This window comes from Mycobacterium lepromatosis (assembly GCF_000975265.2).
In the GTDB taxonomy this organism is placed as follows: Bacteria; Actinomycetota; Actinomycetes; order Mycobacteriales; family Mycobacteriaceae; genus Mycobacterium; species Mycobacterium lepromatosis.
Window position 1 is genome coordinate 2421875 of the sequence record NZ_CP083405.1, and the last position, 115343, is coordinate 2537217.

76 protein-coding genes, 3 tRNA genes and 40 pseudogenes (1 of these 119 cut by a window edge) are annotated in these 115343 nt (G+C 57.4%); 55 read left to right on the forward strand and 64 right to left on the reverse strand.

What is annotated here, in order from left to right; genetic code table 11:
• Positions 1-1682: 1682 nt before the first annotated feature.
• Positions 1683-1895 carry a hypothetical protein gene (locus MLPF_RS11665; RefSeq protein ID WP_045843686.1) on the reverse strand — a complete coding sequence of 71 codons (213 nt, stop codon included), beginning with the start codon at positions 1893-1895 and terminating at the stop codon, positions 1683-1685.
• Positions 1896-2265: 370 nt separating this feature from the next.
• Positions 2266-2455 (reverse strand): annotated as a pseudogene (locus tag MLPF_RS11670) (SDR family oxidoreductase); the annotation flags it as partial.
• A gap of 883 nt (positions 2456-3338) precedes the next feature.
• Between MLPF_RS11670 and MLPF_RS11675 the strand changes: the two are divergent.
• The 3 pseudogenes from MLPF_RS11675 to MLPF_RS11680 form a co-directional block, all read left to right on the forward strand.
• Positions 3339-4704, forward strand: a pseudogene (locus MLPF_RS11675) (cytochrome P450); the annotation flags it as partial.
• Positions 4705-4938: 234 nt separating this feature from the next.
• Positions 4939-5435 (forward strand): annotated as a pseudogene (locus tag MLPF_RS16480) (nuclear transport factor 2 family protein).
• Between the two features lie 132 nt (positions 5436-5567).
• Positions 5568-6531: pseudogene (locus MLPF_RS11680) on the forward strand (alcohol dehydrogenase catalytic domain-containing protein).
• Positions 6532-7288: 757 nt separating this feature from the next.
• On the opposite strand, the gene MLPF_RS11685 reads toward MLPF_RS11680, so the two are convergent.
• Entirely contained in the window at positions 7289-7429 is a 141-nt protein-coding gene (locus MLPF_RS11685; RefSeq protein WP_193386769.1) for a hypothetical protein, read from the reverse strand.
• A gap of 176 nt (positions 7430-7605) precedes the next feature.
• Here MLPF_RS11685 and MLPF_RS11690 point away from each other — a divergent pair, with 176 nt between their 5' ends.
• The 3 genes from MLPF_RS11690 (at position 7606) to MLPF_RS11700 (ending at position 8620) form a co-directional block, all read left to right on the forward strand.
• On the forward strand, positions 7606-7830 hold the full coding sequence (locus MLPF_RS11690; protein WP_193386770.1) for a hypothetical protein: 225 nt from the start codon (positions 7606-7608) through the stop codon (positions 7828-7830).
• Positions 7831-7882: 52 nt separating this feature from the next.
• Positions 7883-8104: a hypothetical protein gene (locus tag MLPF_RS11695; RefSeq protein ID WP_193386771.1), complete on the forward strand. Its 222-nt coding sequence runs from the start codon at positions 7883-7885 to the stop codon at positions 8102-8104.
• A gap of 144 nt (positions 8105-8248) precedes the next feature.
• Positions 8249-8620, forward strand: a complete 372-nt coding sequence (locus MLPF_RS11700; protein ID WP_193386772.1) for a hypothetical protein — start codon at positions 8249-8251, stop codon at positions 8618-8620.
• Positions 8621-9190: 570 nt separating this feature from the next.
• Here the strand turns inward: MLPF_RS11700 and MLPF_RS11705 are convergent.
• Positions 9191-9430 carry a hypothetical protein gene (locus MLPF_RS11705; RefSeq protein WP_162196909.1) on the reverse strand — a complete coding sequence of 80 codons (240 nt, stop codon included), beginning with the start codon at positions 9428-9430 and terminating at the stop codon, positions 9191-9193.
• Positions 9431-9518: 88 nt separating this feature from the next.
• Between MLPF_RS11705 and MLPF_RS15895 the strand changes: the two genes are divergently transcribed.
• Together MLPF_RS15895 and MLPF_RS15900 are read left to right on the forward strand one after the other, a co-directional pair.
• The gene (locus MLPF_RS15895) at positions 9519-9851 is read left to right on the forward strand and encodes a DUF222 domain-containing protein (RefSeq protein ID WP_272946104.1); all 333 of its coding nucleotides are present in this window, start codon (positions 9519-9521) and stop codon (positions 9849-9851) included.
• 1 nt (position 9852) lies between these two features.
• On the forward strand, positions 9853-10056 hold the full coding sequence (locus MLPF_RS15900) for a DUF222 domain-containing protein (protein WP_156147051.1): 204 nt from the start codon (positions 9853-9855) through the stop codon (positions 10054-10056).
• On the opposite strand, the gene MLPF_RS11715 is transcribed toward MLPF_RS15900, so the two are convergent.
• Entirely contained in the window at positions 10057-10260 is a 204-nt protein-coding gene (locus tag MLPF_RS11715) for a hypothetical protein (protein WP_156147050.1), read from the reverse strand.
• 178 nt (positions 10261-10438) lie between these two features.
• On the opposite strand from MLPF_RS11715, the gene MLPF_RS11720 reads away from it, so the two are divergent.
• Positions 10439-10843 (forward strand): HIT family protein, encoded by a 405-nt coding sequence (locus tag MLPF_RS11720; protein ID WP_045843688.1) that lies wholly within the window; start codon positions 10439-10441, stop codon positions 10841-10843.
• 20 nt (positions 10844-10863) lie between these two features.
• Here the strand turns inward: MLPF_RS11720 and MLPF_RS11725 are convergent.
• Together MLPF_RS11725 and MLPF_RS11730 are read right to left on the reverse strand one after the other, a co-directional pair.
• A pseudogene (locus MLPF_RS11725) lies at positions 10864-12241 on the reverse strand (sensor histidine kinase).
• Positions 12242-12313: 72 nt separating this feature from the next.
• Positions 12314-13006: pseudogene (locus MLPF_RS11730) on the reverse strand (DNA-binding response regulator).
• 388 nt (positions 13007-13394) lie between these two features.
• On the opposite strand from MLPF_RS11730, the pseudogene MLPF_RS11735 reads away from it, so the two are divergent.
• Together MLPF_RS11735 and MLPF_RS11740 are read left to right on the forward strand one after the other, a co-directional pair.
• A pseudogene (locus MLPF_RS11735) lies at positions 13395-13589 on the forward strand (exodeoxyribonuclease VII large subunit); the annotation flags it as partial.
• Between the two features lie 429 nt (positions 13590-14018).
• Positions 14019-14093, forward strand: a tRNA-Thr gene (locus MLPF_RS11740).
• A 241-nt stretch (positions 14094-14334) separates the two neighbouring features.
• Here MLPF_RS11740 and MLPF_RS11745 read toward each other — a convergent pair.
• Positions 14335-14604 carry a hypothetical protein gene (locus MLPF_RS11745; RefSeq protein WP_156147244.1) on the reverse strand — a complete coding sequence of 90 codons (270 nt, stop codon included), beginning with the start codon at positions 14602-14604 and terminating at the stop codon, positions 14335-14337.
• 615 nt (positions 14605-15219) lie between these two features.
• Between MLPF_RS11745 and MLPF_RS17830 the strand changes: the two genes are divergently transcribed.
• From MLPF_RS17830 to MLPF_RS11765, 3 genes are all read left to right on the forward strand, one after another.
• Positions 15220-15507, forward strand: coding sequence for a hypothetical protein (locus tag MLPF_RS17830; protein ID WP_236685179.1), 288 nt, complete (start codon positions 15220-15222; stop codon positions 15505-15507).
• Positions 15508-17457: 1950 nt separating this feature from the next.
• Positions 17458-17847 (forward strand): hypothetical protein, encoded by a 390-nt coding sequence (locus MLPF_RS11760; protein ID WP_050039310.1) that lies wholly within the window; start codon positions 17458-17460, stop codon positions 17845-17847.
• A gap of 106 nt (positions 17848-17953) precedes the next feature.
• Positions 17954-18298: a hypothetical protein gene (locus tag MLPF_RS11765; RefSeq protein ID WP_237817203.1), complete on the forward strand. Its 345-nt coding sequence runs from the start codon at positions 17954-17956 to the stop codon at positions 18296-18298.
• 1783 nt (positions 18299-20081) lie between these two features.
• Here MLPF_RS11765 and MLPF_RS11770 read toward each other — a convergent pair.
• Both MLPF_RS11770 and MLPF_RS11775 read right to left on the reverse strand, forming a co-directional pair.
• Positions 20082-20381 (reverse strand): hypothetical protein, encoded by a 300-nt coding sequence (locus MLPF_RS11770; protein ID WP_045843692.1) that lies wholly within the window; start codon positions 20379-20381, stop codon positions 20082-20084.
• Positions 20382-20505: 124 nt separating this feature from the next.
• Complete coding sequence (locus MLPF_RS11775; RefSeq protein ID WP_237817204.1) at positions 20506-20706, reverse strand: hypothetical protein; 201 nt, start codon at positions 20704-20706, stop codon at positions 20506-20508.
• Positions 20707-20980: 274 nt separating this feature from the next.
• Between MLPF_RS11775 and MLPF_RS11780 the strand changes: the two genes are divergently transcribed.
• A complete protein-coding gene (locus tag MLPF_RS11780) occupies positions 20981-21235 on the forward strand; it encodes a hypothetical protein (RefSeq protein ID WP_156147246.1) in 255 nt (84 codons plus the stop codon).
• A 540-nt stretch (positions 21236-21775) separates the two neighbouring features.
• On the opposite strand, the pseudogene MLPF_RS17835 reads toward MLPF_RS11780, so the two are convergent.
• A pseudogene (locus tag MLPF_RS17835) lies at positions 21776-21994 on the reverse strand (hypothetical protein); the annotation flags it as partial.
• 3312 nt (positions 21995-25306) lie between these two features.
• Between MLPF_RS17835 and MLPF_RS11785 the strand changes: the two are divergent.
• A complete protein-coding gene (locus MLPF_RS11785; protein ID WP_045843697.1) occupies positions 25307-26857 on the forward strand; it encodes an LCP family protein in 1551 nt (516 codons plus the stop codon).
• 53 nt (positions 26858-26910) lie between these two features.
• On the opposite strand, the pseudogene MLPF_RS17840 reads toward MLPF_RS11785, so the two are convergent.
• A pseudogene (locus tag MLPF_RS17840) lies at positions 26911-27646 on the reverse strand (SDR family NAD(P)-dependent oxidoreductase).
• A gap of 122 nt (positions 27647-27768) precedes the next feature.
• Between MLPF_RS17840 and MLPF_RS17845 the strand changes: the two are divergent.
• Positions 27769-27852, forward strand: a complete 84-nt coding sequence (locus tag MLPF_RS17845) for an NAD(P)-binding domain-containing protein (protein WP_420329645.1) — start codon at positions 27769-27771, stop codon at positions 27850-27852.
• A gap of 348 nt (positions 27853-28200) precedes the next feature.
• Complete coding sequence (locus tag MLPF_RS11790; RefSeq protein WP_156147248.1) at positions 28201-28389, forward strand: hypothetical protein; 189 nt, start codon at positions 28201-28203, stop codon at positions 28387-28389.
• Positions 28390-28617: 228 nt separating this feature from the next.
• Here the strand turns inward: MLPF_RS11790 and MLPF_RS17850 are convergent.
• The 3 genes and pseudogenes from MLPF_RS17850 to MLPF_RS15905 form a co-directional block, all read right to left on the reverse strand.
• A pseudogene (locus MLPF_RS17850) lies at positions 28618-29375 on the reverse strand (SDR family oxidoreductase).
• A 97-nt stretch (positions 29376-29472) separates the two neighbouring features.
• A pseudogene (locus MLPF_RS11805) lies at positions 29473-30355 on the reverse strand (enoyl-CoA hydratase).
• 999 nt (positions 30356-31354) lie between these two features.
• A complete protein-coding gene (locus MLPF_RS15905) occupies positions 31355-31477 on the reverse strand; it encodes a hypothetical protein (protein ID WP_272946132.1) in 123 nt (40 codons plus the stop codon).
• A 540-nt stretch (positions 31478-32017) separates the two neighbouring features.
• On the opposite strand from MLPF_RS15905, the gene MLPF_RS11810 reads away from it, so the two are divergent.
• From MLPF_RS11810 to MLPF_RS11820, 4 genes and pseudogenes are all read left to right on the forward strand, one after another.
• A complete protein-coding gene (locus MLPF_RS11810) occupies positions 32018-32182 on the forward strand; it encodes a hypothetical protein (protein ID WP_156147250.1) in 165 nt (54 codons plus the stop codon).
• Positions 32183-33679, forward strand: coding sequence for an alpha,alpha-trehalose-phosphate synthase (UDP-forming) (locus tag MLPF_RS11815; RefSeq protein ID WP_045843698.1), 1497 nt, complete (start codon positions 32183-32185; stop codon positions 33677-33679). It abuts the gene before it with no gap.
• 79 nt (positions 33680-33758) lie between these two features.
• Positions 33759-34359 (forward strand): annotated as a pseudogene (locus MLPF_RS17855) (hypothetical protein); the annotation flags it as partial.
• A 78-nt stretch (positions 34360-34437) separates the two neighbouring features.
• Entirely contained in the window at positions 34438-34668 is a 231-nt protein-coding gene (locus MLPF_RS11820) for a hypothetical protein (RefSeq protein ID WP_237817205.1), read from the forward strand.
• On the opposite strand, the gene MLPF_RS11825 is transcribed toward MLPF_RS11820, so the two are convergent.
• The 12 genes and pseudogenes from MLPF_RS11825 to MLPF_RS11880 form a co-directional block, all read right to left on the reverse strand.
• Entirely contained in the window at positions 34665-34835 is a 171-nt protein-coding gene (locus MLPF_RS11825) for a hypothetical protein (protein WP_237817104.1), read from the reverse strand. The two genes, MLPF_RS11820 and MLPF_RS11825, sit on opposite strands and share 4 nt — an antisense overlap.
• Before the next feature lie 1244 nt (positions 34836-36079).
• Entirely contained in the window at positions 36080-37162 is a 1083-nt protein-coding gene (gene menE / locus MLPF_RS11830; protein ID WP_237756030.1) for an o-succinylbenzoate--CoA ligase, read from the reverse strand.
• 68 nt (positions 37163-37230) lie between these two features.
• Positions 37231-37533 carry a DUF3349 domain-containing protein gene (locus MLPF_RS11835; RefSeq protein ID WP_045843700.1) on the reverse strand — a complete coding sequence of 101 codons (303 nt, stop codon included), beginning with the start codon at positions 37531-37533 and terminating at the stop codon, positions 37231-37233.
• 29 nt (positions 37534-37562) lie between these two features.
• Positions 37563-37850 (reverse strand): hypothetical protein, encoded by a 288-nt coding sequence (locus tag MLPF_RS11840; RefSeq protein WP_045843701.1) that lies wholly within the window; start codon positions 37848-37850, stop codon positions 37563-37565.
• Positions 37847-39088 (reverse strand): inorganic phosphate transporter, encoded by a 1242-nt coding sequence (locus MLPF_RS11845; RefSeq protein ID WP_045843702.1) that lies wholly within the window; start codon positions 39086-39088, stop codon positions 37847-37849. The genes MLPF_RS11840 and MLPF_RS11845 overlap by 4 nt, the downstream gene beginning before the upstream one ends.
• Before the next feature lie 118 nt (positions 39089-39206).
• Positions 39207-39602, reverse strand: coding sequence for a VOC family protein (locus MLPF_RS11850; protein WP_045843703.1), 396 nt, complete (start codon positions 39600-39602; stop codon positions 39207-39209).
• A gap of 428 nt (positions 39603-40030) precedes the next feature.
• Positions 40031-40258, reverse strand: a complete 228-nt coding sequence (locus tag MLPF_RS11855; RefSeq protein WP_162196975.1) for a hypothetical protein — start codon at positions 40256-40258, stop codon at positions 40031-40033.
• A 61-nt stretch (positions 40259-40319) separates the two neighbouring features.
• A pseudogene (locus MLPF_RS11860) lies at positions 40320-41134 on the reverse strand (SDR family NAD(P)-dependent oxidoreductase); the annotation flags it as partial.
• Positions 41135-41207: 73 nt separating this feature from the next.
• Positions 41208-42110 carry a 1,4-dihydroxy-2-naphthoyl-CoA synthase gene (locus MLPF_RS11865; RefSeq protein WP_045843704.1) on the reverse strand — a complete coding sequence of 301 codons (903 nt, stop codon included), beginning with the start codon at positions 42108-42110 and terminating at the stop codon, positions 41208-41210.
• A gap of 136 nt (positions 42111-42246) precedes the next feature.
• Positions 42247-42438: a hypothetical protein gene (locus MLPF_RS11870; RefSeq protein WP_237756026.1), complete on the reverse strand. Its 192-nt coding sequence runs from the start codon at positions 42436-42438 to the stop codon at positions 42247-42249.
• A 356-nt stretch (positions 42439-42794) separates the two neighbouring features.
• A pseudogene (locus MLPF_RS11875) lies at positions 42795-43167 on the reverse strand (deazaflavin-dependent nitroreductase).
• A gap of 71 nt (positions 43168-43238) precedes the next feature.
• A pseudogene (locus MLPF_RS11880) lies at positions 43239-44859 on the reverse strand (AMP-binding protein).
• A 121-nt stretch (positions 44860-44980) separates the two neighbouring features.
• On the opposite strand from MLPF_RS11880, the pseudogene MLPF_RS11885 reads away from it, so the two are divergent.
• The 7 genes and pseudogenes from MLPF_RS11885 (at position 44981) to MLPF_RS11915 (ending at position 52739) form a co-directional block, all read left to right on the forward strand.
• Positions 44981-46546, forward strand: a pseudogene (locus MLPF_RS11885) (amidohydrolase family protein).
• Positions 46543-47547, forward strand: coding sequence for an o-succinylbenzoate synthase (locus MLPF_RS11890; RefSeq protein ID WP_045843705.1), 1005 nt, complete (start codon positions 46543-46545; stop codon positions 47545-47547). Before MLPF_RS11885 ends, MLPF_RS11890 begins: the two are co-directional and overlap by 4 nt.
• The gene (locus MLPF_RS11895) at positions 47510-48307 is read left to right on the forward strand and encodes an alpha/beta fold hydrolase (RefSeq protein WP_045843717.1); all 798 of its coding nucleotides are present in this window, start codon (positions 47510-47512) and stop codon (positions 48305-48307) included. The genes MLPF_RS11890 and MLPF_RS11895 overlap by 38 nt, the downstream gene beginning before the upstream one ends.
• Before the next feature lie 252 nt (positions 48308-48559).
• Positions 48560-50230 carry a 2-succinyl-5-enolpyruvyl-6-hydroxy-3-cyclohexene-1-carboxylic-acid synthase gene (gene menD / locus MLPF_RS11900; RefSeq protein ID WP_045843706.1) on the forward strand — a complete coding sequence of 557 codons (1671 nt, stop codon included), beginning with the start codon at positions 48560-48562 and terminating at the stop codon, positions 50228-50230.
• A 24-nt stretch (positions 50231-50254) separates the two neighbouring features.
• Positions 50255-50782: a DUF3592 domain-containing protein gene (locus MLPF_RS11905; protein ID WP_045843707.1), complete on the forward strand. Its 528-nt coding sequence runs from the start codon at positions 50255-50257 to the stop codon at positions 50780-50782.
• A gap of 88 nt (positions 50783-50870) precedes the next feature.
• Positions 50871-52026: pseudogene (locus MLPF_RS11910) on the forward strand (glycosyltransferase).
• A gap of 20 nt (positions 52027-52046) precedes the next feature.
• Positions 52047-52739, forward strand: a complete 693-nt coding sequence (locus MLPF_RS11915) for a demethylmenaquinone methyltransferase (RefSeq protein ID WP_045843708.1) — start codon at positions 52047-52049, stop codon at positions 52737-52739.
• A gap of 17 nt (positions 52740-52756) precedes the next feature.
• Here MLPF_RS11915 and MLPF_RS11920 read toward each other — a convergent pair whose 3' ends face one another.
• Entirely contained in the window at positions 52757-53095 is a 339-nt protein-coding gene (locus MLPF_RS11920) for a DUF732 domain-containing protein (protein ID WP_045843709.1), read from the reverse strand.
• A 545-nt stretch (positions 53096-53640) separates the two neighbouring features.
• A complete protein-coding gene (menJ, locus tag MLPF_RS11925; RefSeq protein ID WP_045843710.1) occupies positions 53641-54867 on the reverse strand; it encodes a menaquinone reductase in 1227 nt (408 codons plus the stop codon).
• A 15-nt stretch (positions 54868-54882) separates the two neighbouring features.
• Between menJ and grcC1 the strand changes: the two genes are divergently transcribed.
• Both grcC1 and htpX read left to right on the forward strand, forming a co-directional pair.
• Positions 54883-55890 (forward strand): nonaprenyl/(2E,6E)-farnesyl/geranylgeranyl diphosphat synthase, encoded by a 1008-nt coding sequence (gene grcC1, locus MLPF_RS11930; protein ID WP_045843711.1) that lies wholly within the window; start codon positions 54883-54885, stop codon positions 55888-55890.
• Between the two features lie 106 nt (positions 55891-55996).
• On the forward strand, positions 55997-56860 hold the full coding sequence (gene htpX / locus MLPF_RS11935) for a zinc metalloprotease HtpX (protein ID WP_045843712.1): 864 nt from the start codon (positions 55997-55999) through the stop codon (positions 56858-56860).
• A 428-nt stretch (positions 56861-57288) separates the two neighbouring features.
• Here the strand turns inward: htpX and MLPF_RS11940 are convergent, their stop codons facing one another.
• From MLPF_RS11940 to MLPF_RS17860, 3 genes and pseudogenes are all read right to left on the reverse strand, one after another.
• Positions 57289-58776, reverse strand: coding sequence for a SulP family inorganic anion transporter (locus tag MLPF_RS11940; RefSeq protein ID WP_045843713.1), 1488 nt, complete (start codon positions 58774-58776; stop codon positions 57289-57291).
• Positions 58777-59122: 346 nt separating this feature from the next.
• Positions 59123-60096 (reverse strand): annotated as a pseudogene (locus MLPF_RS11945) (NAD(P)H-dependent glycerol-3-phosphate dehydrogenase).
• Between the two features lie 1270 nt (positions 60097-61366).
• The gene (locus MLPF_RS17860) at positions 61367-61969 is read right to left on the reverse strand and encodes a nucleotide-binding YajQ family protein (RefSeq protein WP_082082424.1); all 603 of its coding nucleotides are present in this window, start codon (positions 61967-61969) and stop codon (positions 61367-61369) included.
• On the opposite strand from MLPF_RS17860, the gene MLPF_RS11960 reads away from it, so the two are divergent.
• From MLPF_RS11960 to MLPF_RS17865, 4 genes are all read left to right on the forward strand, one after another.
• Positions 61947-62030 (forward strand) — tRNA-Tyr (locus MLPF_RS11960). The two genes, MLPF_RS17860 and MLPF_RS11960, sit on opposite strands and share 23 nt — an antisense overlap.
• Positions 62031-62378: 348 nt before the next feature.
• A complete protein-coding gene (locus MLPF_RS11965; RefSeq protein ID WP_237756029.1) occupies positions 62379-62630 on the forward strand; it encodes a hypothetical protein in 252 nt (83 codons plus the stop codon).
• A 453-nt stretch (positions 62631-63083) separates the two neighbouring features.
• Positions 63084-63488 (forward strand): hypothetical protein, encoded by a 405-nt coding sequence (locus MLPF_RS11970; protein WP_236685190.1) that lies wholly within the window; start codon positions 63084-63086, stop codon positions 63486-63488.
• A 34-nt stretch (positions 63489-63522) separates the two neighbouring features.
• Complete coding sequence (locus MLPF_RS17865; protein ID WP_420329646.1) at positions 63523-63669, forward strand: restriction endonuclease; 147 nt, start codon at positions 63523-63525, stop codon at positions 63667-63669.
• Positions 63670-66027: 2358 nt separating this feature from the next.
• Here the strand turns inward: MLPF_RS17865 and MLPF_RS17870 are convergent.
• From MLPF_RS17870 to MLPF_RS11985, 3 genes are all read right to left on the reverse strand, one after another.
• Complete coding sequence (locus MLPF_RS17870) at positions 66028-66186, reverse strand: hypothetical protein (protein ID WP_236685191.1); 159 nt, start codon at positions 66184-66186, stop codon at positions 66028-66030.
• A gap of 252 nt (positions 66187-66438) precedes the next feature.
• The gene (locus tag MLPF_RS11980) at positions 66439-66582 is read right to left on the reverse strand and encodes a hypothetical protein (RefSeq protein ID WP_156147255.1); all 144 of its coding nucleotides are present in this window, start codon (positions 66580-66582) and stop codon (positions 66439-66441) included.
• Between the two features lie 359 nt (positions 66583-66941).
• Positions 66942-67253 (reverse strand): hypothetical protein, encoded by a 312-nt coding sequence (locus MLPF_RS11985; protein WP_045843720.1) that lies wholly within the window; start codon positions 67251-67253, stop codon positions 66942-66944.
• A gap of 1254 nt (positions 67254-68507) precedes the next feature.
• Between MLPF_RS11985 and MLPF_RS11990 the strand changes: the two genes are divergently transcribed.
• The gene (locus tag MLPF_RS11990; RefSeq protein WP_237817104.1) at positions 68508-68678 is read left to right on the forward strand and encodes a hypothetical protein; all 171 of its coding nucleotides are present in this window, start codon (positions 68508-68510) and stop codon (positions 68676-68678) included.
• On the opposite strand, the gene MLPF_RS11995 is transcribed toward MLPF_RS11990, so the two are convergent.
• From MLPF_RS11995 to MLPF_RS15915, 5 genes and pseudogenes are all read right to left on the reverse strand, one after another.
• Positions 68675-68905 (reverse strand): hypothetical protein, encoded by a 231-nt coding sequence (locus MLPF_RS11995; RefSeq protein WP_237817206.1) that lies wholly within the window; start codon positions 68903-68905, stop codon positions 68675-68677. The two genes, MLPF_RS11990 and MLPF_RS11995, sit on opposite strands and share 4 nt — an antisense overlap.
• Positions 68906-69031, reverse strand: a complete 126-nt coding sequence (locus tag MLPF_RS15910; protein ID WP_272946133.1) for a hypothetical protein — start codon at positions 69029-69031, stop codon at positions 68906-68908.
• Between the two features lie 323 nt (positions 69032-69354).
• Positions 69355-69526, reverse strand: a pseudogene (locus MLPF_RS12000) (DUF4244 domain-containing protein).
• A 604-nt stretch (positions 69527-70130) separates the two neighbouring features.
• Positions 70131-70935: pseudogene (locus MLPF_RS17880) on the reverse strand (ATPase, T2SS/T4P/T4SS family); the annotation flags it as partial.
• Between the two features lie 369 nt (positions 70936-71304).
• The gene (locus MLPF_RS15915) at positions 71305-71433 is read right to left on the reverse strand and encodes a hypothetical protein (RefSeq protein ID WP_282435815.1); all 129 of its coding nucleotides are present in this window, start codon (positions 71431-71433) and stop codon (positions 71305-71307) included.
• Positions 71434-72181: 748 nt separating this feature from the next.
• On the opposite strand from MLPF_RS15915, the pseudogene MLPF_RS12025 reads away from it, so the two are divergent.
• Positions 72182-73062: pseudogene (locus MLPF_RS12025) on the forward strand (HAD-IB family hydrolase).
• 513 nt (positions 73063-73575) lie between these two features.
• Here MLPF_RS12025 and MLPF_RS12030 read toward each other — a convergent pair.
• The 5 genes and pseudogenes from MLPF_RS12030 to MLPF_RS17885 all read right to left on the reverse strand — a co-directional run.
• Positions 73576-74346 (reverse strand): hypothetical protein, encoded by a 771-nt coding sequence (locus tag MLPF_RS12030; RefSeq protein WP_045843721.1) that lies wholly within the window; start codon positions 74344-74346, stop codon positions 73576-73578.
• A 6-nt stretch (positions 74347-74352) separates the two neighbouring features.
• Positions 74353-75800: pseudogene (locus MLPF_RS12035) on the reverse strand (ABC transporter ATP-binding protein).
• A gap of 47 nt (positions 75801-75847) precedes the next feature.
• Positions 75848-76666 (reverse strand): annotated as a pseudogene (locus MLPF_RS16500) (ABC transporter permease).
• 12 nt (positions 76667-76678) lie between these two features.
• Positions 76679-77628, reverse strand: a pseudogene (locus MLPF_RS12040) (ABC transporter permease).
• Positions 77629-77978: 350 nt separating this feature from the next.
• A pseudogene (locus tag MLPF_RS17885) lies at positions 77979-78149 on the reverse strand (ABC transporter substrate-binding protein); the annotation flags it as partial.
• Positions 78150-78939: 790 nt separating this feature from the next.
• Between MLPF_RS17885 and MLPF_RS12045 the strand changes: the two are divergent.
• Positions 78940-80786, forward strand: a pseudogene (locus MLPF_RS12045) (AMP-binding protein).
• Between the two features lie 7 nt (positions 80787-80793).
• On the opposite strand, the gene MLPF_RS12050 reads toward MLPF_RS12045, so the two are convergent.
• Positions 80794-81492, reverse strand: a complete 699-nt coding sequence (locus tag MLPF_RS12050) for a chymotrypsin family serine protease (RefSeq protein WP_175266479.1) — start codon at positions 81490-81492, stop codon at positions 80794-80796.
• Positions 81493-81692: 200 nt separating this feature from the next.
• On the opposite strand from MLPF_RS12050, the gene MLPF_RS12055 reads away from it, so the two are divergent.
• The gene (locus tag MLPF_RS12055) at positions 81693-82238 is read left to right on the forward strand and encodes a phage holin family protein (RefSeq protein ID WP_045843724.1); all 546 of its coding nucleotides are present in this window, start codon (positions 81693-81695) and stop codon (positions 82236-82238) included.
• A complete protein-coding gene (locus MLPF_RS12060) occupies positions 82239-83210 on the forward strand; it encodes an alpha/beta fold hydrolase (RefSeq protein ID WP_045843725.1) in 972 nt (323 codons plus the stop codon). It abuts the gene before it with no gap.
• Here MLPF_RS12060 and marP read toward each other — a convergent pair.
• The 4 genes from marP to nth are packed head-to-tail and all read right to left on the reverse strand — an operon-like array spanning position 83203 to position 86697.
• A complete protein-coding gene (gene marP / locus MLPF_RS12065; RefSeq protein ID WP_162196976.1) occupies positions 83203-84396 on the reverse strand; it encodes an acid resistance serine protease MarP in 1194 nt (397 codons plus the stop codon). The genes MLPF_RS12060 and marP overlap by 8 nt on opposite strands.
• Before the next feature lie 5 nt (positions 84397-84401).
• Complete coding sequence (locus MLPF_RS12070) at positions 84402-85250, reverse strand: NUDIX hydrolase (protein ID WP_175266480.1); 849 nt, start codon at positions 85248-85250, stop codon at positions 84402-84404.
• Complete coding sequence (locus MLPF_RS12075) at positions 85247-85894, reverse strand: TlpA family protein disulfide reductase (RefSeq protein WP_045843727.1); 648 nt, start codon at positions 85892-85894, stop codon at positions 85247-85249. Before MLPF_RS12075 ends, MLPF_RS12070 begins: the two co-directional genes overlap by 4 nt.
• A 50-nt stretch (positions 85895-85944) precedes the next feature.
• Entirely contained in the window at positions 85945-86697 is a 753-nt protein-coding gene (nth, locus tag MLPF_RS12080; RefSeq protein WP_156147266.1) for an endonuclease III, read from the reverse strand.
• Between the two features lie 89 nt (positions 86698-86786).
• Here nth and MLPF_RS12085 point away from each other — a divergent pair.
• Positions 86787-86933 (forward strand): annotated as a pseudogene (locus tag MLPF_RS12085) (hypothetical protein); the annotation flags it as partial.
• 192 nt (positions 86934-87125) lie between these two features.
• On the forward strand, positions 87126-87800 hold the full coding sequence (gene crp / locus MLPF_RS12090; RefSeq protein ID WP_045843729.1) for a cAMP-activated global transcriptional regulator CRP: 675 nt from the start codon (positions 87126-87128) through the stop codon (positions 87798-87800).
• A gap of 80 nt (positions 87801-87880) precedes the next feature.
• Here the strand turns inward: crp and MLPF_RS12095 are convergent, their stop codons facing one another.
• Genes MLPF_RS12095 through sp36 form a run of 3 tightly spaced genes read right to left on the reverse strand, consistent with a single transcriptional unit; the run spans position 87881 to position 89279 of the window.
• The gene (locus tag MLPF_RS12095; protein ID WP_045843730.1) at positions 87881-88660 is read right to left on the reverse strand and encodes an MBL fold metallo-hydrolase; all 780 of its coding nucleotides are present in this window, start codon (positions 88658-88660) and stop codon (positions 87881-87883) included.
• Positions 88661-88665: 5 nt separating this feature from the next.
• On the reverse strand, positions 88666-89121 hold the full coding sequence (locus tag MLPF_RS12100) for a RidA family protein (RefSeq protein WP_045843731.1): 456 nt from the start codon (positions 89119-89121) through the stop codon (positions 88666-88668).
• A complete protein-coding gene (gene sp36 / locus MLPF_RS12105) occupies positions 89118-89279 on the reverse strand; it encodes a Sp36 family protein (protein ID WP_156147256.1) in 162 nt (53 codons plus the stop codon). The genes MLPF_RS12100 and sp36 overlap by 4 nt, the downstream gene beginning before the upstream one ends.
• A 119-nt stretch (positions 89280-89398) precedes the next feature.
• Between sp36 and bagA the strand changes: the two genes are divergently transcribed.
• Together bagA and bagB are read left to right on the forward strand one after the other, a co-directional pair.
• Complete coding sequence (bagA, locus tag MLPF_RS12110; protein ID WP_045843732.1) at positions 89399-90424, forward strand: ATPase BagA; 1026 nt, start codon at positions 89399-89401, stop codon at positions 90422-90424.
• Positions 90421-91566: an ArsA family ATPase gene (gene bagB, locus MLPF_RS12115; RefSeq protein WP_045843733.1), complete on the forward strand. Its 1146-nt coding sequence runs from the start codon at positions 90421-90423 to the stop codon at positions 91564-91566. The genes bagA and bagB overlap by 4 nt, the downstream gene beginning before the upstream one ends.
• Positions 91567-91686: 120 nt before the next feature.
• Here the strand turns inward: bagB and MLPF_RS12120 are convergent.
• Positions 91687-92043, reverse strand: a pseudogene (locus MLPF_RS12120) (WhiB family transcriptional regulator).
• A gap of 370 nt (positions 92044-92413) precedes the next feature.
• On the opposite strand from MLPF_RS12120, the gene ponA2 reads away from it, so the two are divergent.
• From ponA2 to MLPF_RS12140, 4 genes and pseudogenes are all read left to right on the forward strand, one after another.
• Positions 92414-94825, forward strand: coding sequence for a transglycosylase/D,D-transpeptidase PonA2 (ponA2, locus tag MLPF_RS12125; protein WP_045843734.1), 2412 nt, complete (start codon positions 92414-92416; stop codon positions 94823-94825).
• 187 nt (positions 94826-95012) lie between these two features.
• On the forward strand, positions 95013-95948 hold the full coding sequence (locus MLPF_RS12130) for a metallophosphoesterase (protein ID WP_420329648.1): 936 nt from the start codon (positions 95013-95015) through the stop codon (positions 95946-95948).
• A pseudogene (locus MLPF_RS12135) lies at positions 95945-97002 on the forward strand (pyridoxal-phosphate dependent enzyme). Before MLPF_RS12130 ends, MLPF_RS12135 begins: the two are co-directional and overlap by 4 nt.
• A gap of 70 nt (positions 97003-97072) precedes the next feature.
• Positions 97073-97146 (forward strand) — tRNA-Pro (locus MLPF_RS12140).
• A gap of 608 nt (positions 97147-97754) precedes the next feature.
• Here MLPF_RS12140 and MLPF_RS12145 read toward each other — a convergent pair.
• Together MLPF_RS12145 and MLPF_RS12150 are read right to left on the reverse strand one after the other, a co-directional pair.
• Positions 97755-97934: a hypothetical protein gene (locus tag MLPF_RS12145; protein WP_050039318.1), complete on the reverse strand. Its 180-nt coding sequence runs from the start codon at positions 97932-97934 to the stop codon at positions 97755-97757.
• A 2778-nt stretch (positions 97935-100712) separates the two neighbouring features.
• Positions 100713-101159: pseudogene (locus MLPF_RS12150) on the reverse strand (GatB/YqeY domain-containing protein).
• Positions 101160-101236: 77 nt separating this feature from the next.
• Between MLPF_RS12150 and MLPF_RS12155 the strand changes: the two are divergent.
• From MLPF_RS12155 to MLPF_RS17895, 4 pseudogenes are all read left to right on the forward strand, one after another.
• A pseudogene (locus MLPF_RS12155) lies at positions 101237-102467 on the forward strand (hypothetical protein).
• Positions 102468-102490: 23 nt separating this feature from the next.
• Positions 102491-103139 (forward strand): annotated as a pseudogene (locus MLPF_RS17890) (DUF4129 domain-containing protein).
• A 1151-nt stretch (positions 103140-104290) separates the two neighbouring features.
• Positions 104291-105222: pseudogene (locus MLPF_RS12160) on the forward strand (AAA family ATPase).
• A gap of 36 nt (positions 105223-105258) precedes the next feature.
• A pseudogene (locus tag MLPF_RS17895) lies at positions 105259-106566 on the forward strand (DUF58 domain-containing protein).
• A 23-nt stretch (positions 106567-106589) separates the two neighbouring features.
• Here MLPF_RS17895 and MLPF_RS17900 read toward each other — a convergent pair.
• A pseudogene (locus MLPF_RS17900) lies at positions 106590-107571 on the reverse strand (stage II sporulation protein M).
• Positions 107572-107684: 113 nt separating this feature from the next.
• On the opposite strand from MLPF_RS17900, the pseudogene MLPF_RS12175 reads away from it, so the two are divergent.
• Positions 107685-108614, forward strand: a pseudogene (locus tag MLPF_RS12175) (RDD family protein).
• On the opposite strand, the gene MLPF_RS12180 reads toward MLPF_RS12175, so the two are convergent.
• Positions 108519-108863 (reverse strand): hypothetical protein, encoded by a 345-nt coding sequence (locus MLPF_RS12180; RefSeq protein ID WP_082082428.1) that lies wholly within the window; start codon positions 108861-108863, stop codon positions 108519-108521. The pseudogene MLPF_RS12175 and the gene MLPF_RS12180 overlap by 96 nt on opposite strands.
• Before the next feature lie 138 nt (positions 108864-109001).
• Here MLPF_RS12180 and MLPF_RS12185 point away from each other — a divergent pair, with 138 nt between their 5' ends.
• The gene (locus tag MLPF_RS12185; protein WP_050039320.1) at positions 109002-109568 is read left to right on the forward strand and encodes a PadR family transcriptional regulator; all 567 of its coding nucleotides are present in this window, start codon (positions 109002-109004) and stop codon (positions 109566-109568) included.
• A gap of 260 nt (positions 109569-109828) precedes the next feature.
• Here the strand turns inward: MLPF_RS12185 and glpK are convergent, their stop codons facing one another.
• Complete coding sequence (gene glpK, locus MLPF_RS12190) at positions 109829-111355, reverse strand: glycerol kinase GlpK (RefSeq protein ID WP_045843767.1); 1527 nt, start codon at positions 111353-111355, stop codon at positions 109829-109831.
• Positions 111356-112372: 1017 nt separating this feature from the next.
• Between glpK and MLPF_RS16505 the strand changes: the two are divergent.
• Positions 112373-112819: pseudogene (locus tag MLPF_RS16505) on the forward strand (methyltransferase domain-containing protein); the annotation flags it as partial.
• A gap of 23 nt (positions 112820-112842) precedes the next feature.
• Here MLPF_RS16505 and MLPF_RS17905 read toward each other — a convergent pair.
• From MLPF_RS17905 to MLPF_RS12215, 5 genes and pseudogenes are all read right to left on the reverse strand, one after another.
• Complete coding sequence (locus MLPF_RS17905; RefSeq protein ID WP_082082429.1) at positions 112843-112944, reverse strand: PE domain-containing protein; 102 nt, start codon at positions 112942-112944, stop codon at positions 112843-112845.
• A complete protein-coding gene (locus tag MLPF_RS16510; protein WP_337588841.1) occupies positions 112928-113011 on the reverse strand; it encodes a hypothetical protein in 84 nt (27 codons plus the stop codon). Before MLPF_RS16510 ends, MLPF_RS17905 begins: the two co-directional genes overlap by 17 nt.
• A gap of 147 nt (positions 113012-113158) precedes the next feature.
• A pseudogene (locus tag MLPF_RS12205) lies at positions 113159-114238 on the reverse strand (ergothioneine biosynthesis PLP-dependent enzyme EgtE).
• Positions 114239-114256: 18 nt separating this feature from the next.
• Positions 114257-115132, reverse strand: a pseudogene (locus MLPF_RS12210) (L-histidine N(alpha)-methyltransferase); the annotation flags it as partial.
• A gap of 15 nt (positions 115133-115147) precedes the next feature.
• A pseudogene (locus tag MLPF_RS12215) lies at positions 115148-115343 on the reverse strand (class II glutamine amidotransferase domain-containing protein); it runs 524 nt beyond the window's last position.

The following is a 115343-nucleotide window of genomic DNA, read 5'->3' on the forward strand; positions in this document are numbered from 1 at the left end:
ACAGCGGTTATCACTGGTGCCGCCGACTGAGCATCGGCGGAAAGCACCTACCCACGAATTGCCGCACCTTCCCAACCGCTCGCTACAATATCTCGGGAACTCTTACCACAAAAATGGTGCATATCAACCCCATTCCACGATCACAGAACCCACACACACATTGCACCGGGCTGATCAACTATCGATTACTTGATACTTACGCTGTATACTTACGCTGTCAACCAACCACGTTAGCGAAGCGCAACAGCTTCACGGGCACAGTTACACGCCAAACCGAAAAGGTCCAATGAACATAAACTACTGCAAATCTTACCGATTCAAAGTATACACCATAGCACGATGAAGACTCTGCTTATCCTTCCCAAATTTGCAGTGGTGTTATGGTGTCAGAAGTTTCGGTATCAGTGGGACAACAGGACGGGCTAAACTTGGCTCACAAGGCCTGCAAATGATGAAACGATTAGGACTGTAACAGGTTAGCGAGGTTGAAATCGCGGTGCCCCTCGATGGTTACGGAAATTTTGAACCGCAGATTACCCACGAAGTAGCAAGAAGTGGTGAGCGGTGCCGTGTTGAAGCCAAACGATTTTGATGCACAATCCGTTATCTGTGAACGATGGGCTATGCTACCCGCATATAATCCATGATACTGCACCTAACCTTGCGCAAGTGGCCGGTAGTCTTGCTGTGATGGTGGACACGGCGGGTCTTGCTGAGTCCGATCGTGTTCTAATCCAGGGCATAATATCATGAATTGCCGACGGTATCGGCCGGCGATCAGCACGGCTTTATCGTTTTGTCGACGAAAAACCCTGCAGTATAGTGGCGGCCCCCGGACCCGTTACCCTGATAAGCCCAACAGACCCAATAGACGGGCCGCGTAACCCGGGGCTGCACTCGACGCCCTCCACGCGCGAAACAACATTCAAACCCACGACACATGAGTAGATCGCAGAGACCAGTTCCAAGGTCCGATCAGCACCGTCCTAGCTCGTCCCCGAGACGTTAGGTGCATGATATGCAGACTGTTATCCCACTCACTGACAGCGCGTTGCTGGCTCGCTAAACCCATTGCTCAGGTCCTCAGCAAGTCTCCCCTCTCGGTCCGCTAAAGAGCCCAGACTAGCTGGATTCGCCGGACTTCTTCGCAAGGACTTTGGTGACATGGTCATTGCATAAGCGGGCGAGCCGTTGTCGGTCACCTTCTTGCGCTTGGCCGCAACTCGCTGATTCGGGCTGTTGAGCCGCGATCCGAGTGGGAAGACAACGTAATTGAGTGATAAAGACAGCGAATTCGCGGAGCTCGTCGGGAGGCAACTCACCATACGACGTTGACCTGGACCGTCCAGCATGTCCGCCTGATCCTAAGCATTCAAAGCCACAATTACCACCATCCGGAGGTCACGCACAAACAATCTAAGGCAAGTCCAAATCCTGCCGAAAGGCGATCGACGGTTGAAGCAAAGTACTCGCTCGGAGTATCGAGCAGCATATCCCATGCGTAGACCTAGTTCATCTTGTCCAGGCTGGTGGACCAAAGCTCGTCCATCGAGTCCGCTTTCTCCTCTGGGAGCTACAGTTCGCTGGTTGGGTACGGTGTCCCAAGACCGGCCGCCAGCCGCTGAAGTGCCTAGCTGGGTCATCAGTAACTCGACCAATACCGCTTTCACCCAGCACCAGATTCAGATCCTTCTCCGCAGGACGCAGATGTACTCCAGCGTAGTGCACACCAGGTCACCAAGCTCTAGAAGTGCCGTGGAGTTGTGGAACATGATCGCTCTCGCGCCACTGGTCAGGGCATCGGTACTCCACACCACTTTCCCAAGCACCATGGCGGCCAATCCGCCCTCTGCGACCCCAACGCTTACCGGTTGTACATCGACTACGCGAATCACCTAACACTGTGCGTTCGCGAGCCAGGTAAACAGTAGGGAGGTCGCTAATCGTGGAGTGAATCGTGATGAGGATGCCCGGCTTGGCGTTTGACGCCAGTCCGCCCTTCCAGATGATGACCCCACGCACCTGCTCATCGTCGAGTATGATGACGCTACTGATGTCGGCTTCGACTATATCCGAGAGGATGGTTGGTCGCCGCGGTAACACCGTCCTTGACCAACGGGTTATAACCTTGGCGGGCACATCTAAGACCGTCACTCTGCCGGGGTTAGTCCAGCAGGCACATGGCCATCGACGCGGCCACTTTGCCAAGGTAAACATATCCCAGCCGTAGTACTGCGATGATCTCACGGCCCTTGCTGTTCTCTATCATGACCGGATGATCTGTCCGCCATCAGCACTGAATATATGAGACACGCCCAGTGATCCACGACGCGGAATCCCAGAGCAAGAACAAACACATCCCTACCAGATCCTCGAGCGTGCCCATTCTGAACAGCGGGATGGTTTACACCATGTTTTCGACTAACTCACCAGGAGTGACGGTCCGGGCGGCTTCGTTAAGACCCCACTTTGAGCCTCATCCAACCTACCGGCCAACAATCGCCGCAGGTATATTGTCGGGCATCGACTCGGCCACCACTACCACCGAACGTACCGGACGCAACTTCCTAGGCACGTTCGGTGTTCGCCGGGGGGACAAACGGTTGATGAGATCTGTGCCGATGGCGACGAGGCAGCAACTTTCCTCCTCGATATAATGGAACGCGAGTCGATAAAATCATTTGTAGCGCAAACGATCGACGCATTCAGGGAGGTTGAGGTGTTGGTGTCAACCGTCGGTGATAAGTTCCCGGGGTGACTTACCAAAGTCAGCACCGACGCCTTCCTGGGGCAGGTTCAGATACATCTGGTCGGCGCCAATCGGTTGGCTACCGCGGTGCTGTCGGACACGGTGTCACGCCGGTAGGGAAACGTCATCATTCATCGGCTCCGACATCGCGCTGGCCTGGCATCCCGCCCGTACATGGGCACCTATGATGCAGCCAAGGCAGATCTGACTTCCATGAGGAAAAGCCAGCCAATGGAACGAGAGTACACCCGGTGTTCGTGCATTCGATCCCAACGCTTACCAGATATGGGATGGCAACTATACGCCGAACCAGTCGGTCCCATGCTACAAGACTGGGCGAAATGGTGTCAGGCTCGGCACAACTATGTTCTTGTATTTCTTGCTTCCCAGCGACGTGGCGAGCGATCATCTTTATCCTCGAAACACCTTGCGGGGCCGTTGTCGGGAATACGGAAATTCAACCCTAGGTTTCACTGACAGATGCACCCACTAACCGTCCCGAGTTAGCTGTTCGGCGTGGCTACGATGCCGGGCGAAACGCCGGAAAAAGCAGGCAATTCGGCTTGGGCAAAGAGGGGATGCCCAACCAATAAGTACTGTTATCGTTCCACAAGTCTCGGTGACCAAGACGATCAAGGCCATATCAAAGCATTCCGTGCTAACCCGATCAGGCTCATGCAACGAATCCGCGACGAATACGGCTATTTCGACTACGTTCCCACCGGGTGGAAAGTACGTCGTATTGTTGTCGAGCGCGCAAGGCCAAATGAGTCCTTCTTTCGGTCCAGCTACGACAATCTGGGCCAGATCGAGGCACGTTGCCCGTTTATGACGCCGCTCTTCGGCAAGGGTGTGGTGTTCGACGCGAGCCCGAGGCAGTGCAAAGTAGATGCTGCACAACGCAGCGCTGCTCGGCAAGCAAATGAAGAGCCAACCGTCACCATCGAGGACCGATCTGGCGGATGATCGCGAACTGAGGGAGTGCGATGAGATCGATCGGCTCGATTTCTTCACCGAGCCGAGCAGACTATACCACACTGCCTCAACCTGCCTGATGAGCAAGAAGTTCCGCAATGAACTGGACGGCCGATTCGTCAAGCTCTATTGAATCTGGAGGGGGGCACCGATCCGCTAGCCTATGTTGACCCATATCTGCCAATCGGGAGTTTTCGCCGTCGTGATGAAGCACGGACCGGTTTGGTGACATTCGTCCAGCGCATCATGAACAACCGAATCGCCACCCCTCCGATCCGACTGATAAGACCAGCAGAGCCATGCTTGACGTACCAATCACCGCCAAGGACGAAGACGGTCATCCACCGTTTATCGGCGGATGATATCACTGACATGTTTATCTCGATGATGTTCGCCAAGAATAACACCAGCTCGAATACGGCATCCTGGAAGCCGACCGAGCTAATGCTCCATCGTGATTCCTACGACGCGGTGATCAAGGGGATCGACGTCAGCTATGAACCCAGGACAGGCGGCAAGTTTCCATGCGCTGAAAAAGATTCCGTGCCTGAAGAACTTTATCAAAGAGATGTTGCGGCTACATCTCACTGTTGATCACTCTAATGCATTTGATCAAAGCCGAATTCGAGGTTGAAGATCGTCAGATAAACGAAAATTTCTTATTAGCAACCTCATCAGCGATCTCTAAACGGATCTCAGAAGTTTTCCCCGATACCGACGCCTTCCATGCCGAAGCGCTACGAAAAGCAACACCAGAAGGATTTGACCAACTTCTGGATGTGGATTACGTTAGGCACCAATAGGAATAGTTGCATGGGTGCGGTATTTACCACTATGCAGATCAAGAAGATTTCTCAGTGCTGCTGCGCGAGTACGAACTTGAGATGGAACCGCCCTCAGCTAACTACCGCAACGACCATTCCAAAAAAGTGGTACAGCTGACCCAACCCGCCTGGATACATTACCGCCACAGGAAGACAGACAAGGACAGCAGGGCAATAACGGGTTATCGAGTGATGACAGACTTGGATCTGTGCCAGAGACATGCAATATACGAACTGAAGGCGCTAGACTACTTCCGGGTACCCCACGCGCGGCAAAGTCGATATTCTCGACGCCGAACCACTCGAGAAAGCGCGCGACGAAATCAAGCGGGCGGAGCCGGGCCTGTCCCATCCAAAAGCTGTCTATCCGAGAGACAGGATAGAGTAAGCGTGGCAGGAATCCCTCGTGTAGAACTCGAAGATTGTGGTGGAGCACTGGTTGGAGGTTAACCGGGAAGCGGAGCGACCGTGACGACTGGACTTTGCTTGCCGACTTTTACACTGATAAAGCCACCTATAGCAGGAACATCGAGACACAAGAAGACGTGACGTGCGTCGAAAAATCGAGGTAAGTAGCGATATCGCGCTGGGCCAGGAGATGGAAGGCCTGGCGGTGCCCGTGCCAGCGGATCCGAATCGATGACAAACAGGGCGAAATGTTCGGTTTCTGGAAACAGGTCGTCGGCCAACCCAACGGGGTGAGCCACCTCGAGTTCGAGGTGCACGGGATAGGCGATAGCTGGTTAAGCTATGCCTGCGCCGGAAAATGGAACTGGTAGCACTACTTCTTCGACGTCGGGCAGGTATCGGCACTCTATCCGAAGTTGATCCAAGCTAATACGCTCTCCGCAAGCATGCAGAGGCAGATCCAACGCGGCATGTCCTAAAAGAAGGTGCCCAGCTACTACCTGATGGGCAAGTCTCCAGTATCTCTACTGGTGGCATGTGACAGCTACCGACGGCGCCGTCCAAATGCTGACCTACACTCAGCCCATCGATCGTTGCAGCGGATACCAACGGTGAAAACAAAGGGCGCACTGAACTGGGGTTCCGCAAGCCATTGTCTGTCAAATAAATTGAGATCGGCGACCTGGTTAAGGATGAGGTCAAGGTTCAGATGAGAGCAGCGGGCATATGCCACTCCAACCAGCACATGGTCACCTACAGCATCCCGATGGCAGGCTTTCCGGTGCTAAGCGGGCACGCGGGAGTAGACATCTTCACCGAGGTTCGTCCCGGTGCGGAAGACATTGCCCCTGGTGACCACATGGTCTTGTCCTTCATCCCGTCCGGGGAAGGTGCTCCATCGTGTCAAACCGATCTGCGTAACCTGTGCGACTTGGGCGCCAGTTTACTAGGTGGCACACCGGTGAGTGACGGCAAGTTTCGGATCCAGTCCCGCGGTCAGAACGTCTATTCGATGCCGCTGCTGGGGAGGTTCCCTCCGTATATGGTGGTGCACCGCAGGATGCGGTCATCGCCGGAGCGCTACATCTTCGCGATCGACCCGGTGGAGTGGAAACGCGATCAGAACCTGAAACGCGATGCTCCCCACGTCTGCCTGGACATTAACGCAGCACTGATGGGCGTCGGCGAAGGGCACCTACGGGCTGATGGCCAAAAAGTGGTAATTAGCGTCGACAAACTCGAGGGCGCCGATATTGACAGCTATCTATCCCTCGCGGCCAAGGGCGACGCCTGCGTGTTGACTGCAATCGGTAGCCTGATAGACACCCAGGTAAACGCTAACCTCACAATGTTGACCCTATCTACAGAATAAACCTGACAAGCACCACCTTCAACGGCGGCAATCCGGAGTACGACATCCCACAGCTGCTCGGGATGTACAAGGTTGACAAGTTCAACCTAGACAATATAGTCACCCGCCAATACCGGCTCGAGCAGATCAACGATAGTTATCGGAACATAATGGAAGGCAAGCACATTCGCTGCATCATCTGTTACACAGAAGCCGACCGGTAGTCTCGGCAGCGCACAAAAGTTGGCTCAAAAATGACCGACTTTCCGCATTTGTCATAGCCGGGATGAATCGGGGCCATGACAGTACACAACCGGGTCGTTATGGCGCCGATGAAAACCATGTATGGCACACCAAACGTGCTACCCTGCGCAGCGCGGCCGTGACTACATTCTCCTCCCGAACAAAAAGGTGGAGTCGTTCTGATCACGTTATTCACCAATGGAATTGACCATAATCTTCCAACGAACTCGGTGGGTTGCATCTAGCCATCGCCATCGTTGATACGCATCGTGCACTGGTGGAAATGTTGCACGAACACGGTATCAACACCCCGCATCAGATCGAGCACGCCGGGCTTGACAACCTGGGATCGAAGATACTTTAATGTCAAGCCGTTTAGGCCGTCGGCGATCCCTTCTTATCTGACCTGGCGGCCATCACCTGAGATCAGCAAGCAATACCTCTATCATGTGTTTTCAAATTTTTCAAAGCCACTGCGCGACGGGGCAGCCGAGGCCGGATAATGACAGGATCGATCTACACGCGGCACACGGGTACATGTTGCTGACCTCTTTCCTTACCCCACAGGTAATCTACGTAACGCCGATTACCGGGGCAACCGGCACGATGTCGGGTGCACGTGGTGTTGAAGCAGGGGCCGCGATTCGGTCCTAGATCAGCGATGTCCTTCCGATCATACTGCGTATCTCCGGGTACGAACGGAGGCGCTGCTGGGCAACCGTTACATGAACCCATCATTCAGCAACCAAACTCGTCTCCGCGGGCGTAGACACGTTCCACGTCAGCTGGGGCGTGATCGACCGAGTCGTCACCGAAATGGTCAACACCGTCGGTGCCGTTGACCGCAGTCAAACAGGTAGTCGATAAACCAATGACCACCGTAAGAAGGATCCATGACACCGCTGGGGCCGAACACGCATCTTGGCCTATGAACGTGCTGATTTCAGCATAATGAAGCGTCAGCTGTGGCAGATCCAAACCTGCACAGCAAACCGCTGTCCGGGCAGGTAAACCGGATCAGTAAGTGAATTTCTTGTGAAAACTGTATCGAAATAATGGAACAACGCCTCACCGTCAATCTCCGCACAGAAAAAGACCGCGCACTAGGAGCACCCCGCTCCGCGCACGCCAAGCATGTAGTGCTGATCAGCGATGGCCCGGACGAGCTCGAGGCCGTTGATGTTGCCGACGGACGGGACCACCAGGTGACACTCTTCGAACTTAACGGCCAGTTGGGCAAGGACCTACGTTGGGCGTGCGTTCTGCACCCAGAAAGCTAACCTTTCCTACACTACCGGAGCAACGAGATCAAAATACCGCGTAAAAGCACAATTGGACCAAGCTGTTTCGGCTTATGACCTAACCGCAATCAGGCCAGACGCGATGGTGGCTACCGGCAGCCATGTCACCGTTCCGGCAATCCTGGACGTTGACCTATCCCACGTACACACTGGACCGAGGTTACGCCACCTGCCCGGAAAGGTCACGTCGGATCCGGACTCGCAACGACTGAGCGTTGTTTGCGACGGGTGTGTCCCGCTGCCGTTCGAGTAACCACCCACACATGGATTCCTATCAGTCAATTAGTCAGCGTCATCGGCGATGACCTTGTGGCCCTAAAATCTGCCGAATTTCTAGCTACCCCAAGCGCAAGATCTAGCACGTCGATCGACTCGACCGGCTAGGTCGTCGCCGTTCATGTTCGAACGAATCACGACCGGCCGTGTCTTGTACACACCTGCAGGTGAAGCCGCCCGGGCCCTGGCCGCTGACAACATCATGTTGGCCGGAACGCTCGATCCCGACACCATCCTGTTCGACTACGTAGTTACCACTATGACCGTAATCGATGTGTACACCACCAACGATTGCGGCGACCTTGTCCTTATTCGCCAAGCAACCGAGCACGGCGCACGCCGCCTGGGCTGTGTGATTAACAAAGCAGATGTAGCCATGACCCAAGCATCTAATACCCGCACTGACAGCGTCGCAGTAGTTGTGGCGTTGCGCACAAGCTCACAACCGTGCAGGCTGACTGGCCTTGATGGTAGACAACACCATTATCGATGAACCAATCGGCCAATCCGTTACCAACCCGGATAGCACCGGATCTACGGCAAAGAAACCATTGGCGCCTTCTACAAAACCAACATTGTGGCCAATCATTGGCGATAACGTTCGAAGAGAAGTTCCCCCTCCAGATCACTCATAGAGATATGCTGCAGTGTACTATATCACCAACAATTTGAATAGATTATCCACCAGCTCCGTTCGTGGAGTGGTCATCTGCTGCATAAACGACGTCGGGCTCATAACCAACATGTTCCTCTACTGGAATCCCGACGCCATGACGTTCGGTGAGGAAAAGTGAACCCCCAAGCCACTGCAGTCACCGAAACCACTTGTTTCAATTTCATGTCAGTAGTTTTCTGTGGGCATTTTCTGTCGGCGCGTTCTACTAGTTTTGCACCTGTGAGGTCGGTTGCAGTTGTTGATTGGAAGGCGATCACAGCTGCGTTTGATGCGTTGGCAGGGCGGCTACGCTGGACGTCGACGCATTAACTAGCCCGGAACGATTGGTGTTGTTGGAGCGTGGTTAGCGCATGCGCCGTCGGTTGCCCGCAATGAAGCATACACTGATCAATTCCATTGCCCACCAAGCCACTCCCGAAGAGCCTGAGGCAAGCTTTCGCGCGCGATCGACGAGGTAAACACTTGATCAACCGTGCCGAAGCGCCCCGACGTATCCGGGAGGACGCCGATTTCGGTGAACGGCACGTCAATCACCGGCGAAGCGCTAACACCCGCACTGGCCACCACAGCGCAGCGCGCCGGACACTCGGCAGCGTCCCAGTCGCGGTGATCCACCCGTTGTGCCACCAACTGCCTGGCTGAGTCGGCGCCTCGACTAGAAAACATAACGAAATCAATAAAACCCAGGCGAAGAAACCAATTTCGTCACGAACACCTGACCAGGCTAGCCGATCGACTCGCCGACTACCCCAACCCAGATAGCACCTATAGCAACAACGACCGCGCACGACGACGCGAACTAACGTTGGGCAATCAAGAAGCCAACGGCATGTCGGCGCTGCGCGGCGTGATCACCCTCGAGTTGCACGCCACTTTAGAAGCTGCGTTAGCCAAATTGGCCACCATCGGCATGTGCAACCCCGCCATGGACGGCCCACCTTCTAAACAGGACATCGACAAAGACACCGAGACCCCGCGTAGCGCAATTATGATGGGATCGATACCGCGTTGCACACCCTGCTGGATTCGGAAAAATATTCCAACATAACATGTTACCGGAATCCATTATCGTCACCACGACACTTAGTGAGCTGGAGGACGCCGCCGACAACGACAAGATACTCACCGGCTGCTGCACCATCGTACCCATGAGCAACGTGATCCGCCTGACACCGCAAACCCGCCATTATTCAATAAAGACAAAGCCGGATATCCACCACACCAAGCGACTCACCCTCCCACACAGCGAATAGCTATTGTACGCCAAAGACCGCAACTGCGCCGCACCGGGATGCACCGTACCCGACTACTACTACTGCGAAGTTCGCCATACCACTGCTTACACCACCTACCGCACCACCAACATCAACAACCTGACCTTTGGCTGCGGCCTCCAACACCGCCTCCTCAAACCCGACGTCTGGACCACCCGAAAACACGCCAACGGCAACACTCAATGGATCCCACCACCCCCTTAGACCACAGCCAGCCCAAAAACCAACACCTTCATGACACCCCGAAAAACTCCTGCAAGCCAGAAACAATAATAGCCCGAGTGCGGTGTAACGGCCGTGTGCACCTGGCGCTGTGGGGCGCGCTGCTTGGACAACGTTTCATCGTGCATATGCTAAAGCCATGGCGACGATCTTCACCAAAATCATTAACCGTGAACTACCCGGCCGTTTCGTCTACGAGGACGACGGTGTCGTCGCATTCCTCACTATTGAGCCGATGACACAAGGCCACACGCTAGTAGTGCCACGCGCCGAGATTGATCAGTGGCAGAACGTGGATCCTGCATTATTTGGTCGTGTCATAGCCGTAAGTCAGCTGATCGGCAAGGGCGTATGCCGTGCGTTTAACACCGAACGCGCCGGGGTGATTATCGCCGGATTTGAAGTACCCCATCTGCACGTCCATGTGTTCCCTACCCACAGCCTGAGCGACTTTAGCTTTGTCAATGTCGACCGCACTCCGTCATCGGAATCCCTCGACGCGGCGCAGGCCAAAATTAAGGCAGCCCTAGCTGAGCTGGCGTAAATTGGCAGTCGTTGCCGTGTTCAAACGTGCGTGGACACCTCGCTTACTCGCGGCAGTGTGACATAGCAGCAGCCCTGTCCCGGTGCGGTTGTCACAGTGACTACACCACCGTAGGCGCGATCGACAGCCTCAGTCCGATACAGCCACTGGCCCGTATTCGAGATGAGTCGGTGCAATAGAACCGCTCAAAGAGCCACAACGCCTCCTCTTGACTCATGCCTAGACCCTGGTCAGCCACTTCGAGCACCGCGTCGTTGCCATAGGTGCCGACTCGCACGGTGACGTCGACGCTTTCCGAGGTGTGCGATAAGTCATCGGCAACAAGGTTACTCAGTATTTAGTATATCCGGTGCTCATCACCGTGCACCTCGGGGTCCCGGTACCGTCGAGGACTTCCGTGGTGATCTTGTGATTGGGGTAGATTGCCTGCGCGTCGTGTACGGCATCGCTGAACAGCACCAGCAAATCGACTCGACGGCGTTCGAGCGGCCATTGCACATCCAGGCAGGCAAGCAGCAACAAATCGTCCACCGGCAGGCCCATCTGGCTTGCTTCACTTTCGATCCGCGACATCAACATGGCCACGTCACAGGCCACGCCCTGCCGATACAACTCAGCGAACCCGCATGGTGGTCAACGGAGTGCATAGTTCGTGGTTGAAGTCAGTGATGAACTGCCGAATCCTGTCCTCTGAAACCACGGGCCGTTTCGACAAAAGACTTCGAGGGTGCCAGTGTTTCCTGAATCTGGGTAAGCATTCCGTTGATCACCAACGAAAGTCGATCCATATCGGTTTTGGTATCACGTTCCGGCACAAGACGATCCAACTGGCCCGCGGTTATCACCGCAGCGTTTTGTTCGGCTTCAGTCAACGGCCGCAGACTACGGTGCACGACCGCATAATCGACAATCCCGACCACAATCAGCACCGCCACCCCGATGCCAAACCAACGACCGAACCGTGTACTGAACATCGGACAGATCGATCGCGACCGTGATCAGGTCGTGTTGCCTCCGCACCGACACCACACTCGCCAACTGAATGTCAGAACCGTTGACCGATGGCAAAGTCGTCGGATTAAGGCCCACATCATTGTTGGACGGAAGTGTCGGTTCAGCGTTGCGGTCGTTGATGGCCGTAGGTGGTGCTGTCGCAAGCCAATACCCCCGTGCATAGAACTTTGACGGTGGCAGCCTGGGCCTGAGCGCGCATGAAGTGAACCTGTCCCCGGCCGTTACGGGCCCTGTACCCAACTTCGGGATACGTCGAACAGCGTCGAGTCTAATCCGGTTGGTCAATCCCTAGCGCAAGATTGAGACGACCGCAACTCCCGAGTTCACTAAGCCGCAGATCACCAGCGCCAGGATGGCGGCGACCAAGCCGACACGCGATAACATTCCACGTCACAATGTTGTGCCATAGCAGTAATCGCCATATCGTGTGAGTCCACAGGCAGCAACTCAGCGCTGCTACCGCAACACATGACCTACCCCGCGCAAGGTGTGCAGCAACCCCTTCTCCCTGGTGTCAATCCTGCGGCGCAGATACAACACATATAAGACTTGACCATGTTGACGACGCCACCAAACTCTATAGCAATAGCACCACACGTGGACGAGGGATTTGGGGTTTGTTCAAGACTGCGCCAGCGTTGATAACAACGTGGCGCAGCAACGTGAATTCGATAAGGAAAACGATACCAATTAGCTGGCCTTCCAGGCCTCGTGAGTCTTCTCATCGAGTTCGAGAGCGGTGAAGGGTTAGGCGAGCACTTCAAGGTGCCGCCCTGCCTTTGTCGGCGCGGCGCCATATGACCCGCAGCCTAATGAAGATCTCCTCGAGACTGAATGGCTTTGTCACCATAGTCGTAGCTGCCCAGGGGTAGACCGGCGATGCTTGTTCTGCATCGAGTCGCGCGCGATCAGGAACAACGCCGGGGCGTTAATGCCGCTGGCACGTAGCCGGCGCAGCACCCCGAAACCGTCCATCCCCGGCATCATCACGTCCAAGATCACCGCGTCCGGCCCGAGTTCCGCGTTCCCGGTCCAGCGCCGCGGCCTCTAGGGACACGGCGTGGACCTCAAAGCCCTGGAATTTAATGGAACCGAGAGCAGTCCGACAATGTTGGCTTCGTCGTCAACAGCGAGGATACGCGCCTCCAGGGTGGTTTCGCTTAAGAGAGGACCCGCTTGCCATCGAGTTCACATCTCTCGCACTCAGTTGGACGCTAGTTCCCAGTGAATGTGTAGTTCCTGGGAATCAGTTACCAAATGGTCTGCCAAGAGTTGGCCAATAATCGCCTCAGCTGCCAAGACCCTGCTGAGGTTTCTTAGCGCGTTACACATAGACTCACTCCATGTATCTAATGTATCTAGGCAAAAGCATCGCAACTATGGCGACCACACCAACAAGATTCCGGCCTGCCGCGACGAAAGCGAGCCTTAACCCCACCGGAGCGGGCTGTAGCCTGCGCAGCAGGGCTCTGGGTGACAACGGCAGCACCGGCTTGAACGCAATGGCCAGCATGCTGAGAATCGATGACGACCTGGCGCACGCTGGCCTGCCGTGCGTTTCGCTATCCGCAACACCGCTGTCCAGGGACCCAACGCGGTCAGCCAGATTGTCGAGGCGTTGCGGGAACTGGATCGCAATGTTGACGTCGAGGTGATCGTGGTGGCCCGAGGCGGTGGTAGCGTTGAGCACCTGCTGACGTTTTCCGATGAAACGCTATACCGCGCGATCGCGGATCGCCTGTTGCGTCCGAACAGGTTAGTCAATCTGGTGACAACGCCCGGCAGTTTACTCGATCTCCTGATCGCGGAGGGCGGCGGGTTGCAACACGCTGCAACCGAGCGGGCTAGCCGACCGGCTGTTCGCCGAAGACGGCCGGATCGACAGGTTGACGACAAAGGACAGATCACTCGAACAGCTCACCAACTTTGGTTGACACCCTGGGTAAACTGATGCCCGGGATGGAAGCGCTAGAGCCACGCTATCGCCACCCTGCAAGACGCCGCTTCCGCGCTGTCCCTGATGGTCAACACACCCAGCAACATCACCTAACGCATCCTACCCCGCCGCGCCACTCACCTCAGCACCCACCGTCCCGGTCGGTGCGGTCGCAACGCGTCATCGACGCCGACGAATAAACAGTTAGGCTTGCACCGGCTCTACGCCTCCTTAGCTCAGTGGTAGAGCACTCGCCTTGTAAGCGAGCGGTCGTCAGTTCAATCCTGACAGGGGGCTCCAACTTTCACTGCATGCGTGATCTTGAGCGCACAGTTACGATAGCAAGTTAGTCAGATCGGTTGATAGGCCAGCCAAGCTGCCACCCACCCACGTCAATAACGTCATGAGTAACCGCTACGGGGAACTGAACGGTCGCCGCACCGACCTCGTCGACACTGGCTTGAACCGCATGCACAATCGTCGTTGGATCGCCAGTGCATAAGGTAAGCTCCAATGTTGTAGGCCGCAAATTACGGCACCATCATAATACATATTGCGCGTGTCGACGAACAGCTTGGTAAGCAAGGACGCCGACGAGATCCCATGTACCAGCTTTCAACCCTGTGGAGGATCGCCCCGCACCACGACGACGTCGGTGTTGAGCAAAGAGTGATTGATCATGAGCAAAAGATCGGGGGTTTTGACGTTCATCAACGTCCCCGACCGCGATCAAAAATTCTCTTAAATACGCGACGTCGATGATCTGGCTATTCGCGGCGCGGATCGGGTAGGCCATGGCGGTGGAATACATCGTTTGAAGTGCGCTGGTAAAGCCCTAGTGAAAACCACCCCCCTAAGATTGGTGGCACCTGACGCCAGCATCAGGACAAAGGGACATCTGAGCGTCCAAACGCCCGGGCCTACTAGATATAGTAGATATAGCAGGACTGTGGGATTGATCTGCGGTAAGGCATCGAAAATGCCAGCGTTGATTTTATTGAGCACGGCCAACACCTGCGGGGTTCATTCTCAGCATGTCAACCAACAGCTCAGCAGTCTGTTGCATCCTGATCAACTTCGACTCGAAGAGCCCAACGAGGGGCCCTGCGACGCGAGCACGTTAGCGATGTCCTACGCCTGTTGCTGGTCCAGCTGAGTTGAGCTCCGCGCACCACAGTGTCGATCGGGCTTGCCTCATTGCCCATCGACTGCCCGTACCAGACGAAGTCAAGGACGATCGACTGCTGAGGACTACCGCCGTCCCGGCGACATCGTGGCCGGATCAGATCGCGGCCACACAGCGACTCGGTGGTAGCATTGATCACTACACCCGGCATGTGGCTGAACGAGTTGCCAATCCGAGTGTCATCAAGCGTGGAAACGGCTTAACTAACTACGCCCGGCGGCCCCCTGCATCGATGTGGAGATGGCCGCTTCCGTATCCGTATGTGATACCGCCACTGCGCTCAGAGCGCGCACTAACTGCTCGTGCTACGCCGCCGCCTGGTACTCCGGAGTGTACACGCCGAACAACGCTGCCATGGCTGTCGACACCTCATCGCCGCCCGCCGCCACCTACTCAGTCGTCGGGATGAGTGCGGCCGGCTTTGCCGACCATCACCGAGACACCGATCCGCGCTACACCCGCTGTCGCCATCTCCATGCATATCCGACACTACAAGAACAACGACATCGCCGCCCCTCGGTGCTATAAGATACTAAACATTATGGCGCCCAACAGCAGAGTGCGGGTGAAAATCGATAGAAATGATTACAGAGCCGCTGCCCCGACCGACGGTGCACTGAGTCGCTGAATATTTCAGGGAAGGCTTTTGCAAGCCCCGTTTTTCGAGCAGTGGATGATGCATAAATACGAAGTACGTCGTGTGATCGTCACCTCCTGGTGGTGACATTAAGATCCCGACCGCACTCACAATGCTATCTACGTTCTTCACGAAGTCAGGACTACTACTGCCGCCCGACAGGCTGTACACGCTGGCTTCCACCACATCGCCATCTATAACTCTTGATGGCGCCGCAAGTCTCACCAGTAATGGCACCAACCTGGCAGAACAACATACCTACCTGAATCTGATTTTCGCTCAACATATTCCGGAGCAGCTGGCTGTCTACATCACCGCTTGGATCACCCAGGTTGGGGTCAAGGAGGATGATCGCGGCTTCTTACTGTCGCCTTCGTTTTCGCTTGCGGTTATCCCGTCCAGCGGGACATCTTGCCCGTAGGGCCACACCGAACCGTCATACGGGTCGCAATGTTCATATGGTCGTGCGATAGGAACTACCGTCGTTGTCTCGGGTTGCGCAAGCCGCGGTGCACATGCCACTTTCATCCCGGAGCTAGCTACCCGAAGTCCGGTAATATTCGACGGGCGACATACTCGTGAATACTGTCTGGGCTATGACCGCGGCGCCGGCCAATCCCAATCTTCGCAATCACCTTATGGCCGAGCACGTTTCCCCTATACAGCCGTAGATTGAGCGCATCAAAACACAAGATTCACTCAATCATGAACCTTTTTCAGGTTTAATGCCGCTTCCTTCGGTGAAAAGAATGACAATTATGGCTAAGGCGTTACCCAGTCGAGCAGCGTGAACGTGCGGTTTAGGGTAGTGCTCGATCCCCTCGGTTATTATCGACCGGTTCAACCCACACCGTTGTGGATATTTACCGCACCGATGCGCTGTTAACCACCGTCGACACCCCGCAGAGGGATGTATGAGCGCGGGCGCAAGACGGCCGCCTACCCCCCGTGCCGTAAAGGATCTTAGGAGGCTGGAGAACTGGATGACGCGCGATGACGGGCTCTCTGGAGATTACCCGGAGAAAAACACCGCACCACGATCCCCGATGGCAAAGATGCCCAGCATGCCGCCGAGGCTACTCGACCGTGACTGCACCGCCACAGCTCCCAACCACCGACTGTGGGGTGGCCAGCGTACCAGATTAAAGACACCGATATGCTCACCACAGCGCTCAAGATGTCACGGTGGCGTCGCAACCATCACGGCCGTAGCCTTGGAAAGGGTTGGATTCATCACTGCGAATGGCAGGCAGTCAGTGTGCGTCGATCGTGTTCACCGATGCAAGCAGACCGAGCAGTCCGTTTCGGACGGGCCAGCTGCGGGACCTCGACAACGTCGAGTACCCGACGATGACTGAATCGAGCGAGTCTACAACCGACGCAGACGTTTTCTGGGGTTAGTTGGACCTGATGCGTGAAGTTGTGTAGACCAGCGACACGTGCCGCCGGTAGTGCAACAGATCTGTCGGGCTGTGGTGGCTCGTGGCTGGTAGTCGTAAAGCTGCCTGCTACGAACAGGAGATCGGGATGAAGGCGTTTTCAGTGAGATTGCCCTCCCAGGAGTGGGGTATTGGACGGTGCTCAACGAAGACCTGACGATGAGGCCTAGGTTAACGCCTTCCTGCGCCACGGCCGATTTGGTCGTGACGGTTCGGAGCTGACCACGCGGTCGTATACCCGGGTGCGATCGCATTGTTCCTGCGCTGGTGTGCCCGTACCGGCCGAAACTGACATGGGGACACTGGGGTTGTTAATCACCTGGCTGCGGCAGGGTGGGACCGCAAGCCAGCGCCGAGATCGTGGTGGGTGGACACGTATTGGCTATTCCGGGCGTCTAGCTGGTGCGCAGGACACGGCGGATCAACGGTGTGCTGACCGCCAGGGCGGGGGTTCGTCTCGCCCACGCGGTGACATCCGGGCAAGCGTCTGGCGAGTTGATGCCACTGATCTACGAGCTGATTGACAAGTATGATCTGCCTGCACAAGCCCTCGGTGAGCAATATCGAGTGACCTGGCGGATGCAGGCATGGCATCGGTTGCACGAGCCAGAGGCGGCGGTGGACCGCGCCAGTGACGCAGAGATCGTGACACTTTTGCGGGCCTGCGAGTCAGCGCAGGATCAGCTAATCGTGTTGTTGATGGCCAGGTCCGTTCTGCGGCGAAGCGAGTTGTATAGCCTGCAGCGCTCCGGATGTCCATCTGCTGACCGACTCAAAGCTGCTGAGCTGTGAGATGCTACGAACATACCTGCACATGGCGGATCGTCAGAATCCGAACGGGGCGTGAGCCAAGTCTCGTCGCTACCGGTTGGTACTGCTAGATTTTCTACTGGTAAAGGTGTTCGGCGTCTATAATTTCGAGTGGTCTGCAATGCTATGGACGGGCAAGTCGGAATTCTTGTTGGTCAACCTGTTTCGCCAACCAATTGGGGCGATGATACGCCTGGATGCGATTAACAAATTGATCGCCGCCTGCGCGCGTCAGGCAGGGATCGAACGTGTGACGCCGCCTCGGCTTGCTGCACGAGTTCGACAGAGTACCGTCCTGAACGAGATCGCCGCCCTGCGAGGGGCACGCGTCGATGAGTTCGCGCAAGTCTATCTGCATCCCGACCCCAGCCGATTACGAAAAGTAGTCGAGCTGGTCCACAGTCCGCGCGAATCGTCCTGGATAGACTGGTAAACGCCGCACAAGCCAGCTAGATAGGCTGCGAGCGGAACCGACGCAACACATGTGTTAGCCAGCGAGCGCGTCGACCGGCACGCCACGATAATTGCACCTGCCTTTCTTGGCGAGGCCGAGCTGGACCCACGACGACGTGTGCTGTCGTTCGCACCCAGGCACCCGCTGCTGGGCCGGCCTATGTGTAGGATTGCGGACTGTGCGACGACCGCACGGGTGGCGTCGAGGATCTGCGTCTCGTGTAAGCGTCAACTCACCAAACACGAGTTGGGTAAGCACAAGATCGTTGCATTGCCATCCTGGAGTCGCCAAGGGTCGGTCCGCGGACCCGACCCCTGCATCGTTGAGGACTGCGCACAGGAATGGAGCTTGACGCGGTCGGTCCTGTGTTCGGCCCATGCCGAGCAGCGACCGTACTTTTCCGGGTGTAGCCGTCGGGCAGTTCTTCACCCATCGTCAGGCGAAACAGCTGAGCCGCTGGCTTTGTGCGCTGTCTCCGCGTGCACCAGCCAAAACCGCCATCACAGCGGTCTCTACTGCGAGGCGCACCAGCAACGGCTGCGCACCTACCGGACACACGATCAGGACTTGTACGAAAAATTTTGGCGAGCAACAGAACCAGAAATCTGTCTGGGTGTGAAATCAGCCTGCGCAACCTAGCGCCACTGGCAGTCACGGAATTGCTGGAGGCCCGCCACAACGGGCAGGATCAACGCGGTGAAAACCAATGATGCCGTGCTGCAGGTGCTATAACAACAATATCCACCACAGCCAGGTGAACTCGATGACCGACTACATCCCCAGTAAGAGACTGTAATCTGGAATGCATTGGGCTGGCTAACTGTATGATCTGTTACTCCTTCCGAACGCGAGAGATTCAGGAAATCGAAGTAAGCCAAGACAAATGGAACCTGACAATATGCGGGAACAACAGCACGGTGTCGTTTACGGTCATCAGTCAGCACTGGCCACAGGAGTCGATCAAACTGTGGACCGCCAACGATCTGCCGAAGCGACGGTTCTGGCCTGGAAGGCGCACCATCCACTGCCCTGGCGGTGTGCCACCACGTCAGTTGCCTGACAAGGCTATCGGAGTCGCTGCGGATGCGTAAAGACCGCGGAACACACCCGGCGGTGTTGGGGCAAGCCGATATGGAAGCGTTCTTACACCGGCTGGCCTACCTGGAATCGGCTGAGCCGATTTAACAGCGACACCTGGAAGTCCGCACCGTGCTCACCCGCATCCGCACCATGGGATTGAACCGTCGCGTCCGGGCGCGCCACCGGTACGGGTCAGAACTGCACAATCACCACCGCCGGCGAACCGAGACCGTCACCAGAAATCATGTATCAGCTCTGCAAACACCTAAATCAGCTCACCTTGCCGGAGATGCGTACCGCCATGGGACTGGCCATTGACACCGGATGATGCCTGAAGAGATCTGCTAACTGGACTACGACTGACTGAACCGAGCCGACGACGGACTTCTCGTACTGATCCACAACAGCCACAAGGCCCACCGGCCCACACGTCGCCTTCCCATCAATCAACAAGCAAAGCGCCGCCGCGATTCTCGCCCAGCAGAATCGGGTACGGACTGTCTACCCTAAAATCGTAATCGGCAAAATCAAACTACTGCCCGCCAAGCGGCGAAACCCCGGCGGGCACCGCACGATTACCTCCTTCAGCTTGACGTTCGCCCACCGAATAGATCGACCAAATACCATTGCTACACAACGTTGCCCGCATCAAATATGACCGAGTCAAAATATTACTCTCCGCCTACCGACACAGCGACACCCAACGCCACGCCGAAGCCGGCGTGTTCGTCGAAGTACTGGGCAAACCGATGTCGCATCGCAAACTTGACACCGTCAAGTCGCGGACCGTGTCACCGCAATGTAGTTCGACCGACACGGCAACCGCATATGGCGCCACGTCTAAGCCTGGTTGGATTCCTAGCACGCCCACCACGCCGTCGGCAAAGCAGCCTTCCCATGCAACGTCTGCACCGAATCGTCCAACGTTAAGGACGGAGGGGGTGCTTGCCCATTCCGGTTCCGCTGCGCCGGTTGCGACCACTTCCGCGCCGACGTCTCCTACCTGCCCGAGCTACACGCCTACTTCGATGATCTGCTGCGCAGCCACGCACTCCTGTTCGCCACCACCGACCTCGATGACTGGGCACATACCGATGCGGTGCCCATCAGACGAAGAGGTCCGCCGCGTCCGCCGTCTGATCGACCAGGTCCGAAAAGAGTTTAGCTAGCTCGAACGCGAACAACGACAACAACTTCAACAAACCATCACCGTCGTGCACCGCCAACACAGCATTATGCGTGGCAGACCCTTTACCCGCAGACCATTTCCAACCTGCATTAGGAAAGAACCACATGACCATCAACACCACCCCCTACCATCAACTCGATGATCGACGGACGTCGTACCTACTCCCCAGAAGCCGCCAACATGTCTTAGCCGTGCTTGACAACGCCGTCAAAGACGGCACAGAACCCGGTCGTCACCAGCATCGCTCGACGTGCCGGGGTCGACCGAACATTCCTCTACCGCCACGACGACCTGCTCTAACGAATTCACTTCGCAGAAAACCAGCCAACTACCAAACCCGACATCAGCCCCGGAGCTACCCGCTCCTAACTGCAAACCGACCTGCTCGCCACGTGGCAACGCTGCAAACGCATGGCCGCACGCATCCAACAACGCAAGACCCACGCCTATCTGAACTGCTCGGTGAACACGACTGGCGATCAACCGGACTGGGCGCATCCATCGATATCAACGAACTGCAGCAACACATCGTCACTCTCGAACAACAAATAGTCGAGCTACGGCGCAACTCAAAGAACGCGACCCAGACCTCGCCACCAACCGCGAACTCAATGGCCCAGCTCAACGTCTCCAAGGCGACCGACTGAAAACAGAATGCTTGCACCACACCTGTTGCGCATCATATCCATCAGCAGCCAGCCATGTGAACGGCGGAAACGCAGGGACACTACAGCAGTTTTATGCCGGACCCTCGAGAAATACCAGCACAGCATCCTCGACTATGTCCCACCTGAGGAATACGAAAACGCTCACTAAGCTCACGTGCAGTCACCCCAATAGGCGATGTCTCAAGCAGGAAGTCGGCAATGAACCGATAACAATTCGACTTAACTCAAAAACCGGGCTAGATCACTATAACGGGGTCACCTCAATAGTTCAGAGCAAACCAGGGACATTGCACTACTTGCCAATCGCAAAACCATCCTCGAACAAGATCAAACGATCAAATCGCTATCTCGCCCGCCACGATGGACGGATCCCACCCAACTCAGGATCCGCCTGCTGCCCCTGCCACGAAAGCATTGCCCACCAACGCGGCACACACGGTTATCTTATACGAACGCATCGCCTCGACGTCCTAGGAACAGAACCTCTCATATTCGCTATCGAATGCCGCGATCACCTCATCATTGTCGCTCTAACTTAGAATTCCGCTCCGCCATCAAAATCTCTCGCTGAGCACAGTTATCGGCAATCTCTCCTGGTGACTTCATTCCATACAATGGTGCTGGATAGCCCCGCGCGATGTCACAGATCTTAAGGGCGGTCTTCCCAGCCTCCAGCAAGAAGGCATCCAGCCACCATTGAAAATTCTCGGCTGTCTCGGCCATCCATGTCGCCGACTGACCTGACCACTGCTCTTACAGCGCTTGATCCATTCCTTCAACGACTCGGATGTGAAAGACATTCGATAAGATATCATAGCCCCCTAGAACCAGGGCGCCACATATTTTATTAGAATTAATCTACTTACGGTAGATTGGCATATAGCAAACTAATAACCAAGGACGTCAAACAGATGACCGGAGTTGATCTTCAATAATAACTTCTGGCAGGCATCTCTTCGTTCCCTTCGGCCGGGAACGACTTTCCGCACTAGTGTTGATGTTTGCGGTGCCGGTTATCATCTTCAGCTACATCAGTGGACGGTTTGGGTCTTGTGGGTCTCTCGCGTCCTCATACACCTCGACACTAAGGAGCAAATTAAGGCGCATACAAATCAAGAATCTTCGAGATCTGAGAGATTCTGTGAGTGGCACTGTACCACGTGCTCGTGAAGGCTGCTCGCCACCAACTTCGACGTACAGTGTCGTTAGTCGGGGGAACTACACCTACGGTTGCCGCATCCTTGATTTCACACATTTCTTCACTGAAGTTCTTCAAGTCAAAGGCTGATTGATACAACGCCGAGGTGTTTAAGACCACAAAAGTCATGCCGACTTCACTTCTCTCAAGGAAAACCCTGCAATACGCCTTTTTCTCTAAAACAGCCCCCTCGGGGTGCTGGACTAGCCGCCATTCGGGCAATTCAGTCATTGTGCCGTTAGGCTTTTCCTGCATGCCGTGAATCTAGATCGTTTTTCCTCATTAGATTCCTGCTAATAGATTACTAGAAGGTGGAAAAGTTTCCGCCCAACGGAGGACACGAGTGAGTCACCACCATCCTGTCCATTTATCGGCGGAAAGCTGTAAACGTGTTCACCCAAAGTGTTCTCGTAGATAAAGATGGGTGGTCTTCGACTCTGGAAGTGCCAACCTTCGGCACAACCAATACGTCACCTGACGTTCCACCATTAGTAAAGACACCGAACTGATCCAACACCCGCGGTCCCAGGACACTCAGGCAAATCACCATATGCTCAGTGACATAGGACCCCCGCCCAGTTATCACACTCACCCCCGCGGAGGTCTTCCTCTAATCGAGTACAGAAGCATCGAATTGCAATGTTCGATATGACTTTTCGGCTAAACTCGGAGGTAAGCGCGCGGTCGGCTCCAGCCACGCGAATCCGGCTTTGGCTGCGTAGAGTGCGATTCGGCGGGCTGGGGACTGAAGTTCGAGAATCAGGTGTTAAGCTCGGCGATGTCGAGCAACTCGTGTGGCAGATTCCATTGGTGGCTGGCGCGCATGCTGCCAGCCACAGTGTAGCAATCTGGTGTTCCCATGAAAATACCGCGGTAATTGGTAGATGCCACGCTGAGCGTCAGCGACTAATTTCTACCGCAGCTCAAATAATAACAGCGGAACATAACCGGAAACTTAGAAGAAATAGAACTAGCGGATGATCCGTAATTCGTCATAGCTGGAGCCCTTGTCGTGGGCGGGCTCGTATTACTCTAGGCCAGCACCCGATGCCCCCGGACACCAGATGATAGGCGCGGCACTGCCCATACCACCCAAGCCTGGCTGCATACACCGCCACAACGGCGCCTCCTTCACCGGCGAAGTACGCATTGAACCGGGCCCCCTTGCAATCGGGATCGCCGTTGTACTTGTGATCGCCGCAAACGATACCACTCCAAGCATAGTGTGGTGTGCCGGGCTACATCTGTAGCTACGACACTAGACACGCAAGACAACGTTCACTAAATCACTAAAATTGAACCACTCGACGCATACATCGCCGAAATAGCTATGGGTTAGAATATCACCTTCTAATATGCAAGTCGGGCATCGAAATTGAGAAGGTCCGGTACCTGATCCCCGCACCGGCCGGAAGCACACCGCTCAAGTCAAAAAAGATCCGATGCGCATCCCAGGAGAGAGCATGCTCAATCGCAGCAGCGGACCTGCCGGCTCGCTCAGCACCACAGCAATCACCAGATTTATCCTGACGGCCGTACCGATAAGCTACGCGGCAGCTTACACTCACCCGTCACCGAGGTGAGGTTGGTCGACGCGACTAGAAACCATGCGCGACGCGAATGCAATATGCTCCACCGATCCAGCACGCGATAGCCAGGATCAAACCACCGCTGGGTAGCGGATCATCGATGACTATATCGCGAAGCAAAAGGGGTGCGCGCCGAAGATACCATCCAAACTCCGGTCTGTGACCTAGGATCCGCCCGGCTTTACGCCAAACGTCGGGGGATCGGCGTCGTGAATGACGCCAATCAACAACTGGGCTACCACTTCCGCCCCAGCTGAATAACTGGCCGCTGGCATATCGAATACCTGTATTGCCGACGACCCATTATGCCAACACCAGCTTTGCTAACTGTGACAGATTCGTGTTGCATACCTGACGACTACGCTCGGCAGTGGAGCAAGAAGAGATGGTGCGCCCGGGGTTCACCCATCTCGTTGGTGATTTTCGAATTTCGTCAAGTTAAAGGCTGATCCCAACATTATCCAGAGCGGTCCTGGCAGAATCAGTCTCGTTGTTGGCCCGGACGTTAACCTTTATTAGTTTTTCGGTATTGATTTGTCGGCCACTTTGGATGGCCACAATCAACAAGTCACCGGCGCCCTGCTGCGAGCCCAGCTTGATGAATTTCGTGCCATTACTGTAGTACAGTCCCGCAGTCTCAGAATCAATGTTCAGCCACAGTGGCCAGGGGGAATCAAACCGCCAGCCACAACACTTTGCCTCGGCGGATGCGTGACATCGACCTAGGACACCACATATATAGTTTTTAGTAATGGCGGCGGCGTTGACCCAAACTGCACTTCGCAGACTAGTTTGCTCGGTAGCCGTGACCAGTCAGTTCGCGACGACTTCATACAGACCTGGAAACCCAAAACGATCAACATCAGTAACAAGGCGATCGGAATGACCAATCGCACCCGGGCGGTGTCCTGTCCCACACCCACCAGACAACGTGCACCACGGCCGGCGACGGTGGTACTGAAGCTAACTAGCAAACACGAGTTGATGTCGATCCAGTTTAGACACCTAACTCTTGTTGCGGTCAGGTCCAAGGCCGAACGTTACGAGGTTTTCTTCAAAGTGTACTAGTAACGGGCAAATGCGGACAGGAACTTCGCCGCATCCGGGTAGGTGATCCTACCCACATCTAGACCTTCCCGAGGCCCATTCGATTGGGGGCTTCACAGCAGGCTACCGCATACTTGACGCCATGCTGTCTGCGACATCACCGCAAACCGTTTATGCGGTGCTAAGTGGTGCGCTAGTAATGGGTCGAGGTTTCTGATGGCGCGTTCCCGCAAGCCTCGGCACCGGCATCGCGCCATCCATAAGCCGTCGCGAATCCGCATAGCGCTGACTCGGGGCTTCATGACGCTCACATCACTCGTCACAGTGCTGCTGACCGGAGCCGGCTATTGGGTAGCCCACCGTGCGCTAGGAGACATCACTGTTTCACAAGCCCTCACCGCGGACGATCCACGATCCACCGATAACAACATAAATATCTTGCTCATCGGCTTAGACTCACGCAAAGACCAGCAGGGTAATGATCTGCCTTGGTCGATTCTGAAGCAGCTGCACGCTGGCGACTCCAACGACGGGGGCTATAACACCAACACACTGATATTGGTGCACGTCAGTGCCGACAACAAGGCAGTCGCCTTTTCGATCCCCCGCGATGATTGGGTGCCCTTCAGCGGCGTCCCCGGATACCACCACATCAAGATCAAAGAGGCCTACGGGCTGACCAAGCAATATGTCACCCAGAAACTCGTCGAACAAGGTGTCAACAATCGGCAAGAGCTGGAGACACAGGGGCGCGAAGCCGCCCGGGCAGCAACTTTGCGCACAGTGCGAAGCCTGACCGGCGTGTCGATCGACTATTTCGCCGAGGTCAATTTAGCCGGTTTCTACGATCTGGCCCACACCTTGGGCGGTGTCGAGGTGTGCCTCAATCACGCCGTCTACGACTCATATTCCGGTGCCAACTTCCCGGCCGGGCGACAGCGACTGGATGCTTCAGAGGCACTCGCGTTTGTCCGGCAACGTCATGGCCTCGACAATGGGGACCTTGACCGCACCCATCGACAGCAGGCATTCATATCCTCCGTCATGCGGGAGCTTGCGGACACCGGGACCTTCACCAACCTAGACAAGCTCAGGAGCCTGATGGCGGTGGTGCGCAAAGATGTCGTGTTGTCGGCAGGTTGGAACGAAAACTTGATCCAGCGATTGGGAACGCTCGCGAACGGCGTGGGAAAAAACCGTCCCGAATTCCGGACGCTGCCGATAGTACGCTACGATAACATCGACGGGCAAGCCGTCAACATCATCGACCCGGTCACGATTAAAGTTGAGGTGGCGTCGATTATCGGCGCCGCTCCACCCACAGCAGCCACGCCCAGCAAGCCGAATCCGTCTACCGTTATCGACGTGATCAATGTCGGAAGATTGACCGGCCTCGCCAGTGAGGTGTTCCAAGCACTGAAAAAGCACGGCTACACTGCGGGTCAGGTCCGCGACCGCAGCTCAGGCGAGCCGACTACCACCTCGATCCAATACGGCGCCGGAGCGGACACTGATGCCCAGAACGTGGCCAACCTACTCGGCATCGATGCACCCAATCAAGCAGATCCCAAATTGGCGTCCGGACACATACGAGTGATCGTTGACACCAACTATTCGTTGCCCTCCGACGACAACAGCACAACGGACGAAACCATCGCTTCCCAGAAGGTCGGAACGTATCCTCCGTACAGCTACGATACCAGCTCTTCCCCTACGCCCGACCAAGGGAAACCCATCGACGGCGGCGGCGTTCCCTGCGTCGACTAGCGGCGATCGCAAACACGGCGACGCCAGGCGGCTGGGATCGCCACTAAATCAAACTAGACGTACATACCGTCGTTGATGTGAATTGCAGTGCCGGTGATGAACGTGCCATCCTCAGACACCGGCATGGCGATCGACGCCGGCGACAGCTACAGAATCGACCATACCGATGCTGCTGGACTCTAGCGTGGTGGACAGTATCAGCATACGCCTGGGAAACAGCGACCAATCAGCACCTTTCGGAAAGTGACCCGAAGCAACGCAGACCCTCCTTTTCGAGTATTCGAGTGCCAATGAATGGGTAACGGGCTGAATTCCGATTTTGCTCGTCGCGTATGCCTCCACGTACGGGCGCGCACGAGATACCGAAGTGGAGTTTAAATGTATAATCGCGCTGCGCGAATTCGGCGAGTAGCGTCGGCAGCACTTCGCGGACCACCAAGAAAGTACCGGTCGGGTTGAAGGGATGATTTGATTCCACTGCTGAGTGCTGATCTAGGGAGTGTGAACGGCACCCAAGATGCCGGCCAGCGTTACTCAATGAATCCAAACCGCGGAACGTTTCGACTGCCCAGCACACGCCGTCGATGACAGAATCCTCGTCAGCGCCATCTATCTGGGATAGTGGTGAGCTGGTGTCTTATTGCCGCCTCATCGGCACGAGCACGGGTTTTGATCAGCCCGCCGACGATGTTCCCGGTTCCCTACCACGGTGGCCCCCTTGTCCAGTAGCCGCAACGCGGTGGCTTCACCACGGCTGAACAGCGGTCTGAGATGCTCAACTCCGCGCACCGGTCACTAGTATCCGATAACCTCCGAGACACTTCGTATAGCACATCTTTCACCAAGCCTCGGAAGAACCCGGCAGGGTGGATGACATAGATAATCAGATTCATCGACCTGGGGGCAGTGGCATGGCTGCCAACCGGTTGAAAGCGGGTCACCAGATCACCGTCTACAACCGTTCACCCGACAAAGCGGAATCCCTAGTTCAGTAAAGTGCGACGGCGGCACGTAGCCGAAGCCAACACTGGTACACCTTGCCTTCTCAAATGATCTCCGACTACCGGGCGTCGAGGATATGGCGTTTGGCCAAGACGGCATTGTGGACTTCGCTAGCCCCTGGAGCCACCCCATCTCGTCTCGTCGAGCACCATCAACGTCGCGCTATCGAAGCCGCCTGACGGCTGCGCACGCTTAAGCCAGTCAGCAGTATGCCGCTGCACCGGTGTTCAACAGAACCGAAAGCCTCCTCTAAGGGAAACTTCTCGTCATCGCCACGGACGCTCCGTAGTCTCTAGAGCGGCTGCTCGATAGTATCGACCAGCGGGGAGCAGCGGACCTTCGTGGTATCCGACCAACCGCATGCCTTCACCTTAGTGAAGTTGAGCAGCAACTTCTCGCTTGCGTCGGCCATTGAGGCAGTCAGCGAAGCCGTCGCACTGGTCGCCACAGCGGAAGTCGACAAGCTGCAGTTGACTTCCTCGCCTCAACGTTGTTCGCCGCGCCGGCATATCAGACCTACGGCGGGCTAATCTCGCCACAGGAATTCGAGCCGGCCGGATTCGTAGCGGAACTCAGCCTCAAAGACCGGAGGCCGGTGCGCACAACCACATCAGAACTGCAGATGCCGCTCCCCCGTCACCAATCTGCTGCACGGCCACCGGATTAACCTGGCGACAGACAACAACAACAAACACCTGGAGTAGTCTGCCGTCACTACTTTAACCGACCACGACGCTGGCACAACATCCACCCTAAACTCACACCACCCCACATAGACCGTCGGCACCGAACACGAGTTCCAACATCGCAGAGAAGTTGAGACCGCGCCGCAACATCTGCCCCGCCGACGTTGATGACTTGCCCGGTGATTCAACTGGCCACATCGCTGAGCAAAACATTACCAGGTTGGCGACGTCATCGACCTCACCCACCCGTGGCAGCGGCGTGCAGATTCGGTAATCCGCGTTCCGCCCCGGCGGATCCGTCACGGGCCACCACTAGATTAAATCCATGCCGGTCAAGCCTGGGGAATGTCATTGACCACTCACCCGCGATGAACCGAGCTGATCTGCAGCCAAAATCAACACGTGATCAACGGGCGACTTGGTGACCCCGTAGGCGCCAAACCAACGATGGGTGTTGCTGGCAGCGATCGACCAGGTTCCGGCGAATAAACCAGCACCACCACACACAAGCGTGCTTAAGCATGTACCTGGCCCCGTTGACGTCTAGACCGACGGTACGTCGCCACGCCTGCGGAGTCAATCCGGCTAGATCGGCCGAATAGTCTTTCGAGCCGGCCCGCACAATGCACCACACCGTGCAGCCGACCGTGCCACACCGTCCCGGCGGCCACCACACAGGCGGCTTCGTCCTCACCGGTTCTGTCGGCGGACTCACAGCGAACCGAGCCGCCGTGGGCTTCGAGTACTTGTGTGCTGTTGACAGCCGTCAACAGCCGGTCAGCGTTGCGCCCGACGATCGTGACGGCGTCCCCGGCCGAGCCGGTAAACATGTATGCTCGGTATTCGAAAAAAGCTGCACCCGAGTCTCCCTTACACCCAAACTAAAAGCAGGTTCTAACAATAGAACCATGTGGCTACCCGTCGCTGCTACGGCGTAGCGTGGCACGCCACTTGCGCCGGCTTCGCGGTGCGTCACTCTCCAAATCAGGCAACAAGCCCACCTAAGTACCGGTTCTCGTTGTGGGCTGCCCACTGGGCGTGCCCGAGCTCGTGCACGTGTAAAGCATACCGCAGCGCCTAGGTGAATCTCATCGCATCGAAGGCAGCGTGACCGAGTCCTTGATCAGAAGCGTCGCTATCGTGGGCCGTTCGGCGATACGAAGGGCGAACTCGAGCGGTCTTGGCCTCCAGCTCATCGAGCGGGCAACTCGGACACCATGCCTAGCCGATAGGCCTCGTCAGTATCTAACGCATCGCCTATCAACAAGAGCTCTTTGACCTTACGCGGACCAAATTCCCAAGGAGTGAGCGTAATATTCGACACACGTCATACTCATGCGCACCGCAACCACATCACTGACCTTTGGGTTGTCGGCAGCAAAAACCAGATCTCATGCCCAGATCAGTATCAAGCCTGCCGATATCGCATCGCCCTGCACCTGGACGATGGTAATTTTACGCAGATAAAGCCAGCGACAAGTGTTTTAGAATAAGTAGTGCCCCTCCCGCAGATAAGTCCTCTCTGCGATCGCATCGCGGGTGGCGTCGTGTGAACGGAAGGTCGCATTGTTGCATCGGTCCGGGCTTGCGTTCCAGTAACGCCACGTCTGAGCCCAAGTCATGACCAGCGGACAAGTTCCTGCCGCGCGCCGCCAAAATCACCACACGAACAGCGTCGTCAGCCTCGGTGCGGCAACACGCCTCATCAGGCTGAACCAACAAGGTGCGGTCCTGCGCGTTGTGAGCGCCGGGCCGGTTGAACCAGATCCGCGCGATGCGGCTCGCCGTCGAGAGTCTCATAAGCCACCAGCTCTTTTGTTGGCTTGGTCGGAGACTGTCATTCGGCCTACCTAGCTTGTCAGGCTTGCTGCGTACCCGATTAGGCCCTTTGCACATTAACAGCCAACACCCAGGCGTTCGCCGCCAGGTTGATTCGGTGTCAGCAGCTGCAAATCTGCACCATGCCAACGGTTCCTCCAGGACCGAACAGCCCGACCGTGCGCCCTGACCTATTCACCTGTCGGTTCCGACGGCACACCACTACGGTTGATCCAGTGGCCGCTGCCAGAAGAGCCGAAACAGCCTTCAGTAAGGCCATTAGTGTGGGCCAGTTCTGCGTTCTGTTGCTTCGACCGGTCAAGTTGAGGAGAACTGTTCGGACGCCACACCCGAACCGTCGTTGTCAATATCGCTCCTGAGCAGTCGCTCGTACACACTCTCAGGGATGGTGTTATCGAGCGTGTCGGTCACCACCCGAATCACCATCCGTTCCATAGTCATAACCGGCCGTGAACCGAGGTGACTGTCCGCCTCGCCTCATGATACGACGTACTCGTTGACCCCACTTTTGCGACCCAAGCTGATTATGGTCCGCGCATCTTGTGGTCTGCCACCCCTACGCCAACGCTGAAGGCCACTGCCTGCTGTTAGCCCAACCGCGGGTCAAACTCCGATTCACGCTGGCGAAACTCAGATTACTCCTGGGCCAGTTCAGCTTCCTACCGAGCTAGCTCAGCTTTTTGCTGCGCAAACTGCGCTTCGGGCTGGGCACACTACGCTTCCCGATGGCGAAACTGAGCTAACTGCCGAGTAAGCAGGGCTCCCCGCTGAGTGAGTTGAGTTTCCAGATGGGACAGCTGCGCTTCGTTGTGCTGGTAAGAATTTTCTGCTAGCCGACTTAGTCTTTAGTCTTCATGATTACACACGGCGATTTCTCCCTCGGGCAGCACGACTTCTCGCCTGCGGAGCCCCCGTCCCGGTTGCGCAGCTCAGTGTTCCGATTGCGGGGCTCCACGTCTTCCTCGATATGTCAAGTCCGCTCCTGCTCAACCAGGTCGATGAAGACATCGATTTCTTGCTCGCTGTAACCGCGCCTGCCAATACACGACCTTGAGAAGGCGAGGTTGTAGGCATTGACTGGAGTGAGGGTCATCGTTTCTCCATCCCGGAGCCTTGAGCGCCATTAGGCCAGTCTCCATGCGGCTTAGGATAGTATTTTCCCGTAGCACTGCTGTTTGTTCGCCACTGGCTAACAAACAGCAGCTCAAACGGACAACTGTACAGCCGGCTATGGGAAGTGCGCCAGACGATCCATTGTCCGCACTTGGACACCGCGTTTTCTATCTCAACACCGGTCAAAACACCTGCCGTCAGCGGTGCAGCAGTCGTCCACCCCGATCAATGGCCACCCTGAATTGCACGCCCTCAACAGACGGCGTCACGGATGTCTCGAACGTTCACTAGTAGATCGATCTCGATCACGTCCTGACCGTGTCGACATCGACGGCCTGCCCAGAAGCTCGGCAGTCTGTGCCGTACACTCAGCCAGGCGTGACTTGCCTGGCTTGAGTCGGCATCGACACCAGCCGGTCTCCGGTTGTCCGCCTCCTCCCCTGGCCACTGACCTACCGTATAGACGCGAAAAATCATGCGAAAGCTGCGACGCAATACGAGTTGCCCTTACAGTGAAGTAATGCCTACAAAATCTGACCCTGGTGAAATCGACGACGTTGAGCCACTGGCCTACAGCACTGCAAGCCAGGCTAGGCGCGTCGTCGCCGCGTATGCCAACGACGCGGACGAGTGCCGGACTTTTCTATCGATGCTCGGCATTGGGCCAGCGAGACACGAGACGTAAATGACTCCGGGGGGTAACCACGGCTCGAAGACTTCAAGTGAAAAACACCTCGGGGATTCCGACTTCGTAGTGGTCGCCAATCGCCTGCCAGTCGATCAGGTGCAGCTTCCCCATGGCACTGCGATCTGGAAGCGCAGTCCAGGCGGGTTGGTCACGGCGCTAGAGCCGCTGCTACGTCAACGGCGCGGAGCCTGGGTCGGCTGGCCGGGCGTAATCGATGACAACGTGGACCTCAACTTGACCATCCAACCAATCATCCAGGATGAGCTGACACTTTATCCGGTACAGCTAAGCACACATGATGTCGCCGAGTATTACGAAGGGTTCTCGAACGCCACATTGTGGCCGCTGTACCACGACGTCATCGTAAAGCCTATTTACCAACGCGAATGGTGGGAACGCTACGTCGATGTCAACCGGCGCTTCGCCGAAACAACGTCCCGCACAGCCGCCTACGGTGGGACCGTATGGGTGCAAGACTACCAACTACAATTGGTACCGAAAATGCTGCGCACAATGCGGCCCGACCTTACCATCGGTTTCTTCTTGCACATCCCGTTCCCGCCGGTGGAGCTGTTCATGCAAATACCATGGCGCAACGAGATCGTTGAGGGTCTGCTTGGGGCCGACCTAGTGGGATTCCATCTGACAAGCGGTGCGCAGAATTTCCTGTTCCTGTCTCGACATCTGCTTGGCGCCAACACGTCGCGCGGATTGATTGGTGTGCGATCACGATTCGGTGAGGCACAATTGAAGTCCCACACAGTCCAAGTGGGCGCGTTTCCCATCTCGATCGACTCCAGAGAAATCGACCAAGCCACCCGCGACCGCAACGTCCGGCGCCGCGCCCGCGAAATCCGGTCCGAGTTAGGTAACCCCCGCAAGATCCTGCTCGGCGTTGACCGACTCGACTACACCAAGGGCATCGATGTTCGGTTGAGGGCCTTCGCTGAACTGCTCGCCGAGGGTCGGGCGAAGCGCGACGACACCGTTCTAGTCCAGCTGGCGACACCGAGCCGCGAACGGGTAGAGAGCTATCAGATTTTGCGCAACGACATCGAACGCCAAGTTGGCCGCATCAACGGCGAATACGGCGAAGTCGGTCATCCTGTGGTGCACTACCTGCACCGTCCGGTTCCCCGCGACGAGCTCATCGCGTTCTATGTGGCAAGTGATGTCATGTTGGTCACCCCGCTGCGGGACGGGATGAACCTGGTGGCCAAAGAATACGTCGCGTGCCGCAACGACCTTGGCGGTGCGCTAGTTCTCAGCGAATTCACCGGAGCCGCAGCGGAACTCCGGCAGGCCTATCTGGTCAATCCACACGACCTAGAAGGGGTCAAGGACACGATCGAGGCGGCGCTCAACCAGCTGGACGAAGAAGCACGGCGCCGGATGCGGTCGCTGCGACGCCAAGTGCTTTCCCATGACGTCGATCGCTGGGCGCGATCATTTCTCGACGCGCTCGCCGAGGCGTCTGCGCGTGACACGACGTAAGTTGCACCTCATATGTCACGTCCCAACCGTGGTGTTGTCACCAAAACGTTAACGCTGTAGATACTCAATTGCAGCGCGAATAGGGGCTCACCGTGTACACATCCGTCGCGGGTTGGCCGCTGGCGCTGCCATCCTCGCGACCGCTGCACTCGGGATTGCATTGCAATCAGCCGATCCCGATCATGCCCGTTGGCCCACAACCTACAACTTCAACCGAGCCGGCGTCTCCGCGGTTACCTGGACCATAACCACATTGTGTGAACAGCCATCCGAAATCCGAAACCAAGCCGATCATTCCAACCCTGTCACTCAGACGTTCCAATGTGCTCTGAATGTGGTGAGTCAGACACCTGAGCAAGATCACCCGTGCCGACCGACTGAAGAACTTCAACGCCAGGACTCGGTTGGCTAGCGTGTTTTGGATTTTCCAGTCGAGGCAGCCCGACGGCATATCGTCGTCCGACCGACGGCACCGCACCGTCCACCGAAACGCATTAGTTCGATGACGTCACTGTCGACTAGTACGCACACAACTTTAATTATATGTATAATATGGCGCCGTCTGCGCCCTACAGCCAGAGATTAAAACAAGCAATTGTTCTCGCTGAAGCTAGGTGGAAACACCCCAATACAACCGAACATTATCAGTTTTATATTGCAACAACATTACCATGTGTTATTTGAGCCGAGTTAGGCACAGTCAAGCGATGTGTTGTCGGCACGAATGCGATAGCGCTTTCCCAATTCAGCCAGTCTAGGTGGGCTGCTTGCAAAGGTCGCCGAGTAGTTGGTGTTGGTCACCGGCCGCGACATCGAAGCTGGCGATGCTGGGGGTGCGTCTGGTGTGGCGGGTGGCCGGGGATCAGTTGCGCTTTTCTGGTGATGTGTTAGCCCGCCACGCGCACAAGTCACCAGATCACGCCGTGGATGGCTTTTATCTTCCTTCCGCGGTCGATCCCCACAAAAAGTCAAGTACTGCCCTAGGCTAGAGCACCGCCGTACGCGTCATCACCGGCTGCGAGGTCATCGACGAACTGTGAAACCAACACGGCACCAACACAGCCGGGGGCACACCGGCTGGCCGAGGGCCGGTGAACAAACAGACACCCCACAGCCATAGCATGCACCCGAAAGCGCCCCCAACACCCAGCGCCAACAAGATCTAGGCTAGCCCACCAAACTCCCGACCGTATCGGCCAGCGATGGCACACCAGAACACTACTTCACCTGCCACCTATGAAACCGACCAACAATTCCTGCCACAAACACCAACACCCCCGGCCACCACACAACAACGTGAGATCGCAGATCCCGGGAACCGCTGAACTCGCTGACGGATAGTGGCCAGATTGAACACCAGGCTGATTCCCGCTACACTATCCCCGATTGCTCACACCGCGCACGCTAGATTGGCTTACACCTGGATACTGGAACGGCGGGTTCTTATCAATCCCCTGCTAAAAACGCTCTTGCATAAGGCTGTAGCTGTAAAACCAGTAGAATACCGCCACGGCAAAAGCGACTGCTACCGCCACTGGCGGCCAGCGCCGCCAAGCCGAGTGCCCGCAGAGCCGCCCTGAAGTTAGCTTGCACGTGGGGAGGGCCAACCCAGTAATGCCAATGCCGGAAGCCTCATCAACATCAGGTTGTCATTGAGGGAACCTCCCCCAGCCGAGCATAAGACCCGCACCGACTGCAGCTAGCACGAGGAAATTCCGCTGTACAGTGGACAGCCAATGCCGACAGCGCGGCATCCTATGTTGCGACCTCGGCAAAGTACCCGTCCGCGGAGACTGCGACCCAGATCGTCGTGGGCTCTACCACGACGAGCGAAGCTGCCCATCCGCGCCGTATGCGGGTAGGCTAGCGCGCGAACGGCGATTATCACGGCCGCCGCGCTTGCTCTGGCCATCGCGGGCCCAATCACTATAAGCGCACATTGGGGGGCAGCTTTTGTCTGCGATGTCTCCACACCCGGCGAATGTCCGGACACATGTGTGGTCCAGAACGTTGGGTCGGAAGTCGAGGATGCGACTGGCGAACGTGCGCAGCGTTGCTAGGAGGTCGGTGACGCCGGGCACTTCCCACAGATACTCATCCCTGGTGGTCAAACTGTCGGCGAAGCCTTGCTACCAGCTGTCGATCATGACCCAGCTAAAAGACCCACCGGCAGGCGGTAACCCAGGTGCCCGGCGTCAGCACTCGCCACAAAAATGGACGTCCCAATAGCCAGAGATCGGTACGACGCCGTCGTGCATGGCAAACTGCTCCAGCCGGGTGTCTCGCCACGAATGGATACCGTAATTCAAACGCGGCAATATGAACGCGGCCGCCGGAACCAACCGCGGCTGCAACAGACAATGCCTCCCGGCGACCTATCTTTAGAATCTAATAAGTCTATTAAACGGACTTGGCGAACCAACGCACTAACGCCGTGCGATCGACCTTTTCGATGCCACGTCGTGGTAGTGCATCGACGATATGTAGCTCGCGCGGTGCGGCTGTGGCGTCCAGTCTGCGGGTGATATGTGCCCGCAGCATGTCCAACGTTGGCGGTGCGTAACCGTCAGTCAGTACCACCGCGGCTACTACCCGTTGACCTAGCCGGTCATCGGCAAGCCCGAACACCGCACAGTCGCTGACTGCGGGGTGGGTGCACAGCGCAGCTTCGACGGGTCCTGGCAGTACAGTCAGCCCACCCGTGCTGATCGCGTCGTCGGCACGACCCAGCACAGTTAGCACGCCCGCGCCATCGACAGTGCCGAGGTCATCGGTTTGGAACCAACCCGGTTCGGCGAACGGGTCGGGCACGATTGGATTGCGATAGCCCTTGGCCAACGTCGCACCACCGATCGCTACGTGGCCATCGACCAGTACGCGTGTGCACACACCATCCAGTGGGACGCCATCGTAAACACAACCTCCCGCAGTCTCGCTCATCCCGTAGGTGCTGACCACCACGATGCCGGCAGATGTTGCGGCGTCCAGGATCGGCTGGGGAGCTGGTCCGCCACCAACAAGGACGGCATCCAATTCGGCAAGCACGGCCGTGGCCGTCGAGTCGGTGAGCGCCTTGGCTAGCTGGGTAGCGACCAGTGACGTGTACCGTCGACCGGGACTCAATCGACCCACCGCGTTTGGCAGTTCGGCTAGTTCAAACCCGGCAGAGATGTCCAACTCGATGGGTACCGAACCGGCCAGCACGCTACGCACCAGCACCTGAAGTCCAGCGATGTGATACGGCGGCAAAGCCAGCAGCCAGCTGCCCGGACCACCAAGACGGTCGTGGGTGGCCGACGCGCTGGCAGTCAAGGCGGCGGCGGTAAGCAAGGCGCCCTTGGGCACACCTGTTGTTCCCGACGTGGTGGCCACCAAGGCCACATCGTCGTCGATCTCTTCGCCCACGCGCAAAGCACGCAGTGCGGCGGTGGATTCATGCTGGGCCGGCACCACGATCATTGCGGGATCACGGCCATCCAGGATTCGTTCCAGCGTGGGCAGCAGCAATGGAGCTGCAGAGCCCGACGTGACGCTAAGCGAGCGCAGGACGGCTATGTGGGCTCTCCGTTGTTCCGTGCGTCATAGAGCGGCCAGCCCTTGGCGGCCAACCGTGTCCGTACCCGTTCGATGTCCTGGGGCAACGGCAGTTCGTCGGTGAGGTGGCTGATCATCACACCGATATCGATCTTGTCAAACTCACCGCGCCGTATTAGCTCTCCGGCGACGAATTTCACCTCGTCGTTGGTCAATCGGCGGGCTAGTAGCGCAAGCACTGCGAAGGTATCGGTCGCTGGGATGCCTTCCGGATATCCCGCGCGCAGCCACGAGACGATTGAAGTAAGGAATCGGTTCACTTTGCTGCAATTCTGCGCAGTTGGTCCAATTAGGGCTTAATTCCCAGGAACAGGTAATGGGCGTGATGCGTGATGAAGTCCCTGGCGATGTATAGCACCCCGAGGATGACCACCATAAGAACCAGCGCGTGGATCACCCAAGCGAGTGTAACGAGGATCGGCTTACGGAGTGGGGTGGCGTCGTTGGTGCTGACGTCTCCAGCGTCGTTGGCTTGCAGACGGATCCCGAGCGCGAACAGCCCCGGCAGTGCCGCACCGGACAGCAGGCTGAAGAGAAGGATCTTGAAGGTGGCCTCGTAGTTGAACCAAGCGCTCATGAGGCGTTCCTTACGCCAACCGTGTGGTGACTGGAGCGGTAGTGAGGTAGGGGAGCACTTAATTCGGGGCCCACATCAGGTGGCTTGTGGTTGTCCGAACCGTCGAGTCCAGCGGTCAAGCTGCCTTCCCAGTTTTCGTTGACGTTCTTGTGGTCGACCTTGACCTTGCGCGACCGGATGTAGATAGCGACAGAGGCCGCGATCAACAGCGAAAATCCTATGATCACGCCGGGATAACCACCGATGAGATGCACGATCCAGTAGGTGACTGCTCCTACCGAACCAGCCAACGGAAGCGTAACCAGCCACGCGGTGGCCATCCGACCAGCCACGCCCCACCGGACCTCGCCGCCGGGTTTGCCCAACCCGCTGCCCAGCACCGAACCAGTGCAGACTTGGGTCGTGGACAGCGCGTAGCCAAAGTGTGCGGACAACAGAATGACCGCGGCCGAGGACGATTCGGCGGCCATTCCTTGCGGTGGCTTGATCTCCACCATCCCTTTGCCCAAAGTGCGGATGATTCGCCACCCGCCCAGGTAGGTACCCGCGGCCATGGCTATAGCGCAACACACGACGACCCACAGCGGCGGCGTGGATGCGGTCTTGCTCACTGCCCCGTAGGACATCAGCGCCAGGAAGATCACGCCCATCGTCTTCTGTGCGTCGTTGGTCCCGTGTGCAAGTGAAACGAGCGACGCCGAGCCGATCTGGCCGCGCCGAAACCTCGTCTCGGTGCTCATAGCCGGAACACCCCGGGGGATCGCGTAGACCAACCAGGTGGCTACTGCCCCAACAACGATGGCCAGCAACACGGCAATAATAGCCGGGATTATCACCTTGGATATGACACCGCTCCAGATCACCCCGTGACCGCCGACAGCAGCGATCCTGGCGCCAACGATACCGCCGATCAGCGCGTGTGAAGAACTCGACGGGATACCGAGAAGCCAAGTCAGCAAATTCCAGACGATACCGCCGACCAGGCCGGCGAACACCAGTTCCAGCGTTACCAGATTCGCCTCGATCAGATCCTTGGCAATCGTGGCCGCGACGGCGGTAGACAAGAACGCGCCGATCAAGTTCAGGACGGCAGAGAGGAACACCGCCACCTTTGGTGCGAGCGCACCACTAGCGATCGAGGTCGCCATGGCGTTTCCGGTGTCGTGAAAACCGTTGGTGAAGTCGAAGGCTAGTGCCGTGATCACGACAATGATCAAGAGGAACAAATTGATGTTCACAGCGCCTGATTCTCGTGGTCTGGGCAATGCGTTGTCGAATTAGCTGTTGCATGAATCGCCGGTAAGCTACGACCCATCGTCAGATGTTACCGTGCAATTAATCCGGTGTCTGGAGCGTTCACCCCTTGGTGTCCCGGCGTAGCGGATGATCAGCAGGAACCTCTACAAAGATCAAGGCAATCTCGTCCGGGTCGGTCACATGCATCTCGTGTAAGCCCCACGGTTCCCGACGCGGTTCGCGGGTGATGGAGACCCCGCGGCCTTCCAGGTCGGCTTGGGTGGCGGCAATGTCGCGGACCTGCAGCCACAGCGCACCGGGAAAGGGCCCCCGAGAGTAGTCTGGTGCCTCCTGAATGACATAACCGGCTAGTTCGAGCAACGACTGTCCGGCGAAAAAAACTGTGCCCATACAATATTCGCGGGCAATCGCCAACCCGATCTGATCCCGGTAGAAACTCAGCGACCGTTGATAGTCTGCCGGTCGGAGCAGCATCCTGCTGGCCAGGATCTCCATGGCCTTTGTGTTTACCACGTCTTGACGATAGTCATTTAGTCGCGCACCTGTTTCACGGGGGGAGCCACGCTGGGCCCAGTGAGGTCGTCGCATGCGACTGCTCTGCCGGCCATGGCGAGCAGCAGCGACAACAGTGAGCCCTCGACCTTCTCGCCCGCTTCGTGCTGTAGTCGTGGTCGGTGGCTTAGAAAGCAAGTCTAGCGATCCGGCTTTTCGAACCGATGAAAGTGTTCGAACCCTTGCATGAAGTTGATCACCTGTCGCATTGTGCCCGGCGTGTAGGTGTGCGGGATGCCCAGCTGGCGAAGGACATTGGCGCCGTTTAATACCCCCTCGCCAAACCAAGAGGCTGTGGATCCCAGCGGTGCTGAGGTGGAATTCTGCAGGCCACGGAATTCGTTCTAGGGTGGCAGCCGGACTCGGTGCCGCTATAGCTTGGCGATCTGACCAGTGGTGAACTTGTCAAAACTGAACTTGGCTTTGGCCATGCCCAGTGGTCGGGTGGCTGGATTCAGTGAGGCAATGGCCGATAGGTACGCAACGATGTTGTGGCACCGTCCAAGCCGGTGCACAGTGATGGCGTGTGCCATCGGGACTGCGTCATATTGACGAGGGCGTCGCGCTCGGTCGTAATCTATGCCCCAGAGGACCGACACGACCAACTCCGCAGATGAGTGAGAGGAGTCGAGCTGGGTGGAGCCTTGTTGTATTGAGTGTCCGTTGCATGAGTACATTGACCCAGCGGGGAGCGACGGTGTCTAACGCCCTCGCCACAATCGCGACCCGTGGTGCGATATGCACCGGTCGGGCGCGGACAGCTGTCACAATCCACTCGGTAGCTTCATGCGGCGTTATCGCGGGACCTGCCGCCAGGCTTTCGTCGATGCGATCATCATAGTGGCCACCGACGAACAATACAACGCCGTCGAATACACACCTTAGCGGCCTCACCCGGTCTCAGCGATCTGACTCACCGCTGACAGCGCATACTCGAGCTCATTATACACCGAGAACAGCGGCACTGCAACAACAATAAGCCCGATGTTGTTACGTTGTACGTTGATAGTGTGCCCGTCACTGCGCTCAAGCATCCCGGGTGCAAACCCGTGCATCAACCACAGCGGGGCTTAGTAGTTGAGCGCCATAGCCCGCTCAACATTGCGCCAGCATTCTAGCGACTTGGCCAGAGGTCGTCGGATGGACCGACTAACGTTGTTAATCAGGATATCGACGCCGCCAAGGCGCATTTGGACATCAGCGATCAGCGTGTCCAATGCATCCATGTCCGAGATATCACACGAGATCGACAGTGCCATGCCACCCGCTGTCGTTATCCGGTCTGCAACTGCGTCAAGTAAATCCTGGCGGCGGGCAACCGTTACCACGTTGGCGCCGTTCCGCGCGAGCTTTTCGGCGGCGACTTCGCCGATACCCGAAGAGGCTCCAGTCAACAGGATCCGCTTACCTTTGATTTCAACGGTTTTGATCGCAAGTCGGTTCAACAGTAGTTGCGGCGAAACCGGCGGCAGCATGCCGGCCAACGTGATCTGTTCGGTGAACCAGCGCAGCGGATTTTGTTCATACGTGCAGAGTTTTAAGCGGCGCTCAAAAATAGCGCGGGAACGAACTCCAATCCGGGGCACGCTTCTGCAGGAACGCATCGCGGCCCTCGATGGCTTCATCGGTCATATATGCCAGCCGGGTAGCTTCACCCGCGAACAGCTGTTGACCCACCAGACCATCATCAAGCAAATTAAACGCGAACTTCAGCATTCTTTGCGCTTGAGGTGATTTGGCGTTGATCTCCGCCGCCCATTCCAGACCCACCGTCTCCAGGTTTGCGTGCTCAACGACGGCGTTTACCGCGCCCATCTGATGCATCTGCTCAGCAGTGTAGGGGCGGCCGAGTAGGAAGATCTCGCGGGCGAACTTCTGGCCAACCTGACGGGCCAAATAAGCACTGCCGTAGCCACCGTCAAAGCTGCCGACGTCGGCATCGGTCTGTTTGAAACGGGCATGTTCGCGGCTGGCCAAAGTGAGATCGCAGATCACGTGTAGACTATGCCCGCCGCCAGCCGCCCACCCGTTGACCAGGCAAATAACCACCTTAGGCATGAACCGGATTAATCGCTGTACTTCAAGAATGTGTAGCCTGCCTGCGCGTGTAACGTCAACCGTGTCCGCGGTGTCACCACTTGCGTACTGATAGCCGGAGCGCCCGCGAATACGCTGGTCACCACCGGAGCAAAATGCCCAGACACCGTCGCGCGGGCTAGGCCCGTTGCCGGTTAGCAATACCACTCCCACTTCGGGCGACATCCGGGCATGGTCGAGGACGCGGTAGAGCTCGTCGACGGTGTGCGGCCGGAACGCATTGCGTACCTCGGGACGGTTGAACGCCACCCGCACCGTAGCGCCGTTGACATAGCGGTGATAGGTAATGTCGGTCAAATCGTCGAAACCGTCGATAAGTCGCCACGATTTGACATCAAAAGGATTGTCACTCAAGGTTCTTGTACTCCGTCCGGATTGGTGGTTAAATAGCCAAGGTTGATTGTCTGTGTTGATGCCATCATGGAATCATGTGCCAAAGTGGCTGTTACAGTATCGGATCGGCCGATAAAAGCCAGGGTTCCGGTCAGGTCTATTCGGTGCGGCGCACCGTCCACTGGTCAGGATTCTCCAAAGCTTGAAGACCGACCAGCGGGCGGCCTCCACCAAGATCGCGATAGTTCACTCCAGTACTGTGGTATCGCACATTCTGTAGATAGAACAGGAATGGCGCGGCCTGCGTGTCAACAACTGTTTGCAGCTGGTAGTCAGCAAACGTATACATTCCTGCGCCACGCCCGTCGCCTATGATCTGGCGACCGCTGTCATTCTGAGCGGAGATTACCAAGGGTGCACATCGGTATTGGTCTAGCTAAAGAAATCTGCACGTCGGTATTCGCTCAGCGCGCTATAGTTGCGTCAACGATTCGGTTGTCGCCGCCAGCACCACAAAAGGCCTGATCCATAGCGTGTTCGAGCCGGACGTCGCCATCGATAGCGCCGATCTGGCGGATGGCAGCGCCAGCAGAGGTAAGCGTGCCGCACGGTACGGGGTCTTAGGCGGAGAAAGACCGCGCCGCGGACAGACCCCGCCACGCTGTTACTAACAGCGATACCACTAGCAGCACCTGCCACATGTGATTAATTTGGGGACCGCGCCGAGCCGAAACGGACCACCGGACAAATTCCGGCCAACGCTTCGAACTCCTCGGAGCGTCCTCCATTGACCAGCCTGAACTGCTTCATGAAACCCACACCGGTGGGTACCTCGCTGGGGCTAAACCCGCAACAGCGGTCTGGCTTTCTCGGCGTCTAGCTCCACCATCCGGTGGCGTCATATATACCTCCGGTTCATAATGCCTTAGCTTGCCGTCCAACGTCATCGGCGTGACCGGTGTCGACCGGAAAGAACCGGATTCGTGACTCGGCACGGTCAACACCAACCGGGATTTCACCGCTGAAGCTTAAGCCAAGCCGCGATATTCCGATGAAAAACTTTGTTGGTCGGCTTCAGCCACTACGGCGGCTTGACCCCCTCACCTTATTATCATTTCTGTCACAATCGCCAGGTACACCTGCAGAGCCTTAGCAGACAGCCCAACCAGCTCCTTGCCAGAACTGTGCGCGCACCACCTTTTTGTCCGGTTTGTCCAGCACCATCAACGGCATAGAGTTAAAAACCACCGCCCGCTCGAGCGATTGCACCGCGCATTTTTGTTCCTTGACAGCGTCCTGAATCTAGGTGGTCATGGCAGTGATTGCGGCGTCATCGCGGGACGAAGCAGGGCGCAACATAACCACCGCGGTGACGACCGTGCCCCACTTTCCGTCCGCGCGCAATGCGAGCGCTTCGTCGACGGTGGCCACACCCAGCTCGGCCGCCGAATGCTCAGCGAAGAAATCTTTTTCCCAATGGAACACATTGAAGTCTCCAGTGACGATCATGTCCTTGACCTGCTCCACAATGTAGAAGAACCTGTCCTCGTTTTCACAAGCCATATCGCCGGTGTTTAGCTGGCGGTTGCTAAAACGTCTCGGCTGTCTCCCGCAGAAGATTCCAGTAACCGCCGGCCAAGCATTACGCTGAAATAGATTTCGCCCTACTCCCCTGTAGAAACGCTTTACCGTCCTCGCTCAGCAGTACGACGCGCATGAACAGCGTCTAGCATCCGCATGGAGTCAGCTGCTTCTCGTCGTGACCACCCTTGGCCAGACCGGTGATCACCATCGGCTCCTCGAACTGCACTTAGCACTGGACCAAAATCGGAACGAACCGCCGTATTGCTTGCGTCCCGCAACACCGGGGTTGACCATCTAAGCAGCGTACTAGACAGTCTAGATTTACGATAGATGCTGGGAGCGTGAATCCCGTTGTTCTATAAAGGATTATGTCATTAACGACACTAGTATATTCTCCTTAATGTGTTGCTCATGGCTGCTTTTCAGAACTTCGTCCGGCTCGAACTTGACTAGAACGATCATCTCACCCCCCTTGATGGGGGTAGGCGTGAATAATGCTATGCCGGCGTAGAACAGCGGTGTACACATCAAGAACCGCGGGTTTTCTGGCCATTACTATTCGACGAGTTGGATTGCCGTCATAGTAGCGATCGACTGTGCGGTGCTCATCACTCCCTTGGGTTTGCCAATGGTGCCTCCGGTGTAGATGACGCCGATGAGATGACCTGGTCCGGCGACAGGTACGCGGCTACCCAGTGGCTGCGGCACGAACTTGGCAACCTGGGCCCAGAGGTCGAGCCACATCTTTGTGCTTTTCGGGCATAAGCCCGATTTCGGGATCTACTTGAACAAATTCACCCGCTGCAGCAGCCCCAAAGCCCATTCGACAAACATTAGGTTGGGGTCGATGATCAGTGAGCTGACGCCGGCGTCGGAAAGCACGTAAGCGTGATCGTCCAGCGAGCAGAGCTGGTGTAATGCCGTTCGCCGATAGCCCCGAATCTGGCTGGCACCGATGGTAATCAGCATTTCGACACGGTTGCGTGACCGTAGCCTGACTGCCACGCCGATGCCAGCCCCCAGCCCCTCGAATGCTTGCGGGTATTGGCTGACCCGGTTGACCCACTAACCAACGGTAAGCGTGATGTCGCCGACTAACAGCACGGGCTTGTTCTTGTGGCGCTTCAGCGCACCTTACCAGTAAATGGCGATGTAGGTTGGGTTGCGTAATAGTTTCGTCACCCATGTGGTACAGCTAGAGCGTGTTTCACTTCTCGTCCTCGACCCTTCACCACACTCGCGGTCGCCACTAGGATTTCCGTCTATGGTCGATACAGACCCCGAGGCTGGGTTAGTCATTACCTGAAATGTTGACAGTCGATGAAGTGCAACCTGCCGCGTGAGGCACTTGCCATGGCTGGGCCGGATTAGCGCCGTCGGTAACCGGTCCTAGATAGCGCAGTTCATCGATATTAGCACGGTAACAATTGATGTCGGTTCTGGTTGTTTTACGCCGGAATTCGTTGAGAAATATGGTAACCCGATGATGGATAACGTCATGCTATCCGACCGGATCGTCGATATACGTTCTGTCACCGCGCACAACGCCGATGAAGTCCTCGAGGAGATTCGCTATGAAACCGCCGCAAGGGGAGCGGTCGGCGTGTACCACAACAGCTATGACTCAACTACTGCTGTCCGGGTTGCCCCAGACGACATTGAGCTGACTTGACGACATCGTGCAGAGCGAACCGTTGGTGATCAACCTCAACTCTGGGTACAAGGACTATTTCAACCCCCACACGAGGCACAGCGCGCCGGGGTTGAACACAGGAACGCCGGATCCCAAGAGTGCTAAGTGCGACCATAATAACTACGTTTGAACTCAACGGCAAGGCCGAGGAAGCTCGCGCGGTGTTTCCATTGCTGGGCAGTGCATCGAACCCAGCGACTATCCGGCAATGCTGTGCACCGAATGCGCCCGACTCAACCGTGCGGGGCTAACCACATGTTCCGAGATGGCTTTCGATCAGGTTTTTCGACCGCTGGTTGAGCGACCCCGTGGCGAGCTAACGGTACGGTTGAGCAGTGACTAAATCTCCAATCCGGAGTTATCCACCGACGCCATCCCGGCGAGGACTATGAAGTACTACGCTAGTTGGGGACCAATATCTGGGTGTACGGTTCAGCACCATCGCGTTGTCTTTATCCATAGTGGACACCGCCACGACCCGCTCCACTGGTGTGCCGGCGGGTCCTTGCGGACAAGCTAACTACACCCGCGAACAGCCGGCCGAAAATCGTCGGTGCCTATTTTCCGTTAGGTTGGCGACTTGCCTGTCATGTACATGGTGATGCCGGCGTCGACACCATCCTCGATGTGTCCGAGGAGACGCCGCGCCGGCATCCGCTTCCCAACCATCGTTTTCGTCTCGAACACGTCATCGCCATCTGACCTGACCCACTGCAGCGTGCCGCCGAGCGGGTATCATTTACAGCTATAGTCATCGACCAAATCCACTACTGGAATGACGTCATTATCGACGTCCTGCTTGGGTCAGAGGGCGGATTTCTTTGGATGCCAGCAGGATCCCGCGGCAGCAACCGGTACGCGGATATCGTTGCACAACAATCCACTCGTGACACTCGAAGAGCCACGGCGCAACATAAGCGTGACGGCGACACAGGTCGTGCCAAGCGGCCAGGTGCTGGGCTCGGAGGAGCGCTTGACGGTCGATCAGGCGATCCGCGCGCAGACGATCGATGCTGCTTGGCCGCTGTTCTCTGACGATGTGATCGCCCCGCTGGAGATCGGCAAGTACGCTGACATGGTGGTGTTGTCAGCCGATCCGCGGACCGTGCCGCCAGAGCGGATCGCCGACCTCGAGGTGTGTGCGATGTTTCTGGCGGGCCTCCGAGTGTATCCGCAGTGATTCCCACCCTGACGGAGTTGTTGGACCGGCTACATGTGGTGGCTCTGCCGATGCGGGTGTGCTTCCGCGGAATCACCACCCGCGAAGTGGCGCTGATAGACGGCCCAGCAGGATGGGGAGAGTTCGGGGCCTTCCTCGAATACCAGCCCTCCGAGGCTTCCGCGTGGCTGTTGGCGGGCATCGAGGCCGCTTACTGCGAGCCGCCGAAGGGTCGCCGCGACCGGATACCGATCAACGCCACCGTGCCCGCCGTGTCCGCCGCCCAGGTAGCCGAGGTGCTTGCTCGCTTTCCTGGCGTGCGCACCGCCAAGGTGAAGGTGGCCGAGCCCGGGCAGACTCTTGCCGACGATGTCGACCGGGTCAACGCGGTGCGGGACCTGGTGGCAACCGTGCGGGTAGACGCCAACGGTGGCTGGAGTGTCGAAGCGGCGGCCCAGGCGGCCGTCGCCCTGACCGCCGACGGCCCGCTGGAGTACCTCGAACAACCGTGTGCCACAGTCACCGAGCTTGCCGAGCTGCGCCGCCGGGTTGACATACCGATCGCTGCTGACGAAAGCATCCGCAAGGCCGACGACCCGTTGGCGGTGGTCCGCGCGCACGCTGCTGACGTTGCAGTGCTGAAAGTCGCTCCGCTGGGAGGGATTACATCGTTACTGGCTATCGCAGCGCAGATCGATATCCCGGTGGTGGTCTCCAGCGGGCTAGATTCGGTGGTCGGGATCGCCGCTGGGCTGATCGCCGCCGCGGCCCTACCCGAACTCGACCACGCCTGCGGGCTGGGCACCGGCAGGCTGTTCGCCACAGACGTCGCCGAACCTGTGCTGCCTGTCGATGGTTTCCTGCCGGTCGGACCGGTAACGCCCGACCCAGCGCGGCTGCAAGCGTTGGGCACACCGCCCGCCCGACGGCAGTGGTGGATCGACCGAGTCAAGGCCTGCTACCCGCTGCTTGTACCGTGTGCAGGTGATCAATCTGGCTTACGAGGACCGCGGAACCGGTGAACCTGTTGTTTTCATCGCCGGTCGTGGCGGCGCAGGACGCACCTGGCAACCGCATCAAGTCCCGGCATTCTTAGCAGCCGGCTATCGCGTCATCACCTTCGACAATCGCGGAATCGGCGCCACCGAAAATACCAAAGGTTTCACGACGCAAACCATGGTAGCTGACACCGCGGTACTGATCGAATCCCTGGGCGCGGTCCCAGCGCGCATCGTTGGGGTGTCGATGGGTTCATTCATCGCCCAAGAGCTAATGGTGGCTCGACCCGAACTGGTCAGCGCTGCTGTGCTGATGGCCACCCGTGGCCGACTGGACCGCACCCGCCAGTTCTTTCACGATGTCGAAGCCGAGCTCCATGACTCCGGCATCCAGCTGCCATCAGGCTACAATGCAAAAGTTCGTTTGCTGGAAAACTTGTCACGCAAAACGCTCAATGATGACGTGGCCGTAGCCGACTGGATAGCCATGTTTAACATGTGGCCAATAAAGTCCACCCCGGGACTGCGTTGTCAAACGGATGTCGCCCCGCAGAACAACCGGTTACCGGCCTACCGAAGCATCGCTGCGCCGGTGCTGGTGATTGGCTTCGCCGAGGACGTGGTGACCCCACCGTCTCTGGGACGAGAGGTCGCCGACGCACTGCCCAACGGCCGCTACCTGCAGATACCAGATGCCGGTCATCTCGGGTTTTTCGAGCGTCCGGAGGCCGTCAACGCCGCAGCGCTGCAGTTTTTCGCTGGCGTCAAAGGCGAGTGGACCTAGACGTGGCCAGAGCGCATCGGACGTTGTGGCAGTACCCCATCCGTCGATAAACGTCACAAACCATCGCTTAACAGCCTGAATCGGGACGCTTGTACATTTTCGAGTTTTCTTTAAGTCGGTCTCAGAGCCAGACTGAGACCGCGGTCCGGCCGCGACTCCGGATTCACCGTCTTTAAGCCCCTCGCGATGCGGAAAGAGGCTTAGCTAAGCTGCACTGGCCGCATTGTTGCTGAGCTATGACACCCTGTACGGATGAACCCCTCGACGACACAGGCCCGCGTCGTCGTTGACGAGCTGATCCGCGGCGGTGTCCGCGATGTAGTGCTGTGCCCCGGCTCGCGAAACGCCCCGCTGGCATTCGCTCTGCGAGACGCCGACCACGCCGGCCGGATCCGGCTGCACGTCCGCATCGACGAGCGCACCGCCGGATATCTGGCCATCGGGCTGGCGGTCGCCGCGGGCGCGCCGGTGTGTGTGGCGATGACCTCGGGCACTGCCGTGGCCAACCTTGGCCCAGCGGTGGTCGAGGCCAACTATGCCCGGGTGCCACTGATCGTGTTATCGGCCAACCGGCCTTATGAATTGCTCGGCACCGGAGCCAACCAGACCATGGAGCAGCTGGGCTACTTCGGCACCCAAGTTCGTGCTGCCATCAGCTTAGGCCTAGCAGAGGACGCGCCGGAACGGTTGGATTCACTCAACGCAACCTGGCGATCGACCACCTGCCGAGTATTGTTGGCTGCCAAAGGTTCTCGTACCGCCAACGCCGGCCCCGTGCAGTTCGACATCCCACTGCGCGAGCCTTTAATACCCGATCCTGACCCCCACGGCGCCATCACACCGCAGGGCCGGCCCGGCGGAAAGCCGTGGACCTACATACCGCAGGTGACGTTCGACCAGCCGCTGGAAATCGACTTGTCGGCAGACACCGTCGTCATCGCCGGGCACGGTGCAGGCGTGCACCCGAACCTGGCGGAATTGCCGATCGTTGCTGAGCCGACCGCCCCATTTGGGCCTTACCGGCCCTACCCATTGCACCCTCTAGCGCTGCCCCTGTTGCACCCGAAGCAGGTGATCATGCTCGGTCGACCGACACTGCATCGACCGGTGTTGGCGCTACTGGCCAACCCGCAAGTACCAGTGTACGCGCTTACCACTGGGCCGTGTTGGCCGGACGTCTCGGGCAATTCGCGGGCCGCTGGTACTCGGGCGGTCACCACCGGGACACCGCGCCCGGCCTGGCTGCAGCGCTGTGCGGAGATGAACCGGCACGCGATCTCGACGGTGCGCAGCCAGCTTGCAGCGCACCCGTTAATCACGGGTTTGCATGTCGCCGCGGCCGTGGCAGATGCACTACGGCCCGGTGACCAACTGGTGCTTGGGGCGTCCAATCCGGTGCGCGACATGGCGTTGGTTGGTTTGTCCACTGACGGTATTCAGGTCCGGTCCAATCGCGGCGTTGCTGGCATCGACGGCACCGTGTCCACCGCGATCGGGGCGGCACTGGCATATGAGCGGTCCCCCGGGCATACCGGTAGCACAGACCGCTCGGCTCGTACCGTAGCGCTGATCGGTGACCTGACATTCGTCCATGACAGCTCGGGGCTGTTGATCGGCCCCACTGAACCCACACCACAGCAGCTGAAAATCGTGGTGTCCAACGACAACGGTGGCGGTATTTTCGAACTGCTGGAGCAAGGCGACCCGAGGTTTTCTGCCGTATCGTCCCGTATCTTCGGTACTCCGCACGACGTCGACGTAGGAGCGTTGTGTCGCGCTTACCACGTGGAAAGCCGACAGATCAAGGTCGAAAAGCTGCGGGAAGCCCTCGACGAACCCTGTGCCGGCATGCGCGTGCTGGAAGTCAAGGCCGACCGGTCTTCGCTGCGACAGTTGCATGCAGCAATCACAGCAGCATTGTGAGGTTGCTATGAGGTATCGTCAACTATGATATTGTCGAAATCGTTGCTGCGCATTCTTATTCACGGCCGCAGCGACGAACCGCCCAACACTCGTTCCAGAGTTATCCTACGATGGGGGCGAATTGCGGTGCTGACCCTGACTGGTTTGATCACGCTGCAATCGGTGCTGCTGGTGGCCGGTGCTTGGCGCAATGACCTGACGATCCAACACAATATGGGGGTCGCGCAAGCGGAGGTACTTAGCGCCGGGCCGCGGCGCTCAACGATCGAATTCGTCACCCCCGAACGCGTCACCTACCGACCAGAACTCGGTGTACTGTATCTATCTGAGTTGTCCACAGGGATGCGAATTTACGTTGAATACAACAAGAATGATCCGAACCTGGTACGCGTGCGGCACCGCAACGCCGGACTGGCGATTATCCCGGCCGGGTCTATAGCGGTAGTGTGCTGGCTGGCTGCGACTGTCGTATTAGCCGCTTTGGCGGTGCTGGATAAACGGCTGGACCGTCACGCTGAATCGAACGCTGCGCCGAGCCAACCGGCTTCCTAAGGTGCCCAACCAGCAAATTTCGCATGATGTATGCCCGTAGGCAACTGTGTCGACAGCCGGCGCTGACACTCATCGACACGGTAGTGGTGTGTGCGTTGCGCTCAACGCTGAGTCGTTCCTCCCGCATGTCAACGATGTCAGCAACCCAGTGATTCGGATTTTCGAGCATTTGCGTCAAACCTGGCATAAAACTCGGGTGATCGGCACCCCGATACCCCCGTCGGGGGCACCTTGCGCAGATTGAATTCACGACGGCATACGGGTGCACCGGGTGCCGTCACAAATGTTTTCGAAGGTAACCACGTTGCTGCTTGGTCTGCCAATGCCTTGACTAGTCGACGTGCTGCGCGGATTCGATCCGGACGTGGGGTGCGTCTAGTGTCTCTGACACTGCTATGGCATGGTGGAATGCGGGCAGCTCGTCGTCTTGGTGTGCCGAAAATCGAAGTACACCAAACCGATGTCCCGGGTTTTCGCATCGAATTACGGTATTCCGATCCCAACACGGGCAACGTGAGCATGGTTCCGCGATCTGCACCGCCTTGCCGACCACACCCCGGTGCCGTCCACTGCGACTATGGAATCCTTCTTACCAAATCTTATTCAGCGAGTATATCGGTGTGCGTGCGGAGTCGACATGCTCCGGTTCGCGCTGTTGATGCGCAACTAGGAACTCGGGCAGATTCGGTCACCTCACGACAAGCCCATCGTTGGCTTTGTGACCAGCTCGCGCCGGAAAAACGTGTTGAACAGCTCATTGCGCTGTCGGTTAGAGATACCCTGCCGCTCGGCAACGTCGACTAAGGCTTCGATCAACACAAACTGCAATCAACAATAGCCTACAACGGTTTTCACTGGTGCATTGCATGGCGATGAGCTCGCCTCTGCGTATGCCAGCATAGATGTTTTAAGTGCATACCGATGAGCACGAGATGTTTTGTCAGGTTGTGCAGGAAGTTTTGGCGTTAGGGCTGCCGGCGTTCTTCGCCGACGCCGGCGGGCCACACAACCTGGTCACCCCGTGCTGCACCGTATTGCTGCTGCCCACCGCTGTTGCCCATCTGGTCGCAGAACGCCACCGCTACTAATTAGCTTCCTGGCATAGTGTGTTCTGGCCGGTCATCCGTAAGAAGCTGTTTGGCCATTACCAGGCGGTACGAGGGAAGCGCGGGGCTCGCGGGCCTCCTAGTGATGATCGCAAGCGCGGCGACATCAGGCGTAGCGGGTCATTACAATCGATTTGACTCCTAGTAGTGTCGACGTCGTGAGCCGCGCTGCCCTGGGCAAGGACCCCCGGGATGTCGTAGCGATGTTCGACGACGTCGCCCACCGATATGATCTGACCAATACCGTGCTGTCGCTAGGTCAGGATCGGTACTGGCGGCGAGTCACCCGGTCGGCGCTGCGGATTGGTCCTGGGCAGAAAGTTCTGGACCTGGCCGCAGGCACGACGGTGTCCACAGCGGAGCTGAGGAAATCCGGCGCCTGGTGTGTGGCCGCGGATTTTTCGATCGGGATGCTAACGACCGGCAGTGCGCGAAAGGTACCTAAGGTGGCCGCAGATGCCACCCAACTTCCCTTTGGCGACGGTGTATTCGATGCAGTCACTATCAGTTTTGGGTTGCGCAATATCGCCGACCATGAGGCAGCGCTGCGCGAGATGGCCCGCGTCACCCGGCCAGGTGGTCAATTAGTAGTGTGCGAGTTTTCCACACCCACCAATGCGTTGGTCGCCAATGTCTACACGGAATACCTGATGCGGGCGCTACCGCAAGTGGCGCGACTGGTGTCTAGTAATCCCGATGCCTACATCTATTTGGCGGAATCTATCAGAGCCTGGCCCGATCAGGTGACGCTGGCCAGCCAGCTGTCGCGAGCCGGCTGGGCGGCGCCGCGCTGGCGTAACCTCACCGGCGGAATTGTGGCCTTGCACGCCGCAGATAAGCCGATACTGTAAGCCAACCTGAAGAAAACCTAGCTAACGTCGGCACGTTGCAGGAGGCCTATTTGGTTAGGGCAGTAGTGGTTGATCGCGGTGCCCAGGAATTGCAACGATTGCCCTTCGGTGGTGTGTAACGACAGATTACGCTGGATGAAGGTGACCGACTTGTCTACATCTCCGTCTACGCCCTTAGCCAGTCGCTGGCAAGCGATCTTGCCCAGCCACGCGTTGAAGTCCTGCGAGCCGTAAATGCCGTAGCTGTGGAGCTGGGCGTTGAACGGAGCGTCGTAGTCGTCGGCCAGTGCCGGCCCAGCTAGTATAGTAACGGCTACCGCCATGGCAACGCTAGCGGCTAGATTAGTGCCCTTCATGAGCCGGATAGTACAATGGGCCACCTCGTCAGTATAAGTGCCGCCGATAGCAGCCAGCCACCGAATAACACTATCCCGTTGGGTTCTTCATGCAGCTCAACGCCCGGGTACCCCGAAAAAGTCCTTCGGCTCTTTGGCGTACAGGCCAGCTAGTCTGATCTCGTCGACGACCCAGTACAACACCACCTAACGGAGCTCGTCTTCGGTTACCGCATCGATCGGGTCTTCGCGGTACCGCCGCCTTGTCAAAGAGCAGCGCAAAGTAGGTCACACTCGGTGCTGCAACGCGGCGTATCAACTGCCCTGTTAGCCATCGTGAGCATCGACCAGGATCGAGTGGAACAGGGGTTGCTAGCCAAGTGTAGTGCTGAACCGGCCGGCTGATCCTAGTAGAACAGCCAGTGAAATCACTGAGGTGGGCCATCTCGAAGTTGAGTCGTGGCCAGGCCTGGCTAGCCAGCTTCCTGTGGTCATAACTCCATTTTTATCAACCGCCCCGGCTTATGCCAATGAAAGTGCTATTATGGGAGGAAAGCAAAATTGGACTAACTGAATGGTGGTCGGCGATCGACGAGCCATGACGCCCACCCGCTGCTTCGCCACACTCGCGCCACCCAGTCGGTATCGTCGTCAGTGACCAGATTGGCCATCACCCGCACGGCAATGGTCATCAGTGCGGTAGAGCGCATCACGCTTGGACCGGTCGCGGACAGACACCGTTGAAAGGTCAGCAACAACGCCAGCCGGCGCGCGACCGAAAATCCGCGGCCGTAATGCTGCTGCAGCAGCGACGGCCAAACGTACGACAAATCACGCAAGTACAGCAGCTCGGCGGCCAGACGGCCCGTCTCTAGGCCGTAATCAATGCCTTCGCCGTTGAGCGGGTTAACGCACGCTGCGGCATCACCGATAAGCATCCAGTTTGGCCCGGCTACCCTGGAAACAGCGCCCCCCATCGGCAACAACGCTGACGACACAGCCCGCGGTTGGCCGGAAAAACCCCACTCGTCGCGACGTAGATCCGTATAATACGAAAGCAGTGATCGCAGCGCCAGATCGACTGGCCGCTTTGACGTCGACAACGCTCCGACGCCGATATTCACCTCGCCGTTACCCAGCGGGAAAATCCAGCCGTATCCAGGCAACACGGCTCCATTGGGAGAACGTAGTTCCAGATGCGACGTCAGCCAGGGTTCGTCACTGCGCGGAGTGGTCAGGTACCCGCGGACAGCGACACCGTACACGGTTTTTTTATGCCAGCGCCGGCCTAGCTTGCGGCCCAGTGGAGACCGGGCCCCGTCGGCAACAATCAGCTGACGGCAGCCGACTTCGGTACCGTCGGCCAACGTCACTGATGCCACCCGTCTCGATGAGTCATGATGAACTGAGACGGCTTTAGTCCCGAGCAGCATGCGGGCCCCGGAATTCTCGGCGACCTTATGGATCCGGTCGTCTAATTCCAGTCGCGCCACCGCACTGCTGTTAGATGGGAACGACGGGCCGGGCCAATTCACTTCCACTTCGCCGCCAAAGCCGCTCATTCTTAGACCGCGATGTCGTATGCGGGTATTTAGCCAGTCGTCCAGCCCTAGCCGTTTCAGCTCGGCGACCGCGCGCGGCGTCAACCCGTCACCGCAGGCCTTGTCTCGAGGAAAACAGGACGAATCGATGACGACTACATCATTGCCGGCACGGGCCGCCCAGGTGGCCGCAGCTGACCCCGCTGGTCCAGCACCCACCACTACCACGTCTGCGCTGGTCTTCACGCTCACTAGTATGTTGGTTGGATGACGACTACGCCGATGGTGGTAGCGGGCATGAATTTCGGAGACGCTGCGTTCGCGGCGACTGTGCAAGACAAAGTAGTGCGGATCGAGCAGCTCATGGACGCCGAGTTGCGCGACGCGGATGAGGTGATGACCGAATCAGTGCTGCACTTGTTCGCGGCCGGTGGTAAGCGGTTCCGGCCGTTGTTCACGGTGTTATCCGCCCAGATCGGACCCCGGCCCGACGCTCCAGAGGTCATAATCGCCGGTGCGGTCATTGAGCTGGTCCACCTAGCGTCACTTTACCACGATGACGTGATGGACGAGGCCGAGGTCCGGCGCGGGGCACCCAGTGCCAACCTGCGATGGAGCAACAGCGTTGCCATCCTTGCCGGCGATTATCTGTTTGCTACGGCGTCGCGGTTGGTATCACAGCTTGGACCGGATGCTGTACGGATTATCGCTGACACGTTTGCTCAGCTGGTGACCGGGCAGATGCGCGAAACCCGTGGTATCCCGGAAGATGCTGATTCGATCGAGCAGTACCTGAAGGTGGTGTATGAAAAGACGGGTTGCCTGATTGGCTCGGCCGGTCGGCTCGGTGGTTTGTTTGCTGGCGCACACGCCGAGCAGGTCGAGCGGCTGAGCCGACTCGGGGGCATCGTGGGCATCGCGTTTCAGATTTCCGACGACATCATCGATATTGACAGCGACTGCACCAAGTCCGGCAAGCTTCCCGGCACCGATGTGCGTGAAGGCGTGCGCACCTTGCCCATACTCTATGCACTGCGTGAGACTGGGCCCGATAGTGAGCGGCTACGCGCACTGTTGGCTGGACCCGTCGACAACGACGCAGAGGTAGTCGAAGCACTAGCACTGTTGCGGGCGTCGCCCGGGATAGTGAGGGCCAAGCAAGTCTTGGCGCAGTATGCGGACCAGGCCGGTGGTGAGCTGGCCCTGCTGCCCGACGGCCCCGGTCGGGATGCGTTGGCGACCCTGGTCGAATACACGACCAAACGGCACAGTTAGAGCAGCAACTCCCGGGCCGCGGAACCTGCAGGGGCGTCTTGGGCGTTAAATTGTCGGTAGTCAGCAAGAACCGTTCTATGCCGGAGCCTTTGCAAGGAGGACACTGATGACCTGGCATCCCCAAGCAAACAGGTTGAAGACCTTCGTCCTGTTGGTCGGTATGTCCACATTGATCGTGGTTGTCGGCGCGATATTTGGCAAGACGGCGCTTTTCTTTGCGGCCCTGTTCGCTGTGGGAATTAACGTCTACACCTATTACAACAGTGACAAACTCGCGTTGCGGGCGATGCATGCGCAACCGGTTTCGGAGGTACAAACACCGGCGATGTACCGGATCGTGCGCGAGCTGGCTACTGGAGCGCACCAGCCGATGCCGCGACTCTACATCAGTGACACGAACGCGCCCAACGCTTTCGCTACTGGCCGCAATCCGCGCAATGCCGCGGTGTGTTGCACTACCGGCATATTGGAGATCCTCAACGAGCGCGAGCTGCGTGCTGTGCTGGGGCACGAACTCTCGCACGTGTACAATCGCGACATTCTAATATCCTGTGTGGCCGGTGCGCTGGCAGGCATGATTACCGCGCTGGCCAACATGGCCATGTGGGCTGGCATGTTTGGCACCACCCGGGACGAAGAGAATCCTTTTGCGCTGCTGTTGGTTTCATTGCTGGGCCCGATCGCTGCGACGGTGGTACGGTTAGCTGTATCGCGATCACGGGAGTACCAGGCCGACGAATCGGGCGCTATGCTCACCGGTGACCCTCTGGCCCTGGCGTCAGCGCTACGCAAGATCTCCAGCGGCGTGCAAGCAGCGCCGTTGCCTCCCGAACCGCAGTTGGCCAGCCAGGCGCACTTGATGATCGCCAACCCGTTCCGTGTCGGCGAACGGATCGGATCGCTGTTCTCGACACACCCGCCGATCGAGGACCGCATTCGCCGGCTAGAAACGATGGTGGCTGGGCGATAAAGACACAATACCGCCGAGCATCTGGCACCCTCCGTCTCAAAGTTTGAACTGCCCATCAGTTCGGTCAGAAACCATATGATATCAAAAATCCCGAGTAAAAAAACAGCTCTCTCCCCATGCTGAAGTCACCTGACGACGACAAGTACGTAGCACTTTGCATCGAGCTACTGCGGTGGGTATCGACTACCCACCCAACCCCTCATCACCTAATCGCAAGTATCGCCACAATAGCCTACTAGCTCGTCGTTGACATGCAAATTGTGTGGCGAAAGCAGCAAACCCAAACCCCCTTCACCGAACACAATTAAATAAATTTAAAGCGGCACATTTACCGTCAGGGAAACGTCACCGCGTCGTATAACACAACTTGTTCTCGAAACTGCTAAAGGCCAAGCGTGTGTCGCTCTCTCAATCCAGTGGGAGAGAAATCACGCCGCGGCCTCTGGCTGTTGTCCAGGTCCGATCAAGTCACCCATGGCACAGCGAGCAAATTGACCGGCTTCGACTACACCATTGATGTGAACCGTTCCACCGGTGGCGTGATGTTGTCGCTTCCAGTCGTGAATAGCCTGATGCGCGGCGTGATCGAGGTAGTTGACTGAAATATTGACCGTGACTCGCGTGCGGGGAGGGACAGAAGCTAGCACGCGGGTGAGCCGGGGCAAAGCTAGGAAGGTGCACGCTCCCGCGACAAAGACGTGCCACTCGTCACCAACGGGCCGGGCCTCAACCCTCGCTCGTATCACCCGCCATCCGGTCAACGCGATAGCCACGGCGAGTCCGATCATTACGCCGTGTAGGAGATTGAGAAATACCACACAGACGGCGGTCACCAGGTAGACGGCGAGATCCCCGTTCCGCAAGGCGGTTTCGATGTGGGCGGGCTTCAACAGCTGGACTCCGATGACTATCAGTAATCCGGCAAGTGCTGCAGAAGGGATCTGGTCGACCAAACCGGCAAACGGAATCGTGAAGAGCAGGATCCAAACTCCGTGCATGATCGACGAAGCGCGGGATTTCGCACCCGCGATAACATTGGTTGAGCTGCGCACAATTACCCCCGTGATGGGAAGCCCGCCGATCGCCCCGGACACCATGTTTGCAACGCCCTGCCCAACCAACTCGCGGTTGAAGTCGGTGCGCGGTCCGTTGTGCATCTTGTCAAGTGAAACCGCCGACAAGAGGCTCTCGACGCTGGCGATGAGTGCGACTGTGATCACGCCTAACACCACGGCGCCCCAGTGACCGTCGGGAAGCGCCGGCAGCTGCAAGACATCCAGCGCCGACCCGTCGACCCGGATCCGCGACACATGGAACGGGAACACCACCGAAACCAGCGTTGTGCCCACTATAGCGACCAGCGGGCCAGGAATCCGGGCCACTCGGGCAGGAACCCATCGCCAGGCAATCAGGATAACTATCACTAGTAAACCAAGAATGACCCCAGGCCGGTGCGCACCCAGGATCTGGCCTGGCAAGCCAATGGCGTTGTGCCAAGCAGTGCTTTTCGACTTTCCGCCGAGCAGCACGTGGGCCTGCTGAAGTGCGATCGTGATGCCGACACCGGCCAACATGGCGTGCACGACGACGGGCGATATCGCCAGTGCGGCTCGCGCAACGCGGCTGAGCCCCATCAGCACTTGCAGAACACCCGCTGCCACGGTGATAAAACACGTTATTCCCCAACCGAAATCGGAGATCAGATCGGCTATGACGACTGTCAACCCGGCCGCAGGACCACTAACCTGCAGCGGTGATCCACCCAAGGCTCCAGCGACAATCCCCCCGACAATAGCGGCAATCAGGCCCGCGAGCACAGGTGTGTCCGAGGCGATTGCGATGCCTAGTGACAACGGAAGTGCGACTAGGAACACTACGAGCGACGCGGGCAGGTCATACCGGATAGCGGATCGCAATCAGTCGCTCCCTCGATAGGTTTAATATTTAATTTATACTCTGGGGATGTGGCGAACAATCCCCTCAACAGTATTGGCTTGGCATTGCGCAGCAGCTAGGCAACGTTCCTAACACACAGGAACAATAACATATACAGTATTCCAGTTTCCGTTGTTCGAGTCAGAGTAGCTGGCTACTGGCAGGTTCGATAGTATTGGGGCGGCCGGGTGCGGGTCAAGTTAACGAGCCACGTGCATACCGAATCCCAATTCTTACAGGTAAACGATCACGTAACTGTTGGCGAGACTAGCATCCCGAACCGTGCACCTCGTGGCCGTCGACCTCGTTGATCAGACCCCTATAGGCTTACTTTACGATCGAGGTGTGGTTGATCACCGCGTCGACTTCGCGGGCGATCAGCGTACTGAGATCGAACTCTACCGGCAAACTCCATGACCACACGGGCGGACTTGCTCCCCGGCGATCTGGATTTATCGATGCGATGATCTCATAGATCATCTTTTCCGTGCCCAAGTTATCTACCGACGTGGCGGTTGCGACGCGCTGCTCGACGTAGAGTCGATGGGGTTGCCAGACTGGCCAGGTCCGGGACAGTTTCGCTGCGCCCACCCCAGGCCACGCTTAGCTTTGTCCTCTCGCGCAGCGCACAGGCAATCGCCAGCGCACGGGTATTCTAACGATACCCAATACGCAACACATCCCGACCACGATGGCGAAGATGTGCTTGATGTTCTTCAGTGCACCCGCCGCCTTGACGACGATGACATCGTCGGTGGTGTAGACGTGGAAGCGCCAGGTGCGGAGCAACCCCGCCAGTCGGGCCGCTAGATGTTGGTCGAGCATCGCCAGCACCGCCGCGGCGGCGTACCCTTTGGCCACCTCCCGGGCTATGTTCGGCTCATCCAGGATTCCCGCCGGATTACCGGGCAACACCTCCTCGACGATCTGTGACATCGGGCAAAAATCCTTGTACCAGCGACACACCGGCACTCATAGCCACAGTTCTTTAGCCAGTTTGATTCAGTACGCCTCGGAAAACCATGCAAGGGCACACCCATGACGACGATGTCGGAGCATTAGGCGGCCTCCGAGCAGTCAATGGCGGCCGTGCAGGGTGTCGCTCAAGACGACGTCGTTTCCGAGGCAGCGGCTGCTGCGGTGAGCTCGTTGATGTCCTTGGCCGTCACCTCGGAGCACACCTATTGCAGCGTAGGTCCGCGGTGTGCGTAGATTGACGCCACGGTGATGCCCCACGAGCCGCTATCAGAGGATAACGACTTGAGTGCGTGCTGCTCAGCTACTACTGACTTGGGGTTCAGCGTATTGCCAAACACCCTCGCCTCCGTTGACGCGGTCTAACCGGTAGTAGATCGCGTCGGCAAAGTAGTTCTGCCGGACACCCCACGGCTATTTAGTGCTTGACTTGGCCAGCACGTGCAGCGATCACAGTACCTGGTTGACCTTCATGTTCCATGACGATTTTTCGGCCGCGGGATCGACATCTCGGTTTGGTTAACCGTGAGAAATCCATGCTCACCAAGAATTGTTCTATGTGTCATGCTGTCGATTCGTCGCGTGATATCCAGGACGCATTCGTGTAGTCCACACATCAGAACAGGTTTGGGCACATTCTCGAGCATGTGAACCTTGTAGACAAGGCAGTCACAGGGACTGACCTTATATGTTGTCCAGGCTGATCGCGGCGTCACCAAACGCTTGCAACTCCAGCCCGGTGGAGGTGATGATGTCAGCGTTGAAATGCCCGCCTGATTCAATGCGATATAGGTGGCGCCGAATATAGTCGATGTTCTTCCAGGTGATGCGCGGCTATGGTGGGCTAGAGGTCAGCATCGGGGATCAGGCACACCCGCTGGTCCCACGGTTGGTACCGCAGTTTGCGGTGCGTGTCGACGTCGTAGTCGTCGGGACGGTTGCTGACCGCCGTGGGTCATGCTATCCACTTCACCACCTCCGGCGTTTTGCGGTCGATGAACCGCAACACCACCTCTCGTGATGTGTCGTATCCAGATGATCGAAGAGGAAGCCGGGCGGGGAAGCATTTTACGAGAGACAAAAGCGAACTTGCTGTATTTGGACGCCGGCATCAGGTAGCTCGGTGAGCGTTTCAGCATGGTCACCTCTGCGGCTGCGGCTCAGTCGGTTAGCCGATGGATTAGCGTGACCCCGGTAGCGACACTACCGACCACCATACTTTTTGCCGGTGTAGTCCAACTCTTCCGGCCAGTGCTTCGATGCACGACGGCGCCGCCGAACTGCTCTATGCCGGAGAAATCCGTGGCTTAGCCCTTGTCGTAGTTATAGTAGCCGCTGCCAAAGAACCGGACCAGCTGCACAAGAGCTGCTGTGCGCCAACTTGTTCGACAATGACCGTCCAGGTGTCGGTGGCCGAATTCTAGTCTTCTGCGCGCGGAATTGTTGAACCGGATGTGGTGGTCGATGCCGTACTTGCGCGCGGCGGGTCGATGGACCGCATCAAGGCCGGAAATACTTGGAGCCGACGATAACCACGTCGACCTAGCCAGCGTCAGCTTCTGGGGGGAGTCATGGTCGAACCTTCCTATATTAAGCCTAGGTTCTACCGGTAGTGCGGTAGTGAACGAACTGCGGCGCGACATCACGGTCAGCGTTATTCAGCATCGCGATAACGACCTGCAAGTCGTCGCGCCTTTTGCTGTTGACGCAAATCTCGTAGCCCTGCATCTGGGTCTTGACGGCCTTTGACCCCTTGCTGCGGATGAGCTTGGTGATTTTCTTGGCGTTCCTGCTATCGATACCCTGCTTAGGGGGTACCGGTGATTCTGTACATCTTGCTGGAGACCCGTGGCTCGTTGGCGTCGAAGGCTTTAACATTGAAATGTTGCAGCAGATCAGTTTGGCTTTGACAACGTTCACGGCAGCCTTGACCCGCTCCTCGGTGGACGACGTCAGTTCGACGACCTCGTCGCCCTGCCACGTGCTCTTGGTGTCGGTGCCGCGAAAGTTAAAGTGGATAGCTAGTTCCTTGGCGGCCTGGTTGAGCCCGTCAAAATCCTCCCTGCCGGTCGACCGTGCCGACGATGTTGAACGATGGGTCCGCCGTTCGGTCCGTACCTTCTGCGGGTGATAGCTGTTTGTGTTCTGTCTGCCCGCTCGTTGTACCCTGCTACGCGGCAGGTTGCCCGAGCGGCCAATGGGAGCGGACTGTAAATCCGTCGCGAAAGCTACACAGGTTCGAATCCTGTACCTGCCACCAAAGGTCAGCGACCATTTTGGTTTCTGATTACGCGTTTGAATATGCCTGATTTGGTCGGGGTGTCACAATTTGGGTGAAATTCGCTGCACATAGGCACACCAGGAGAGTGAAATTGCATCCGTCAACGGGCACAAACGTCACAATCCTCTGTTAGGCATAGAGAATCGCCGATGTCATAAACCAGTGCCGCCACGGCCACAGGACGATCAACATAAAACGAAATCGAAGTTACGTTACCTCCTGCAGCTTATATGCTAGGGCATGCCCTGCAGGAGATACAGATAGTCTACCAGGAAATCAGGAACTATAACAACTGTAGACAAGCCGCACCATGCCATCCTCACTAATGTGCTCAACACATTCCGGTTTTCCGAAGTGCTCCAGTACATTGACAAGCATAAGCTGCGGCAGTTGATCCCCGACAAGCAAGTCATTCTACTGGCCCGCAAAATCGATTGGTATGGTGACGAAAGTCTCGTAGAGATCGCGGCCAAATTTCCACACGCCACTATCGCGTTGCGCTCAGCGCTGGCTAACCACAGACATCCTCAGCGATTATCGACATCGCTATTCCTCGAGTATTGTGGACACCGCAGATAACGATCTCCATCCGATGACACCACTTCAATATCTAGACCTTCGATATAGAACGCGAGACTCTCGATACCGGGGAACCCCGGATCATCGGCATCTTATAGTGCTGAACGAAGTCTCACTCACCACATTTCGACTGAACCACTGCAAGCATGGCTACACCACCATGGCAAGCCAGGCATTGAAAACCTGGCTGCGTCGCAGCGGCCAACCGTGTACCCTGCCGTACATGGCAAAAGTGTTCCCACGCGAGCTGCGCACAACGTTGGACAACTTGCTATGAGCGCGCAGTCGCGCGAACACACCCTTACTGGAGCAGCGTACTTGGACCTTCAATGCCAAGTGCGCGAAGAAGGACTGTTCACCGCAAAATTACTTCAGCTCTACGCGCTCGAAGGATTCCCCGCCTGCCTAGCAGCCAGACCGGTACGTGATCACTTTCGTACTTAAGGCGGTATATTGTTAACCACCTTCGGTAATTGCCGCCCAACTCGATGCATCGATCTGTCCGGTGTCGACGTCAACAATGACGCCGACACGGTTCTTAACCTGGTTCGCCCCGTCTTAGCAAGCCGTCTTCCTGATGATGACGTGCTGATATACCAAGCTGATTCAGCTACTGCCGAGTTGACCCGTAAAAAGGACAACTACTCCGGTGTGCTGGTTACCGCCACCGCAACACTGGCCAGTGCAAGCCTAAACCTTTCATGTCGATGTCAGCGTTGGTGCCCCTCCCCCGGAGCCCACCACTCGCAAGCCAAGTCGAAACGAGCACAGGAGGCCGAGGCGCTTACAGCGAAGCAGGCGGAGAAGGCGAGGATCGCGGAGGAAATGTGGGCTGTCCATTCGGCGGCAAAGTTGTGATCCGGGTCAAGGGGTACAAGCACACTATCGGCGTATATGCGGTACACGACCTTTTCGGCACCTTGCAAACGAACGAGCATTGAAAGGAGTGCGGGTAACAACTAGCGGCTACGAGAAGGCCTCATTCGAATTTGCGCAGAACAAACCAATCGAACTCATCGACGGCGGCAAATTGCTCTAAATCTGTTTAAAGAATATGCTGGCGTCTAAGCTAAGATCGAATTGCCTGATGACTAGCTCGATATTATCCTGGATACCGAAGATAACTGATGATCCGGCGAACGCAGCCCCGTCTTGGGGTGGCGCTCCGTCGTAAAAAGAGACCACTCCGTCGGGCAGCTTCCGCGTTGCGGAAGCTGCCCGACGGAGTGGTTCTGTATACCGCAATCACCGTCTCACATGTACGCAGATCGACTTGATACCGCCGCGACACCTAGGATCGCACCGGTACGGCAACGTGGTCGATCATGGTAACCGCGATGAACCTGTCGAAGACGCACTGGGCGCTAGGCCGGACGAACAACCCGTGCAGCCCGCGCGCATCAAATCCAAGCGTATTGGACCATACGGTGCTGGCAGCTACCGCGCCCACGCCGAATAACTAGCAGGCACCACTATGCTGGTTGGTCAGCGTGCCCAAGCAGAACCACGGTGTCCTAAGTACACGTGGGGGGTTGAACCCGGTTAAGATCAAACAGGCCAAACACCACGCTGACCAATTGTGCCGGTTGTGCCGGCGAGGCGTCAACGGGCTTCAGGACGCTGGGATGGCGCATGGCTCCGCGTGGGCCAGCAGAACATAACAAATTAGGAATACCACGCCGCCGAACGGTTACACATTATCCCGTTGACGGTCAGCCAACGCGTTAAGCTGCCTGAACAGTGGATAGGGAGGGTGCTGGCGTCAAGCAAAATTGACGTGTGTGGCAGCAGCGTCCGGTATCCCGCTGCTGCGACTTGTGGCACAGACCGCGATGCTTGAATCTTAGGCTATCCGCCAGCTGCGGGACGACGCGACGCGCACTCACGTCGTGCTGGCCGCGAACACCGACTCGATGGCGGGCCTGGTTTCTCCAGGTCTTAAGCCGGCTAAACGAGGTCCTGTTCGACATCCGCACTGAAGGCCAGGACCATTTGGCACAGTTTTTGCTTGCGAAGGACGCGGTGGGTGCGGTTGGCCACCGAACGCGCACCGGTGTCAGGTTGTCGAGTGCGGCCCTCGGGAATTATGCACCGGTCGCCAGTACGTCTTACATCAAACGTTAGCCACCCAATGACGTAACCAACCAGGGCGGCATCGGTGGTGCTGTAGCTAGCATGGAATTGCAATGGTTTCCTACAGGACAGTTGGTGCACAATGCTTTTCGCCGCACAAGCAGCCGCCTGATATAATTTTTTCTACCACAGAAGAACCGGATACAGCGGCGTGAGCAGAACTTGACTGGGGCATGTTTCCCGACAAATTCGTGGCACCTGCACTGATTGCCGAATCGCTCGTCCAGATCCGTGGCCTCCCATTTTCACGTACCGCTGTCCTGGCAGCTGCATAGACCAACCGTACCGACCATTACCGACGCGGTCCTGGCCGTCGCCACCGACTTACGCCATCAATCAAAATAAAGACTTTATTTATTTATTTATTTATTTATTTATTTAGAGTGCCGCCTGTACGGAAAGTACATGCCGCATGAGTCAAACAAGGACAACGGACGTGCGTACCACACCAACTCAACGCAATCCACAACACCCAGCGAAACGTGCTGGAGATCCTGGGCATTGACGACAAGACCCTGTTTCGGTGACAGGCAGCAACAGCTAGATGCCGTACTCGGGTTCAACGCAAAGTCTTCGCGCACGCTGCCGGCGAACAGGTGGGCTAGCGGCCTGAAGCTCATTGTGCGTAGTGCTGCGCTGTAGAAGCCTAGTGCGGGCGGCGAAGCACGAGATAAATATCGTCGCTGCCGATTTACTTGATTTCGATAAAAGGACGTAAACATATTAAAACATGGCGGTAGTCGCCGCAAACGTAACAGTGCACCAGCCAGCACATAAAACTGCGGTCATCGCACTCGCCGCCAGGAAACGAAATACAAGCCACTGGCGTCGTCGATCAGTAGTACCCAGTGGCGCTACCAACGACCGATGTGGATCTGGCTGACCACGTCGAAGTACAACTGGCCGATATCATGGAGCACCGCCCGGATATCACAGCACTCCCAACAGATGTCACCGAACTAGTTGCACAACTGGTCTTTTAGTGCCGAACTGGCCTCTGTCGTGCTCGGCACGTAAGCAGAACAAGAAAATTGTGGATAATAGCGCAGCGAGAATCGCTCCACCTGTTTAGCGGGTGTGTTGTTAGGTGACGTACATCGATGAATCACGCAACCGGTAACCATCGACCACGCAAGCCGCGACCTTGCAATCAAGGCAATGCTCGAAGGTTTTCTCGGGCCCAAAGCTGAGATGTCGCACATTCGAGTGCAGGCCTCGGCGCCCATAACCAGGTCGAAATCACTTGGCGTACTCTTATTGACGCTCAGGACAACACCACAAGCCTGCTTGTCGAGAGTGGCAATGCTGTCGCGCCTAAGACTTTTTCGACTTGGTCTTCGATGATGGCGTAGATCGCGGCGGCCAGGTCGCCGCAGGGCAGGCTGGTAAAGTTATCGGCGGTCATGCTGCGAAAGATGTTCACGTTCAGTTACGTCTTGATCTCGCCGCCCTGGCCTACGGAGCACAAACCTTCAACCTGGTAGCCGACGTTGCGGATCGGGTCCTCGATGTCCATGTTTTTGATTACTTGGTAGCCGATTCTACAAAAGTCGATAACATAGCCGCCAGGTTCGGAATTTCGGTTCCTGTTCGATTACTGTCGGGGTGCAGCCGGTACGATGAAACCCGTGAGCGAATGCAGAGCCTGCCACACCGGCACCGCTTATAGTGATCGTCAATACTGCGATTCTACCCGCCGACGCAGTTCAAACATGCCCTGCTCGCCGTACCGACAGCCTAGCTCTGATAGATCATTTGTTCCCATGCCGCGGAGGAGTTCGGCGGCCAAGGTGTCGACAACACTGTCGACCTTGTGCACGAGCTATAGGTTCTGCTTTCCCGATTATTAGATGTTGCCCCATCCATCGGATATCGGGCTGTAGGTTACCGTAAGGAAATAGAAAACACAGAACAGGAATACGAAGATCACGGATAGCGGGACCTAGTGTTTTGCCAGAGAACAGCTTGGCCACCAGCACGTCGACGGTAGTGCTGAACAGCTGCTGCCCGCCCTTGGTGAAAGTTTCACTTCAGGAATTGGTGCCGGCTAAGACCACAAACGCGCAACCACCGCCCCTTAGCCATCGTCACCGGCGACACCAACTCGCCGGTGACGATGGCTAAGGGGCGCGGCGACGGCAACTTGAATGGCCTACCGGGTCCGTCGGCCACAAACCGCTACGGTGTTGCTCGGGTGACGCTGTCGGATGCAGATGGCGGGGCCTTGCCGCACTCTCCGGGCTCTGGTGGTGGATGCTCTAAACGCTTGTCCGGACCGCAGAAGTCACATTTGCCGCGTTGATTATCAGCCAGAGCGAAGTAGCGAACGGCGGCGGTAACAGCATCGTTAGGTTGGGTGTTGGTTTCGGTCGGGTTGAGCTGCTGGCCCAGGAATCGTTTAGCTTGGTTCGTGGTCTGGCGAAGTCCATCGGGTTGTGGTAGGCGGATTGCCAGCGCGAGCTCTCGAAGTGTCCCGACCCAGTTAAGCACGGTTGGCGGTAGTCATGCTCGAGGAAGCGGCTACGGATCGTCGACCGGAGATGTCGACCCAAAGTGACGGTCAGCGGCTGCCTGGTCACCCTCGTCAGCAAGTAAAAAAATCAACAAGCAAGCCAATCTACCCGTCGTACCGCTAGCCGTCCACAGCCGAGCAATCCGGGATCAGAGCCGGCCATCCGGTTTTGTGTGCATTCGTAAAGAGGCACGGTCGATAATACACCCTCTTTACAAACTTGGGTGGCCCCACGGTGCGGACACATCTGGCTGCGGAATCGTCGATCTATGTAAGCACTATTGTCGATCTAAGTAAGCACTATTATAGTGAGGAACGACTGGCTCTGTCAGGTAGTCTGTGTGCATCAGACTAAGGTCACGGTGGTGCAACCCGGCGCGGGGTACGATGGTGGCCCTCACCGATTTCGGGGCGATGTGCAGGCTATCCAGCAGGTACAACGGTGGTTAGGTAAGTGATTGCCGAGCATACCAACCCGCTTACACAGCATTGACGCCGCTGCCTATACCACATGGAGTAAAATCCTCCGGCGATAGAGCATCGGCAGTGCCTGAAGAATGGTCAGCCATGTGGACGTCCGGGCATACGCCGAGCCCAATGACTTCGTGGATGGTAAGGTGGGTCTGCGTGGTGTGACCGAGTTCGTCCCTTCCAGAGTTATCTAGACGGTCAGGGATGTGCCTGGCGGCATGGGTATTCCGCGTACCGAGGTCGACTTTTCATCTTGGTGAATAACGATTCTGTCGCGTTTTGCCCTAGACCGGCTGCCGGCGGACCACATCACCATCTAACTGATGTCCGAGGACCTCGGCGTCGGGTCGACGACCAAGATGTGACCGGTGCCATTACGTAATCCGCGGTTCGTTGTGGACGTGAATCTTCGTCGGCTGGCTCGTCTACTTCAAGTACTCAGCCTCGACTTGTGATGATCAATTGACGCCGATGACAAGACCCGGGCTGACATCAGCCTCGAACAGCAAAGGATCCTGCTTACCCACGAACGTGCCCTGCTGAAGTGCAGGACAGTCAAGCGTAGGTTATTCTGCCAACTTCCAGCATACCCACGAACAGATGGTCAAGGTGATCACCGTTGTTGTTGTGTGGTGGCCGGGGGTGTTGGTGTTTGTGGCAGGAATTGTTGGTCGGTTTCATAGGTGGCAGGTGAAGTAGTGTTCTGGTGTGCCATCGCTGGCCGATACGGTCGGGAGTTTGGTGGGCTAGCCTAGATCTTGTTGGCGCTGGGTGTTGGGGGCGCTTTCGGGTGCATGCTATGGCTGTGGGGTGTCTGTTTGTTCACCGGCCCTCGGCCAGCCGGTGTGCCCCCGGCTGTGTTGGTGCCGTGTTGGTTTCACAGTTCGTCGATGACCTCGCAGCCGGTGATGACGCGTACGGCGGTGCTCTAGCCTAGGGCAGTACTTGACTTTTTGTGGGGATCGACCGCGGAAGGAAGATAAAAGCCATCCACGGCGTGATCTGGTGACTTGTGCGCGTGGCGGGCTAACACATCACCAGAAAAGCGCAACTGATCCCCGGCCACCCGCCACACCATACGCACCCCCAGCATCGCCAGCTTCGATGTCGCGGCCGGCGACCAACACCAACTACTCGGCGGCCCTTGCAAGCAGCCCACCTACGCCGCGACCAACCCTAAACCACCAACACAACCCACACCACCGATCCCCACCACATAACCCACCACACCCCTCAACCACACAAAACCAAACCAGCAAGAAATAACCACCAACAACCAGCACAACCACGATATCGCGGGTGCGCCTCAGTGCGCAGATGCCCGGCGGCATCGCATAGCAACCCGGGTTAGGATCAATGCTGTGGTGAATATCAGCCACAACAGCCTGATCAAAGCGTTAACCGTGCTGCCCAACCGGGCCACCGCAACCGTTGTAGCCACAACATCTCATGTGAGCAACAGCGTTAAATGTGCAATGACCGCGACGACTAGACGACTAGCAGGTCGTCGTCCTCTTGCAGCTGAACCCGCTCCCCATCAGACGCTACACGGCGGGCAGTGGGGATCGCCAGTGCCGCCCCCAACGGCGCTCGCGCCGGCACTCGACACTAAACCTTTTTAGGTTTGAGTGCGCGACCGATGATGTTAGTCAACGCCGACACGATGGGATCACCGGTATGGCACCGTAGAAGATCGCGCCCGACGGTTGCCGCCGCACTAGGTCCCAATGACATACGCGACGATAGACATGCCCGATTCGTCAATCGCTAACAGCGTCATTGGCGCCACTCGTATACGAAACGTATTTGCATAGCCTGACAGGCCAACCCAAAGACCATCGGAACAATGCCCAGGCACACAAAAAACCGGCAAAAAGCACAACACAGGCAGGCCGGCGATCAACACCCCGGCCCGCTCCGCGGCTGCGCCGGCCGCCTGTATGACATCATGGTGCGCATGACCGACCCGGTTGACGATGCCGTCGAGTAGCTTCGAGAACCATTGCCGTTCAACGGTATCACGTTGCGACGTCTGCATCAGTGTGCCCCTGTTCGCTGGGTAGCTGCCAACACACCGCTAATCGATCCCAGTTCACAATAAGAGCCGACAAACCAACCACCGCCCGCAGTCACGCCAGAAGCCGATCGGGCGCACACCGCGACCGCACGTAATGAGGCAACAACCGTCCCAGCAGTTTCGTCGGCGGCGCAGAACGCGCAGACGGTATGGCGACCCCCACGCGTAATTCAATTCGCCTACCAGCACATAGAAGGCACCGTCTAACAATCGCCCTTCTAAGGCATAGGGCACCGGCATTGGAAGCACCAGCAAAGCGATCTATAACAACGACAAGGCAGGCAAAAGATCGTTCATGCCACATCCAGCTACGCAACAAGCGGTGCAGATCACCCACATCGTCGGTCACCCTCGGTCCGCGTGCCCACACCGTGGACGCGTGAACCCGTCCGTCAGTTTGGCGCAGTACGGCGATCTCGCTGAGCCACCGTCAGCCCGCTGCTACGTACACACCGCAACACCTGGACCGCCGCGGCGAGCTGACACTGCGTAGAGCGGCCCGATCGATGCCACCGAGCGCACCCAACGCCTCTAGTAGGGAGAGAACATCGCCGGGGTTGTTGACATGGACTTGTGCCCGCTCCGCCATCATGACCGATGTTCAGCGCTGCCAATAGATCGGCCACTCCGGCACCCCTGACATCGCCGACCACGATGCAGTCGGGTCGCATTCATAGCGCCTGCCAGACAAGTTGGCTGCACCGAAACCGCGCTGACGACCCCCTCGACGTTGCCGACAACGAGCGGCCCGCTTGGCCAGATACAGATGCCAAGGCGCCAGCTCGGAAGCATCCTCGATGCAGACGATCCACTCACGCGGCGAAACGGCGCCCAACATCGTCGCGAGCAAAATGGTTTTCCCTGCCCCTTCACTCTTCCGCCGTGCCCAGAGCCTCCCGGTCAGCGATTATGTCAGCAACCAATGCGGCGGCCTGGGATGGCTATCGCGCCAGCTGCCATCAGAGCGGCCAGATCCTGAGCGGCTAGCCGCAAAACCCGTAACGACAAGCAGGTGTCCTCGACCGCGACTGGTGGCAATATCGCGTGCGGCCGGACCGCGAACCCGCCTGCACCAACGCCAGTCAAGCTGACCCGCCCACCCAAGGCTGTGCGCCAGAGACCCCGGCTGGGGGCCATTCGGGCGGACTCCGGGTTGACCATACCCGACCAACCCGAGGTTGAGATTACTCGTAACGAGTACTGGAGCGACGGCCGTGGTGGCCGCACACGCCCGCACATCACACCGGCTGACGACGATAAGATCAGCAGCACCCAATGCAGTTTCGGTGGCGTCGGTGAGACGACGAAGAAGATCGCAAATCACCGTCACTCCATGACAGTGGCCAAAATCGATGTTGGAATCCACCAACTCGTACCCACGGCTAGTGTCGGAAAGCATGCTTATTCTGCGATGCCGCGAAAGCGCCTCACGCACAGCCGACCGAGTAAATCGACTGTATCGACTGTTTTATAAAGCTAGGTCAGGCGTCAGGCCAACGTAGGCTGGGTGTGGTTTCACCACCCACTAGCAGATCGATGCCACCGCCCCACGGATCGAGGTCCACCGGTAACGCGTCGGTGAAAGTATGCACCAGGACCACAGCGAACAACGATGCACCGGCCCCGCCGACAGCCTTTGAAGACGGCGACGACCTGTCGCCACGCAGCCTGTCATCGCGCTAATTCATCAACTTCTTCGAGCTGACAGACTTGTTCATGCCCTCGCTCGGGCAACCTCAACACATGCTGGGCGGCAACGACAATTGCTGCCGTCTGATGTCGGCGTCGCCGTTTCAGCGGTGTTAACCACGCTGACGTGGGGTCACAGCAACCTGGCTTGAACACAACGATCCGCCGCTACTTATATCCAACAACACCGCCTACGGCCGCTGATCAAGTCTTTCTACCCATTGGATACTTCGAGCCAGTGTACACCACCTGGACACCGACGGCCGCGGCGACACGTCGGAGTGGCACCAGTCTCAAAACACAGATTTGCGGAAAGAGACACTTCTGCGCACAAATGCATCAGCCCAGCGTCTACGCAAGTATACGGTTATACGGTTCAGTACGATCCAACAATCGTACGCGAGCAAGCCTACGAAAGAACCTGACACGTGTAAAAAATACAACTAACCAAAAAGGCACCCCCGCCAGGGGGAAGAAGCGAAAGTCGTAGTACATCACCCCTTCGGGAGGGGTTGGGCTGATGCACCTTGAGCTGAGTCATAATGTTCCTTATTATACACACGTAATGCACGCGCTCACGCAGGTAATCGAACAATCAAAAAACATCTTGAGCCGCAAAACGCCATTATAGTGTGCGGCCGACTGCAGCGGTCTGGGCGGCCATGGTGTGTGCGGACTAGGGGGCCATCGGACCACCGACCCAATGCTGGATCAGGGACCGTTTCCGACTCGGCCGCCCAACAGCAAACCCCACCGCACACAGCGGCCACCACCGCTGCCCACGCCAGCACCGTAGTTTTCTTCGACCTGGACAAGACCACTACCGCCAACTCCGGCACATTAATCAGCGTTCAGCGAACCATTCTTCGACCAAAGACTGTTCAACCGTCGTGCCATGCTCAAGTCCAGCTACGCCCAGTTCAACCTTTCTACCCTCCGGTGCTGACCATGATCAAATGGATCGGATGCGCAGTCGCATGACCAAATGTGCGCCGGTTGGGACGCGGCGCAGGTCAGGTCGATCGTCAACAAGTCCTGCACGACACCGTGACTCCGTTTGGTGTTCGCCAAAGCCGCGAACCTTATCGCCGGCCACAAGCTATACGGCCGTGACGTCGTGATGGTGTCGGCCTCGGGAGAAATAAATGATGGCACCGATCGCTCGAGCCCTGGATGCTACCCATGCCATGACGCCTCGAATGGTCGTCGAGGACGGCAAGTCCACTGTTGAAGTGGCGTTAATAATGCTACGGCGACGGCAAGTTGCAGGCGATCCGTGAATTGGCTGCCGTGAGGGTTGCCCGCTGGAACATTGCTGCGCCTACTCCGACTCTATAACCGACCTACCGATGCTTGAGGCCGTAGGTCACCCGAACATGGTCGACTCTGACCAAAGTTTACGCAGAAAAACCGTCGAGCACGGTTGGCCGGTGCTGATGCTCTCGTGACCAGTCTCGCTGCGTGACCATAGCCCGACATCGTCGGGTGCGACGATAGCGATCACCGCTGCGGTGAGTATCACTACGTCGCCCGCCGGAGCGGTTGCCTAATTCGCTGCTGCGCCCGGCTTCGCCGCGCTTGCGCTCATAACTGGGCGCAACCAAACAGCAAACGCAGCGCAAGCCCACGATAAGGCGACCATTTATAACTTCCACAGTATTGGGCCTTACTGTGCTAAAGGTCTAGTAGTACAAAGGGGCTATGGAAGCTCGGTGAGATATAAGTCTATCCGGAAGAAAAGGTTCCATCTCCCGGTCCGCACCTCTAGCACGGTTCTCGACATCCATGTGCAGTCATAGTCGCAATATCAATATATTGTGACGAAGAGGTGTGGGTCTGCGTAATTGCGAAAAGCGAATAATCTTGGCGGCGTTTAGATAGAACTGCAACCGGAAACGCCGCCAAAATCGCCGAGGCCATCCACATAGCACATAAATGCACGCTCGGTACACGAGTTGCGTGTTAGCTGATGACGGACAGAATCGTTCAAACCACCACCCGCTTTACATTTCAACAACAAATTATCCAGTGTCTTTTGACGCACATCGATTACAGATAGTAGCTTATCTACTAGGCAGCGACTCGGCAATCGACAAAGCTTCCTGAGCACCGGCGTGCAATGCCCGGCAGCACAACACCAGCCAGGCAGCAACCCCTTTCGGTGTCCCACCGGCGAATCCACATGCTGCGTCCCGATAAGTTGTGGCTCGACGCATCCAACTAACCTCGGGCACGCCTAGCCCGTGCGGATCCAGACCGGTAGCGATAGTCACCAACCGCGACACAGCACGAGCCACCACACCATCGGCACTGCCAAACGGCTGCAGCGTCAGCAGTTCTCCGTGTGCGACTGCAGCGACCACCGGTGCCGACGCAAAAGTGCTACCACTCAACACATCCACGAGCAACTCCAACCGCAGACCCACCTCGGCATCCATTCGTGGGCGACCCAGACGGTCGTCACCAACCTGGTCAGCAGCCGCTAGCATATGTAGGCGGGCCAGTGCCTGTAGTGGTGCACGCTGCCATACCCCGACCAACGGGCCCACACCGCCTTCCAGCGCCTGGGCCACCCGCAACGCACCGCCGAACACCGGATCGCTAACCCCACCTTCCTGCGGGACGGCCCCCAGCAGATGGGCCAGTCGCACCGACCCACCGTCAAGCACTGATGAAGCGCGCGCCGCCCGCAGCGCCGCTTCGGCCGCAGTCACCGGCCAGCCTCGCAAGTTTGCCCGGTGTCGGTGAGCCCGGCCCAGCACATCGCGTGCTCGGTCACTGGCCGTAGCGACGCCAGGAAGCTCCATCAGTGGAGCCAGCGGATCAGCTGTCACAGCCTGTCAAGTTATCGCCCTATCGCAGGTATTAGCGCACCGGGGAATGGCCGCCAACAGCTGACGGGTGTACTGGTCAGCAGACGGAATGAACTCATCCTCGGTGGGAGTCGCTTTATCACCCGGTGGGGAAACATTACCAGAACGTCGTCGGCAATCTGCCGGAGCACCGCAAATCATGGCTGATAAACCAGGCACGTCAGTGCTAGTTAGATCTGTATATAGATTAGCAGATCCAATATCGTCTCCTGCACCAACGCATCTAGCATCGACACGACTTCAGCGCATACCAACACCTCGGGACACAGCGTCGGCGCCCGAGCGATCGCAACCAGTTTCCGCTGACTATCAGAAAGTTACACAAAACAGCCGGCCCAACACCGACGCCGTCGGGCCCACCTGACCGACCAGCCCGCATACCGCTTGTTTCACGTTGCTTGCAGTCGCCGACCCAGTATATCCGCAAAAGGTCTTCGATGGCACGAAACACCGAGAACATGGGATCCAAATTTTTTGCAAGGTTTCTGGAACACAGACTGCACTCGCCGGCGAAAAGCTAACCCTTCATCTCAGTTGAGTGTGCTGACGACCTGGGCACCATTGTGCACCACGAGACTCCCGTTAAATCTGGACCAGGCCAGAGGAGATAAGAACAGCAACTCGCACAGCGGCTTTCGTGAACACCTGCGATCAGAGATGTGCATAACCCCTGTTAAGCGCCGATAACTATGGAGCCACAGCAATCAATCGACGAGTTTACTCGTGTTGTGGATCTTGCAGAATTGATCGCACAGCAAATGATTCCATCACTACCCCACGACGGAAGACTACCACTGATTCAGCTTGTTTAGCGGTCAACACCAGATCATGAGTGATCAGTAGCAACGAGGTGCCAAGTTCGTCGATGAGCCGCTGCAAATGATCGAGCACCTGCCATTGCACAGTGACGTCCAACACGGAAGCCGGCTCGTCGGCAATAGCAACCGCAGCAGATCCACCAACCCGATGGCAATCAACGCACGCTGACCCAGGTCGCCCAAAAGCCGATGCGGATACCGGCCTACTCTGCAGGATCCTGCATGTCAGCCTGTAGCGCGCTACTCTACCGATTTTCTTCGTAAAAAACAGTCGGCATTGGACCGCAACGCTTCTGAGATTTGGCAACCAACCTTCCATACTGAGTTGAGATTAGTCATCGGGTCTTGCAGAACGTATAAGATACAACGACAGCAGATCGACCCGGAGTGTTCGGCGATCAGCAGCAGTAATGTCGGTACCGTCAAAACGATGCCTACCAGGGTAATTCGTCCAACGTGGAGCAGAAGCCTAAGAATCGCAGCAGCGGTGGCTTTCCTCGATCTCGATTCGCCGACGACCGCCACGATCTGACCGAACGGCACTATCAGATTCATTCAGCGAACCGCCGGATCTTTCGCGCCGAACCCGACTTCCAAGCCTTCGAAGAATAGAAGCGGCGATGCTTAGTCGCCGGTGCGGCGGCTCATACTCGCCACGCCCATGATACCGGGACCAAGGCTTCGCGCGAGGCGCCACCCATCATCATGAAAAACAAGCACTCTAACTGCCAGTGCGTCGGCGGGCTAGATCTAGATATAGGTGGGCCCGATCACAACCGGGTCTGGCCGACGTGGATATGATCGAATTAATTGAGATCATCACCGATGTCGGCCAGACCCACCCCGAAGCAGGACAGCGTGGCCTCAATAACGATGGACATATCGAAGGCTATAGGTGTACAACGCGATTACCGCATCTAACGCGTTGGGCAGAACATCCGTCAGTAGGGCTCGGCATTGGCTTTTCATCAATGCTTTAGCTGCAAGAACTACAGTTACTAGCCCGCATCTCGAATACCACGCCACGGGCGATCCTGTCTGTTTGAGGTGAGCCGAATAGCGCCAAGATTGCAATCGCCGTCCATATCGTATGGTGATATCTAACCTGCGTCAGCACAATGGCGGCCAGCAACAACAGCGATCCGAAAAATACGTCGATTATACGCGAGATAACCATATCGATCCACCCCCATAGAACCCGGCCAACGCACCCAGCACCCTGCCGACGACGAAAACGACCAGAGTTGCTCCCAAACCAACGGTGGACCTATGCCAGCGCACCGTAAATGATGCACACGTAGATGTCGTGGCTTGCAAATCGGTACCGAACCAGTGCGCTGTCGACGAATCCAGCAGACCCTGGTTAGAGTCAACATAGGTTGGATCGGCTCCGATAAACAACGCCAAAAAGCCGCTACCGTCCCAATGACCAGAACCAACATGCCGGCGACTAAGAACACCAAATGGCGGCGAAGTTAACGCCAGAATCCACTCCGGTCCGGGATTTGCTCAGCCACAACGGATCCACAGACCGTATATAACAGGTCCATTATCAAACTGGTGACCAGATAGATCAGCAAGAGCACGTCTACTTCGAGACCACCGTGCACTTCTCTTGCCGGGTGACGTCCTGATGAAGGACGACATCGAAGCATGGATGTTGAAGATGCTTTTGGTCACCATGGTTCCACCCATCAGGGCCACCAGATCAGCATTGCGGAAGGTCGCTACCCGGTATCAGCAAATTGCGCAGAATGCGCACCATTACCACCCGGTGCCAGGACAGCCCTTTGGCCATGACAGTACGAACATAATCGGCGTACGCATTGGCAACCACCGCCGAGCGAGTCAACCGCACCGCGTAGGCGAATGAAAGCATCGAACCTAATACGATCCCGAGGAGCAGCAGAAGCGCGAGCATCGCCCGTTCGCCGACGTTGATCGGCGCGATTACCAGCCGGATCCCGAATACGAATTACACCAAAAAGCCCAGCAAGAAAATGGAGATAGCAAATGATGATCAGTCCGGTGAGCAGGACCATGGAATCGAAGATTCCATGCGGGCGTAGGCCGGCGATCACGCCGAATCCAATAACGCAGGACGGATTCTACCGCCAGCGCAATCAGCGCCAGCCTAAAAGTCACCGGAAAAGCATGTACCAGAACAGCACTGACCGGTAGCCTGGAATAGTAACGACCCGAGTCGCCATGCAGGATGCCTCCTAAATAACGCAGATACTGCAGCAGGAAGAGATCGTCGAGACGGTAACTGGCACGCAGCTGCGCAATAGGTGCGGGAGTCAGCAGCCAGCGCGGCCACCGGGTCACCAGACAGCAGGAGGAGGACCATGCTATGGATCGCCCTGGTGGCGCTGAGGAAAACCTGCACCACCAGGGCGATCCGGCGCTCGATATACCAGCCCATCTCAAGTCTGGACGAGGTTCTCATAGTCGGGCAAATCGTTTCAGGTGAAGGGCACGTTGCTAACCGCAAACGACCACCTGATTACGCTGTTGTAGTCCCAAAGCGGCACAAGGGGCGAATCGTGCAACAAGATTTGCTGTGCGGCGTTAGTCAGCGCATAAGATTTTTGCATGCTGGCCGCGGTCTCGGCCGCCGCAAGCGCCGCATCGAAGTAGCCGACATCGTTAGATCCCGTTTCGATAGCAGTATTTCGATAGCAGTATAGTGAAGCAACGAACTCCACCATCAACAGATATTCACCTTGCCACGCAGACCGGAGGGGTGTTGTGGGATGCTACTGATGATCGGGGTGCGGCATTCGGCGAAGGTGGGCCGGAGGCGTTATAGGAACTCAGGCCAGCGAAGAGCCGATCGATCATCCGACTGCCGTTGGTAATGGTCGGGATCAGTGGGTTCGAGGGTGCCCCGCCATTGACGATCACTACAACAGGGCTATGCAGCCCACCTCCACAGCCGGCCACTAGAAGTTTCGTCGGCGAGGCAAACTCGCATGGCTAACGCAGTCCCGAATCCAACATAACATGACAGCGACCCTAGGACTTGCGACGGCGCTCAGCAGCCATGCCGCGCCTCGACCAACTCGGATAACACAACGCCGCCATCAGACACCACCCTTCGTGAACCCGCGGTCAGCGGGTACGTCTACAGTCGGCGGACCTCGATGGTGACCGGTACCGCAAACACCCTGACTGTGTCGGGAGTGTTGACACACAGATCGGTGTAAGCAGGTCACAAGTTGCCGCTATCGTCGATGGCCAAGCCCTCGACGATAGCCTGCTCTTGTTGCAAAAATGATATAATGACGGTGGGAAAAGTCTATATATTGACCGGCAAGCCATTCAATGTAGCCGCATAACGTGGGGTCAGTACAATTCCTACGGCCCGCCAGCTCCCAACTCGACCACGGGGGGAGCCGGTGAGAGTAAATACAGCTCAGCACGCGGTCACCCACGGCACCCTCAGTCAGCGAGACAGTAACCGCCGATCTGGTCCGCCCAGCACGACGGCGACTCGTCGTTAGCAGGTTTGGCCAATGCGAGTAGAACCAGTATGGCGGTGACGGTGTAATCTGTTGTGGCCATGACAAAGCTGGCAACCACCCGACTGCAACATCACCACAGGCACCTCACATTAAGTTCCGGCCATGGGGGTGATTACCTGCTACACGGTCGTTAGGCTCACCGGAATCGGTCATATCATACGGCCGCGCACTTGAATAAGACATATTTTAGAGACGAACCAGCGACCGAAATCAACGGCCCATCGTCGTATCCGCTGTCGGCCCAATTCGCCGAGCAAGCCAACGCCAAGCTCTACCGCACGACCGAGGAAGACCGACTAACTTTTTGGAGCAAGCAGCCAATTAGCTGTCGTGTTCAACGCCGTTAACCGAGGTGCTGAACTGGTCGGGGGCCTCATTCGCCAGGTGGTCTTTCTTGTAGGCGACACGCTCGACGTCGTCTACAACTGCCTGAACCGCCATGTCGCGGAGGTCCACGAGAATCGTGACACTATCTCACTGGGAGGGCGAACCCAGTGATAGTCGCTTGTTGACCTATTCGAATCTACAGACCCAGGGGTGCCAAGTGGCCAACGCGCTGACCAGCCTCATTCTGGTTGCCGTCTACCTGCCGTTGATCCCGGAGGCCGTGATCGCGATTTTGGTCTGCGCACAGCTGGGCATCATGCACAACGTGGTGTTCGGCGGCTTTGCCGCACACGTGCCGTGGACCCAAATCGCCAATGCTGACACGAAACTGCTGATCGTCAACGACGGGTAGTTCCGGCCCAGCAAGCCAGCGTCGCTCAAGAACACCGCCAACAAAGCCGTGACAACAAGCATGGCACCGTCGAGTATGTGCTGGTGTTGCAGAACAACGGAATTGATTTTTCCTAAAACAACAAAAGCGACCCGTGGTGGCACGATGTTGTCGACTCCACAAGCGCCAAACGTACTCCGGAGCCGTTCAACACCAAGTAGCCATTGTTCCTGCGCTACGCCTCGAGCACCACTAAAAACCAAGGGCATCATGCACACCAGTGGTGGCTATCTCACTCGGTGTTGTTACACGATTCAAACCTTCTCCCTGTCCAGCCGGACCGTGACGTTTTCTGGTGTATCGCCGACCGAGCATACCTAATGGGTCTACGGTCCACTGTCGCACGACGTAATCGAGGTGCTCTACGAGAGCAGGCCCAATACCCCATACCGGCAACGGAATTTTCATATCATCGAAAAATAAAAATACAGTTTTCCAATCTATTACACTGCTCCTACCCTGCGGCTACTGGGTCGGTCAGCGAACCGATCAACCCCGAGTCCTGGCGCTGGTACCGTGATGTCATAGGCCCCGACAAGCTCCCGGTAGTAGACACCTAGTGGCAGACTAAGACCGGTTCCGCGATGACCTCACCGCTCCTGGAAGTCGCTGCAGCCGAGCCAGGTTCGACGGTGACACCGCTGCCAGGTATCTCGGCCAAGATCGTCAACGACCACGGCAATGCGCTGCAGCCAGACATCTACAATACCAAGAACGCCACCAGGTACTTGGTCTTGGATCAGCCGTGGCTTTCGACGCTGCGTAGCATCGAGGGTAACCCGGAACGGTACCGGAACACCTACTGGTTCAAGTTCGGCGGGCAAAGCTTCTATTCCGCCGAGGACGGTACTAGCTTCGATCCCACTAATGCGATCTGGATACTTGGCCGCATCGACGACGTGATGGATGTGTCCGGTCACTGCATCTACGACCGTCGAGGTGGCGCCGGCGCGCGTCGGTCACGCCGCGGTCGCCGAGGGGGCGGTGGTCGACGTTACCGACGACACCAACGGTCACGCCATTTGCGCGTTCGTCATGCTACGGGCCAATTACGAGGACCACGACGGGACCACCCAACGAGCTGTGCGTCGAGATGGCCTAGGAATCTCACTCCATCACCCGGCTGAAAAAGGGCCACATCGTGCCGGAACTGCCCAAAGACACGCAGCGGCAAATCATGCGCCGCTTGCTGCGCGACGTCGCCTAGAACCAGAGAGCTGGGCAACAGGCCAACTTTGCTCGATCCCAGCTGTGTTCGACGTGATCCAGGCTGGTTAGCCGCGCGTCAGACCGGCTGAGGCACAAATCCTGCTCCGGGCCAGTTCTTGTTGTTTAAGTCGGCCAGAATCGCGTTCATCGACATCACCACCGCCGGCGTGTGCAGCGGGACAAACTTGATGATGCAGATCGGCAAGTTGTCAGTGAAAGCCCCGTGAATCATCCCGACTAGCAGGTTGTTGACGGTCACCGGCGCTCCGGAGTCCCCTGGTTGTCCGCACACCTGCATGACGAGGGTGTCAGACGTCTCGCCCATCCCCCACGTGACTCCACACGATTTGCCAGTGGTGCGACCCTGCTTACAAGCGATCTGGCCGAAGGCCGGATCCTGGCCGATGCCAGAAATTACGAAGCCTTTGTAGGTAGCCACCGGCATCACTTTGGCCGGATCAAACTTAATCACAGCATAATCGAGCTTGTCGTTACCCGCGATCATGGTTCCCATCGGGCCTCTGTTCTCCGCACCCTCGGCGGCGACCTGCGCGCCTGGACCTCCACAGTGCGCCGAAGTGAATCCGACGAGTTCGGCGGCACTGTCAGTACCGATCGTGGTCAGGGTGCACATCGTATCACCATTGATGACGATACCCGCACCTCCACCCATCGGAAGCCTACCGTCAGCAAACACAGTCTTGGTGGGCGTGCTCACCACGGCCAAGAGCACGGCAACCAGAGTCACCAGAACGCACCAGTGCCTCCTTCGCAAAACCAAACTCCCCTCTACCTGGTAGGAGTGCAGGAGCGCCAGTCTAAACGATCACCACGCAGTACCGATTCCGTACAAATTGTGACGGACGGTCAATTAGTCGACCTCGAATTCTGCTGTCGGTTCAATTGGCCTCGTCCGGATACAGAGCCGCATGGCAACATAAACCGCGACAACGGCGACTTCGAAAGGACCGGGCTGTGAGCAAAGGCGACCGCAAGAACGGGGTACCCAACACCCTGACCACGATTCCGTTGGTCGACCCGCAAGCCAGGCCCACTGAGCCATCGATAGGTGATCTGATCAAAGACGCGACAACTCAGGTATCCACGCTGGTGCGTGCCGAGGTTGAGTTGGCCCGCACCGAGATCATCCGTGACGTCAAGAAGGGTCTGACAGGCAGCGTTTTCTTCATCGCCGCACTGGTGGTGTTGTTCTACTCGACCCTCTTTTTCTTCTTGTGCCTCGCCGAGCTGCTCGACACCTGGCTATGGCGCTGGGTGGCCTTCCTGATCGTTTTCGCGATTATGGTCATGGTCACGGCCGCGCTGGCACTATTGGGCTACGTGAAGATCCGCCGGATCCGGGGACCGCGTCAGACCATCGAATCGGTCAAGGAGACACGCACTGCCCTCACCTACGGCCACTATAAGGCGCATACCAAACCACGCAAACTCACCGGACCCGACGCTAACCCGGAAAGCAGTCCCGACAGCAGGACCCCCGCCGATCCCTCGGGTTGGTAGATGGCAACGCCGAACCCGTCGGTGACCCGTATCGCCGGTCCATGGCACCATCTGGACGTGCACGCCAACGGCATCCGATTCCACGTCGTCGAGGCGGTGCCTACCCAGCCAGGCGGCCAGGACTGCACCTCGGCTACAGCACGACCACTGGTAATGCTGCTGCATGGTTTCGGTTCGTTCTGGTGGTCCTGGCGTCATCAGCTACGCGGCCTGACCGAAGGGCGACTGGTCGCGGTAGACCTGCGTGGCTACGGCGGCAGCGACAAGCCGCCCCGCGGCTATGACGGCTGGACACTTGCCGGCGACACAGCCGGGCTCATCCGAGCACTGGGGCACTCATCGGCGACACTGGTTGGCCACGCCGAAGGCGGGCTTGCGTGCTGGGCCACCGCGCTGCTGCACCCGCGGCTGGTGCGCGCCATTGCCTTAATCAACTCACCGCACCCGGTAGCGTTACGACGATCCATGCTGACGCGCCGTGATCAAGGTTACGCACTGCTGCCGACGTTGCTGCGTTACCAGTTACCGATTTGGCCGGAACGTTTGCTGACCCGCAATAACGCAGCGGAGATCGAACGCCTAGTCCGCAGTCGCAGCAGTGCCAAATGGCAAGCTTGCGAGGATTTCGCGACCACGATCGACCATTTGCGTATAGCGATCCAGATTCCGGCTGCCGCACACTGTGCACTCGAGTACCAGCGTTGGGCAGTGCGTAGCCAGCTACGTAACGAAGGCCGTCGATTCATGAAATCGATGTCTCGACCATTCAGCGTGCCGCTGCTGCACGTACGCGGCAACGCGGATCCCTACCTGCTAGCCGACTCGGTCGACCGAACACGACGCTATGCACCGCACGGACGCTACGTATCCGTCGCCGAAGCAGGACATTTCAGCCATGAAGAAGCACCGGAAGAAATTAACAGGTACCTGATGCGGTTTCTCAAGCAGGTGCACGGACCCCGGCTCAGCTGAGGCAAGGCCCAGTGGCTACCCCCTGGATCTCACCGATTTCGGTAAGCCGACGGGACACTTCCTCGGCCGTCAACACAAAGCCAGTTTCGGGGTCATCGACAGCTGCACCGAACACCACACCAAGCACCCGGCCATTAAGGTCGATCAACGGTCCACCTGAATTGCCTTGTTCCACAGTAGCTCTGATAGTGTACACCTCGCGGGTTACCGGCGCCGGATTTCGGTAAATGTCGGGTCCGGTGAGTTTGATGGCCTGGCGAATCCTGGCCGAGGTCGCGGTAAAGTTACCGCCAACGGGATACCCCAGCATCACCACGTTGGTGCCCGGTTTGGCCTTAGTGTCGTCGAAGAGCAGCGGTGCAGGCGGCAAATGCGGAACAGCCAGGATAGCGATATCGACCGACGGGTCGTAGGACACCACGGTGGCGTCAAACGGATTGCCGCTGGCGTACACCTGCACGCCGTCGGACCCAGCCACCACATGTGCATTGGTCATCACTCGGTCGAGCGATATCACGAATCCAGTTCCCTCCAACACTTTCTGACAGCTGGGCGCCACACTGCGGATCTTAACCACACTGGGCTGGGTCGCCAGCACCACCGGATTCTCGACCAACGCCGGGTCCGGCGACGCGACCGATAGGACCGGGGTGCGACTGAACGGCTCTAGCACCGCGGGCAGACCAGACGTATTCAGCAGCGCCGAGAGCTGCTTGGGCACCGTCTTCAGCCAGGTTGGCGCGACCTCATTGAATGAAGTAAGCGCCCGCGAACCCCGCACCGCGGAAGCCAGCTCTGGCTGCTCTTTCGACTGGGTCAGCGGTGTCGCCAACAGCCAAGTGGCGGTCAGCACCACAATGAGCTGAACCCCAACCCCAATGACCGAGTCAACCAATCGGACTATCCGGCCGCGGTTCGCGCTGCGCACCGCACGTCCCAGCCCCACACCGGCGACTTCACCGACCACAACCAACGCGAGGATCAGAAAAAGAGCGGCGAATAATTTGGCGCGCGGAGCATTGATGTGGCTAACGATGTGCGGCGCCAGCAGCACGCCCGCCATCGCGCCGAACAGTACGCCGATTAACGACAGCAGAGACCCTATCGCGCCCGAACGCCAGCCCGAAATAGCAGCGATGACCGCGACCGCTAGAACAGCGGTATCCAGCCACTGCGACAGGGTCATCGAACTCATCGCGGATCGCCCTGACTATCGACCAGCGCCATTGCCTCGCCCAGCTCGCGAACATCAGTGACGTCCCACGGCTGAGCCCAGCCGGCGACGTCGAGCATCGCAGCGATCACCTGGCCAGTGAATCCCCATACCAGCATCTCGTTCAGTAGGAACGCCGGCCCGGACCAGCGGTGACCATAGGCACGACGGTACACCGTCAGCCGGTTGGCCGGATTAATGAAGGCACGCACTGGAACCCGCGCCACGATAGCCGTTTCGGCCTTGTTCACGACAGCTACCGGCCCGGGATCGGCCGAGTAGGCCAACACCGGCACCACATGGAACCGTGAGGGCACAATAAACGTTCGCTCCAATGTGGCTAATGGATGCAGTCTGGCAAGGTCAATCCCGGTTTCTTCGTGTGCTTCGCGGAAAGCGGTCGCAACCGGCCCGTCGTCGGTGGGATCGGAAGCACCCCCGGGGAACGCCGCTTGGCCCGCATGGTGACGCAGTGTCGACGCCCGTACAGTCAGCAACAGATCGGCGTCGTTGGGCGCACTGCCGTCCGGTGGCCCATACTTTGGACCCGAGAACAGCACCAGTACAGCAGCCTCACACCCGTCACGACGCAAAGCCACCGATGACATCGTACTGGCTGCGGCCCCCATTGCCAGTACGTCTGCCGATAGCCGACGCTGGGATACTCCCGGCATCACAGCGATGTTGTCAACCAGCGAGCGCAGCCAGGGCGGTCCGACGTCAGACACCAGAGGAGCCGTCCCCTGCACACGGGCGGTACACCCAGCCCTTACCGGCACCTCCAGTTGCCCGGCCTCCCAACGCTCCGGGTTGCCGACCTCGCTCATCCCGCGTCGTTTCCTACCGCAGTCGCGATTTGGTCGGCACTTACGAAAGCCCGAGGCAGCGTCTGCGCAACGCTACCGTCTGGCCGCAAGACCACGGTAGCGGGCATCACATTTGCGACCCTGAGCGCCGCCGCAACACGCCGACGACCGTCCTGCAGGGTCGGCAACCGCACACCGAGCTGCGCCAACCGCAGTAACGCGGCCATCTCGTTCTCGTCTTGATGCACCGTAACCACCGTCACATCAGATCCGACCCGTTGCTGATACTCGGCCATCGCAGGCAGTTCGCCCAGGCACGACGCACACCAACTGGCCCACAAGTTCAAGACCACCCGACGTCCGGCCAGGGCCCGAGCAACATCGACGGCTAAACCGTCCGACGCGCATTCCAACACCACACCGCGCAATGCCGCCGGACCTGGACCACTCCCGGCATCAGGACACGGTGGCAGGTTTGCATGCTCCCGTGGCCCCACCAACGCAACCGGAGTGTCAGCATCACGGTGTTCGCGCTCGACAGTTGCCTGTATCGTCCCGATGGTTCGCATATTGTCGCGCAGCTGATCCACCAATGCCGCCACCAGCGCGGCCACCACTGCAAGTACTACGATGGTCCACCAGGTTTTCGGGGTCAAAGTCTTCATTGCGGTCCCAACGAGGCAGAGGTTGGACGATCGTTATCTCCAACCTGAACTTATAGTCCAGCCAGGGCCAACAAGTGCCTGGTTTCCGGGCCTTGGACAAGAGGCGCGGCCAGCAACGGTTCAGTGGGACCAAGGCCGAAGGAGGGACAATCCTTGGCAAGCACGCAAACACCGCATGCCGGTTTGCGCGCGTGACACACCCGACGGCCGTGGAAGATCACTCGGTGGCTCAGCAGGGTCCACTGATCGCGTTCGATTAGTTCACCGACAGCATGCTCCACCTTGACTGGATCCTCTTCAGCCGTCCAAAGCCACCTCCGCACCAATCGTCCAACATGCGTGTCAACGGTGATCCCGGGGATACCGAACGCATTTCCCAGAATGACGTTAGCGGTCTTGCGTCCTACACCGGGTAACGTAAGCAGCTCAGCCATGGTCGAGGGCACTTCGCCGTCGAACCGCTCAACCAAGGCCTGCCCGAGCCTGATAAGCGATGCCGCCTTGTTGCGGAAGAAACCCGTGGGACGTATGAGGTTTTCCAGTTCAACGTGATCCGCTTCCATGTAGTCCAGCGCCGACAGGTACCGCGCAAACACAGCTGGTGTCGTCAAGTTCACCCGCTTATCAGTGCTTTGCGCCGAAAGGATGGTAGCCACCGTCAACTCGAGTGGCGACGTAAAATCCAATTCACAGTACACATGCGGAAATGCTTGCACCAGTGCACGATTCATCCGCCGCGCCCGTCGCACCAAACCCAGTCTGGTTTCCCCGGACCAGCGCCGGGTCACGTCGGCGCCGGGCATGAGTGGCATTGATTTAGAACGCCTGTACAACTTTGCCGTTGTCACCTACGACAGAGTACTGATTTCGTAATCCCACTGAGACCTGAGCCATGTTTACTCTCCCTGTGTCATGGTTGCTGGTGGCCTGTGTGCCGGTGCTGCTGATGCTCGCAACGCTTGGATTAGAACGACTTGAAAAGAAACTAACCCATGACACCATTAGCGTGACCGACGTCGCCGAATTGCTTGATCCAGCCAAGTCCGGCTTTCCCACGCCAACACATCAGCGTTGACGAGTCAGTCCACAGGTTAATGCGACCACATATCAATATCAATCGTGTGTAGCGTTGGCAAATTGAATCTGTTAGCTCTAGGCTCGTCAGCGAAACAGAAGTAAACCGAGGTTAGCCTACCCATATGACATCGCAGGAAAACTCTTAAGGGGCAAAGTGGACGAGATCCTGGCAAGGGCAGGAATCTTCCAAGGGGTGGAACCCAACGCCGTAGCCGCGCTGACCAAGCAACTCCAACCTGTCGACTTCCCCCGCGGCCATACCGTTTTCACTGAAGGCGAGCCAGGCGATCGGCTGTACATCATTGTTTCGGGAAAGGTCAAGATCGGTCGCCGCTCACCAGACGGCCGAGAGAATTTGCTCACGATCATGGGCCCGTCGGACATGTTCGGTGAGTTGTCAATCTTCGACCCGGGACCACGGACGTCCAGCGCGACCACAATCACCGAAGTCCGAGCGGTGTCAATGGACCGCGATGCGCTACGAGCATGGATCGCCGATCGTCCCGAAATCGCCGAGCAGCTATTGCGGGTGCTGGCCCGACGGTTGCGACGAACCAACAACAATCTGGCCGACCTCATCTTCACTGACGTGCCCGGTCGGGTGGCTAAGCAGTTGTTGCAGCTCGCCCAGCGTTTCGGCACCCAGGAAGGTGGCGCTATGCGGGTCACCCACGACCTGACGCAAGAGGAGATCGCACAATTGGTGGGCGCTTCCCGAGAAACAGTGAACAAGGCGCTGGCCGATTTCGCGCACCGCGGCTGGATCCGTTTGGATGGTAAAAGCGTGCTGATTTCGGACTCCGAACGCCTCGCCCGACGAGCGAGGTAGGCGCCGTTGAAGTCGAGATCGACGTACCGAAGACACTTTATTTGGACATTTTTCCACGCCAACGTCACTCTCGGAGAATGTTAGCGGCGAAGATAATCTAATTGCGCTTGAACAGACCATTCGGCCGCATCCCAGAACTTCTCGTCGACGTCGACATAAACATGTTCAACGACCTGCCGTGCAGTCGCATCGTCACCAAGATCCCGTAACGCAGCGCGAACCTGCTCCAGCCGCTCTTGCCGATGCACCAGGTACCTTGACGCGACCAATTCCAAGTTGGCCAAGTCCGGACCGTGGCCAGGCAATACTGTTCGCCGGCCCAGGCTGCTTAGCCGATGCAGTGATTCCAGGTAGTCCGCCAGGCTGCCGTCGTCGGGATCGATCACGGTGGTACCGCGGCCCAACACGCTATCGGCGGTCAGCACGGCGTCGGCGAGGACGAACGACACAGAATCGGCGGTGTGGCCCGGGGTAGCCAACACCGCAATCGTCAGCCCGCCAGCATTGATCACCTCACGGTCGGTCAATGTCACCCCATCGCCCCGTAGAAATTGCGGGTCTGCGGCGCACACCGGTGCGCCGGTCAGTTCGACCAACTTGTCGATGCCGTCGGTATGGTCGCGGTGACGGTGGCTAATCAACACCAGCGCGATGCGACCCAGCTCAGCAACCTGTGCGACGTGCTCATCACCGGGACCGGGATCAACAATAACTAACTCATCGCTGCCCGGGCCGCGCAACACCCAAGTGTTGGTACCTTCCAACGTCAGCAAACCGGGGTTATCAGCCAACAGAACCGACGCTGTGTCAGTGACCGTCCGCAGTCGGCCGTATGCGGGATGGGCCAGCAACTCGGCCACGGAAGCTAGCCTACCTCCACGATCAACTCGACTTCCACTGGTGCACCCAACGGTAGTTCTGCCACACCAACTGCCGAACGCGCATGCCTACCCTTATCACCGAATAACTCGACGAACAGCTCGGACGCTCCGTTAACGACGCTCGGCTGGCCATTGAAACCTGAAGCGGAGGCGACGAACCCAACAACCTTGACCACCCTGGTCACCAAGTCGAGCCCTTCCAAGGAATCCACAACCGCCAACGCGTTGAGCGCACAAATCCGTGCCAACGCGTTGCCTTCGTCTAGGCTGACATCAGCACCGACCTTACCGGTCCGCAACAATCGCCCGTCCTCGATTGGCAGCTGCCCCGAAGTGTATACCAAGTTGCCAGTGCGCACCGCCGAAACATAGGAAGCCAGCGGCGGCGCCACTTGCGGAAGCTCGATACCTAGTTGCTGAAGCCGGGCTAAAACGTTCATTTCGGACGCTTCAGGTATGCGACGTGCTGCTCGCCCGTGGGACCGGGCAACACCGCCACCAGCTCCCAACTATCGGCGCCCCACTGGTCGAGGATTTGTTTGGTGGCGTGCGTCAGCAGCGGAACCGTGACATACTCCCATGCGGTGGGTTGACTCATGACGCGAGCTTAACGGTCGGATTTCAACAGCTCTGGTCAACCTGGTAGCCAGTCACGAACCCGTATTGTAAGCCCTTATCCGCTTTGCGAGGAAGGCAGGGCGAGCGGGCTAGCATGCGATGGTGACACCCACCTCTAGCGACGGTAGTCCCGTCGGCTGGCCCACCCGCTTGTCCAAGGCCCGTTTGCATCTTGTGACAGGCAAAGGCGGAACTGGAAAGTCGACGATCGCGGCCGCGTTGGCACTGACCCTGGCAGCAGGAGGACGCAAAGTCCTTCTTATCGAAGTCGAAGGGCGCCAAGGAATTGCACAACTTTTCGATGTCCCACCCCTACCGTACCAAGAGCTAAAGATCGCAACTGCTGAGGGCGGCGGCCAGGTTAACGCCTTGGCCATCGACATCGAGGCCGCATTCTTAGAATACCTCGACATGTTCTACAACCTGGGCCTTGCCGGGAGAGCCATGCGCCGCATCGGTGCGATCGAGTTCGCGACAACGATCGCTCCCGGCCTGCGCGACGTGCTGCTCACAGGTAAGATCAAAGAATCGGTGGTGCGCATAAAAAAGGGGGCCAAGAACCCGGTCTATGATGCGATAGTCGTTGATGCGCCACCAACTGGCCGCATCACGCGTTTCCTGAACGTCACCAAAGCAGTGTCCAATTTGGCCAAGAGCGGACCAGTGCACTCGCAAAGCCAGGGCGTGGTGGAGTTGCTGCACTCCGACCAGACTGCTATCCACCTAGTCACCCTGCTAGAGGCATTGCCGGTGCAAGAAACGCTGGAAGCCATCGAGGAGCTTACCGACATGGAGCTACCGATCGGCAGCGTGATCGTGAACCGCAATATCCCGCGCTACCTAGGGCACCACGATCTGGCAAAGGTGACAGGGGACGACATCGACGCAGACGCGGTGCGAGAGGGATTAGCGATGGCCGGAATCAAGCTCAACGACGCCGACTTCGCCGGCCTGCTGACCGAAACCATTCAGCATGCTAAGGTAATCACCACGCGCACCGAAGCAGCTCACCAGCTGGACGCCTTGCAGGTTCCACGACTAGAACTACCGGCCATCTCCGACGGGATCGACCTCGGTAACCTGTATGAGCTTTCGGAATCGCTTGCACAACAGGGGGTTCGATGACTGCTCCTACTTCCCACAAGCCGCCTACCCTCGACATGGCAGCGATCTTGACCGACTCTTCCAATAGAGTGGTGGTGTGCTGCGGCGCTGGGGGCGTAGGCAAAACGACCACTGCGGCTGCGATGGGGTTACGGGCGGCCGAATATGGCCGCACTGTAGTCGTTTTGACGATCGACCCAGCCAAGCGACTAGCACAGGCATTGGGAGTGAACGACCTCGACAATACCCCACAGCGGGTGCCGCTGGCACCCGAAGTCCCCGGCGAATTGCACGCGATGATGCTTGACATGCGCCGCACGTTCGACGAAATGGTCGTCCAATACTCCGGACCCCAGCGAGCAGAAGCGATTCTGAATAGCCAATTCTATCAGACGGTAGCCACGTCGCTTGCTGGCACGCAAGAGTACATGGCAATGGAGAAGCTCGGTCAGCTACTCAGTCAAGACCGCTGGGACCTGGTGGTGGTCGATACCCCACCGTCACGCAACGCACTGGATTTCCTGGACGCGCCAAAAAGGTTGGGAAACTTCATGGATAGCCGACTGTGGCGGCTACTACTCGCCCCCGGACGAGGTATCGGGCGACTGGTGACCGGCGCCATGGGATTGGCGATGAGGGCCCTGTCTACGGTGCTCGGTTCACAGATGCTTTCCGAAGCAGCAGCTTTCGTGCAATCGCTGGACGCCACATTCGGCGGTTTCCGCGGAAAAGCCGATCGCACCTACGCACTGCTGAAGCAGCGCGGCACTCAGTTCGTGGTGGTATCGGCGGCCGAACCCGACGCACTGCGCGAGGCGTCCTTCTTCGTCGACCGGCTATCGCAGGAAGACATGCCGCTGGCCGGCCTCATGTTAAATCGCACCCACCCGACGTTATGCGCGTTGCCCGTGGAGCGGGCGATCGACGCAAGCGAGACGCTGCAGGACGAGATCACCAATTCGGCGGCCGCAGCACTGACGGCAGCAGTGCTGAGAATTCATGCCTATCTCGGGCAGACCGCCAAGCGCGAGGCCCGGTTGCTGTCTCGCTTCACCGGCGCTAATCCCCACATACCGGTCGTCGGGATACCGTCGCTGCCGTTCGACGTATCGGACCTAGAGGCACTGCGTACGATCGCCGATCGCATCACGGGGGACAGGTGAAGAACCCCGACAATACATAACCAGTTCAGTAATGAAGATTGGGTAAGTAATGAAAGTACGGGCCTTCCCGGCGGCGTCCTCGGTGAACTAAAGCCCTTGACCTACTGAGCCTATACAAATCTAGCTAACATTGCGGTGCTGGCGCGTGTCGAAGAAATTCCGCCTACGATACGACCTCGGGGTGCTGCTTGAACGTAGCACCCGGCGCTGGCGCTCGGCCATGCCTCCCCACACGCCGAACTCGACCTTGTTGTCCAACGCGGTCCACGCCACACTCCATGTATTACCGGGCAGGGAGGACACATCACCGCGGCTTTACGTTGAGCGGCACCCCGAACAAAATAACTCATCCGGATCTGTCACCCGACACAACGCCTTGGCGACCCAGGCAATGCACTCCTCGGCGTCGACACTATGGAGAGGACTCTTGGCTGGGGACAGGTTTGTTCTACAGGCGGCCGGTCGCGTTTTTGCCAGGAGCTGTTCCCTTCCTCCTCCCGGCCGCAATTCACGGCCGCCTTCCTCTGGTGAAGACCCTAAAATATATTATATTATCTACAACACACTGTCCTCATAGCTGTTACATACATCTCAACTGTGTGTCTAACATTTTAGTTGTAACCAGAGGCTAACTGCGCAACAATCTGATAGCGGTTTTGAACATGCGTTCCATCCCGACGTGATCATGGTATGAGGCATTGCGCACTACTTTTAGGGGCTAGCCAGTGACGCGAACGAAAACTTCGGTGCTGGTGGTCATCGACAAAGCCACTGATAACCAGTCGGTCAAGATTCCTATACGACTTCACTGGGTGTCGCCACAACTGGGGGAGCTAGCGTAGTACACATGTCAGAGCGCCTCCCAGCCGTCCTCGTGGTCCTCAAGCTTGCGGGGTGTTGCCTATTGGCCGGCGTTGTCGCCACCGCAATGATGTTCCCGTTGGCCGGCGGACTGGGGGTGATATCTAACCGTGCTTCGGAAATGGTCGCCAACGGATCGGCCCAACTTCTCGAGGGCGAGGTGCCCGCGGTATCGACAATGGTCGACGCGACGGGAAACACGATCGCGTGGCTGTACTCGCAGCGCCGATTCGAAGTACCCACCGACAAGATCGCCAACACCATGAAGCTGGCCATCGTTTCCATCGAGGACAAACGCTTTGCCGACCACAACGGTGTGGACTGGCCGGGCACCTTGACCGGGCTGGCCGGCTACGCATCCGGCGACGTGGACATTCGCGGCGGTTCGACGATCGAACAGCAGTACGTGAAGAACTACCAGTTGCTGGTAACCGCTCAAACCGACGCCGAAAAGCGTGCGGCCGTCGAAACCACCCCGGCGCGCAAGCTGCGCGAGATCCGGATAGCGCTCACGCTGGACAAGACATTCACCAAACCCGAAATCCTGACCCGTTACTTGAACCTGGTGTCGTTCGGCAACCATTCGTTCGGCGTACAAGATGCGGCGCAGACCTACTTCGGTGTCAACGCATCCGACCTAAATTGGCAACAAGCAGCACTCCTCGCCGGCATGGTTCAATCTACTAGCACGCTCAACCCGTACACCAACCCTGAAGGTGCGTTGGCCCGGCGAAACTTGGTGCTGGACACCATGATCGACAACCTGCCGCAGGACGCCAACGCACTGCGCGCCGCCAAGACCGAGCCGCTGGGGATATTGCCACAACCCAACGAGCTGCCTCGGGGCTGCATCGCAGCAGGCGACCGAGCATTCTTCTGCGACTATGTCCAGGAGTATTTGTCCCGCGCCGGGATCAGCAAGGATCGGCTGGCCAAGGGCGGCTACCTCATCCGCACCACTCTTGACCCTAACGTCCAAGCTCCGGTCAAAGCAGCCATCGACAAGTTCGCCAGCCCAAACCTGGCGGGAATCTCCAGTGTGATGAGCGTCATCACGCCGGGCAAGGACGCCCATCGCGTGATCGCGATGGGCAGCAACCGTAGGTACGGGCTAGACATCGAGGCCGGTGAGACCATGCGACCACAGACATTCTCCCTGGCAGGCGATGGCGCTGGGTCGGTCTTCAAGATCTTCACCACGGCCGCCGCACTGGACATGGGGATGGGCATCAACGCCAAACTCGAGGTTCCGCGCCGGTTCCAGGCCAAAGGGATGGGAAGCGGCGGAGCCAAAGGGTGCCCCAAGGAAACCTGGTGCGTGATCAACGCCGGTAATTACCGAGGGTCGATGAACGTCACCGACGCCCTGGCCACCTCACCCAACACCGCATTCGCCAAGCTGATCCAGCAAGTCGGGGTGGCGCGCACGGTGGACATGGCGATCAAACTCGGGTTGCGGTCCTATGCAAACCCCGGCACCGCCCGCGACTACAACACGGACAGCAACGAAAGTCTGGCCGACTTCGTAAAACGGCAGAACATCGGTTCGTTCACCCTGGGCCCGATCAAGGTAAACGCGCTGGAGTTATCGAATGTCGCGGCGACGCTGGCATCGGGTGGGATGTGGTGCCCACCGAACCCAATTGACAAACTATTCGACCGTAACGGCAACGAAGTTGCCGTTACGGTCGAGACCTGCGATCAGGTGGTGCCTGAGGGTTTGGCCAACACGTTGGCCAACGCGATGAGCAAAGACACAATGGGCAGCGGCACCGCGGCCGGTTCGGCCGGAGCAGCGGGCTGGGATCTACCAATGTCAGGCAAAACTGGCACCACAGAAGCCCACCGATCCTCCGGCTTCGTAGGTTTCACCAACCACTACGCGGCGGCCAACTACATCTACGACGATTCCACCTCGCCAACGAATCTATGCTCTGGTCCACTGCGACACTGCAGCAACGGTGACTTATACGGCGGTAATGAGCCAGCCCGCACCTGGTTCACCGCGATGAAGCCGATCGCCACCAAATTCGGTGAAGTTCGCTTGCCACCGACCGATCCGCGCTACGTCAACGGTTCTCCCGGTTCACAAGTGCCAAACGTGACCGGACTAGATCTAGAAACGGCGCGCCAGCTCCTGAAGGGGGCAGGTTTCCAGGTTGCCGATCAACCCACCTCGATCAACAGCACCGCCAAGCTCGGCGAGGTGGTCGGCACCACACCCCGCGGCCAAACAATTCCGGGATCGATCATCACAATTCAAACCAGCAACGGCATCCCACCGGCTCCGCCACCGCTGTCGGAAGGCGGCCCGCCGATACCACCCCCGGTCAGATCGCAGCTCATCGAAATTCCCGGCTTGCCGCCGATCACCATTCCGCTACTAGCGCCCCCGTAAACTCGCAAACGGCATTGTACCAACGGACTTGCGTTGTCCGGTCCGGAACCGACAGTAGGCTGCTTTCATGGCTGACACACGCCTGACTACCCTGCTTTCCTCCTCGCCGCTGCGCTGTTGGAGACGTCCCCGTACCGGTCCTGCGGCCCGCACGAAAATCAGGGGTCGCTGGGCCTGGCCCATCCTGATCCGCACCGGCGCCGTCGTAATCAGCTCCGCAGCCACAGGGGTCGGTTATGCCGCGATCATCGAGCGCAACGCGTTCGTCCTGCGTGAGCTGACCATCCCAGTCTTGACGCCGGGCTCCACGCCACTGCGAGTACTGCATATCAGCGATATCCATATGATGCCCCACCAGCATCGCAAGCAAGCCTGGCTCCGGAACCTGGCCACCTGGGAACCCGACCTGGTGGTCAACACCGGCGACAACTTGGCGCATCCCAGAGCAGTACCCGGGGTGATCCAGGCCCTGGGCAATCTGCTGTCCCGGCCAGGTGTCTTTGTGTTCGGCAGCAATGACTACTTCGGGCCACACCTAAAGAATCCGGTGAACTACCTGACCAACCCGACACACCGGGTCCGTGGTAAACCGTTGCCGTGGAAGGATCTGCGGGCGGCGTTTACCGAACGCGGCTGGCTAGACCTGACCCATACCCGTCGCGAGTTCGAAGTAGCTGGACTGCACATTGCCGCCGCAGGCGTGGACGACCCGCACATCAGCCGGGACCGGTACGACACAATTGCAGGCCCCGCCAGCCCGGCTGCGAACCTGCGACTAGGGTTGACCCATTCGCCGGAACCGCGGGTGCTGGACCGCTTCGCTGCCGATGGCTATCAGCTGGTGATGGCCGGCCACACCCACGGCGGCCAATTGTGCCTGCCGTTCTACGGAGCTCTGGTGACCAACTGTGGCCTGGACCGGTCTCGGGCGAAGGGGCTATCAAGCTGGGGTGTGGATATGCGGTTGCATGTCTCCGCAGGAATAGGCACCTCACCGATTACGCCAGTGCGATTCTGCTGCCGACCCGAAGCAACCCTGCTGACGTTGATCGCCACTCCGATGGGCAGTCGAGAGTCCAGTAAGAATCGGGGCCGTTCGCAACCAACAGTTGCAGTGCGTTGAACAGGCACACCGAGATCGTGAGCCGCGACTTACCACAAAACGGGACCGACAACGCAATCCGGCTGATCGAGGCCGACGCTCGGCGCAGTGCTGACACTCCACTTCCTGCGATGCCCGCTGCTGTCGGCCTGATGCACCGATGTCGACATCGATCTGTACCTCAAAGACGAGACGACCCGTATCACCGGCAACTCAAACACCAACTGGCACGCTCGTCATTTCTCTATACGCTGTGCAAAGGATGTATCAACGAAGGCACCACGGTGGTGGAGACGTCATCGGGTTTGACGGCGGTCTCCGACTTCTGCTTCGCAGGTATGCCCAGTCTGCCGTTCATCTCTGTGATACCGGCGGCAACCAGTGCCTCTAAGGCGAAGCTCATCGAATCACAATGCTAACAGTGCCATTTCGTAAAGAACTCAAGCAAGATCTACGCCTAGGCTCAACGTCTCGTGCAGGATACCGGCGGGCACTATCTGGACCAGTTCACCAACGCCGAGCGTGCGACCGACTGGCGCTGCAACAACAGCATCATCGAATCAATCTAAATGCAAATGTTCGAAGAGAAGCACCCCATTCCGAAATGGCTTGTGGTCGAAGCTGGCACTGACGGAACCAACGCGACCGATCATCCGCTCCTTCCGTTACCGAAGGTACGGTACTTACGTCAAAACTCGATACGACATCGTCATGCCCACGTCGTCCTGCAGCTAGGGCATCGGGCGACCGCGAGCTGAGCCAGCATGCCTGCCCGGGAGTGGTCGACCACATAGTCGCAGTTCCAGCCGCGGCATCGATCGCCACCACCCGCCGCGTCAGCGCCATGCTCGGGCGCCGGGCGGGGGCCGGCGAAGGCTACCAACCTGCGGGGAACGTTCGTCCTGTTCGCCGAGATGGTGGCCGCAACGGTTCGGTGGTCACTCTGCTCCGCGACAGTGGCTACCGCTACGTCGACCCTTACTGCAATGAAGACTGTTGCAGCGTAAAGTGATTCAATCTCGACAGACCTGCCGAGACGCTGGTTAAGTTCGAACGCTCGTGCCATTGGAGCTGACTCTTACTGCCCAGCGCACCGCAATTTGGCCAGTCTGGAGGCCGATGCGCTAAGCTATCGTCGCTTCAAGCGGGGTGTGGCGCAGCTTGGTAGCGCGCTTCGTTCGGGACGAAGAGGCCGTGGGTTCAAATCCCGCCACCCCGACTGAAAGAGCCCGGTGGCAGGCGTATCCCGGGTAGTTTTCCTGGCCGGGCCGCTGTAATTGACGGCAACCAGTGATGGCTTGAGCACAACGTTGCTAGCAGCCGTCTAATCAGAGCTGGGCATCCTGACCCAGTGGATTTAGAAATGCTGCAAACCTGCTCAGATCCTAGGGCAAGATTCCAGATACCGCAGTTGCGCATAGGCGAACGCACAGTTAGGTATAACGCCAACTCACCACGTCAACAGCTCGGGCACGATCTTGGAGAAACTCGAAAGCCACGGCGGTTCGTGGCTGAATAGCATTCAAGATCTCGCAGATTTAAGAAATGTCACCGATATGAACCGCAAAAGACAGGATAATCGGGTTCGCCGAGAAATCAAGGTCCGCCGGTCACGACACTAACCGCCATCACCTCCTCAGCCTGCGCAGCGCTAACGGCCCGGTAACTACCCCGACACGATGGGCCATTGCTGACCTCTTTCTGAGCCGCACACAGCAACGAAATACTTTCTGATGGAATGGTTCTGACTCTTTCCATCTAACTGTCGACGAACATGACTGCATCATCGCTTACATACTGCCGCCTAGGCCGATGCAACAGACACGCCTATGCAGTAACCAGGCTGTTTATGGACAACGGTGGACCGAGGTAAGTCTCTTTAGGGTCGAAGACGACTGTCTTGGTTTCACCTTGCCAGGTCACCACTTCACGGGCCACCTGCTCGAACGAGATCTTCTTCGGCCTTATGACATTCGTGATACCGACCAGTGGTTCACCTGCTGCCACACGGGCGACCCCGACAGCGAGTTCAGCGGAAGCGATGGGCTAGATAAACGCGTCCGGTACCCGCAACCTCACAGTCGACCGTGATCGACGCTATGATCGCATAGGTGCATTCCGCGAACTGGGTGGCTCGCACGATCAATTATGGAATTTCCGATTTTTCGATGCACGCCTCTTGAGCGATCTTCGCCCGCTAGTAGAAGCTTTGAGGTAATTGATCGACACCAACGATTGACACCACGACGTAGTGTCCAACGCCAGCGACTTTCGCAGCAGCCACCAAAATAACTAGCCGTTACTTTGGTGAAAAAATCCTATATTCATGGTAGAGGAATTTGTCGACATTTGTGCCTCGAAGACACCGGTTCCACCAATCGCAACGATCTTCACTGTTTCCCCTGTCGTAGTTCTACCTAGATGCTGTAAACACGTCCCAAATTTAATTTGTTGACACGAAATACCAATATAGAAATATGTCCAAGTCGTTGGTGGCAGATTCTGGGTCCGGTTCCAGCGTCGACACAGCAGTATTGACCGATACCACGTCCGTGCTGCTCGTGTTCCGCCACGAAAAACCTCGTCAGCAAGCCTTCCAGGTACTATCATCGGACTCTACACCGATGTTCCTCACCAGTAGGGTTTGGTCTAACGAAAATACAAGACTACTTTGCAACGAAATCCCCCACACAGCAAAATCTTGAGTAGATATAAATGGATTTTCCATTTGACTGCCGTGTCAAATTCGATGCTTCGCGGCCTGGCTCCAACAGCGTGACATGACGGCAATACCATGATGGTGATAACCGGCACCATCAGGCGCCGATTAGAACCGAAGATATGTTTTCCCGGATAAATTGGGGATTAATTAGCCACCTGGCTGCCGCCCGCTGGCGTTCCGGAGGCACGGGCAGCCGACATAAGTGCTCCCTGTTAACGCTGTATACACCAACAGCGTTGAGCACACGCACTGCGGACACATGGTCGGAACAATGCTAATTGTAGTCGACGTTGTAGCGAAATCCACTCTCGAGTAGCCGATTACAGCTCGTGGAAGGAACCGACCGCCGACCTGAGGAGTAGGGGACGAGGCTTGATACTAACCAGGGCCATCAACAACTCGGTAAAACTGGACAAGTCCTCATCTAGAACCACTTTACGATATCTACTACCGAGCGATGCCTGTCTTTCCTGAACTGGAGCCGCTATGAATGAAAATCACGTAATAACCTCCGTTCACGCCGTGATCGTACGAGCTCCTCCCTGCGCTACTGCATAAGCAAACCGTTTTCATGGACCCGCAGCAGGGACCAGATGCATGTGACTCGCGCAATGTGACTCGCGCATCGATTACCCATGGTCGGGTGCCCGCCGTGCCCGGTGGGGAACGGAAGTCCAGCAACCTACCTAGGTCGAACCCTTCCTATCGTCGGCAAACGGATCACTATCGACGGCCGTGCGCCGCATCTTGACCGCACCCGCACCGCACAATCAACTCGCCCGGATAAGCGCATCTGCACGTGATTCAAACCCCCTACGATCTCGACTTGCAGCTGGTCTTATTCATTTGCTAAGAGCTGCATTACCGAGGTGTTGCATACGTGGGACGTGGCCTAGTAATGGAATCCCGTGTTGTTGCAACTACGTGCAGAATCGGAGCGGACTTTCTTGGCAGGCATGCGCAACGACGTCGGCCTCAATCGAACCCGGCTAAACGTCGGCAATCGAAATGGAAGCGCTCTCAACCGACCCCCTACGGACAGCACGGTCCCATCATGCCATGTTTGCACGACACCGGAAGCTGAAAGCAGATGCGCAAATACTTCATGCCTAGATTTTTGTATAACCTCAAAACAGGCTATCCGCACCTCTTGGACTACTGCGTCGTCCAAGAGACAATGCCAAGACAATGTTCGTGGCGATCGAATTCGACGAGTAAGGCACGGAGACACGACTCGCGGCTGCGCCACCAGATCTTCACTTATCTATTGGCTCTATTGGCCGTGTCGGATCTGGATTCGGTGTGTCAGCGTGGCATTGAAATCATCCCCGCCGAATCGCGAGTGGCGGTGAACCTGATGTTGCTATCCAGCTTGCATAGCTGGATAGCACGGCGCCGCAATTGGGCACTTCGTGTCGATGAACATCACCTCCCCGCCAGGCTATCGATAAATGGCCCCAGTTCTGCAAGCGGATAAACGCACCACCTAACCTGTCTTAAATTTTACCACGAGCGCGTGTAGGCCAATGCGGTGCATGAACAGATGGTGCGCTACGACGTGGTCGACTACCTGGTCGCTCGCGAACCGCAGCTCGACCACAATGTCGTATTGGAGATACGCACAACATGCCGTTGTCGAAAATCGACTAACGTATAACATCTAGGGTGTCATAGAAGCTGGGCCAGGCCGTTGCTGCGGAGACCGCTAAGCTAGCCGATGTTGATTACCACCGAGCGTCTAGATCCAGGCCAGGACCGATACCAGTACTCGCACAGCGGATTAAGCACCAGACGTCTATTGAAGCCAGCATTCCACGCCTACGACAGGCCAGCGGCCGACGAGACAACCACTCCCGGTACACAAGTGATCACCTGCCGTACTGCTACGATTGCATCTGTACTAGACATTGCGTCGCGGGGCCAATGACAACACCGAATAGGTTGTAAGCCAAAAATTTTCCGAAAATCTACAGCCGCCTAACACGGTTACAATTAGATCGTGAATCCCCCGCCATGCGCTTTGGTTTCGATTGCCACGCATCGGAAACCAGGTGATCTGTTGACTAGCAGAGGCGCTCTTTGATCGCCTTGGACAAGCTAGCTACGTCAGCTTTCCCTGCCGCGATCTCATGGGACGCCTTCATGACTAGCCCCATCTCCTTCATGCTGGGACGATGTCCGAGGTTCTCAGCCACCTCAGCGATCTTGGTGTCGGCCAATTCGGCTTCCGTGGGCGACGAGAGCAAGTACTCGTCAATGATCCGCGCTTTAGCTTGCTCGTTTACGGCGAGCTCGCCGTGGTCGTTTTTGTGTAACTCGCCAGGCTTGCGGGATTCTCTAGCCAGTACCTTGACGACCTCGTCGTCGGAGAGCTATCTCGCTTGTTTACCGGACAGTTCCTCGTTCTGGATCGCGGCCAGCAACATACGCAGAGTCGTGATTCGCAACTTGTCCGGGTTTTTCATCGCCCCGGTCAAGTCCACCCGGAGTCGGGATTTGAATTCGGTCATCCCTAGACGCTACGCGTCAGATAACGTGCGTGATTAAGCACACGAGCAGCAGACCTTCATTGACAAACTTTGAAAAAATCGCTGACCGTCGACCGAGTAGCCATGACAAAGGATCAATACAGCTACCCACGGTGAGCACACCGCTCCCTGGCTATGCGTTGGGCTCATCACTCGAACCACCCAGGTATTCGCCTGCCACCTACACTCCGCCAGTGTACCCCAAGCCGCCCAGTTACGGTGGACCGTTTGGCAACGGCCCAGCACTAAGGTACGGGGCGCCTACCGACTATAAGCCACCGGGTTCTCAATACGTCCCGCTACCGCTAATCCCGAGAGTGATCAAACCGGGAATTATCCCGCTGCGGCCGTTGACCCTGAGTGACTCTTCAACGGCGCGGTCGGCTACATCCGCGCCAATCCAAGGCGACACTGGGATCAACTGCGATGGTGGTTGTGGTGATGCAAACCACCGCCCTGGTCACTAGGCTCGGGTCATTGGGGGCTTAAGGCAGGATATCCACCACCCATCGGCACAACGAGCTGACATTGGGCGTCGTAGGTGTTGGCAGCCTCTATGGCTGCCAACACCCTGGTCACGCGGCTGGGCGGAATGCTGTTGAGCGGAATGTCACCGTCCCCGTCGAGCGGGCAGTATTCGGATCGCCAATCACCATTCACGAGACGTGGGCCAAAATTCGTGAACGGCTGCCAGCCTTGCTGGGCTTGGCCGTACTAGAAGCCTCCTCAGTGTCTGCTCTATTTTGAGCTGGTGGTAATAGTCGTCGCGATCGTGGCAGCTGTCGCTAAAATAGCGTTAGCTCTACTAGTGAGCTTCCCGATCGTGCTGGCCACGATAACGTTCTTTATTGATGTACCTGTATACCATGGCGCTGTTCGCACCCGTGCTGATTGCGCTGGAAAGGCTCCCAGTCATCGCAGCGATTACCAGATGCTTTGCACTGGTTCGCAATAGCTTCTGTTGGGTGCTGGGCACCCTGCTGTTGGTATTCTTCGTGGCGACCGTTGTTGCCGATGCAGTCCGCTGTACTGTTCGTAATCACCGAAAATCTGCTACTGGCTGGGACAGCGTCCACCGTCATCGTGCTCTTAGGCACCACAATCACGTCCATCGGATCAGCGATCGGACAGATTATTATCGCGCCATTCAACGTCGGAGTCATCGTGCTGCTCTACACCGATCGCCGAATACCTGCCGAAGTATTCGACCTGGTGCTGCAAACCGGAGCCGACAGCAGACCCTACGCGGTCGTATACACCCACAACCTGTGGCGGACCCGGCTCTGGTAAGGGTTAAGCAAGGTTAGCTAACAGTGCCTTCCATCGACACCGACCACGATTCCTCACACCAGGCCGAAAATAACAAACTCTCCAAACCGATCTATAGCAAAGCCTCTGCGGCACAACGATTCTACGAATGGATCAACGAATTGTTGTACCGGCTGCCTGGAGAAAACGTTCTCGATCCCGGGCTGGTGGGTCACCACACGATGCTCCTCATTCTGCTGGTAATCTCGACGGTAGTAACCATCCACCGTCACACGGCGCACCATGCTCACCAATCGCGGCAGCGACCATCGGTTATTCGACGCTATCCAATTAACTGCGTACCAACATAGGGAGAACGCTAAAGACTATGCGGAGAAGGGAAATTGGGCAACAGTGATTCAGAGCCGGTTGCATGGCGTAGCCTGCAAGTTCGAGGAGGACGTCGTGCTCAACACAGCCCCCCTGCAGCACCACGAACTAGCTGGACCGCGACGCCGGTACCGTTTTAACTCACCTTGCATACGAATTATCTTAAGGACGAAGCAGATTTCAACAACGTCACCTACGACGACCGACCTGGAACTCAAACCCCCTACCAAATGATCGCCGACCTCGACGACCACCTGTAATAGCAACCTACCATCAACGGTTGAACAGCACGCTGCATTAGACTCGTGGGCGCAATTCCGGTGATGATGGTTGATGCTACGAAACATCTTGAATCCGCGACTGCTACCTGACGATTGCGATCATGGCCGCTAGGTGGTGTTAACGCTAGTAGTACTCGCTGTGCTAGCCGCACTTAGCGCTTACCGGATCTCATCATGGCCCGGGTTCAGGATGCATCCGGCCGTCCACTGGCCCCGAGGGCGCCAACTCACTAGCAACACTGCTGCGCAACAACGGCGTCGAAGTGCTCGTGACCGACACCATCGATGACGTCGAAAACCACTTCGCACCCAGACACGTTGAAATTGTTGGCGCAGAGTAATTACCTGACCGACAGCACGATACTGGATCGACTTACGACAACTCCCCGGAGGATTTCCTGCCCGTGGACTCAGTAGCACAAACCAATGAGGCCCTAACCCAAAACTGCGCATCAATGGCCCCAGCACCTTCGACAGCAACCCGAATGACACTTTGCTGGAAAGATAATCGAGAAGGATCAATTCGATTCGGGCCAAGCGATAGCTATGAGGTAAATGGCACCTGATAGTAACCAGTTGTTATGAAGGGGTGCTGATCCGATATCGAGACACCGGCCGAACCGTCACAGTGGTCGGTAGGACCGACTTCATAATCAATGAAGGCTTGTTAACAGCCGGCAATGCCGCACTGGTGGCGAACTGTACTGGCGATCGACCGCGTATATCATTTGGTAAGCACCCCACCGGGCTGAAGGTGAAACCTCCTCGTCGATATCGATTTCCGATGTTACTCCACAAAATGTCACCTGGATCGTCTGGCAACTGTAGATAATCGTGCTGCTGTGGAAGGGCCGCCGGATCGGCGCTGGTAGCCCGAGGAGTTTCCTGTCGTCGTACGCGCATCGAAGACGGTGGAAGGCGCAGACGTCTGTACCGATCCCACCGGGCTCACGCTACGCACCGCAACATTGCACGGCTGTTGGCCCCGAGTCGTCCTGGTCACGGATGCTGCAGCCCCGGTGATAGCACGGCGTACCAGGGCCCATTCGGAATAAGGTGAGTATGCTACCTATTCGTTCCACCTCTGGCCAGCGATACTGACCCATTACAGCTTTCTCATGCCCTCGACAATATCGAAAGGCAGGTCCTCCACTCGTGACACAACCAGCTCCCGTCTAGACCCAAGGTACTGAATTGCCTGCTCCATCAGAATCAGCACTTGAGGCGCTGCTGGCGTTGCGCGCTAATATCACCAAGGTAGTCGTCGAACAGAACGAGGCTATCAGCGGTCTGGTGATCGCCGCTGTCGTTGTGTCGTGGCCACGTGCTACCCGAAGGTGTTACGGGAGTGGCAAAGACGTTTTTGATGCACGCGATGGCCGCTGCGTTGCAGCCGGAGTTCAAGCGGGTCCCGTGCACCCCCGACTTGATGCCTGGTAATGTCACAGGCGCGGTGGTCTATGACGCAGGCATTACCGCGTTCGTGTTTCTCGCCTGTTCACCAGCCTTCTGATAGCTGACGAGATTCAACTGCACCCCACTCAAAACACAGGTTGCGATGACCGAGGCGATGGAAGAACGCCAGTTCAGTTTGAGACGGCGAACCCAAGCCGCTACCCGACCCCTTCATCGTCGCTGCGACACAGAACCCGTCGAGTAAAGAGGGCAATTAACTTCAATTGCCCGAAGCCCAACTAGACCGCTTTCTGGTCAACTCAGCGTGCCCCTGTCTTCGCGCGACTCCGAGATCGGTCCTTGGATCAGCATGCACGCGGTTTTGATCCCCGAGATCTGTCCGCCATCACACCGGTGACCAAGCCAGCCTAACTAGCGAGGCGGTGCGCCAAGTGCTGGTCACCGACGAGGTGCTGGGTTAAATCGTTGACATGGTCGCGACTACTCGCTCCCCCCTGCGCTGCACCTGGGCATGTCGCCCACAGTGGAATGACAACACTGCTTGCCACCGCTCGGTCCTCGTCGTGGTTGCCTGGCCGCAAGTATGTCACTCCCGACAACGTAAAAACCATGGCCCGGCCGACACGCTGGGGCATCGGGTGATGATGCGCCCAAAAGCCGAGCTTGAAAAGGCCACAGTCGACGGTGTGCTCGAGAGAATTGTGGCGTAGGTTATAGTTCTCCGCTAGTGATCTGCGCCGGCGACGATGCAGAGCGAAGCAACGAAACGAGGAGGAGCGGCCGTAACACTGACCGGACGTACCGGCTTGATAGCGCTGGCCTGCATCCTGCCTATCGCGCTGTCACTTTGGCCGGCAAAGCCTCTTCTGGTGCCGCTGGCACTGTTGTCGACCGATGTGATCGGCGCTATCGGTTAGCGGCCAGCACCCCACAGGCTGTATTTTAACCGCTCACCAGACTGTTCGGTCCAACTCACCCAGCTGGTAAAGTGCAAACCTCTGATCCATACCCAACGGCCGTAGCCAAATCCGCGCTACTTGGCCACCCAGCGCACGCTGAATCACGCGCCCATACCGTCAAACATCTCGTCGGGTAACAGTCAGCATGTCGACACCATCTTGCAACCAATGCGTCGTGGCGACCAGCGCTCGGCGATAATCACCAGCCGATCGATCGGGACACTAGGGTTGGCGGGCCGGCAGAGTTCACAGCGGGTGCTTGGTCCCATCCGGGTGCTGCCACCGTTCTTTTCTCGCAAAACCTAACCGTCGCGGCTTTGCCAAACTGTGGGAGATCGACGAGCTGTTACTGACCTTGCCTACGATTCGCCTCACTGCGCGAGTATGTCGTCGGAAATGACTTGCGCTCGATCGACTGGCACGCTACCTCGCGTCGTGCCAACGTCATGGTCCGCACGTATCGACCCGCACACGACCGACAGGTGGTGATCGTGCTCGACATCGGCCGCATGACAGCGGGTTCGACGGCGAGACTGGTCGATGGACGCCGTCCTACTGCTGGTAGCACTTGCATAGCTAACCGATGACCATGTCAACTTCCTAGTTCACGCACCGGGTTATCCGGGCCGACGTGTTTAGCGCATCGCACACCTCACTGCTCACCCGGCTTGTTGATGCGATGGCTCCGTTGCAACCCACCTTGGCCGAATCCGACTAGAGCGCAATGGTTGCCGATAGTTATTCAGCGTATACGACGACGGTAGCTTATGGTGGTGTTGACCGACACCAACTCTACCGCTCCTGACCAAGGCCTGCTGCCGATCCTGCAGCAGTCACCGATCAAGCATCATGTCCGATAGCCTCTGCCATAGATCCACACGTCCACCAAATAGAAACAGGACGTTCCTTAATAACCTCAACGGCCGTGGTGCACAACACGGCGGCTACCGACCGAGCGCGTAATAACCCGCCGCTCAATCGCACCGCGATTGCGCCGCAGTGGGGGTAGAAGTCGTTAAAGCGGCCTACTCGCGGAACCTTCCCCCGACACTTGCTGACCGCTATCGGTCGGTGAAAACTATTGAGCAAATTTAGTTTTCAACTTACACCTTCGAATCTTAGCAGGCTGGAATCCCGTCAGGCGCGTCGTCGATCTCTTCAGTGTGACGGTGCGACGCACCGAAGGAAACCACGTACAACAGGGACGCGACTTCCGCGGTGACTCCATATGCCTACACGAAATAAATGTCGGCAACGATGACGGTGCCACCAACGCTTCGATCAACCCAAAGATCAGCAACACGACCACCAGTCCCACAGCGACCAAGACTACGCCCGCACCTTGCTCGGCAAGCACTTGTCCACGCGACCAGTCACCTAACGATATCACCGCCCATCCCAGCTACACCCCGATTGCCGCGGCAAAAACACCGCTGTCAGCTCTAGCAATCCACGAAGAGCAAGCAAGATCAGCAGGTGCCCATATTCACCGACCTGGAACATCAGACCTGAGATCAATCCTACGTTGGCGGCGTTTTAGAAAACACGAACGAGATCAATATACCAAGCATGACGGAGAACACAGTGCACTTAGCAGCCACCGAAGAGTTGTTCACCCCAATCTGTGAGGGCGAACGACAAATACGGGTGTGTACTAGAATAAGATTTCGACACCGTTATTGACCAATTAGCCAAGCTACTTGGCATGCCAGCCAACAGTAAAGCTTAACCTCAGAATCGGCGGCTACCCAAAACACGATGACCAGCACTACGGCGAAGAACGTAACCGCTGTCGCCAACCACCACCATGTTCGGCAAACGACCACCGGGAAAGACACGGTTCAAAAACGGATTAAGGCACTACTGAGCGGTGCATGCATGCCCATCACCGCGGCGCGAGCACGCGATCAGGTCTCGAGAGCCGGTCAAGCAGCAATGTGTCCGACCCGATCGTGCTGGACGACCACAACATCGACAGATATATGGACACCAGTTGACCAGGTCGTCAACTTCTGCACAGGTCAGCGACCGACGTTTCTTGATCAATCTGATCGATCCCACGTCCCGCTATGGGTCAGCTACTAATGCATCAACATCCACTCTACTTAGCCTAATGACGATCGCAAGCCCGGCTAAGTCGAACGCAGCAAGTCGGCCTTGTTCGAGTCTTCCGTGCCAGTAAAACCTGTACGTTCGGTGGTAGGTCGAAGGTAGTGACCGGAGGCGGTGTTATACTTGACGTTCAAATATCTCAGTTGCCGGGGCGGACTTTGAGCGCGCCAATCGATATCATAGTGATATCCGTCAGTTACATGCTCGGGCTAGTGTTGTAGACCGCCACCCTGACCAAGTTCGATGACGTGTCGACCACCGCCGTGCTGATCATCTTCAGGGTGCCAGTGATGGTCGGTTATCTCTTGGTTTTAGAAACCGCGACACGGGGACAGCCACTGGGAAAGATTACGACGGGCCTGCGGGTGGTTTCCGACGACGGCAGCCTGGAACACTTCCGGCAGGCTCTGTTTCGCGTGCTGGCGTCGGTGGTAGAAACCTGGATGCTGTTAGGAAGCCCCGAAGTAATCTGCAGCATGTTGTCACCGAAGGCCAAACGTGTCGGCGACATCTTTGCCAGCACAGTCGTAATCAGCGAACGCAGTCTCGGCTCGGTCCTCCGCCGGCTATGCCACCGTCATTGGCGTGGTGGGCGTCGTCGCTGCAGCTGGCAGGCCTCAACGCTAGGCAGGCCGAGCTCGCACACCAATTCCTTTTCCTAGCAACACAACTTGATCCATAACTACAAGAGCAAATGGCCTACCGGATTGCTGGTGACATGGTGTCTCGTATCATCCCCACCCCCGCTCGGCACCCCGCCACAATTGATGCTAGCCACCGTGTTCGCCAAAAGACATCGCCGTAATAAGCTGATGCGGCTTCGTTCAACACCGGTTGGCCCGCCACCGTCGTCACCGACGGTGGCAAAATATCCCGTCCCTCCGGGTTTGCCTGGGCGGCCATTTGCGGCACCCACTTCCTGGTCTCAGCGGGACTTATCGGTGGATTCTCGCTCCTTTCTCGTTAATGCACCCGGCCATGGCCGCCATTATGGCGACGTCGGCAACCAACAGCACCCCTTCACACATTAGGAAGGCGATGCCTGCGGGGCATTTCGCGGAAAACAAAATCCCGATGATCAACACCACCACAGGTGAGCCGTAGACCAACACGCCTAAATCAATCCCCCCGGATCCTGGGTTGGTACATCGGCGACCGACGTAGTTATCACCGCTCATCACGACACCAAGCGCAAAAAGTATCAAGATCACGGCCAGCACCGACCCGGGGCACAGCACGTACAGCGCGCCCAACGTTAGGTTGCCGTTCTTAACGTTCATCAAGCAGTGCAACCCGCATGCAGCTAGACGCAACAGGCCCGACACAGATAGCAGTGCATCACGTTAGGTAAAAGATATTTCGTGACATTATAATATAGAATTATGATCGGTACTCCTCAAACACAAAGGACTACGAATATGAACGACCCATTCCCCCCTCCTAACGGGCCCTTCAGGGCCGAGCCAAGTCTCGGATTCGGTTTCGGGCCTGGCCCAGGTTCGGGGTTCAGTTTCAGCTTTAACACGCGTCGCCACGGCGACGCGGGCCGAGGCCGACGCGGCGATGTGCGCGTAGCCATTCTGATGCTGCTCACCGAACGGCCGATGCACGGCTACGAGATGATCCAGCAGATCGCCGAACGGAGCAACGGAATATGGCGGCCCAGCCCCGGCTCAGTGTACCCGACACTCCAGCTGCTCTCCGACAAAAACCTGATCACGGCAAGTGAAACCAACGGCAGCAAGAAGCTTTTCGAGCTAACCGACGATGGCCGCGCCACGGTCGAGAAAGTCGAGACGCCGCCGTGGGACCAGATCGCCCAAGGTGTCGATCCTGGATACATCAACCTGCGAACAGCGATGAACCAGCTTTTCGGCGCGGTCACGCAATCTGCACATACCGCCAGCGCCGACCAGCAGCAGCGCACCGTCGAAATCATCAACAACGCACGACGCGAGATCTACGGCATCCTCGGCGAGAACTGACCTGTCCCGCGAGCGCACGTGAACAGCCAGACTGACGTGTCGTTGTGCAAAAACGCACGTTCACACCGTTCGACGGGCAAGATGACGAACGCTTCAACAAATGTTGATAGAACTTCTGCACCGATATAGTCGAGCGAGCCAAACGCTTCATCCGCAACGGCGCGGGCCTGGAGGGCTCGGAAGTGGGAGGCACCCGAAAAGGGACCACCACTTCCCGTCGACAGAGATTGAGCCCCAGTCAGCAGTCCTCATCCACTGCGTCAGGACACATCGACCCAACCCAACGTCCGCTGCACGGCTTTACGCCAACCGGCATACTCCGCGGCACGCTTGTCCTCATCCCACGTCGGCGTCCAACGCTTATCCTCTTGCCAATTGGCCCGTAGGTCTGACGGACCAGCCCAAAACCCGACCGCTAGACCAGCCGCATAGGCAGAACCCAGCGCAGTAGTCTCAGCAACTACCGGGCGTACCACGTCCACACCCAGCACATCGGCCTGAATCTGCATACACAAGTCGTTGCCGGTGATACCACCGTCGACCTTCAAGACACCAAGGCGCACACCAGAATCTGCTGCCATCGCATCCACCACGTCCCGACTCTGATAGCAGATAGCTTCCAACGTCGCACGAGCCAGGTGCGCGTTGGTGTTAAACCGTGACAGCCCGACAATTGCGCCTCGTGCATCGGACCGCCAATACGGGGAAAACAACCCGGAAAATGCCGGTACGAAATACACCCCACCATTGTCAGCGACCTGACTGGCCAGCGATTCGCTTTGAACAGCGCCGCTAATGATGCCCAGCTGATCACGTAACCACTGCACCGCTGAGCCAGTCACCGCAATCGAACCCTCAAGCGCGTAAACGGGCTTGGCATCACCGAACTGATAGCAGATGGTGGTCAACAGGCCATTAGCGGATCTCACGATCTCCTCACCGGTATTAAGTATCAAAAAATTGCCGGTGCCGTAAGTGTTTTTCGCTTCTCCCGCTTCTAAACACACCTGACCAACCATCGCCGCATGCTGGTCACCCAGGACCCCGGTGATCGGCACTTCACCACCGACAGGTCCATCCGCCAAAGTGACACCGTAGGGCTGCAGCGGTGACGACGACTCGATCGTCGGCAGCATCGCCCGAGGGATGGAAAAGAACGACAACAGCTCGTCATCCCAATCTAGCGTCTCTAAGTCCATTAGCATGGTCCGGCTAGCGTTGGTCACATCGGTGACGTGTACGCCGCCCCGCGGACCACCGGTCAGATTCCACAATAACCAGGTATCAGGAGTGCCGAAGAGTGCGTCACCGTTTTCAGCGGCAGCACCCACCCCGTCGACGTTCTCTAGGATCCATTGCAATTTCCCGCCGGAGAAATAGGTCGCCGGCGGCAGGCCGGCTTTGCGGCGGATCACCTCTCCGCGGCCATCTCGGTCAAGCGCAACTGCAATACGGTCAGTGCGGGTGTCTTGCCAGACGATCGCGTTGCAATACGGTCGTCCGGTGTTCCGATTCCATACCAGGGTCGTTTCCCGTTGATTGGTAATTCCAAGCGCTGCAATATCTTTAGCTGAAAAATTGGTGGTGTTTAGCACCGACATCAGCACTGACGCTGTGCGCTCCCAAATCTCGACGGGATTGTGTTCGACCCAGCCGGCCCGGGGCAAGATTTGCTCGTGCTCAAGCTGGTGGCGGGCCACCTCGGCACCATTGTGATCGAAGATCATGCAGCGGGTGCTGGTGGTACCCTGGTCGATGGCGGCTATGAATTCAGCGAACTCGGCCAACTGCACTCCTTCGACGTGAACTGTGACACTTCATGGTCCATGTTGGTCTACCAACCGGTTGTCACCAGCGCAGGTAAGCCTGTCACCCTTGCTTTACCGCCAGTAAACCTGTTGCATCTACAATGCGGAGGGAAGTCAAGCGCACCACGTATAATCGCACGCATCAGCGAGAATATCAGCGCAAGATGGCATGGTATTTGGACACCCTCGAAACGAAGCTTGCGCAGTGCCAGTTCGATGCCAACTGGGTGCTTACCTGCATAGAGGCCGAATGTAACCTTGCCAACGCTGACCGCTAGCCCACCAGTTCGAACCGGCATATGCTGGACACCAGCGACAATCCCCTACCAAAGCGAATTATGATCTTAAGAGATCGAATTCACGTTATAGCCCGGACACTGCCCTGACACATCAGCCTGGCTCTTAGAGAACGAAGTGCGCACCAGCCTGAACGATGCTGACAACAAGGCGAAGTCTGGCGTGACCCATATCGTCAGCCAGAACATCTGATCGACGGCTGGATGAGCTACTCAGCGCGGTATGCGGCCTTCAATGAGTCGATCTTCCGCACCCGCGACGAGGACATCCCCATCCAACATTGCACTACGAACAAAATATTATATTTATATTCGGTGGCACCGATTGGTGTACAATGCTGTCGACGGATGCCCGTATCTGCTGTTGGAGAGCCGGTGTGGCCAACAGAGACTACCGTCGTTTACATGTCTGCGAATTCAGCATTCTACTACGGCATGTTACACAGCATTTCCGAATAGGAGCGTCCCCTGTGGGCCAAGATGAGTTTCTTTGCACCACAGGAAAATTTCTGTGATTCTGCCCTAAATAGGATAAACTTCCAGCTGCAGTGGTCAAGATGCCACTACAGTACTGTAAGCACATACATGCCAAAGCACCAGTACACACCTAGATCAGGTAACCACGCGTACGTTGGGAACTGTGTAATCTGAAGTAATGGACTGAGACAGCGACTATCGGGGACAGGGCCAATTCGAAGATCTGCAGCCGCGGAATAGCGTTGAGTCGCAGCAGGAGTTGGTTGCACTGATGGCAGCAGGCAAATTCCGCAGCGACGTGTTGGGTGCCGGCTACGGGTTTGCTGCGCTGTAGTTGGCGCTGGCCGCCGATGGTTACACCGTGGTAAGCATCGATCCCACACTCACCCGTGGTCGCGGCGGCCAAAAGGGCAGACCAGGAATGCGGGTTGGCCACCACCAACTTCATACAGGCCGATATCCCTGCGTTGATCTGCCATGACAGCCGGTTCAATACTGTGGTCGACAACACGCTGTTGCCTTCGTTGCCGGTGGAGAGTCGCGATGGGTACCTAAGTCCGGTGCACCGCGCGGGCAGCCCCGGGCACCAGCCATTAAGTGCTGGTGTTCGCCAAGGGCCTGCTTTCCAGCTCGGCGGGAAAGCAGGCCCAATAAAGTCGACGAAACCGACCAGTCCGACGTTGCCACCCGCGGTCAATACAACGTAGCCGCTTGAGCACCCAGCGTCTGATAGTCTTGCGTGTTTACAGAAAACAACGCCGCTATGGCCACTGACACCTCACCGACACCAGCCACGACCCCCCGCGGTCGAGGCCGCCACGGTCATGTTAGCAGCACTGATAGCAGAGCCGATACTCGCCAAATCCTTCGCGGCCGCTGCTACTATCTCCGACTAAACATAGAAGTACACATCGACGACTTTCTCGCTCGATATTCATCAAGCAATTGTCCAAAGCGCTAGAGAACAGAGCCTGCCCCCGGAGACGACGTTCTCTTTTTGCCGCGGTGTTCAGCGGCACCAGGTAGCCGTGGTTGCACTCTCCAACACCTCGACGAAGAACACACCGGTCGTCAGCAGTGGTATGGGCGCACGGTGAAATCTGCAATACCGGAGCGTTCCGCTGCAGAGGCGATCGCTCCACCGAAGCAGAGATGATCAAAATCCGCCGTTCGACTAACAGCCACGCCAGCACCGCCTGGGTATCGGCACCTTCATCCGAGGCCAGGGTATGATTGCACTCGACTCGTCAACCTCCTCGACCACTCAATCACCCAGCACACATCGGCCAGCATCGTCCGGCTAATACTAGCCCAGCGCGGCCAAGTGCGCCCGCATAGTCGCCGATCCGCATGCTAAATGTTCACCCAGAACTACCAAAACCCAATCGAACAGTGACATTGGCCTCGCCAGTTCGAGTTGTTGGGCCATCGTCAGATTCGTCTACGCCTACTCCGAGACCGCTAGTCTCGGGTGCAACCACTGCATCAGCTCAGTACGCATAGATAGCAAGTAAGCCCACGCCACGCAGCCTTGCGATCCACTTGTGCGACAACGCGCAGGTCACACCCGCGCCAACGGTGCAGTTCATCTGGCCCAGCACTTGGTCGGCGTCAACTACCAGCGGCAATCCCAACCCGATGCAGAGTTGCGCCATCATCGACAGCTGGTCGCAGCCAGAGCGAAAGTCGCGTCGTCAAGCGCTAACTTGCCATCCGCGAGGGTGGGCAACGGTCGGTGATCGAATCGGTGTGCAGCTATCACGGCCAGGTTGGGATCGTATTCGCCGTTCGAGCAGACTAGCGTCCTTTGACCTGCTAGCCTTGTCTGCCAACTGCCAAACAGCAAGTCCAGCATATGCAGCGATTCGGTTGTGAACACCACTTCAGCGTCGGGCATATCACGCAACGCGACGACCTAGGCACGCCCGGCATTAAACACAGGGGTGACGGCCTCATCGACTACAATCTTAGCTTCTAACCTTGCGTGTTGGGAGATAAGCGTCCAGGACCGCGAAACTCTGACGCGTGCAAGCCACACTGCCCAAATGCAGCCCAGCGACGGGTAGACCGCCCGCCATCGGTCGGGCAACGAATCGGTACCGTTAACCTGTTCGCTAACGACAAACCCAAAATCGCCAGCACTATCCAGTCGACCACTGTACGCGATCCATACCCACCCCAATCAAATCGGCATTCATCCCATACGAGCGGAACTTGCATGAAACTTCGGTGAGCATTCCCTCTTAGGCCGCGAAGTCGGCGCTCAGGTCGAGCGCACCGATCCGCACCTGCCTGCTCCGCTTGGCTTCCAACCACATATCGATGTCAGCAGTCGACGTGCCGGTGTCAACGTCAAGTGCCCAGTTGATCACCGCCAACACATTGCGGTTAAACCGGGCAGTCACCCCGGCAGCGTTGTCGTAAACACGTACCAGCCGAGCAGCGTCCTGGACCAGGTACAGTACCCAGCAGCAGACTGCCTCCGGGCTGCATTACTGTAACTAAGGTCACGAGGAATTCAGCGCGTGGTTCGGGCGTGAGGTTGCCGATCGTCAACACCAAAAACATGAACGTACGTCTCTCATAGGTGGTAACCTCGGCTAGATGTTCTTTGAAATCGCCGCAGATAACTTTGATCTCGACGCCTGAGTGCTCGTGCTGAATGGCGGTTGCTGCTGCCGACAGCATGCTGGCATCGACGTCAAACAGTACGAATTTACGCAGCACGCCCAACAACAGTCCGGTCTCCTCCGACGTTCCGCTTACCAAGTACACCAAGGTGTCGGCTTCGCTAGCGGAAGCGATTTCAGCTTATCGGTAATGCGGGATCTCGGTGGCGGAGTGGGTCGGATAGTACTCGGGCAACCGAGTGGTCTGATCGAACAGATAGATTCCCACTGGGTCATAGAATAACTTTGTGCAGAAACAACTTCAGTGTCTTTTGCACACTGTCGAACACAGCGCGACGCAAAACGTGATACACTGAATCTGAGCAGCGTTAGTTGACCAATGATAGTATTATTGATGAACTTTTGGGATAATCCAAGGACGTCAATCTGGCATCATTCGAAGTGACTTCGACGAGGTAGCGATCAGAACTTCCTCCTAGTCGTAGACATCGTCATACGGCTCACTGGACAACACCACGCCGTTGTTGCAGCGCAAAATGATACAGTGTATCTCCCTAGACAGGG

Coding starts and splice junctions, on each gene's coding strand:
- MLPF_RS11690 (WP_193386770.1), top strand. CDS start 7,606: ATGGAACAACGCCTCACCGTCAATCTCCGCACAGAAAAAGACCGCGCA.
- MLPF_RS11700 (WP_193386772.1), top strand. CDS start 8,249: ATGTTCGAACGAATCACGACCGGCCGTGTCTTGTACACACCTGCAGGT.
- MLPF_RS15900 (WP_156147051.1), top strand. CDS start 9,853: ATGTTACCGGAATCCATTATCGTCACCACGACACTTAGTGAGCTGGAG.
- MLPF_RS11720 (WP_045843688.1), top strand. CDS start 10,439: ATGGCGACGATCTTCACCAAAATCATTAACCGTGAACTACCCGGCCGT.
- MLPF_RS11745 (WP_156147244.1), bottom strand. CDS start 14,604: ATGTATTCCACCGCCATGGCCTACCCGATCCGCGCCGCGAATAGCCAG.
- MLPF_RS17830 (WP_236685179.1), top strand. CDS start 15,220: ATGGCCGCTTCCGTATCCGTATGTGATACCGCCACTGCGCTCAGAGCG.
- MLPF_RS11785 (WP_045843697.1), top strand. CDS start 25,307: ATGGCGCGTTCCCGCAAGCCTCGGCACCGGCATCGCGCCATCCATAAG.
- MLPF_RS17845 (WP_420329645.1), top strand. CDS start 27,769: ATGGCTGCCAACCGGTTGAAAGCGGGTCACCAGATCACCGTCTACAAC.
- MLPF_RS15905 (WP_272946132.1), bottom strand. CDS start 31,477: ATGACCCTCACTCCAGTCAATGCCTACAACCTCGCCTTCTCAAGGTCG.
- MLPF_RS11810 (WP_156147250.1), top strand. CDS start 32,018: ATGCCTACAAAATCTGACCCTGGTGAAATCGACGACGTTGAGCCACTG.
- MLPF_RS11815 (WP_045843698.1), top strand. CDS start 32,183: ATGACTCCGGGGGGTAACCACGGCTCGAAGACTTCAAGTGAAAAACAC.
- MLPF_RS11840 (WP_045843701.1), bottom strand. CDS start 37,850: ATGAGCGCTTGGTTCAACTACGAGGCCACCTTCAAGATCCTTCTCTTC.
- MLPF_RS11850 (WP_045843703.1), bottom strand. CDS start 39,602: ATGGAGATCCTGGCCAGCAGGATGCTGCTCCGACCGGCAGACTATCAA.
- MLPF_RS11870 (WP_237756026.1), bottom strand. CDS start 42,438: ATGTATACGTTTGCTGACTACCAGCTGCAAACAGTTGTTGACACGCAG.
- menD (WP_045843706.1), top strand. CDS start 48,560: ATGAACCCCTCGACGACACAGGCCCGCGTCGTCGTTGACGAGCTGATC.
- MLPF_RS11905 (WP_045843707.1), top strand. CDS start 50,255: ATGATATTGTCGAAATCGTTGCTGCGCATTCTTATTCACGGCCGCAGC.
- MLPF_RS11920 (WP_045843709.1), bottom strand. CDS start 53,095: ATGAAGGGCACTAATCTAGCCGCTAGCGTTGCCATGGCGGTAGCCGTT.
- grcC1 (WP_045843711.1), top strand. CDS start 54,883: ATGACGACTACGCCGATGGTGGTAGCGGGCATGAATTTCGGAGACGCT.
- htpX (WP_045843712.1), top strand. CDS start 55,997: ATGACCTGGCATCCCCAAGCAAACAGGTTGAAGACCTTCGTCCTGTTG.
- MLPF_RS12060 (WP_045843725.1), top strand. CDS start 82,239: ATGGCAACGCCGAACCCGTCGGTGACCCGTATCGCCGGTCCATGGCAC.
- marP (WP_162196976.1), bottom strand. CDS start 84,396: ATGACCCTGTCGCAGTGGCTGGATACCGCTGTTCTAGCGGTCGCGGTC.
- MLPF_RS12070 (WP_175266480.1), bottom strand. CDS start 85,250: ATGAGCGAGGTCGGCAACCCGGAGCGTTGGGAGGCCGGGCAACTGGAG.
- MLPF_RS12075 (WP_045843727.1), bottom strand. CDS start 85,894: ATGAAGACTTTGACCCCGAAAACCTGGTGGACCATCGTAGTACTTGCA.
- nth (WP_156147266.1), bottom strand. CDS start 86,697: ATGCCCGGCGCCGACGTGACCCGGCGCTGGTCCGGGGAAACCAGACTG.
- MLPF_RS12100 (WP_045843731.1), bottom strand. CDS start 89,121: ATGAACGTTTTAGCCCGGCTTCAGCAACTAGGTATCGAGCTTCCGCAA.
- sp36 (WP_156147256.1), bottom strand. CDS start 89,279: ATGAGTCAACCCACCGCATGGGAGTATGTCACGGTTCCGCTGCTGACG.
- bagA (WP_045843732.1), top strand. CDS start 89,399: ATGGTGACACCCACCTCTAGCGACGGTAGTCCCGTCGGCTGGCCCACC.
- bagB (WP_045843733.1), top strand. CDS start 90,421: ATGACTGCTCCTACTTCCCACAAGCCGCCTACCCTCGACATGGCAGCG.
- ponA2 (WP_045843734.1), top strand. CDS start 92,414: ATGTCAGAGCGCCTCCCAGCCGTCCTCGTGGTCCTCAAGCTTGCGGGG.
- MLPF_RS12180 (WP_082082428.1), bottom strand. CDS start 108,863: ATGAACGTTAAGAACGGCAACCTAACGTTGGGCGCGCTGTACGTGCTG.
- MLPF_RS12185 (WP_050039320.1), top strand. CDS start 109,002: ATGAACGACCCATTCCCCCCTCCTAACGGGCCCTTCAGGGCCGAGCCA.